Source organism: Exiguobacterium sp. ZOR0005, assembly GCF_000798975.1.
GTDB classification, from domain to species: domain Bacteria; phylum Bacillota; class Bacilli; order Exiguobacteriales; family Exiguobacteriaceae; genus Exiguobacterium; species Exiguobacterium aurantiacum.
In genome coordinates this window covers 1-115,343 of record NZ_JTLB01000005.1, presented here as the reverse complement: position 1 = coordinate 115,343, position 115,343 = coordinate 1, and the positions used below count along the sequence as shown (strand labels likewise).

Genomic DNA, 115,343 nt, shown 5'->3' with positions numbered 1-115,343 from the left:
TCATGCGGTTCATAGTTACGCATTTGGTTAGCTTCGATGATCATACCTTTTGGTACGTTGATGAAACCGAGCTCTTGCCCGATCGTCATGACTTTGTCCATCGAACGGCCGAAGATTGCCAAGTGGCGTCCCGTCTCGGCACAAGCATCGACGACTTGTTGCAGACGGTAAATGTTCGAGGCGAACGTCGCGAAGATGATGCGCCCTTCCGCCTTCCGGAACGTCTCGCTGATCGTGCCGCCGACGACTTTCTCACTCATCGTGAAGCCTTCGACTTCTGCATTCGTCGAATCGGACAACAGGCAGAGCACGCCTTCCTTTCCGATGTCTGCCATTTTGGCAAGGTCAGCCGGTTCGCCGACTGGTGTGAAGTCGAACTTGAAGTCGCCGGTATGGACGATGTTCCCTTGCGGTGTCTTGACGACGACACCGAGCGAGTTCGGGATCGAGTGGGTCGTCCGGAAGAACGAGATGCTCGTCTTACGGAACTTGACGATCGCGTCCTCATCAATCTCGTGAAGTTCCGCCTCGCGGAGCAATCCATGTTCTTCAAGTTTCACTTTGATCAATCCGAGCGCGAGTTTCGTCGCATAGATCGGCAACTTCACTTGCTTCAAGAGGAACGGGATGCCACCGATGTGGTCTTCGTGCCCGTGGGTGATGAACACCCCTTTTACTTTGTCTTTGTTTTTGATCAAGTACGTATAATCTGGAATGACGTAGTCGATCCCAAGCAAGTCATCCTCCGGGAACATGATGCCGGCATCGATGACGATAATCTCATCTTGGAATTGAACGACGTACGTGTTCTTCCCGATTTCGCCGAGTCCGCCCAACGCGAACACAGCAGTTTGGTGGTTCTTTACAAACTTCATTTAATCTCTCCTAACTCCAATTAGTTGTTTTTCATCTATGTGAAACATAAGTAATTCGCACAGTCTTGTTACGTTCCGTAAGATTCTTTCTTCATTATAGCTCATATTGTGACAACATTTCACTAAAGACGTCAGATTGAGGGCGGTTTCTCGATTTCATGTTATGCTTTCTAGTGTAGCAACAACTCATAATTAGACAGAGAAAGCATGGTGAATCAAATGGAAGATAAAAAAGTCGTCTTTTTTGATATCGACGGGACACTCCTTCACGATGGGACGTTCATCCCCCCTTCGACGATCAAAGCTATCCAACAACTTCGTTCGAACGGGGTCGAGACGTTCATCGCAACCGGACGTGGCCCGGCGATGCTATCCACGATCCCGGCACAAGTCGGAATCGACAGCTTCGTCTGTTACAACGGTCAAATCGTCGTCCATAAAGGGGAGGTCGTCTATCGGAACGCGTTACCGACGAGCGCCCTCGACCGTCTGACAGGCCATGCCGGGAATAACGACCATACGCTCGTCTATCTCGGGCAACACCGCGGAGTCGCCACGAAAGCGAACGACCACGTCGTCGAACAGTCTCTCGGCGAGCTCGATATGCCGATTCCGACTTATGAACCGAATTTCCACGTCGAACAGGACGTGTATCAGACACTCCTCTACTGCACGCCCGAAGACGAGCATCATTACGTGGACACTTATGACGAGTTCGATTTTATTCGCTGGCACCCCCACGCCATGGACGTCATCAATCGTGGGGCAAGCAAAGCGGACGGGGTCCGGCACTTCATCGAGGCGAACGGATACCGCCTCGAAAACACGTATGCGTTCGGCGACGCGTTGAACGACTTGGCGATGCTTCAATACGTCGGGACCGGGATTGCCATGGGCAACGGCCGGGCCGAGACGAAAGCGGTCGCGGATTATGTGACAAAGTCGATTCTCGAGGACGGGATTGAGTACGGATTGAAGAAGATGAACCTCATTTGAAACAAAACGAGAGGCAGACGCCTCTCGTTTTTATCTAGACCGGAGTGTTCGTTCGAGCCGGTCGAGGTCGGTATCTTTCCCGATGATGATCAAAATGTCTTCTGGAAGGATCATCTCGTCCGCCTGCGGAGAGATGATCACGTCATCGTCGCGGCGAACCGCCACGATGTTGACCCCGTATTTGGCCCGAAGGTCTAAATCGATGAGCGATTTGTTCGAGAGTTTATCCGACGCCTTGATCTCGACAATTGAGTGCTCGTTTGACAGCTCGAGATAATCCAAGATGCTCTGGCTCATCAACCCGTTGGCAATCCGGACACCCATGTCGCGTTCCGGATGGACGATATTATCGGCACCGATGCGGCGCAATACTTTCTCATGGTAGTCGTTCGTCGCTTTGACCGTGATGATTTGGACCCCGAGCTCCTTCAAGATGAGCGTCGTCAAGATGGACGCTTGAATATTTTCTCCGATCGCGACGATGACATGCTCAAAGTTGCGAATCCCAAGGCTCTTCAATACGTTCTCATCTGTCGTATCCGCGATGACCGCATGCGTCGCCACTCCCATGAACTCGTTGACGCGTTCTTCGTCCGCGTCGATGGCGAGGACGTCGTATCCGTTCGCTGACAGCTCACGCACGATCGACCCTCCGAAACGTCCTAACCCAATGACTGCAAATTCACCTGTCATACCTCATACATCCCTTTCTAACAGCGCGTTCTGTTCTCGATTCTTCGTTCAGTGTAACTGATTCCCTCCGAAAAGACTACACAAAAAAAGACCGGGAAGACCCGGTCTTACGCTTTGCCGCTCGAGCGCTTTCCTCGCACGTAATCGTTGTCGAACAAGAACAGTCGAAGCAACAAATAAAGTGCCGGGACGAGCAGGAGCAAACCTAGAATGAAGACGACGACGAGCGCGATTGCCATCGACTCGTTGACGACACTGCCGTTAATGTCGATGTACGGATACAGGATATACGGCAAATGCGTATAGCCGTAACCGAACCACGCCATAAAGAACTGGCCCATGACCATGAGGAAGGCGATACCGTAGTTTCGCTTCAAATAGACGAGCGCGACGGCTACGACGAAAAAGATGAAACTTGCGGCGAACCACCACCAGTTACCCGCCAAAATCCGTTCGTAGTGCCAAGCCGCTTGTGACTTGAGTCCGAAGAAGACGAGGCCCGAGGCGATAATCGTCGGGACACTCCAGAATAGCGCCCATTTCCGGACGAGCCCGATCGCCGTCTTATCGCCGGCTTTATCTGCATAGAACAAGAGAAACATCGAACTGATGTAGAGCACCGAGACGATGGCGAGCGTGACGACGGTCCACGAGTAGAAGTTTGTGAACAACTTCATGCCGTCGAAGAAGACACCCGCTTCCGTCTCGTTGATAAACCCGCCTTGACTGACCGTGAGCACGGTCGACATCGAGGCCGGAATCAACAAACCGGTCGCACCGTATAAGAACATATAGAACGTGCTCTCTTTTGAACCGTAGTTCGCGAACGCATAGAAGCTACCGCGAATCGCTAGAAGAATCAACACAACCGAGGCCGGGATGAGAAGTGCTGTCCCGTAGTAGTAGGCCGTGTCCGGGAAGAACCCGACGATGCCGACGAAGAAGAAGACGAAAAACACGTTCGTCACTTCCCATGTCGGAGACAAATACCGTGCAATCAGACGGTTGACCATATGGTCTCGCTTCGTGTACTTGCTATAGAAAGCGAAGAATCCTGCACCGAAATCAATCGATGCGACGATGAGATAGCCGTATAAGAACGTCCATAAGACGGCAATCCCTAGTTCTTGAATCTGCATGTCATACCCTCCGATCACACTTCATCGGCAAACATCGCTTCACCGCGATGTTCCGATTGTTTTAGTTCTTTCCCGACTGGGTTGTCCTTGAACAGACGAGTCAAGACGAGCACCGTGACCACGCCAAGAACCGCGTAGAGGATCGCGAAAGCGACAAGCATCCAGCCGACGTTCGCCGACGTCGTCGCCGCCTCGCTCGTGCGCATGAACTCATAGAGCGCCCAAGGTTGACGACCTAACTCGGCGAAGAACCAGCCGAACTCGATGGCCATCATCGAAAGCGGACCACCGGCCGCGATGGCAATAAGCATCGGCTTACTGAATTGATTCAACCGTTTAATATACCGTCCGAGCACGAACAGGAACGAGATGAGCGCGAGCAACATCCCAATTCCGACCATGGCGTCGAACAAGTAGTGGACAATGAGCGGCGGTTGGTCCTCCTTGGCGAACTCATTCAAGCCCGTCACTTCATAGTTCGGGACACCACCCGCTAAAATCGAGAGCGCATACGGGATCTTGATGGCCCCGCGCACTTCGTATCCGCCTTGACCGTCATCTTCGAGCCAGCCCCCTAAAATGAGCTCAGCTTCGGAGGACGTCTCAAAGTGCCATTCTGCAGCCGCCAACTTATCCGGCTGATATTTCGCCAAATACTTCCCTGAGAAGTCACCGACGAGCGCTGTCGCGATGGCAAAGATCAACGCGACCGTCATCGTGAGACGAAGCCCGCGCTTATGGTAGGCGATTGTCGCTTGATCGAGCTTGTTGCGATGGCTACGGAGCAATTGTACTGCCGCAATCGCCGCCAAGATGAACGCTGACGTCAAAATAGCCGACGTCAATACGTGCGCCATCTTCGTCGGCATCGCCGGACTGAACATCGCCTCGATCGGGCTCACATTCGCAAGTTTCCCGTCGACGATATCAAACCCGACCGGTTGGTTCATAAAACTGTTCACGGTTGTAATGAAGAAACCGGAGAACAATGCCCCGACCGCGACCGGAATCCCGATGAGCATGTGGTGCCATGGGTTTTTAAACCGGTCCCACGTATACAAATAAATCCCGAGGAAAATCGCCTCGAAGAAGAAAGCGAACGTCTCCATGAAGAGCGGGAGCGCGATCGTCTGACCGGCAACACGCATCAAGTTCGGCCACAGCAAGGATAATTGCAGCCCGATGGCCGTCCCTGTGACAACACCGACCGCGACGGTCACAACATATCCACGCGACCACCGTCGGGCCATGAGCGTGTATTTCGGATCTTTCTTCTTAATCCCTAAAAATTCAGCCAATAAAATTAAAAGTGGAACCCCGACGCCGAGTGTGGCAAAAATCACATGGAAGCCTAGTGTGAGTGCCGTTAACGCCCGACTCATCAGGACAGGATCTTGAAACATCTATTGATACCCTCCTATCTCTCTCTATCGCTTCAAACCGATGCCTGAAACGCCAAATCAATGATGATTTCCATTGGATAACCTTATCATAATGATTTTATATAGCGCTGTAATGTCTCAATGCTTGAGTTCGCAAAATGTTCACATTTGAGCAAGCTTAACAAAATCGTCGCTTTACAATCATATTGAATTCCCTTTTTCTTCACATCGGAAGCATCATTTCACACATTGCCAACAAAAAAAGCGGACGTGATCGTCCGCTACTGTCACTTGATAATAGCCGTTCGGAAAAAGTGGTCGAACAGTTCGATCGCCACATCGATCGCCCGCTCGTCCGGATTGAGCGTCGCCTGGTGGAGACCAGAGCCCATGTCATTCACACCGAGCCATACCATAAAGCCAGGAACTTGTTTCAACATATATCCGAAGTCTTCACCTGTCATCGCCGGGACGCACGTCTTGTACGAATAACCGATTTCCTCGACGGCTTCTTCAAACTGGAACAAGTACCGTTCGTCGTTGACGACCTCGTGGTACCGGTTACCGAACTCGAGGTCGATGTGAACGTTATACGTCATCTCGACGCCGGCGATCACTTGACGAATCCGGCGCTCGAGGACGACCATCTCTTTATCGGACAAGGCGCGAATCGTTCCGTCGAGTTTCGCCGTCTCCGCGATAATATTCTCTTTCGTGCCGGCTGAGACCTTACCGATACTAATGACGGCACTGCCCATCGGGTCGATGTTGCGTGAGATAATGGTTTGCAGTTGCATGATGAGCGCCGCTTGAACGATGACCGCATCGATACCGGCGTGCGGGAAAGCACCATGACCGCCTTTACCGTGAATCGTCAAGTGAAGCTCACGCGCGCTCGCGAACAACACGCCTGGACGCGAAGCGACCGTGCCGACCGGATATTCCGGTGCGACGTGTAGGCCGAACATCGCGTCGGGCCGGAAGTGATAAAACATCTCGGACATCGCCATCGGTTCCGCTCCGCCCGGTCCTTCTTCAGCCGGTTGGAAAAAGATCACGAGATGATGGTCGAGCGGCTCTTCGACCGCTCGTTTAATGAGTCCTAAAGCAATGGCCATATGGACGTCATGCCCACAGGCGTGCATCATCCCTTCGTGGACGGACGCGAACTCGAGCCCGGTCTCTTCATAGATCGGCAAACCGTCCATATCGGCCCGGTAACCGATCGTCTTCTCGCCGACAAGTCCGTCGACACGGACGAACAGCCCGGTGCGCCAATGAGAGATGTGCACACGCGGTGATTCGAGCGAGCGAATCAACTGCTCGAGCGTCGCTTGCGTCTTGAACTCTTCATACCCTCGTTCCGGAATCAAATGTAACTGTCTTCTTGCATCAATCGCCCAACTCATTCCACACTCTCCTTTGTCACTTCTTCCACTACTTCCCAAAATGCCCGCACTTGCGCCAGTTCGAGCATCGATTCGGTCGACAGCATCCACGTATCGCGGATGAGCGGCGTCCCGTTCGACGACGTGAGCGGAATTTTATGGATCGCCTCCACGTCTCGAATCGTCGACTCCGGCAGGATGGCAAAGCCGATTCCATGGAGCGCCATCTGTTTACACGTCTCGATCTGGTCGACGACGAGCGTCGTCATCGGCGGGCTCGAGAACCGCTCTTGCCACCATTCTAATATCTCTTGATAGTATGTCGAGTCGCTCTTGAACTGGATGAACGAGCGCTCGTTATTTTTAAGTTGCTTCAAATCGGTCATGCGCATATCGACGAGATGGAGCGAGTCGGAAAAGAGCCGCATCTTCTCACCGCGCCAGTCCGGGTTACCCCGGATGATGCCGATATGGAAATTCTCTTCGAGCATGTAGCGCATCATCTCGCTCGACCATCCCGTCACGAGTTTGACGCGAACGGACGGGTAGCGCTCGACGAACCGTTTCAACACACGGGGCAACCAATATTGCCCCATGATGGAGGCGACAGCAATCTTTAACGTACCATACACCTCACCTTGCTTCGCCGTCAACTCTCCTCGTAGCTCTTGCTCTTCGCTATACATTTTCTTCGCAAAATCGATGATTTTCTCACCGTCCGGGGTGAGGGCGAGACCGCGTGTCGAGCGGACGAATATTTTCTTTCCCCATTGATGCTCGATCGTGACGAGCCGTTGACTGAGCGCCGGCTGCGACACAAAAAGTCGTTCTGCGGCTTTACGCATATTCAATTCCTCGGCGAGGACGATTAACACTTCCACTTCTGATACTTGCATGACGTCACCTATTTCTCTATCGTTTCGAAACCTGTATACTGGATACGTTATTGCTTCACTGTATCATATCATGTTTACCCATACATTTTGAGTCGTCAGGAGGAACATTGATGCAACGTCACCATTTCGCCTTTATCGTCGCCACCGTCGCGACGCTCGGCAGCCTATATTACTCAGAGGTCATGCTCTACTTACCGTGCAAGTTATGTTGGTTCCAACGTATATTTATGTATCCGCTCGCCATCTACTATATGACGGTCATGTTCACGAACCGTTCTGTCAACCGTCTGTTCGTCGGATTGATGGCAGGGACAGGCTGGGCGATCGCCCTTTATCACGTCGTACTCGAACGCATCCCAAACGGAAACGCGTTTTGCAGCAACGACTGTCTCATCCGTTGGGTGAACTATTTTGGGTTCGTCACGATCCCGCTCATGAGCTTGATCGCGTTCACACTCATCTTGCTCATTCAATTCGTGCCCTCACGTAAAAAGTAAACGAAAAGAGAAGCGGTCGCCGGACCGCTTCTCTTTTCGTTACTGCCACCACTCGTCGTAGAGCGAGGCCGGCATATGATGTTTATGGCGCGAGCGTTTGAAAATCGTTTCGATCCGCTCTTTGACCGTCGCATCGACTTCTTTTCCTTCAAGGTAGTCGTCGAGCTCGTCATACGTCATACCGAGGGCGACTTCATCCGGGAGACCAGGCTTGTCGTCTTCAAGGTCGGCAGTCGGCACTTTGTAAATCAAGCTCTCATGCGCTTCGAGTTCATGAAGGAGCGCCTTCCCTTGACGTTTGTTAAGTCCCGTGAGCGGCGTCAAATCACAGGCACCGTCGCCGTGTTTCGTATAAAAACCAGTGACATATTCGGCCGCATGGTCTGTCCCGACGACGAGCGCCCCGTATGTCGCCGCGATGTCGTATTGGACTTTCATACGCTCTCGTGCTTTCGTGTTGCCTTTATGGAAGTTCCCGAGCTCGAGACTAGTCGCTTGTTTGAACGCTTCAGCCGAAGCGTCGACGGCCGGTTTAATATTGACCGTGAACACCTTGTCTGGACGGATGAAATCGATTGCCCGTTGCGCGTCGTCCTCATCATGTTGCTCGCCGTAAGGGAGACGGACCGCGTAGAACGTGTAGTCGTCACCGTCTTCACATAACTCTTCCATCGCAATCTGACAAAGCTTTCCTGCTAGCGTCGAGTCCTGACCTCCTGAGATACCGAGAACGAGGCCTTTCGCCCCGGCCCGTCTCACATACGCTTTCAAAAAATCGATGCGCCGGCGTACTTCCTTAGCCGGGTCAATGTTGGGTAACACATGTGTTGATTCGATGATATGCTGCTGCATCAATGGGTTCCTCCCTCGTATTCCATTCGTTTGTCTCATTGTCTGACAATGAAACTTTATCGTCAACTTCTTTCATTCCCGAAACAAAAAGACGGAAACCTCGGTTCCCGTCACTTCTTTATTGAATTCGGAACGATGCCACGTCTCCGCCGATTGGTGTCAGCTCGAGGAAGAGCGACTGTCCTGATGTCGGTTCTTCGTCGAGGAGCACACCGAACGTGAATCCGCCCGCTGTCGGTTGTGACGCCCCTTGTGCAAAGACGGTATGTCCATCCGAGACACTCCATTCAAACTCTTCGATTGTCGTGTACCCCGCCACTTCAATCAACGTGCCGTTACGCTTGATTGACACGTCACGGAATTCACCGTCTGTCTGGGCTGGTTGATCACTCGGCTGTTCACTCGGCTGTTCACTCGGTTCTTCCGCAGGTTCTTCCGAAGGTTCTTCGGTCGGCGCTTCTGTCGCCGGTGCTTCGACCGTAAACGTCACTTGATCGGTCACAGCCATCTCTGGCGCCCCTTCCACTTGAGCAAGGCTAACGAAGTCTGCCGTATAGTTTCCGGCCGCCAACGCGAGCGGGAACACCTCGTCAAATACTTTCGTCTCGCCCGGCTCCCACGTCTCTTCGATGATCGACTCTGTGAACATGTACTCGCTGCCGTAATCAAAGACGGTCGTTTCACCGTTCATGACCATCAACTGGAAGCGTTGTGACGAATTGAACGTCACGTTGACCGGTTCTTCGTTCGGGTTCGTCATCGAGACTGTCGCTGATAACTGTTTCGACGCTGCATCATAGCTGACGTCGGTCTCAAGTGACAACAACGCAGGCGGCGCCGATGTATTGCCGTCCACATCACTCGAATTTTCTTCTTCTTTCCCACACGCTGCCACGACGATGAGCAATGCCGCGACCGCGACGAGCAACCAAGTTTTCTTCACGTATCCCACTCTCCTCTGAAAAATAAAAAAAACGTCTATAGCACTAGTGTATACGTTCGTGCAGACGTTTGTAATCTATTTCCTAATATTATTTACCTTTTTTATGAAACTTGGAGTGTTTCGGCGTACTGTTGTAAACCAGTCATGAACAACGAGTCAGCGACGTCGATGTCTGAACGAACTTGTGCAGAGATCGAGAACGTCTCACTATGGATTGACTCAAAGATGACGGTGATGATGCCATCGACCACTTCCTTATAGGCTACGAGTTCAGGTGTTTCTGCAAAAAGCATCATGAGTATGGCTCCTTTTTCGATATGAGATATACTCAGTGTAACAACGTTTTCAAAAAAATAACGTCCTATCGTTCGACAGGACGTCCGACCTAGTCGACAACATGTCGAATCCATGGAATGAATTGCTAGCCGTTTGCAAATAGAGACTTCTTTCCTATAAGAAAAGAGAGGAAGAACGCAATTTGTCCCCCTCCCTTTACCTATTCTTGTAAAAAATGACGAAGTTCCGTTGTCGAATGATTTATTTCGCTCGATTCGAAATTTGTTGCCAGACCGTCCCAAGGGCGGTCTCGCCGCTCGTGATCCGCTCTTTCGCCAGGCGGGCCTGGAGTGAAACTTCAAACTCGGCATCGTCTTCGGCAATTTTCAATGCCGGTACAGCCTGTTCGTCGCCGCAGTCGAACAAGAAACGGGCCGCCCGCCAACGGACGAGCTTGCTCTTATCTTTGAGTGCCTCGATCATCGACGGCTGCGATTGCGGAAGCGCCCAATCGGACACCGTGTCGCCCGCTGTCCGGCGCACGATTGGCGATGGATCGACGAGCGCCTGCTCGATATACGTGACGTATTCCTCACGGTTTTCTTCGAACATCCCGATCATGACGACCGCTTGACGCCGAATCGCCATCACCTTGTCTTCGAGCGCCCGGCGGAAATAGACCATATTGTCTGCCGAGACGTTTAACTCGTCCAAGAACGCGAGTCGTGTCTTCCAGTCATCGGATTGAAGCTGATTCGCATTCGCTTCGTAATCCGCTTCGCGGCCGAACGCTCGGGCGACGATTCGAGTGACCCGATCCTCAGGATAAGCGGCCTCGAGTTCTTCTTGGGCGACCGTCCCGACTTCTTCTAGTTCACCGTAACGCGGGGCCTGCTCGACCCAGCGCCGGTCCTGGATGACATTTTTCACTTGCGCTTGTACCTCGATCGCCGCATCGACGAAACGTTTCGAAAGACCGATCCGCTTCTCCTCATCCCCTTTGACGAGTTTCAGTTGCATCGGCACGTCGAGAACGAATTGGACGGAAACGTGGACCGGTTCATAGTCCGTTGCCAGTTTGCTCACAGAGACTTCCTCGACATCCTCTCCGAAAGCGCGTCGAATCTCGTTCATGACATCGTGCCAATCATGCTTCGGATGACGCTCGACTGCCAAAAAGTCTGAGACGGCGTAGACGGATTTGACACCGCGGAGCGCGACGATGTCACGAATGGTGTCGGGCATGTCCTCGCTCGCTTTGTCATATGTGACGCCACGGCCCGTGAAGGCCGGCTCGACGATGATCTTTAAGTTGTTCGGGCTCGGCGTCGGTTCGATTGCTACTAGTTTCATTGTCATCACCTCACTTCCAATCGTGACGAAAACAACAAAAAAACGCAAGCGAGTCGCTTGCGTCGTGAACATCAAAATAGGGCAATGAACTGTTGAAGCGAGTATGTCTCGCCATCGGCGGTGAACGTATCGTCCTCGGCGATCGGCTCGAGGAAGAAGTGCTTCTCCCCGTTAGCTTTCACGTAACCGAAAATGTGACCTGTCTGATAGAACATCTCTACAATCGTCACTCGCCCGAACGTCATCCCGTCATTGATGACTGCCCGGTCCTCTAATTCGCCGCCGTTGTACAGTTCAATATACGTTTCCATGTGTTGTCGCTCCCTTTGTGTTTGTTTTCACAATTCATTTCTATCAAACATACGAAGGGAGTTCAAGTTAAGATTTTGCGTGGCGCTTCCAAAATTCAATCCAATTATAATACTCGGATAACACTTTCTCGATTTGAGCAATCGACTTCTCATCCTTCAGCCCTTCAGTACCAATCTTTTCTTTACAGTGGATAATAAAGATTTCATTTCCTGGCAAAACGTTTGCCTTATTTGTGGCAAATACTTGACGGAGGTGAATTTGACATCGGGCTGTCCCGAGTATGCCTGGAGACGCCCCGGCAATCATGACCGGTTTGCCTCCGAGAGGCGAACCGGGTTCGAGTGAGAGCCAGTCGATCGCATTTTTCAAAACGCCAGGAATACTATGATTGTACTCCGGGGTCACGACGAGAAACCCATCCGCTTCCCGCACCGATCGCTTGAACGCCACGACGTCTTCCGGCTCGTCCGGGTCGATCAAGTCATCATTGAACAACGGCAACTCGATCGACTCGATGCTGACGTCAAACCGGTCACGACCGAGCTCGATGATCGAGTGCAGGAGAGCCGTGTTATAAGACGCTTTTCGTAAACTTCCGGAAACGGCGACAAGCTTAAACTTCTCCATGAGACACCTCCTCGAGCCATGCGTTAATGAATTCCGCTTCCTCTATCGGTGCTTCCATCATCCCCATGTGACTGACCGGCAGACTCCGTCTCGTATGACGCTCCGCTCCTATGAACGCACGCGCCTCATCCATGTTCGGGTCTTTATCGCCATATATGAACAGGCCCGGCAACAACGTATCTCGCACTGTCTTCGTCTCATCGACGCGGTCACGGATGGCACGCTGGGCAGACAGGATCCCTTCTTTTGACATCGCATAGCCGATTTGTTTGGCGCGTTCGATCAACGTCGCTTCCGAGTCTTTGGCGAACACGCCCGGTACCATCGTATCGATGAACGGGTTAACGCCTTCTTCGACGACCCGTTCCATCGCTTGATTGCGTTTCTCTTTCGCCTGATCCGTGTCCGCGGCTGCGGTCGAGTGAATCAAACCGAATCCCGACAACTCTTCACCGTAACGGCGGACGAGGTTCGTCGCGATATATCCGCCGAACGAGTGACCGAGCACGACCGGCCGCTCAAGCCCTCGAAGTCTAATCTCCTCAATCACCCAATCCGCGAACTCGTCCATCGTCTCTGGTCCGGCCTCACGCTCGTCATGACCCGGCAACGTGAGGGCATAGACGTCCGCCTGCAAGAGCGGTTCCAACTCCTCAAAATACGCCGGGGACCCGCACAGCCCGTGTAACAATACGACTTGTCTCATTATTTGTCCTCCCTTGTCAGCCATTCGTCCCGCAACAACCGATACATCGTCAAATCCATGAACCGGCCGTGACTATAGGCATAATCATGCAATAATCCTTCTTCGGTGAAACCGAGCTTTTGGACCAATCGGTTCGATCCGTCGTTTTCAGGGGCGACGAGTGCCGAAATCCGATGAAACTTGAACTCGTTGAAGCCGTGCTCGATGACCGCCGTCGCCGCCTCAAAGGCGACACCTTGACGCCAGTGACTGCGCGCCACTTCGAAGCCGATCTCGGCCCGGTAATATTGCGGCGTCCAATTATGAAATCCGATCGTGCCGACGAGTTCATCAGTCGAACGGTCACAAATCGCCCAACGGATCGCCTTGCCTTGCTGAAACTGGTCTTTAAAATACGCGATGACATTTTTCGCTTCGTAGACGGCGAGGAGCGGGTCGGACCCGTAATAGCGCATGACCTCGTCCGTCGACAAGATGGCATAGAGCGCCCGCGCATCGCGGGGTTCTAATTCTCTCAACGTGAAGCGATTCGTAGCGAGCTCCGGAAAACTCTTTCTCAATCCCCACATACTGAACCCGCCTTTCTTTTTACTTTCTTCAATTATAGCTTGTTTTCCTCAAAAACCATCAGTTGAACCTTCTCGAACATGGCGTCCTGTGAACGAATTTGGTAAAATCAAGTATAGCGACTTCAAACTGAGGGGATCATTATGTCAAAACAGTTGTTCTACATGAAACAAGACCGAGATTTGCAACGTTTCACACTGCACGGGGTGACATTGAGCGATGTCGCCGAGGCGCTCTCGCTCGCCCGCCCGATGATTATCTGCCGGACGGACGTCAAAGGGATGCGCCAATCGACACGGACCCGTTTCCGTTATATCGAGGCGCATGAACTCGCTACGTTTTCAACACGGTATTTGAACAATCAGACGACGTTCACTGCCATCGACTTTCCCGACTATCATGTGCTTGAATCGTTATCGGACCACGAGATTGCCGAGATTCTGTTTTTAAGCCATATGGAACGAGGGTTGAAAACGCCGTTTCTCCACTCGATCCAAAACGAGATCGCCTTCTTCAACGAAGCGAACGACCGCCACAGTAGCCTGTACATAAAAGACTGGGCGTCGATCAATCGCTTCATGCAGAGCATCTTGCAAAGTAAACTCGACCGTGACATTCGAAATATCAGCTTCGTGCCGATCCCGCTCCCGGTCATCGATGAGTTGCTCGCCTTGGCCCCGCAAGGGTTAATCATTGATTTCGATCATACGAAACGCAGTTTGTTCAACCGACAAGTCACGATCTCCTTTTACGTGGCCGGACGCTACGAAGACATGTCCGTCCTCGAAGAAGATTTTGATGCGAAAAAAGAATCGATCGCGTTGAAAGGGCAACTGACGTATCGACGCCGCACATGGGAAGTGGAACGCTTTTAAGGTCATCCGGGCATCAAAGCGAAAAGAACCTAATCTTTTTAGGTTCTTTTTTATTATCCCGCCATTCTCCCTCCCGTCCTAAACCGCTTCATGGCGCCATAAAAAACTATTTTTAAATTTTGATAACAAATTGTCTAAATTTTTCGTTAAATTGACTCTTTTCTTTTATTCCGAGGACGGTATACTAGGAATAACCTTCTTGGAGAATGGAAGGCAATATAGAGAAAGCGAGGTGAAAATCTATTCATCACGCGGATGGATAGATACACGAAATGGAACAACTGAAAGTACAAGGAATTTCTTCGTTCACCAAGTTTGCGACGAATGGAAAAATGCTGAAATTGAAAGATGCTATTGCCGGCGAGCAACGAATTTCGCTGCAGGAAGCGACCGATATTCAAGTATCGCTGCTCGACGAGGACCATTCGCGCTTCACTATATTCGGTCAGTCTAACCCGCTCGTGGAACTGACCCTCCCTCACCATTCTTGTGACGTGCTCCACGCTTGGCTGTTGCACAAGCTAAAACGACAAAAAATCAAATTGGCTTCGAACGCGTAACGAAAATAAGCCGTCTCCCTTGAATAAACGGGAGACGGCTTATTTTGTGATGATTTCATCAAGTGAACAGCGAGACGATCCAGCTGATCAAAATCCCGACGAGTGCGAAATCGGAGTCACCGAACGTCGTACTCTCGAATCCGAGGTTGCCTAGAAGCGGCAACAGCAAGGCAGGCAAGAAACTGATCAACAATCCGTTCGCGAATGCGCCGAGCAAGGCACCTCGACGTCCTCCGGTCGCATTTCCGAACACCCCGGCCGTCGCTCCCGTGAAGAAGTGGGGGACAAGCCCTGGTACGATGACCGCAAGACCGAAGAGCGGTAAGAAGAACATGGCGATCAAGCCGGCCGTGAAGCTCGCCAAGAACCCGATGATGACGGCGTTCGGTGCGAACGGGAAGACCGTCGGACAGTCGAGCGCCGGTTTCGCGTTCGGCACCATCTTGTCGGCAATCCCTTTGAACGCTGGGACGATCTCCGCGATCAACATGCGGACACCTGCGAGGACGATGTAGACACCCGCAGCGAACGTGATCGCTTGAATGACCGAGAAGACGATATAGTTCGATCCGCCCGATAGCTCACTTTCAATGAACGCCGGACCGGCAAACAAGGCGACGACGACGAACAAGAGCGTCATCGTCAACGAGACGGCGACCGACGTATCGCGAAGGAAACCGAGTTGTTTCGGCACTTTGATCTGTTCCGTCGAATGTTCTTTGTTCCCGGCATATTTCCCGATTGTCCCAGAGACGAAATACCCGAGTGAACCGAAGTGTCCGACCGCAAAGTCGTCCGAGCCCGTGATTTGACGGACGAACGGTTGCAAGAGCGCCGGGAAAAGAACCATACAGAGCCCGAGCAGCACCGAACCGACCGCGACGAGGACGACTCCGTCTAAGCCTGATACCGACAAGATCGCAGCGAGCAAGCTCGCCATGAAGAGTGTGTGATGACCCGTCAAGAAAATATATTTGAACGGGGTGAACCTTGCCAAGACGATGTTCATAATCATCCCGAACACCATGATCATCGCCGTCTCGACGCCGAACGCGTCTTGGGCGACGGCGACAATGGCTTCGTTGTTCGGAATGACACCGCGAATACTGAACGCCTCATCGAACATCCGTCCAAAGATGTCGAGCGCGGCAATGATAACACCAGCCCCCGCGCCGATGATGACAAATCCCATGATCGTCTTCAACGTCCCCGAAACGACGGACGCGACGTCTTTCTTTTGAAGCATGAGACCGATCAACGCGAACAGACCGACCAAAATGGCTGGTGTTCCCAGTATGTCCCGCATAATCAAATCAAGCATACGTTATTCCCCCTCCCTGTCCCGAAATTGTTCGTTAAAGCTTGTCGCTCAACTGGGCTTTGATTTGCTCGATATCCATCACGTTCTCAAGTGCGACAATCGTCCGTGTCCCGTCATCTAACGTCGTGATGATGTCTTGGGCGCCGAGGTAAATATCCGCCGGTTCCGTCCGAGCCGTGGCAATGTCCGTGTGCGACACTTCCGCTTCTTTCCCCATCTGTTCGAGCGCTTTTTTCACGTTCAACTCCATGATGAAACTTGATCCTAACCCGTTCCCGCATACTACTAAAATCTTTTTCATGATTTATTCCTCCTCCGAATATTTAGTGATGACTTGTAACATTTGTTCAATCGACTCGGCGTGTAATACTTCTGACAAATCGGTACCGTTACCGAGCAGCTCCGTCAGTTGCGCCAGCGCTTTTAAATGGGTCGTCTGATCAATCGCCGCGAGGACGAAGAAGAGACGGACGGGCTTGTCGGTCGGAAAGACGACCGGTTCTGTAAGCTTCAAAACGCTCATGCCGAGCTCGCGGACCCCGTCTTCAGGACGAGCGTGTGGAATGGCCACGTCCGGCATCAATACGATATACGGGCCATGCTGTTCCACGTTGTCAATCATCGTCTCGACGTATCGTGTCTCAATCGCCCCGTTGCTTTCAAGCGGACGGGCCGCGAGACGGATCGCTTCTTTCCAATCAGTTGCACGTTCCAATAACTGCACATTGTCGTGCGTAATCAATTCATTCAACACTGGTTGTTCCCCCTCTGACCTCATCGGGTTTTGATTCGGATTGAGCAACATTCGCAACGCTTGCTTCAATTGCCTTTCATTCGTGACGTTTGCATATTTTTTCACGATGGTCATGACGTCGTCGATGTGAATCGGCTCGTCTGAGATTCGGTTGAAAAAACGTTGACCGACCTCTTGCTTCAAGGCAACTTGTTCGAGCCGTGTCGGCAATGTCGGGACGAGCATGACGTGGGCCACCCGCTGAATCTCGCGAGGTAGTGGCACGGTCGTGAAGACGATGTCGACGAGCGGGACGAACCGTTCAACGTCCCGTTGTGAAATCGGCGGCAAAAAGATAAACTCCGGAAACTGGTTTTTCAAGATGTGATCAAGCATATGCGAGACGCTGACCCCGCTCGGGCAGACGACGATCGCTTTCATCTTTTCATCGAGATGTTGTCCTTGACGATGAAGATGGGCGGCGAAGTGAAGGGTGTAATACATCACTTCGATTTTAGGGACGTCTTTGCCTAAAAGTTGACGGAACGGATCGAGCGACCGCTCCACGAGAACGTTCAATACTTGGTGCTCTTTCATCACGTACCGTTCCAATTCTCTCGGCGCCTCCAGACCGGTGTATACGCGTTGCATCGTCGCTTTCGAATGAAGGACGAGCTTTTCGCAAAGCGCTTCCCGCTCGATGATGAACGTACAGCTCAACGTTTCGAACCGTTCAATCACTTCCATCATGGCGGCCGCCAAATGCTGTTGCACGTCTGCTTCCATCTCTTCTTCCATTTTCGGCCCGCTCTTGACGAGCATATCGAGCGTCACCCACAAGTGAGGCACTTGATCAAAATGCTGCCGTAACGATTCATCCGTGTTTTCCGCTAAAATGACGTCCTCTTCATCAAGCGGCACGATGCTTGAGAGGCGTTGACCAATCAAGAGGAAATAGGCGAGCTTTTCCCGGTGGCTCTCAACGAACTGGAATTGACGCATCTGTTCGTATGACTCGATTTTGTTTCGCCAGCGGTCGAGTTCATCTCGCCACTCCGCGATCACCGTGCTGACGAGACGTTCTTTCGTCGATAGCTCCATCATTCGTTCGACGGCTCGATACATGTAGAGCGCCAACGTCTGAGGGTGACCGTTGAAGTGGTACCCGAGTCGCCGCGTGTAGGCAAAATCGAGTCCAAAGTGAGCCGCGCTTTTCTTCACCCCGTTCAAACTTTCTTGAACGGTAAACTTGGACACATCGAGCAACTGTTGGTAATGGACGGCCGATAAGAACTCTCGGTTCGTCAACGTATAGAACACAATCAACAACTCTCGTTCTTCCTCCGAAAAGACAAGGTCGGCGCGTTCCATCTGTTCGACGATACGCGGGTCGTCACGAAGTTGAATCGACGTCTTCTCGATGATCAGTGGAGGAAGATCATTGTCGCGCAACCACTCTTGAATGCGATCTAGTTCGTATTCGATCGTCCGTTTCGAATAAGGCAACATGACAGCGAGCAGCTGCAGTGTCACGTTGTTCTCATGCATAAGAACTTGGATGATCCGTTTGCTTTTTTCGTTTAATAACATGGTAGAGGCCTCCTACAGCTTTAGTATAAGGCAAGCGACGCATAAAAATGTAAGCGTTTACGACAGAGTTTTCGGGTCGGTCCTCCAAAAATTCTGTCTGATGCGTACACATAAAAAAGCGAGGGAGCTGCTGCCCCCTCGCCGTCCCTTTATTCTGCCGTCGGGCTGATCTCGTTGCGGCGATAAATTGTCACCCCACCGTGCTTTGCCTCACCCACGACTTGAAAAAGCCATTCTTTTTCGATCAATATCGAGCGTACCGTCAAAAAATCTTCTTTCGGAACCGTGAGCTCCTCGACGGAACCGTCGAGCAACGCTTGCATGCGCTGTTCCCATTCATTCATGTCGCGCTCCCCCTCTCCTTCTCATTGGCCCAGGCGAACAATTGCTGTCCTGTCTTGACGACGTCTCCGTCGACATATACGTCATTCGGAACATGCGTGACGCCCGGGACCGTCCCGTTGGCGGCCAAGATGACGTCGTCCCCGAGCTTGTCTTGTAAATAACGAACCGCGAACGCGACGACTGCTTCGTCCGACGTCGCATCGACTTGAGCGAGTGCGGCCTCGTACTCGACGTCCCTCTCATTCCGTTCCAACAAGACGCGCCCACCTTGAAGAAGGGCGTAAGACGGCAATGCGTCGACATGGAACACTTCGTACGCTTTATAAGCCGTTTCGTCACATGACAATAACGGAATGAACCGCCTAGCAGCCGTCCACTTCTTCAATTGGAACAACGTGCGCATCGGGGTGAATGACCGGGCCCCGGTTTGATCTTTCTCCACTAAAATGGTCGGTACGTCAGCCATGTCCGCTGCATGGCAGTCCATGAACAACCAATGTCCGACTTCTACGATGAGTATCACTTACGTTTCCTCCCTAACCACCACTCCGAGGCGGCGATGACGACGAGTGCGACAAGCCATCCTCCAAGGACATCACTAAAATAATGGACGTTCAAGATGACCCGACTAAATGAGACGAGAACGACGAGAGACAGGACGAGGCCGATTGCCCAAACCGATTTGTCGCTGCGATACATCGTAAACGCAATCAACCCATAAAGCGCGAGCGACCCAGAGGCGTGACCGCTCGGGAAACTATACGTCGTGGCGTCAAGCGCCGCATCGATGAGCGGACGTTCGATCCCGTAGACGAGTTTCAACGCTTGTGTCAACATGAGCGTCCCGAGGACGACGAGCGGCAACCGGAACGCCTCGATCTTCTCTCCGTTCCATAACCAAAACAGCATCCCGATAAACGAGAGCCCGATCAAGACGCGGACGCTGCCGAGCTCTGTGATATGGGCGAATATCGGTCCTGACAGCGGTGCGACCGTCTCATATATGAAGTCATCGATCGGAACGGCCGCTCCTAAAACAACAATCACCGAGACGAGAGCGTAGCCCATCGTCCCGGCGATTGTCAGCATCTTCGCTCGGCCGTTCATCAATACAGTCCTTTTCGTTCCCGCATCTCTTCTTCTCCGAAGTCGGTCATGTCACGCAATCGGTGCGCGAGACGACCCGATGCGTTCGCGGCGATAGCGCCGACGAGGTCATCCATGAACGTATGGACTTGACCGTCATCCATTTTCGTGTCGAGCTGTTTGATGATCCCGATCTTCGCTTTATCTAAGTAACCGAACGTCGTGACGGCGATCGAACCATACGTGTTGACGGCTCCGATGGCAATCGTCTCATCGACCCCGAACAGTCCTTCATCCGAGGCGACAATCGACAAGAGCGGTTCCGACAGTTGCCCGCGCTCGGCTAATATATCGAGTTCAGAGCCGACGAGGATGGCGTGTTGGAGTTCACGTTTTTCAAGCACGGCCTCGACCGAGTCCATGCAATCTTTTAGCGATAAATGGGGCGAGTATGGGGCTTGCATTTGATAGACGATTTCACCGATCGATTCAATCGATACACCGCGCTCGATTAAACGGGCCCGGGCGGCCTCTCTGACGTCTCGTGAGTGTGGTACATTTTTCATAGTTTGCGCAGGCACTGGTCCCGCTACACATCCTTTCATATCGAGAACGGCTGACGCTCTCATCGTACTTGATTCCATTATACTGAAAAATTGAAAAAAAGACTAAGCCCGCTTTGACTTCCCTTGTTAAATCGTTCATCATAAATGAGAAGACCACTATAAAGGGGGAACTGGAATGAAGATTGGGGTAGTCTTATTTCCATCAAAACAAGTTCAAGACTTCGCCAACTCGTATCGTAAGCGTTACGATACGAAGTACGCCTTGATATCACCACATGTGACCATCAAAGAGCGGACTGAGGTGGACGAAGCCGACTTGCCAAAAGTGCTCGAATATTTACAACAAGTCGCCGAGGCGACGAAACCGATTCAACTGAAAATTGATGGCGCCCGGTCGTTCGCGCCGACAAACAACGTTCTTTACTTAAAAGTGTTGCCGACTCGCGAACTCGCGACGTTGCAACAAAAATTGCATGAAGGCGTCCTCGATCAGCCGCCGAAATACGAATTCCTTCCGCACATTACAATCGGACAAGACCTCGCCGATGCCGAACTGTTCGACGTACTCGAACGGATGCGGATGGAACAAGTTCATTTCGAGGAGACGGTCACTCGGATGGCCCTCATGTATGAGCTCGAAAACGAAACGTGGAACGTCTATGAGACGTTCCGGTTCCGCGGGTAATATTAAACGCTCCGGTCGACGAATCGACCGGGGCTTTTCTGTTGTTCTGCTTCTAACCATTCGTCTTGCCGAGGCCGAATCCGTTGGACCCGCTTGATGCGTGTCACCGGCTCGATGCTTGCCCGTTCAGTTGGTTGGACTTGGCGATTCCCGTATTGGACGATCGTGAAATCAATCTGATAAGGACCCATGACTTCCCCTCCCTCACAAGTCCTTACCCGAAACCGTTCCACGATAATACAAAAAAGGGCGCATTAGCGCACCCTTTCCCAAACTTATAAAATATGGTAGCCGCTGTCGACGTGAATGACTTCGCCCGTCACACCGCTGCCCATACTAGACAACAAGAACAAGCCGGTCGAAGCGACCTCTTCTGCCGAGACGTTGCGCCGGAGCGGAGCCTTCTGCTCGAGTTCCGCCAAGATGCTGTTAAAGTCGCCGACGCCTTTGGCCGAGAGCGTACGGATCGGTCCCGCTGAAATCGCATTGACCCGAACGCCGTGCGGACCGTATTCGTTCGCCAAATATTTGACGCTCGAATCGAGAGCAGCTTTTGCGACACCCATCAAGTTATAGTTCGGCACGACGCGTTCGCCACCGAGGTACGTGAGCGTGATGACAGAGGCATCTTGTGCGAAATAAGGTTTCGCGGCCTTGACGACGGCCGTCAAGCTATACGCTGAAATGTCGAGCGCCTGAGCGAATTGACCGCGCGTCATCTCTGAAAATTCACCGCGCAACGCTTCTTTGTCAGCGAACGCGATCGAGTGGGCGATACCTTGAATCTCGCCTGCCTGCTCGTGAATCGACCGGAACGTCGTGTCGATCGCTTCGTCATTCGTCACATCACACTCGAGAAGGAGCGCTTCTCCTTTTAGTTCCGCCGCAAGCGATTCGAGACCAGCTTTGAAGCGTTCGGCTGCATACGTCAGGACGAGCTTTGCGCCCGCCTCGTCAAGTGTCTTCGCAATCGCCCAGGCGATTGAACGTTTGTTGGCGATCCCCATGACGACATACGTCTTATTCGTTAAAGTTGGATAGATTGACATCATAAACTCCCCTTTTTAGCACCTGGTGATAACATCTGTTATTAGATTACAGAATGGTGTCTGTTTTGTCAACCGACTCGGAACGTATTGCGATTTTTTTTGGTTATTGTAATATAAAATACGTATAGAAAGGGTGACACGACTCCTCATGAACCGCATTCAATCATATTTTAAAAGCTTAGACGCGACACTTTTGACAATCGTCTTCCTATTGATGGTCATCAGTCTCGGCGCAATTTATACGGCACAACCGATGCTTCCGGTCCGTCTGCAAGGGATCAACTTCGCATTCCAACAGGCGACATGGTACGTCATCGGCTTCGTCGCGATGCTCGTCGTCATGACGATCGAATACGAACAGCTTCGAAAAATTCATTGGTACTTATACGCGCTCGGCCTGATTTTACTCGGCGGGCTCATCCCGCTCCGCGACACGACGCTCGTTCCGAACATTAACGGCGCGTACGGCTGGTATAACTTACCGGGCTTCAGTTTCCAACCGGCTGAATTCATGAAATTGTTCTTGCTGATCACGATGGCGACGATCATCTACGACCATAACAAGCGCTTCGGGACGTCTCAGCTCGACACGTGGCTCCTCGTGAAGCTCGTCCTCGTCACGCTCCCACCGCTCGGGCTCATCGTGACCCAACCTGACCTTGGGATCGGTCTCGTATTGATCACGATGCTCGGGGCGGTCATTATCGTTTCCGGAATCGGTTGGAAATGGCTCCTCGGGTTGTTCACTGCGGCCGGACTCGCCATTGGCGGGTTCATGTACTTGTTCTTCTTACAGTTTGAGACGCTTGCTAAAATCTTCCCGGGACATGCCTTAAACCGATTCCAGGCCTGGATTTATCCGTACGAGTATTCCGATGACCTCGCGTTCCAGCTCATCAAGTCGCTCCAAGCGATTGGGTCTGGTCAAATGTTCGGGGCCGGATATGGCCAAGGGCTCGTCTACTTGCCCGAGTCCCAGACCGACTTCATCTTCGCCGTCATCGCCGAGCACTACGGCTTCATCGGCGCTGCGATCGTGATCATCGTCTTCTTCTTGTTCTTGTATCGCATGATCCATATCGCGCTCGAATCGAGTAGCCCGTTCGGCAGTTATATCGTCACCGGCATCGTCGCCATGTTCACGTTCCAAGTGTTCCAGAATATCGGCATGACGATTGGGGTTCTCCCGATCACCGGTCTCCCGCTCCCGTTCGTCAGTTACGGCGGGACATCACTGCTTATGAACATGATTGCCGTCGGCCTCGTCATGAACGTCGCCTCGAAATCGAAAACGTATATGTTCGATGATGATTAAACAACAAGCCCCGGCTCATACGAGCCGGGGCTATTTTTAAGTGAGGAGCTGTTGAAAGTCATCCGGTATCGGGGCCGTCACGGTCAATCTTTCGCCCGTCAACGGATGACGGAACGTGGCATCGAGGCTATGGAGCGCATGACGCGGGAGTCGCGTGTCGCCCCCGTACATCGTGTCCCCGATGAGCGGATGACCAAGATGGCGCAAATGGACACGGATCTGATGCGTCCGTCCCGTCTCGAGCTGAATCGTCAAGGCGGACACGTCCCCGTACGAGACAGTTTGCCGGACGTGCGTCACAGCGTGCTGCCCGTCTTCGGTGACGATCCGTTCCATGATGGAATGCTCGGCTCGACCGATCGGCGCGTCAATCGTTTGCGGCTCGACGACGCCTTCGATGAGCGCGACGTACGTCCGCGTCAATCCACCGCTTTTCTGAAGCTCACTAAAGCGGTGATGGACGTACGCGTATTTCGCGAACAAGACGACGCCGGACGTATCACGGTCGAGCCGGTTGATCACATGGATGGCCGACGACAACCCGATTCTTTCGTAATATCCGAGCACGGCGTTCGCGAGCGTGTCGGTCGGATGGAGGCGGGATGGAATCGTCGCGATGCCGGGCGGTTTGTCGACGGCGAGCAAGTAGTCGTCTTCATACAGCACGTTGAGCGGACGGCTTGAGCGCACCATCGCCGCGGCGGGGCGTTCAATTGGAAAATGGACTGTCACCGCATCGCCCGGTAATACGTCATAGCGGACGGTACGCGGTTCCCCATTGACGAGGATGAGGCCGCCATGCTTCACTTGGGTCAACATTTTTCGGGAGATCCCACAGTCTGTCATTAAAAAATCGCGCAGCGGGACGTTCGTCTCCGCGACGCGATGCAGCGTAAATCCGTACATCGGTTACTTCCCTTCTTCAATGAACGACTCGCGCACTCGTCTCCAGAACGGGAACGGACGGAAACGGGCGAACGTCACTTTTTCTTTCGCGACCGCACAGCGGATCGATCGGACGTTCGACCATGACAACGCTTCTTGATGGTCAAACGCCAGTTCGAACTCTGTTTTCGTGTGCGGCGCGATCTTCACTTGATGATGTTTTGGCAAGAGCAACGGCGACCCGATCGTCCGATAGACGAGGTTGTTGATCGACGCCATCTCCGTCACTTGAATCGCCTCGATCGACGGATGGACGATGGCCCCGCCGAGCGCCTTGTTATAGGCGGTCGATCCCGACGGTGTCGAGATGCACAACCCATCCCCCCGGAACGTCTCAAAATAGTCGTCTCGAATCGACAAGTCGCAGACGAGCGTCCGCTTATAGTTTTTAATCGTGCACTCGTTCATGGCCAGTTGCCGTTCGGTCGTCCCGTCCTCATAATCGATGAGCACCTCGACGAGCGGGTAAGAGACCGGCTCGAACGATTCGCTCGTGATCATGTCCGTCAATTCATCGAGCTCGTCCGGTTGCCAGTCGGCATAAAACCCGAGATGTCCCGTATGGATGCCGACGAGAAGCACGTCTTCCAAGCGGTCGACATATTCATGGAACGCTTGCAACATCGTCCCGTCCCCGCCGACCGACACGACGATGCGCGGTTCGTTCGACTCAGAATGGCCTGCCGCTGTCAACTTGTCCGTCAACTCACGCGCGATGTCAGCCGAACGCGCGTCTCCCCTTGCCACAATCGCAAACTGCATACTCTCTGCCCCCTAGTCTTGGTCCGTTTGGACGTTCATTTCTTTATCCCGGAACACTTGCTGTGCGTCTTGAATCTCGACTCGGAGCTGGCTCATTTCGGCGTCGAGCAAGAAGGCCGCTTCGGCAGCACGGCGTAGCCGTTCCTGCACTTCTTTCGGCATATCTCCGTCGTATTTATAATTGAGCGAGTGTTCAATCGTCGCCCAAAAGTTCATGGCGAGCGTGCGCACTTGCACTTCAACGAGCGTCGGAAATTCACCATGAATCGTCTGGACCGGGTATTCAATGATGATGTGGTACGAGCGATACCCTGATTCTTTTTGGTTCGTGATGTAGTTGCGTTCTTCGACGATTTTAAAGTCGGTCCGATGGTGGAGCAGTTCGAGCACATGGACGATATCGTCGACGAACTGGCACATGATGCGCAGACCGGCGATGTCCTGCATCTCGGTCGCCAAGTTGTCGTAGGCGATATGCTTCCGTTTCGCCTTCTCTAGGATGCTGCCAAGAGGTTTGACACGTCCCGTGACGAACTCGATTGGAGAGTGCTCGTTTTGTGAGTTGTATTGCTTACGAATCGCCTTGAATTTCACTTTCAGCTCGTCGACCGCAATTTGATACGGCACTAAAAATTGATCCCAATCCATTGATTGCATAGGCTGTCACCACTTTCGTTCGTTTCGGAAATTCGTGCTTTTTTCCGTATGTATCCGATAGTATGGTATCATAAACGAACAATTGTTCATAGAATGGAGCGACGACAAATGACCCAAGAAGTGGAAATTGAATTTAAATCGATGTTGACGAAAGACGAGTACGAGGCGTTGCTCGACGCTTATCAACTGGCTGACCAAGTGAAATGGCAAGCGAACGACTATTTCGATACACCGACGTTTGAACTGCGCAACCATGGCGCGGCTTTACGGATCCGCGAGAAGAAAACCGGTCTCGTGCTGACGCTCAAGCAACCTCACGATGTCGGACTGCTCGAGACGCATGCACCGCTCACTGATGAAGCGGCAGAAAACCTGTTCAAGTACGGCATCGTTCACGATGAACAGATGAAAGAAGCGCTCGCATCATTCAACCTGACCGGTCCGCTCGAACACCTCGGACGCCTCGAGACGAAACGGGCCGAAATCGAGACGGCAGAGGGGTTGCTCGTCCTCGACGAAAGTAATTATTTGGAGATTCGTGACTATGAAATAGAATTTGAAGTGACGGACGAGACAGCCGGGCGGATCGCCTTTGAGCGCTTGCTCGCCAAACACGGCATCCCGCTTCGTCCCGCCAAAAATAAAATCGTCCGGTTCATGGAAGAAAAGATGAGCCGGAGTGAAGGTTGAGCAGATACATTGCCAACCTTTTTTTGTCGTTGCTACAATGAGCATACGATATATTTGATTCTGTTTACGAGAGGAGGCGACACAATGGAACTTGAACAATGTAATGAGTCATCCTGCTCACTGGAAGAAACTCCTATCCAAGTCACATATAAACCATTAGAGTTATTCTATTTCGTGGATATATCGGACCCAGATGGACTTCACGTGATGACACTCATTAAAAAGCTCGAGCTCGAATACGGTCATCTGATTCGTTTTCGAATGGTCTCGACAGTTCCGAGTTGTGTTGGCGGATGTCAAGAAGAGGTTCGCCTTCTCACGATGATCAAGGCTATGGAATTACAAGGGAAACGTCATGCGATGCGTTTTTTGCGTCACTTGCATATTAACGACATTTTTTTGAACAAAACGACGCATGACGCTGATTTATGGGAAATCGCTCGCTCGTTTTCCGAATATGGTCTCGACATCGATGAGCTGGCGGCTGACATTCAGTCCAACCAACTGTTAAGCGCCCTCGCCGTCGACCACCAGATTTTAAAAGACTGGGAAATCGAGACGCTACCGGCGCTCACATTCGTCACGCGTGACGAGGCGCTGAAAATCGAAGGCGTCTATCCTTACGACGTCTATCAAGCCGTCATGGCCGAACTGCTCGGCTACGTCCCGAATCGCGAAACCGATTGGGACGTCGAAAAAGTGCTCGGTCATTACGACGCCTCGACGATCACCGAACTCGCGTTCATCCTAGAACTCGAGAAGCCGGTCATCGAACGAGAATTGAAAAAGCTGTCGCTCCAGCAACGTTGCCGCCCCGTACCCGGTTGCAGCGGACAAGCCTGGGCGACGAAAAAGTAATCCGAAACGAAAAAAAGCCCACGGCCGGGGAGCCGTGGGCTTTTGACGTCTCAAGCGGGGACAAGAGGCGTCAATCTCAACACCCGGGGAAGGTGTCGAGACGGGAGAAAGTTTACGGTCAATAAAGGGGTTTGTGATTGATTTCACACTTATAATATACCGAGCAACGCCTGTATTGACAAGCTGTATGTTCACTTTGTCACATAATGTTCACGCAACGTGACGATTATGAGAACAAGAGCGACTCCATCTCATCGAGGACAGACTCAAATTGATCCAACGCCGCTAGAACAGGTGCTTTCGTCGTCATATCGACACCAGCCGCTTTCAGCACTTCGATCGGATAATCGCTCGATCCCGCTTTTAAGAACTGATCGATATAACGGCGGACCGCTGGCTCCCCTTCTTCCATGATCTGCTGTGACAAGGCCGCCGATGCCGAGATGCCCGTCGCGTATTGATACACGTAATAGTTGTAGTAGAAGTGCGGGATGCGGGCCCACTCGTAAGCGATTTCTTCATCGATGACAATCTCGTCGCCGAAGTAACGTTTGTTCAATTCCAAGTACGTCTCGTTCAAGTATTCCGGTGTGAGCGAGATCCCGTCTTGGGCCGCCCGGTGAATCATATGCTCGAACTCGGCAAACATCGTTTGACGGAACAGCGTGCCGCGGAACGTCTCAAGCTGGTTGTTGAGCAGGTATAGACGTTCGGCCTTATCCGTACGTGTCTTTAACAAGTAGTCGTTCAAGAGCGCCTCGTTCGTCGTCGAAGCGACTTCGGCCACGAAAATCGAATAATCTCCGTAAGGATACGGTTGTGTCGCCCGTGTGTAATGGCTATGAACCGAGTGCCCGAACTCGTGGGCGAGTGTGAACAAGTTGTTGACGTTGTCTTGCCAGTTCATCAAGATGAACGGCTGCGTGTCGTACGCGCCAGACGAGTAGGCGCCGCTGCGCTTCCCTCGCGTCTCCCGGACGTCCACCCATCGCGAGTCGAGTCCATCTTTGACGATTTGAACGTACTCGTCGCCAAGCGGGGCCAGACCGTCGACCATTAAGCGCTTCGCTTCTTCATACGAGATTTTCATCTCTACGTCTTTGACGAGCGGTGTATACAAGTCGTACATATGCAACGCATCGACACCGAGCGCCCGTTTGCGGAGCGCGACGTAACGGTGCAACAAGTCGAGCCGCTCATTCACCGCTTCGACGAGCCCGTCGTATACCGATTCCGGGATCGCGTTATGATGAAGCGCCGCTTGGCGGGCGTTTTTAAACTTTCGGACCGTCGCGTAGAAGTTGTCTTTTTTCACACTCCCTGACAGCGTCGAGGCGAACGTGTTCAAATAGTCTTTATACGTGCCGTACATCGCCTTGAACGCTGTCTCGCGCACGTCGCGGTGGCTTGACTCCAAAAATGTGATATAGCGGCCGTGCGTCAGTTCAACGTCTTCGCCTGCCTCGTTCTTCACTTTCGGGAATTTCAAATCGGCGTTGTTGAGCATGCCGAACGTCGAGCTCGATTGCCCGAGCACGTCCCCCGCCTGGGCGAGCAACGCTTCTTCGGCTTCCGTCAAAACGTGCGGACGCTCTTGGGCGAGCTCATCGAACGCGTGCCGGTAGACACGGAGTTCATCATGCTCGTTCATGAACGCCTCGATCCGACTTTCCTCGATCGCGAGCAGTTCCGGTGTCATAAAGGCGAGTTGCGCCGAAATTTGGGCCGCTAGCGTCCCCGCCCGATCGTTCAACGCTTGATAATGGCTGTTTGCCGTATCCTCGTCATAACGCATATGGGCGTATGTATAGAGTTTATGCAGTTGGCGCGAGAGTTCGTCCCGCAGGCTGAGCGCGGCATAAAGCGTGTCGGCCGAGTCCCCGAGCTTCCCTTTATATTCCATGAGCGCCGGCACGTTCGCTTTGAGCGCTTCAAAATCCTGTTCCCACGCTTGATCGTCGGCATAGATCGTCTCTAAGCTCCACGTCTCTTCGACGGGCACTTGTTGTCGTGTTAGTACGTCTGACATATGTCCACTTCCTTTTCTCAGTTTGTATACGATTTCGCCATAAATCGCTGAAACCCTTGAAACAATTGAACATCGCTTTGCAGCGCCGCCTCGAGTGTCCTCGGCACGGGCCACTCCTTCACGTCGGGCGACACATCGAACACGTTCAAGAGTTGTTTCCATTGTACTTCAAACACTTCAAGAAAGTCGCTTGTCGGGGTCACGCCGAACTGGAGGCATGTCTTCTCTATGCTCCACTTCACCGAATCGTTCGGGAACGAGCGCCGATTCAAATATAAGACGACTTGAAAATCGAACGGGTGAATGTGGATTCCCCAAAGGGCCGGAAGCGGCAAATAGCAACACGTCGGCAGTAGCGAAGGCAACATCCCGAGCGGATAGAGCCGCTCGAGCACCAAACGTCGATAAACGGCGGTCGGATAAGGCGGCGTGACGCGGCTCCTCCTGACACGTTGCGTCCAGCGGTGAGCGTCAAACCGATAATACGGCTCAAACGGGGAGGCGTTAAAATTGTCTACCGGGACCCAATTCCCTTGCCCCCTCCTAAGTGAAGTCGGACAGCCGACGAACCGGTAGAGTTGACGCCCGGCTGGAACGAAGAGCGCGTGTTTCCGTGCCAGTTCAGTCCGCATCCACGGTGAGAAAGCTGGCACCGGATCTGGCCGCATCCCGCTCGCGAGCCAGACGACCTGAAAACCAGCACCCGTGTAATGCGCTGTCCGTTGCCAGTACGTCTCGGCGTCGAGCGGCGAGGCCTGTACTTCGACGATGAGCGTCTCGGTGTCGTTTGACGCCACCAAATCGGCCCGTCTCCCGCCGACGGTCACTTCTTGGTCGACGGCATAGCCGCGTTGTTGCAACCATTGCCTCACGTTCCATTTATCCTGTTGGTGACCCGTTGATTCTCCGCGTCCACATGAATGGACGTGAGCGAAATGAAGACGACGTTTCACCCCTTCCTTCAAGATGACACGTTCGTGACAGTCCGGGCACGAAAAAGGGGCAAGCGCTTCGATTTGCCTCCGGTTCGTGATCCGGGTGTCCACGTACTCCCCTGTCCGACCGATCGCATATCGCATGTCGCTTCCCCCTTATAATAATGGTGAAAACATTCGAGCCAACGACTCGACTAACTTGATCAGAAATGGCCGTTCTGAAAAAGCGGCCAAGTCTAGTTCGTGTGACCCTTCAAAATCTTTGTACAAGTCTTGTTTCAGTTGATGGACCGAGTTCGTATTATAAAGGAGCGCGTTCACTTCAAAATTCAAGTGAAAGCTCCGAAAGTCCATGTTCGCTGTCCCGATCGTCGCGAGCCCATCGTCTACGACGATGACTTTCGAATGCATGAACCCTTCCTCGTATAAATAGATTTTTACCCCGGCGCTGAGCAGCTCCTCATAATAGGAGCGACTCGCATAAAAGACGATCTTATGGTCCGGATAGCTCGGCAGCACGATGCGGACGTCGATGCCAGAAAGTGATGCCGTCTTGAGCGCGCTCATGATGTCCTCATCCGGGATGAGATAAGGCGAGGAGATATAAACCGACTTCTTCGCAGCGTTAATCAAAGCGAAGTAAATCGATTTCATCGTCTCGTACGGCTCATCAGGCCCGCTCGCAACGATTTGAACGCCGCCGCTCGCGCTCCGGACCGTCTCGAGTGGCTCGAGATAGAACGGCGTGAACAGCCGTTCCCCGGTCATGTAGTACCAATCTTGTAAAAAGATGAGCTGTAGCTCTGACACTCCTTCACCTCTGACGTACAGATGCGTGTCGCGCCAAAAACCAAACTTCGAATGTTCCCCTAAATATTCATCGCCGACGTTCAGTCCTCCGGTGAACGCCTCCGTCCCGTCGATGACGACGACCTTTCGGTGGTTCCGGTAATTCGTCTTGCTCGAGACGAGCGGCAAGACGACCGGGAAGAACGCTTGCACATGGACACCCGCTTGGCGCATCTCATCAAAGAAGGAGCCACTCGTATGAATCGATCCGACCGCATCATAGAGGAATCTCACTTCGACGCCCAATCGTGCCTTGTCGATCAAAATCCGCTGAATTTCCCGAGAAATACGGTCTTCCCGAAAAATATAGTATTCGAGGTGGATATGGCGTGTCGCCCCTTTTAACGCCGGCAACAGCTTGGAGAACTTCTGTTCACCGTTCGTCAAGATTTGCGTGTACGTGTTCGACGAGACCGGCAACTGATTCAGTGACGACGTCAGATGCATGAGCTTCTCATAATCGTCATGTGTGAACATGAGGGACGGCGAGAGCGTCATCGCCTTTTGCCGGTAAGCGAGGTACGTCTCTTCGTCAAGCATCGCCTTCTCTTTGAACATACGTTTCCGGCGATAGTTTTGTCCAAACACGAAATAAGCGAACAAGCCGACGACCGGGAAACCGATCATGACGATTGCCCAAATGAGCGTCCGCTGCGGATTTCGGTTCTCGAGCAAGATGACGAGCAAAATGCTGAACGTCGTCAAAAAGACTAGAATCGAGAACAAGCCGATCACTTGCGAGCTCCAGTAATATGATAATACGGCAATGAGTCCTGCGAGCAAAATAAGGGATAAGAGTACTTGTATGCGTCGCAACATATTATAAGCTGACCTCGTTTCTGTCATGTATTATCATTAATTATACAACGTAACGTCATTATTTAGAGGGGAGCGGAAGAAATATGGGTACTTTTCTCATTACCGGGGCGACGAGCGGCATCGGACGTGCCGTCACCTTGCGTTTAGCGGAGGACGGCCATGACGTGTTCGGCGTCGGACGGGACGAGGCACGGGGCGAAGAAATCGAGGACGCCTCTCCTCGTATCACGTTTTTAAAATGTGATTTATCCGAACCAGATGAAGTCGAGGCGCTGATGGATGGTTTGAAGGACAAAAACATCACGCTAGACGGCTTGTTCAACAACGCCGCCACGTTCGGCCGCCCAGGGACACCGGAACGACTACCGGCGTCGGCGTTTGACGAGGTGTTCGACTTGAACGTGAAAGCGACGAACCGGCTCATTCAACGCGCCCTGCCACTCTGCGCGACCGGGGCGAGTGTCGTCAACAACGCTGCTATCGTCGGTCACGTCAAATTCCCACCGATGCTCGGTCCATACGCCGCCTCCAAAGCGGCCGTCATCGCTTTGACGAAGACGTTCGCCCATCGGTTGAAAGGAAAAGTACGCTTCAACGCCGTCTGTTTCGGTCCCGTCGACACGCCACTCAGTCTTAAGCTGTACGGCGGCGAGGCGAAATTTCACGAAGCGATGACCCATCATTTCCGGGGCAATGCCGCCAAGCCGGAAGAAGTGGCCCCAGTCGTCACGTTCTTGTTGACCGCCGGGTCGAGCTATTTGAACGGTCAAGCCATCACGATCGACGGAGGGTATAGTCTTTCGTAACACAAACAAGCAGGCGAGCGCTCGCCTGCTTGTTTCATGCGTTTACTTTTCTGGAGCGCATGAGCTGATTTTGCAAATACGCGCGTTCTCGTTCGTGCATATCGTCCCAGTCGATCACGTCCTCGAAATAGTCGATGATTCCTTCGAACGCTTGAAATGAGGACGGATGGGCTTCGAGACGGGCGATGCGAATCGCTTCGAATACGGAGGCCATGACGAACATGTCGTGACTCGCATACGTCTTGACGGGGGCGAACGCTTGGAACAACGTGGCGTCAAGCGGTTTACGCTTTGCATGCCAATCGCTCTTCCCGTTCGAGAAGACGAAATCGCCTTCTGGCATCCGGCTGAGCTCGCGTAAAATGTCCCCGATGTAATGGATGGCATGGATGGCCGTATTCGGGTCATTGATGCCTGGCGAGACGCCTTTTAACGCGATCTCACTCAGCTTCTCGATGACGAACGCCGGATCTTGGATGGACGAACGGACTTCTCCGATTTGAAACAGTTCCACGTCATCTGCTTCCTCACCGACCCAATACCCGAGTAAATCTCCCTTCGCGACGAAATCCCCGACCGCGACGACCGACTCAAAGCTAGTCGGCCGGTCTTCTTGTTTCTCACTCGCAAACAGTTGGATGTAACCGGTCCGCGAGGCATAGACGGCCTGCCCTTCGAACGCATGGACCGAACGCGTCGGCACGATGCTCACCTCGTCACGCTCGACCGCCTCTCGCTGGCTCTTGATGACAGCGAGCGCTTCTCGATGCAGCGCTGACAACAACCGCTCCGCTTGAATCGATACGCTGATCGTCTGGATGAACTTGACGAACGCCCAAATCGAACCGATGACGAGGAGAACGCTCACGCCCGAGGCGAGCACCGCGTCATCATCGGCCGTCCGGATCAAGAACAAGTTCGAGATGCCATAGACGGTCGTCATGATGAACAGGCCGAGCGTATGCTTCGCGGCAGCGTTCGTCAAAAAATTGTTTACCGTCCGGGGCGAGAACTGGGACGAGTATGTCGTCAAGACGACAAGAATCGTCGAAAAACTGAACGTCATCATCGTCATCAAACTCGTGAACGACGAGGACAGCACGTTCGCTGCCGAGTCTTTCTCTAAGTACAGCACTTCCGGTAAGATTTCACGGAAGAACCCTCCAAAATATTGCGTCAAAAACGTCAACACGATCCCGCCGAACCCGTATAAGAACGGGACGAACCAAGCACTGTCTGACAACATCAAATGAATCCGCTTCAGCATGAAGTCACCTCTTCGCTATGTATCAAAATGGTAAAAAAACCGCCTGTCCACTTGAACAGGCGATTTGAGTTTAAAAATAGTGACGTACTTTCGCGAATACATCTCCGTCGAGAATGAGTTTGCCGTACTCCTCAAGCATAGCGAGGGTTTGCGTACTGAACGACAAGTATTCCGCGAGTAGGCTGAGGACGTTCTCTTCCTCTTCCGGCTCCATCTCGTCCGGGAAATCGACCCACAAATAGTAGCGATTTTCGTAATGGAATAGTTTCAACGTAACGTTGTTCAACGTATCACCGGCCCGTTTGCTGAGAGCGATGATCGATTCGAAATCATCGGTGTCCATCGCGAGCGGAGCCCACGCCTCCGGCTCGGCTTCAAGTTCATCAAGTTCACTCAATTGATCCAAGACGTTTTGTTGTTCCCGTGCGTCATCGATTGCCGAGCGCAAGAGTGAGCCGAGCTCTGAATCATCTTCCGCATCGATCACGTTCTTGGCGATCGTGACGGTCACTTCGAGTCCTTTTTCAAAAGCTTGTACTTGTATCCATAGTGGACCATCAAACGAGATGTCTTCCCGCTCATGCGCCTCGTCCATCATTTGCCAGAACAGCTGCTCACCACGTTCACGGTTGTACCAGATTTCATCCCGGGCGAAACCGCGTTTCTCGATATCGACATAGGTGATGAAAAATTTGACGGTGTTGTCATTGATGCGCTCAATTTTCACGATTGTCCACTCCCTTCTCACCTCACTCCTACTACGACCCTTAAGGAGGAGAGGGGAAATTGTCTTGTTATCATAGTACCCTCTTTTACATGTGTCAATCTTCAGATGATGGGGTTGTTACTCCTATTTTATCGGAAAAACGAGATAATAAAAAGCACACTGCTTAGACAGCGTGCTTTCTCATTCGTTGACAAGCCGTTGCGCTTCTTGTAGTTGGAACGTCCGAACTTTTCGCGGTAAGAATCGACGAATCTCATCTTCGTTGTACCCGACTTGGAGACGTTTTTCATCAATCAAAATCGGACGTCGTAACAGTCCAGGATATTCTTGAATCAAATCGTAAAGTTGCTGGAGCGAGAGCGCATCGACAGAAACATCAATTTTCGAGAAAACTTTTGAACGGGTCGAAATGATTTCATCGGTCCCGTCTTCTGTCATACGTAATATTTGTTTAATCTCATTGAGTGAGAGCGGCTCTGAAAATATATTCCGTTCCGTGAATGGGATATCATGTTCTTCGAGCCAAGCCCGTGCTTTGCGACACGATGTGCAGCTCGGGGACGTATATAATGTGACCATGTTCGTTCCTCCCTGATCAAATGTTCGTACTTTTTTTAAGTGACTCTTTTTGTATACCCAAAAACTCGTCCACTTAATTATAATAATTCTTATTAATTGAAACATCAATGATATTCTTTCTCATTGATGTAAGAAAAGAGGACGCATCCGCACGGATGCGACCTTGATCGACTAGGAAGCTGGTATTCGAGAAACCGGTTGTGACACCGTTTCTTTACCAGGCTTCACTTGTAAGTCTTTCAACTTTTTCTTGAGCACTTCCTTCAACAGTTTCTTTTTCTGTTGCAACACTTTGTCACGCTCTTTCATGGTCTCTCACCCCCACTGCCTTAAGCCACAGCCCGACCATTACTGAATCTGAAAATCTTGAACTTGCACTAAATCTACAATTAAATTATAGCATATCCGCTTGAAAAATGTTGCACATTCTTCAATATTTTCATCATTTTCCACGTTACAAATTTGCATTTCTTTACCGATTCCCGTATAGTTAATAGAAATAACCTTTGAAATCACCAAGGAGGAGAGCGATGATGAGAATCACTTTAGAAACGATTATGCAGCACCCGGTCACCCAGAAATATTTGACACGATCCGGCTTAAAACACGCCGTCGACGTCTGCGAGCGCGCTCTCGAATTGGCGACGCGACGAGGTCTCGACACAGACTTGGCGACGAAGGCCGCCTTGCTCCACGACATCGGCCATTATGAGTGGTATACCGAAGGCAAGTGGAACTATGACTTGTATCGTCAAAATGACATTCATGCGATCAAAGGGGCCGAACGGGCCCACAAACTGTTAATCCGACTCGGGGAAGACCCGGCCCGGGCGAAAGAAATCTCTGTTATGATTTTACTTCATACAGACTCCTACTTGCCGCCTAGCCGGATTCAGCGCACCCCACTCCAGCAACTCGTTCATGACGCCGACACGTTCGTCGAACAGCCCGGCGGATTGCACCACTATGAGACGATGGACATCGAGGATGCGCTCGCCCGCGTCCGTATCATCGATTCGATCGTCGACCGGCTCTCGAACTTGCCGCGCATCTCGAACGCCTGACACCTCGGAAGTTTCCGAAGGTGTTTTTTTTGCGCAAAAAAACCCTGAATCATGAGATTCAGGGTAAACGCGTTACACGAGTTGTGCTTTATACGCTTCGTATTCTTCATCCGTCAACGAGACAAAATGTCCTGGCTCGACTTCACGGAGCGGCGGGATGCTTGAATCTTCATCCGAACGTCCGACGGCACCGAGTGACTTCGACTCATAGACGATCCGTTTACGTGTCCGCTCATGCTCTGGATCCGGAAGTGGGATCGCCGAGAGGAGTGACTTCGTATACGCGTGAATCGGGTTATCGTACAGGAGCTCAGCCGGGGCGAGCTCGACGAGGTGGCCTTGATACATGACACCGATGCGGTCTGAAATGTACTTGACCATCGACAAGTCGTGGGCGATGAACAAGTATGTGAGATCACGGTCTCGTTGCAACTCTTTCATCAAGTTGACGACCTGGGCTTGAATCGACACGTCAAGTGCCGAGATCGGCTCATCGGCGATGATGAAGTCCGGTTCGACTGCGAGGGCACGGGCAATTCCGATTCGCTGACGCTGTCCGCCCGAGAATTCGTGCGGGTAACGGCTCGCATGTTCTTTCGTGAGACCAACCGTCTCGAGAAGATCATAGACACGGTTCATCCGGTCTTCATTCGTTTTCGCGAGACCGTGGATATCGATCCCTTCAGCGATGATGTCAGCGACCGTCATCCGCGGGTTGAGCGACGCGTATGGGTCTTGGAAGATCATCTGCATCGCACGGTTAAACTTCAACTTCTCCGCTTTCGACTTCTTGTCGTGAACGTTTTCGCCTTTGAAAATAACGTCTCCGTCAGTCGCATCATATAATCCGATGATCGTGCGTCCAGTCGTCGATTTCCCACAACCAGACTCTCCGACGAGACCGAGCACTTCACCTTTATAAATATCAAACGAGATGCCGTCGACCGCTTTAACGACGCGGCCTCGACCAATTTTAAAGTGCTGCTTCAGGTCTCGTACTTCTAATAATTTTTCACGTTCCATTATTCAGCACCACCTTTCACTAGCGATTTCGCGAACGCGCTGTCTGGACGATATTTGAGCGCCAAGTCGATGATCGCTTGTGGCGGTGTCACTTGCGGTGCTTGCGGATGCAACAACCATGTCGCCGCGTAATGCGTGTCACTAATTTGGAACATCGGTGGCTCTTTCTCAAAATCAATCTTCATCGCGTACGGGTTACGCGGTGCGAACGCATCGCCTGTCGGCGGGTTCAACAAGTTAGGAGGCGTACCCGGGATGGCCGGGAGCGCTTCGTTCGGGTCGTCAGTCGGACGCGGCATCGATCCGAGCAAGCCCCAAGCGTATGGGTGACGTGGCTCGTAGAAAATCTCATCGACCGTTCCTTTTTCGACAATTTTACCGGCATACATGACGGCGACGCGGTCAGCCATGTTCGCGACGACGCCAAGGTCGTGCGTGATGAAGATGATGGCTGTACCTGTCTTTTGTTGAATATCTTTCAACAACTCTAAAATTTGGGCTTGAATCGTCACGTCGAGCGCTGTCGTCGGCTCATCGGCGATCAATACTTTCGGGTTACAAGCGAGCGCGATCGCGATAACGATCCGCTGACGCATTCCACCAGATAATTGGTGTGGGTACTGCTTGAGACGAGCCTCAGGGTTCGGGATACCGACGAGTGTGAGCAGTTCGAGCGCACGCTTTTTCGCATCTTCCCCTGTGAGCCCTTGGTGCTGTTTCAACCCTTCAGCGATTTGTTTAAAAATCGTCATCGTCGGGTTGAGCGACGTCATCGGATCTTGGAAGATCATCGCGATGTCGCGGCCGCGGATTTTAAGCATTTCTTTTTCCGAAAGTTTTGCCAAGTCTTTCCCTTCGAACAAGATCTCTCCGTTCGTGATCTCACCTGGCGGGTTCGGAATGAGACGCATGATCGCTTTCGATGTGACGGATTTACCAGAACCCGATTCACCAACGATTGCGAGCGTCTCGCCTTTTTTCAAATCGAACGATACGTTGCGAACGGCTTGTACCGTACCAGCGTACGTATGGAACGAGACCGCTAAGTCTCGGACAGATAAAATCGTTTCCATGCACGAGTCCCCCTCTTTCTAAATTATTTACGCATTTTCGGGTCGAACGCATCACGCAAGCCGTCGGCGAGCAAGTTGAAGCTGACCATGAGCAAGACGATGATCGTCGATGGGATGACGAGGAGGTACGGGAACGTCCGCAGCTCTTTGTATCCGTCATTGATCAACGTACCGAGTGACGCTTGTGGCGGTTGAAGTCCGATCCCGATGAAGCTGAGGAATGCCTCGAAGAAGATGGCAGATGGAATCGTGAACATGAGTGTGATGATGATGGCACCGAGTGTGTTCGGGATCAAGTGTTTGAAGATCAAACGGTTGCTTGAAGCGCCGAGCGTACGGGCAGCCAAAACGAACTCTTGGTTTTTCAGTTTCAAGATCTGACCGCGGACGAGTCGACTCATCCCGATCCAGCCGGTGATCGTCATCGCCAAGATGATGGTGAAGACCCCTGGATCAAAGATCAAGATGAACAAGATGATCAAAATCAAGTTTGGTACACCTGTCAAAATCTCAACGATCCGTTGCATGATGTTATCGACGCGGCCACCGAAGTAAGCCGAAATACCACCGTACGCCACACCAATCACTGTATCAATGATGGCGGCGACGAGACCGATGAAGAGCGAGATCCGTGTCCCTTCCCAAATCCGTGACCAAAGATCACGCCCGAGGTAGTCGGTACCGAACCAGTAGTTCTCTTCGACGTTCTTTTGTTCGTAAAAGTCGATGTCACGGCCACCGAGGTTGGCCATTCCGTCAAATCCGGCCCATTCAAGTCCTGTGACTTTTGGCGGAAGTTTCGCTTGCGAGATGTTTTGCGTATACGCGTCGCGTCCTGAAAGCATCGGTCCGAAGAGCGCGAGAGCGACGAGAATTAAAATAACCGATAGCGAGATGATGGCCGCCTTGTTTTTCTTTAAGCGCATCCATGCATCTTGCCAAAAGTTTAAACTTTTTCCTGCAATACGTTCAGCGAGCTGTTCGTTCATCTCGACAGGTTGGAACATGTCTTGGTCGAACTGCTCGTAATTCTTTTTATTTTCAATCATCAGTTATCCCCCCCAAGACGAATACGTGGGTCAACGACTCCGTAGAGCAAATCGACGAGTAGAATGATCAAGATGAACAGCGCCGAGAAGAACAAAGTCGTTCCCATGATGACCGAATAGTCATTCAACGTAATCGACGTAACGAACAATTCACCAAGCCCTGGCACGGCAAAAATTTTCTCGATAACGAACGTCCCTGTCAACAAGGCAGCTGTCATCGGTCCAAGAATTGTGATGGCCGGGATGATCGCGTTTCGAACCATGTGTTTCCATACGATCGCATTCCCTGTCAGCCCTTTCGCTTTAGCGAGGGTGACATAGTCTTGTCCGGTGACTTCTAACATCTCGGTCCGGACGAAACGGGCAATCGATGCCGTCACACCGAGTGACAACGAAATGGTCGGTAAGATGGTATGGGCCGGTGAGTCCCAGAAGGCGACTGGCAAGATGCCCCACTTTACGCCCACATAGTACTGAAGGAGGGCTGCAAAGACGAACGACGGGACGGAAATCCCGATAACAGATACGAACATTGAACCATAGTCAATGACCGTGTTGTGACGAATGGCCGCCACGATCCCGAGCAATAGTCCTACGAACGTACCGAGTATCAATGCTTGAGCACCTAACTGGGCCGATGGACCGATTCGCTCCAAAATTAATTCCGTCACTGGCCGGTTGGCCGTACGGAACGAGATGCCGAGGTCGCCTTGTAAAAGGTTCCCCATGTAAGTAGCATAACGAACCGGAAGCGGATCATTGAGTCCATAACGCTCGTTCAAGATTTGAATTTGAGTATCCGTCAATTTCTCCTGGTTTTGATACGGTGAACCTGGTAACAGATCCATCAGGAAAAATGTGAACGTCGCAATCAAGAAGAACGTGATGAGGCCGTAAGTCAGCCGCTGCAAAAGATAACGTCCCATAAATAAAAACCCCCTGTTTTTCTAAATATTTCTATGCTTGCACCAACAGCATCACTATGACATATTTCCCTGTTCTTGAATTCACAAAATGAAAGGAATTTTCTGAAAGAATAGGTCAAACGTCATCTCAAGGCTCTTAGTACAGCACATGAAAATCGCAAAGTACTCACTTTATAAAGTATTCTGAATTTTCACTGTTACTCCATTATACTTTACCAACAAAACATTTGAATAGTTTTTTCTCTTTTTTCTAATTTTTTTTTAGAAAACGGGGGACATGCTGTCGCATGCCCCCACGCTCTTTAGTTGATGTCGACGTATTTGTACTGGTAATCAGCACCGAATAGTTGACGGTTGAAGTTTTCGATGTTTGGACGAATCAAGTAAGCGACGCCAGCTTGATAGATCGGCATGATCGCTTGATCTTGTTCGATCAAGAGTTGTTCCGCTTCTTTGAACTTGTCGTAACGGGCATTGATTGACGTTTCAGCTGACGCTTCGTCGATGAGACGATCGTAGTCGGCCGAGCTGTAGTTGATGTCGTTTTGACCGTTGTTCGATGTGAAGATCCCAAGGTTTGTGAGCGGATCTTGATAGTCAGGACCCCAAAGGGCGAATGACATTTGATAATCCCCACTCGCTTCACGCGCGAGCTTGTTGTTGAACGGTTGCTGGGCGATGTTGACCGTCACGCCTGGCAAGTTTGACTCGATTTGGCCTTTCATGTACTCAGAGATTTGTTTCGATACTTCCGAGTCGAATGAAAGAAGTTCGATCGTGAGCGATTCGCCCCCAGTCGCTTCTTCCCAAAGCGTTGCCGCTTCGTCTGCGTTCGTCTCGAAGTATTGAAGACCTTCTGTGTAATCCGTACCATCTTCATATTTAATGAAGTCTTTCGGGATGAACGATGTTGTGGCAATCGAGCCGTTGTTCAAGAGCTGGTCGATGATCCCAGACGGGTCGACTGCGCGTGCGATCGCTTTACGAGCGTTCACGTCAGCGAACACTTCATCTTCGTGATTGAACTTGAAGTAACCGACGGCTGAACGGAGGCCCGTGTTGAAGTCTTCGCTGTCTTGGAAAGCAGCGACTTGTTCTGAGGCGAGACCGGCGTAGTCGACTTCACCAGCTTCGAACAAGTTGACGACTGTTGACGTCTCTTTGACGACACGAACATCGACTTTGTCGAGAGCGACGTTGGCGTTATCCCAATACGTGTCATTCTTTGCTAAGACGTAGCCTTGCTCACGATCCCATTGTGACCATGTGAACGGCCCGTTGTATAGAAGGTTGTCGACATTCGTCGCGAAGTCCGAACCTTTTTCAGTTGCGAACGCTTCGTTGATCGGTGTGAACGTACCGAACGATGTGAGTGAGAGGAACGATGGATCTGGACGCTCGAGTGTGACTTCGAGTGTCTTCTCATCGACCGCTTTCACACCGAGCTCTTCTTTAGGAAGATCGCCCGCGTTGATCGCGTCCGCGTTTTTAAGTGTGCTCATGATGTACGCGTACTGTGAACCTGTGTCCGGATCGACGGCGCGTTGCCATGCATACACGAAGTCGTTCGCTGTGACCGGCTCACCGTTTGACCATTCGGCGTCACGAAGTGTGAACGTGTAGACGGTCTCGTCCTCGTTCAATTCCGGCTCACCTTCTGCCATCGCTGGTACGGCTTGACCGTCTTTATCTAGGCGGTAAAGTCCCTCCATCGTGTTCGCAATCAAGTTGAATGCGACCGCGTCTGTGGCAAGTGCCGGGTCGGCTGTCGTAATATCAGACGTATCCGTCAAGCGGAGTACTTTTTCTCCGTTCGAAGACGAACCGCCGTCAGAGTCTCCGCCAGTCGAGCAAGCGGCGAGTACTGAACCGAGTGCTAAGATGAGCGTCATCATGAGCAAGATCGATTTTTTCTTCATAGTGATTTTCCCCTTTCTAACTATATGGCTTGGCGCATCGTCGGAACGTAACATCTTACTTTTTTCTTTAATTTTCTGAATATTTCATAAAGTATCCGACGAAAGAACGTTAGGGCTATTGTAAAAAATTTTTAATCAAACTGTCAACTAGTTGATAAACCGCTCTCATTTTTCAAACTTCTAACTCGCCAGACCGATAGAACTACTAGTATCATAGAGCCATGAAGGATAGGGACTGATTTTGGTCATCCAGTTGAAAGGAGTTTGACACATTGAAAAATTTTAGAGCGATATTAATCGTTTTAAGTATTGTCACAATTACATACACGATTTGGTCGTATGTATCGTACTATCGTCCAGAGACATTTTTGTTCCATGTGAGCGGCGGCTTGTTCGTCGGCGGGATGATCGTCTTCGCGATCGGCATGTTTTCAGAGATGGGCGCCTCGGGTCTGTTCGACGGGATCATGTATGGCTTCAAACGAAATCGCCGGGCCAAATTGAAAGAGATCGATCCGGACTATGAAGAAGACGAAGAAGCGACACCTGAGGAGCGGGCGGTTCGGAAACAGGCGGCACGGCGTTGGATTGTTGTCGGCATCGTGAGCATCCTCGTCTCGTATGCTTTGTCGTTCGTTTGACCTTCCCGTTTTTTTGTCCATATGCTAAACTGAATACATCATCTAGGAAAAACATCGTGAAGAAGACAAGTAGGTTAAACCCCCTTCCCCCAGAGAGTCTGCGTTGCTGTGAGCAGATGGAAGTGGTTTAAGCGAATGGACTTTGGAATGGCTCGCCTGAACTTGTAGTACGGCGAGACGGTTCACGCCCGTTAACGCGTTCAAGTGGCATGGAATCATGCAAATTTGGGTGGCACCGCGGTTATTCGTCCCGATTATTCGGGCGGAAGACCGCGGTTTTTTATATTCTTTGGAGGTGCAATCATGGCAAAAATCTTTTCAGGCATTAAACCGACCGGCGTTGTCACGCTTGGCAACTACTTAGGGGCGATGAAACAGTTCGTCGATCTTCAAGACAAACATGACGCCTTTTACTGCGTCGTCGATCTTCACTCCATCACCGTCCCGCTCGACCGTATCGAATTGATGGACAACACGCGGAAACTGGCGGCACTCTATCTCGCTTGCGGACTCGACCCGGAGAAAGCGACGATTTTCGTCCAATCGGAAGTGAAGGCGCACGCCCAGCTCGGTTGGATGTTGACGTGCATTTCCGGAATGGGAGAACTCGGGCGGATGACACAATATAAAGACAAGTCGCAAGGTGGCGATAACGTCGGTGCCGGTCTCTTCATCTACCCGACGCTCATGGCAGCGGACATCCTTCTTTATGGAACGGAGCTCGTCCCGGTCGGTGATGACCAAAAGCAACACGTCGAATTGACGCGCGATTTGGCGGAACGGTTCAATAAACGCTACTACGAGACGTTCACGATTCCGGAGCCGCTTATTCAAAAAGAAGGCGCCCGCATCATGAGCTTGACGAATCCGGTGAAAAAGATGTCAAAGTCTGATGCGAACGCGAAAGGATACATCTCGATGCTCGACGAACCGAACGTCATCCGTAAAAAAATCAAGAGTGCCGTCACCGACTCGAGCGGTGTCATCAGTTTTGACCGGGAGAACAAACCGGGCATCTCGAACTTGCTCGAGATTTACTCGCTCGCAACAGACACGCCGATCGATGAACTCGTCGAAAAGTATAAAGACTCGAACTACGGCACGTTCAAACAAGACGTCGCCGAAGCGGTCGTGTCGTTGCTCGAACCGATTCAAGCCCGCTATCATGAGCTCGTCGATTCAGCCGAACTCGACGCCATCTTGGATGCCGGCCGTGAGAAAGCCGAAGCCGTCGCCAACAAGAACCTCGCGAAAATCGAGAAAGCGATGGGGCTCAGCCGTAAGCGCGCCAAAGTGAAATAAAGTTAAACCGCCGCACCGCTCATTTCGAGCGGTGTTTTTTTACGCACAAAAAAGAGAGACAGGCGTCCCTGTCTCTCTCGGTGAAGTGTAATCTTATTCTTTACCTTCGATGAATGCCCACTTGTACGAGTAGTCAGCGCCGAACGCATGTTCAACGATGTCTTTCACGTATGGCTTCGTGAGGCGAGCCGATCCACGTTGGTAAACTGGCGAGATTGCGCTCTCTTCAAGAACGATTTTCTCTGCTGCAGCAAGGTCAGCCCAACGCTGTTCAGCATCTGTGCTTGTTTTCGCAGATTCGATGAGTGCATCGAACTCTTCGTTCGACCACTTACCACGGTTGTATGGTCCGTCAGTGACGAAGAGGTCAACGAACGTCATTGGATCCTGGTAGTCAGGGCCCCAGCCAGCGAACGACATTTCGAATTCGCCTTTGCTTTCAAGGTCAAGTTTGTTGTTGAACGGCTGTTGCTTGATTGTGACAGTCATACCTTCGAGGTTCTTCTCGAGCTCACCTTTGATGAACTCACCGATTTGCTTCGCAGTCTCTGAGTCATAGTTCAAGAACTCAAGTTCAACTGTGTCTGTACCGAGCTCTTCAAGACCAGCTTCCCAAAGTTGCTTCGCTTCTTCTGGGTCGTAGCCACCGATGTCTCCATTGATGTCACGGAAGTCGTTGCCGTCAGGACCTGTTACGAAGTCTTTCGGTACGAGGTAGTTCGCAGGAATCGATCCGTTCGCGAGGAGCGTCTCTGAGATTGCTGCTTTATCGTATGCGCGATCGATCGCGTTACGGATGTTTTGGTTGTCAAGCGCTTCTACAGCTGAGTTGAATTGGAGGTAGAAGAGTGTAGGTTCTACGACAGTAGAGAAGTCTTCGCTGTCTTGGAACTGGGCAACGAGCTCAGAAGTCAAGCCAGTGCGGTCCACGTCACCGTTTTCGTACAAGTTGACGCCCGTTTGGACTTCTTTTACGACGCGGAAGTTGATCTCGTCAAGTTTGACTGCTTCTGCATCCCAATACTCTTCGTTTTTAACCATTTTCCAGCCTTGTTCGCGCTCCCAGCTTTCGAGTTTGAACGGTCCGTTGTAAAGAGTTGTCTCTGCAGACGTACCGAGGTTCTCGCCTTGCTCTTGGTCGAACGACTCAAGTTTAGGCATAAATACGCCGAAGCTTGTGAGACCAAGGAAGTAATCAGCCGGAGCTGTCAATTTAACTTCAAGTGTTTGCTCATCGACAGCTGTGACACCAACAGCGTCACGCTCGCCTTCGCCTAAGTTGTAAGCTTCAGCGCCTTCGATGACTGACATAACGTAAGCATATTGTGACCCGTTGTCTGGGTTGAGTACTTCTTTCCAACCGTATTCGAAGTCGTTAGCCGTTACAGGCTCTCCGTTAGACCAAGTAGCGCCTTCACGGATTTTGAACGTGTACGTCAAACCATCTTCAGAAATGTCGACGTCTTCAGCCATACCTGGTGTTGGGTTGTCTTCTTCGTCCATGCGATAAAGACCTTCCATAACGTTGTTCAATACGTTGAACGATACTGAGTCAGTAGCGAGCGTCGGGTTAAGTGAAGGAATATCTGAACCTTCGAGCAAGTTGAGGACTTGCGCTTCATCCGGCGTACCTTCTGAACCAGATCCGTTTGAACCTGTTTCGTTGTTTGTTGTGTCTTCCCCACCCGAGCAAGCTGCTAGAAACGCACTCGAGATGAGCGTTACTGACGTTGCTAAAGCAAAACCTTTTTTCTTATTCATTGCGATGACCCCCTGATTTTTTCGGTTTAACAGAATGAACGATGGTAGAAAATTCAGTCATTTTCCACTTTACAAAATTTGCTACCACAATCCCGTTGAAGCAATAATACAATATTCTGATAATTTTGCAAAGTATTTATTTTGATTTTTCTAAAAAATTTTTACCATAGTCGAAAAGCCCGCCTAAATAGACGGGCTTTTTACTCATTTTTTATAAACTTCCGAAAAATGTAGGACGTACGAAGGACCGATGACTGGAAAACCGATTTCCGCATATTTTCCATCGACGGCGTACGTTCTTCCAGCTTGATAGATTGGAATAACGACAGCTTGTTCGAGCAAGTGCTGTTCGGCTTGTCGATACTTCGTATCGCGTGCTTCTAACCCTTCTGTCGCCCGGGCGTCCGCCATCAATTGATCGTACGTCTCGTCAGCATAACCACTCGAATTTAAATAATTATCCGTCTCGAACTGAGTCAAGTAAGCGCTGAGAGCGGGATAATCCGGCTGCCACCCAGAGAGCGACAGCGCATAGTCCCCTGCGACTTCTTTCCTAACTTTTTCTCCGAGCGGAAGTTCGACGATGTTGACTTTGAGTCCGTCGAGTTGCTCAAAGTCTTGCTTGATCGACTGGGCAATTTGTCTTGCTTCATCATCGACGAAACTAAGAAGCTCGATTTCGATTGTTTCTTGTTGCAACCGTTCTTTCACCGCTTCGAACGTCTCGGCCGCGTCCCCTTCGAGGGTGGCGTTCGTTTCCGTCTCATCGATGACGAGCAAACGCTCCGTCGGCCGCTCGGCCCGCGCGAGTTTCGAGGCAATCGCGTCCCGGTCGAGCACAAGAGCTAGGCTCTTCCTGAACTCGACATCATCAAACGGATACTCGTCAACGTTCGGTTTTAAATAGAAAACACCGCTCCGCGGGACGTTGACGATTTCTCCTTCGAACGACTCGAAGACGGCTTCTTCGGTTCCGTATGGGATCGGATGGATACCGGTCGACTCTTGCCCGAGTGCCGCATCGGCCCATACGATGATTTTTTCGAGCGTGATATCATCCGCAGCATGATAGCGTTCATTTTTCACGAGTGTCAATTGCGCGGCGTCGATTGACTGAATGTGGAAAGGTCCGTTCCCATCAAGCTCCTGCCATTCGCCAATCGCCGTTTGAGGCAAGAAAGCCGGCATGGCGAGAATTTCCTCGAATCCTTCCATCGGCCGTTCGAGCGTCACTTCAAGTGTCGATGGATCGAGTGCCCGCACACCGAGCGTCTCCGGTTCTTCTGTCCCGAGGCTAATCGCCTTTCCGTTCACGACATCTTCTAAGAAGAAACTGAACGGAGAATTCGTGTCATCGTCGGCAAGCATACGGAACCGCTCGACGAACGTCTCGGCCGTCACCGCCTCTCCGTTGAATGACTCGCTGTCTTTTAACGTGAACGTGTATGTCGTCCCGTCATCTGAGCGTTCCATGTCTTCCACGAGTCCCGGTTCGACCGTCCCGTCTTTCCCGAAGCGGTACAATCCTTCATATAAGTGCGATAAAATCGTCTGTGAACTCGGGTCGATGGCGAGCAGCGTGTTCGGTTGCTCCGGTAGCGTCTCTCCGTGAATCGTAATGATTTGTTCTGCTGGTGATGCCAGTTCTCGCGCCGTGTCTCGTTGTCCATACCAAAGGATGAAAAAAAGGATAAGGACTGAACCTAACAAGGCGGCACCGATGAAATATCGTTTCATCTCGCATTCTCCTCTCTGTTAGACCAACCCTTATACCCTACCCGTTTTTGGCATCTTTTTCTACTATTAGTCTGTCACTTTCGCGAAGGCGAGCGTCGCGTTATGGCCCCCGAAGCCAAGTGAGTTGCTCAGTGCATACTGGATATCAAGTTCCCGGTTTCCTTCTCGAACGTAGTCGAGGTCACAATCCGCCGCTGGTGACGCACAGTGGATCGTCGGATGGATTTTCCCTTCATGAATCGAAAGCGCCGTGATGACGGCCTCGACGCCGCCTGCCGCGCCGAGCAGATGTCCGATCATCGATTTTGACGAGTTGACGGCGAGTTTGTCGGCATGTTCCCCGAACACGTTCCGAATCGCTTTCGTCTCGAGCATGTCGTTGAGCGGTGTGCTCGTTCCGTGGGCGTTGATGTATTGGACGTCCTCCGGGCGAATCCCTGCGTCCCGTAACGCCTCGCTCATCGCTTTCGAGCCACCTTCCGCTTCTGGTGATGGTGCCGTGATATGGTACGCGTCCGAGCTCATCCCGTAGCCGACGACTTCAGCATAAATCTTCGCACCACGCGCTTTCGCATGCTCGTATTCCTCGAGAACGAGCACACCCGCGCCTTCTCCCATGATGAAGCCGTCACGGTTCTCATCGAACGGGCGGCACGCCGTCTCCGGGTCTGGATTCGTCGATAGCGCTTTGTTCGCACAGAATCCCGCGAACGAGAGTGGCGTGATCGGTGCCTCGGCACCGCCTGCGAACATGGCGAGCGCGTCACCACGTTGAATGACACGGAACGCTTCCCCGATCGAGTTCGTCCCGGAAGCACAAGCCGTCACCGAGCAGTTGCTCGGTCCTTTCGCCCCGAGATAGATCGATACTTGACCGCTCGCCATGTTCGGAATCATCATCGGGATGAAGAACGGGCTGATGCGGCGCGGTCCACGCTCGTGAAGGACGGTCGACTGTTTGTCGATCGTCTCGACACCGCCGATGCCGCTCCCGATCCACGTCCCGACTTGATTCGGGATGGCCGATACGTCGAGGCCGCTATCTTTATGGGCAGCGTCCGCTGCTAAAATCGAATATTGGATGAACGAGTCCATCTTGCGGATTTCTTTCGGCTCTACCAAATGGCTGATATCCCACGATTTGACTTCAGCCCCGACTTTGGCCGGATACTGGTCGATATCGATCTTTGTCAACGTGTCGACGGCGTTTTCCCCGTTCAATAACCGTGCCCACATTTCCGTGACATCATTGCTTAGCGGTGATACGACACCTAACCCTGTGATTACTACTCGTTTCATGAACTAATCTCCTCCGTGATGTTAGCGTTATTCCATGTGATACAGCTCGCTCCCCAAGTGAGCCCGGCTCCGAAGCCGGCGATGACGACCGTCTGTCCGGCCGCGATTTTCCCGCTCTCCACCGCTGAGGCGAGCGCGAGAGGAATCGAAGCGGCCGACGTGTTCGCATGGTCTTGAATCGTGACGACGACTTTTTCTTCAGCTAGTCCTAACCGTTCGATCGCCGCGTCGATGATGCGTCGGTTCGCCTGGTGCGGCACGAGCACATCCATGTCGGCAATCGTCTTCCCCGCCTGCTCGAGTGCTTCGACGACGATGTCCGGCATTTTCCGGACGGCGAACTTGAACACTTCACGTCCGTTCATGACGATTTTACCTTCGTCGTTCTCGTATAAATGCTTGCCGCCCATACCGTCACTGCCGAGTACGATCGAGTCGATTGAAGCGACGTCGTCTTCCCCTAACACGACGGCCCCGGCCCCGTCCCCGAACAAGACGGCGGTCGAGCGGTCGTCCCAATCAATCAAGTTGCCCATCTTCTCCGCCCCGATGACGAGTGTGCGTTTGAAGCCTTTTGATGCCATCAAGCTCTTCGCCGTGTCCATCGCGAAGATGAAGCCGCTACATGCCGCACTGACGTCGAAAGCGACGGCGCGCTTGGCACCAAGGTTCGCTTGGACGAGACAGGCGGTCGCCGGGAATGACGGTGCCGTCGCGGTCGCACAGACGATGGCGTCGATGGCGTCAATCGACACGCCCGCACTCTTGAGCGCGCGTTCGGCGGCCCGTGTCGCCATATCGGCGACGGTCACGTCCGCATCGGCCAAATGTCTCGCTTCAATCCCCGTCCGGGTCCGAATCCATTCGTCGCTCGTATCCATTCGTTGTTCCAAATCGATGTTCGTGACCCGGTTAGCCGGAAGGAACGAACCGATGCCAATGATTCCAATGTTCATAATAATGACCCCTATTCTTAGTATCTGGTACTAATATAAGACAATGAAAAAGGGATGTCAACGCATCCCTCTCATTTATTCACCTTGACCGAGCCGTTTCGTGACCGCCATGACCATTTTCGCCGAGTTGATGGACGCCGTCTCTAAAAACTCGTCAAATGATAAGTTCGCCTCTTCATCGGCACTATCAGAGATTGAACGCGTCACGACGAACGGGACACCGAACTGATAGCACGTTTGGGCGATCGGAGCCGCCTCCATCTCAACGGCGGCGACGCCTTCGAAATGGCCGAGGATGTCCGCGACACGTTTTGAGTCGTTGATGAACGAGTCGCCGGTCACAATCAGTCCCGTGTGGACGTTCACATCAGGCAAGTTCTCGATCACTTCTTTACAGACGTCCATGAGACGTCCGTCTGCCGGATAAGCGGCCGGCATGCCCGGAACTTGTCCGTACTCATAGCCGAACGCCGTCACATCGACATCGTGATGACGAACTTCCGTCGAGACGACGACGTCGCCGACTTTCATCCCTTTTTTGAAGCCGCCGGCCGAACCAGTGTTGATGACGGCGTCAGGCTTGAACTTATCGATCAAGAGCGTCGTCCCGATCGCCGCATTCACTTTGCCGATGCCCGACTTCAAGATGACGACCTCGACGTTCCCGAGGTACCCTTCATAAAAGTGGTAGTTCGCAATCTCCGTGTCGGTCCGTTCTGTCAATTCATTGCGAAGCAAGTTCACTTCTTCTTCCATCGCCCCGATAATTCCGATTTTCATCCTGTTACCTCCTCAGAAAGAGAGCGACCTCCAAATGGATGTCGCTCGCTTGTCCTTACTTGATTTCTTTAATTTCGACGACCATGTCGCCGCCTGGTGTTTGCACGTTCACGACGTCTCCGACCGTACGGCCAAGTAGCGCTTTCGCGATTGGTGACTCGTTCGAGATTTTCCCTGTGAACGGGTCAGCCTCGGCGCCACCGACAATCGTGTACGTCTCATTTTCGTTATCCGCTTGGATGAAGAACGTCACGGTCTTCCCGATCGCGACCATCGAGTTGTCCGCCACGTCATCTTGGATGATGACGGCGTTACGGAGCATCTCTTCTAGTTGGGCGATGCGGCCTTCGACCATTGCTTGTTCTTCTTTTGCTGCGTCGTACTCAGCGTTCTCCGACAAATCGCCGAAGTCACGAGCGATTTTAATATTTTCAACGACTTCTTTACGGCGCACCGTCTTCAGTTCGTTCAATTCATTTTCGATCTTCGCTTTTCCGTCTAACGTCATGTAGTGTTGTTTTTCAGCCATTTCTGTCACTCCTTCATTGTCTCCTAGTATATTACAGCTAGGGATAAATTGAAAACGATTTATTTAGTAAGTGCGGTTACGTTCCGTGAGCACCCAACGGATTTTCGTCACGAGCAGGTCAATGGCGACAAAGTTCTCGCCACCTTCTGGGACGATGATGTCGGCGTAACGCTTCGTCGGCTCACAAAATTGTAGATGCATCGGTCGGACGACGTTCGTATACTGCGCGACGACCGAATCGATCGAGCGACCGCGTTCATTTAAGTCACGCTGCATCCGACGTAAGATCCGGACATCCGCATCCGTGTCGACGAACACTTTAATATCCATCAAATCACGAAGACGATCGTCCTCGAGCGCTAAAATTCCTTCGACGATGACGACGTCGACCGGCTCGATCAAAATCGTTTGATCCGAGCGTGTATGGGCCGCGTAATCATAGACCGGTTTTTCAATCGCTTGATGTGCCTGCAACTGCTTGATATGTTCGATCAACAAGTCGTTGTCGAAGGCGAACGGATGGTCATAGTTCGTCTTATACCGTTCCTCCATCGTCATCTCCGATTGATCTTTATAATACGCGTCTTGCTCGATCATGACGACCGATTGTCCTTTGAACGCATCCACGAGCGCGCGGGCCACGGTCGTCTTACCTGATCCGGTCCCTCCGGCCACGCCGATAATGACGGGTTTATGTTGCATCAAAGTTGAATCCTCCTCATCGTAATTTACGACTGATTGCTAGGCCATCACCAAGGGGCAAAATTGCAGTATGATAATCGGTCCGTGCCATCAATTGCTCTGTGAATTCTTTTACGAGACGGACGAGCCGACGACGGCGGCGGTCAAGTACTGACACGTCTTCGAGCAACACGTCTCCTCGTAAAAATAAATTATCGCTGTAAATCGTACCACCAATTGGTACTAAAGCGCCATACCCATCAAAAAATTTTTGATACTGCCCTTTCGCCGCATCGATGAACACCGCATCAAACGGTCCTTCAATCGATCCGATCAATTCGACCGCATCTCCGTGGATGACGGTGATTCGATCTTTCACGTCGGAACGACCGATGAACGACAGCGCCTCTTCGTGACGGCGCACGTTCCGTTCGATCGTGACGATTTCCGCCTCTGGCAACAGTTCCGCCATCCGAATCGCTGAATAGCCGATTGCCGTTCCGACTTCAAGGATCCGGGCCGGACGTTGCATCGCGAGGAGTGACAACAACACTTCCGACCCGGTCAAGTCCATGATCGGCACGTGATGAACGCGGGCGAACTCCTCCATCTCCGCTAAGAGCGGTGAGCGAGGGGTGACCAAATTCTCCACATAACCTTCATAGGATGAATGTTCCACTTGTTGACACCTCTTACTCTCTATTCATTCAAACGACCGGAAGCGAGAGCTTCCGGTCGATTCCGTCAATTGTTGTTGGCCGCTTCGAACGCTTCCCATTCCGGTCGGTACTGGTTGACGTTTTGTTGATGCGCCTCATACGTCACTTCAAACAACACTTCTCCGTTCGGGAACCCTTCACGTGGAGGACGCGCGTAGAAATAAACGTTCTCCGTGTCGTTCGGGTTGAGCGTCGCGGTGAACGCATCTCGGCTGACCGAGGCGATCGGGCCGATCGGAATGCCCGCATACTTGTACGTGTTGTAGAGCGAGTCGTTCTGTAAGTCATTGAACGATGTGAAAATCGAAGTCTCCCCCGTTCCGTACCAGACGGTCGGATCAGATTGTAGCCTCATACCGTCAGCGAGACGGTTTTCGAACACACCGGCGATCTCTTGACGGTCCTCCGTCGAGACCGCTTCTTTCTCGACGACCGAGGCGAGGGCGAGCGTCTCATGGAACGTGCGTCCCGCCGCTTCGAGTGTCGCCTTATTCTCGAAGTAAAGTTGTTCTGTCGGCTTGAGCATCTCGTCGATGATTTGTGTGAGTGTGACGCCTTTGTCAAACTCATACGTCGCCGGGAACAAATACCCTTCGAGCGGATGGTAAATCCCTTCCGCTAGCACTTCGTCGGTCAACATCTCATGTTTAGCCACGAGCGAACGGATATACTCCTCATCGCTCAGCTGAGCTGAAATCTCTTCCTCTGGGAGCTCTGCGACATTCGCAAGCCGTTTGATGACTTGGTCAATCGTGAACCCTTCAGGAATGACGAGCTTGATGTCCGGTACGACGATCACTTTACCCGTTTTCAGTGTGGCAATCAACTCGTCAAGTGACTGTGACGGAGACAACGTATACGTCCCCGCTTGGAACGATGATTCATTTTTAAACCGTGTATAAAGACGGAAAATCGCGCTATTCCTCACGAGCCCATTCTCTTCGAGTAGGTCGCCAATGTAACCTGAGCCGGCACCAAGCGGCACCTCGACTTCGACCGTTTCGGTCGAAGCCGGGTCCACTGGCTCAAGTGACCGCTTCACGAAAGCGTACGATACGGCGGCACCGGTGGCGATGACAAGAAGAAAGACAGCAAGGATGATGACCGTGATTCGACGAACGATCCGGCTTCGTGCACGCTTCTCATCTGGCATCGATGGATAGTTCATGCATGTGTCTCCCCTGTTCTTCTTTTATGAAGATGGGCGACGAGGGTTTCCCCTAGTCGCCCCTCCACGTATTAGTCTAAACCGACTTCGTCGTTGACGATGTCGAACGCTTCCATGACTTCCTCGAAGTCGTCATCGTCTTCGACGAGCTTCAAGATGAATTCGCCATCTTCAAGTTCTTCGATTTCGAATGCGTATACTTCGATTGTGTCTTCATCTTCTGTTTCCGGGTTACCGACCGGCTCGAGGACGACGAACGTCTTTTTCGAGCGGTCGCTCGTCATACGGAAAATTTCTGCAAATAAATGCTCGTCTCCATTTTCATCTGGAATACGGTACATTTCTTCTTCACGACGGATTTCTGCCATGAGTAATTCCTCCTTATTTCCCGGAACGATCCAGGTAGTTTTGTAAAATCATGACGGCTGCCATCTTATCGATGACGGCCTTTCTCTTTTTACGGCTGACGTCTGCTGAGATGAGCATCCGTTCCGCTTGCATCGTCGTCAGGCGCTCATCGACGAGAATCGTCGGTAAGCCCGTCGCCTCGGTGAGCGCGGCTGCGAACGCCTCTGACGCCTCACCGCGTGGCCCGATCGTCCCGTTCATGTTCTTCGGGAGACCGACGACGACTTCTTTCACTTCGTACTGCTCGATAATCGGACGGAGCAGACGGACGGCTTCGTCAAAGTCCGGTTCGGTCCAGTAGACCGTCTCCACCCCTTGCGCCGTCCATCCCATGAGGTCGCTCACGGCGACCCCAATCGTCTTCGACCCGACATCGAGCCCCATGACTCGCTTCATATTAGTCCTCTCTACGATCGTTCAAATACGATTTGACCAACTCTTCGAGCAGTTCATCTCGTTCGATTTTGCGAATCAAGTTTCGCGCATCGTTATGACGCGGGATATAGGCAGGGTCACCTGACAACAAATATCCGACGATTTGATTGATCGGTTGGTAGCCTTTCTCCTCGAGTGCTTTGTACACCGTGATCAGTGTCTCTCGAGTGTTGGCGCGATTATCATCTTCTGGAAAATTGAATTGCATCGTGCGATCCATTTGGCTCACAAGAATCCACCTCTTTCCGTTTGCACTTCACATTCTATTATGCCAGTGATTCGACGTAATGTGAAGCAAACTTCAATGCTTCGTCCAGTTTTGTAGCATCACGGCCCCCGGCTTGCGCCATGTCTGGACGGCCGCCACCGCCTCCGCCGCAACGAGTCGCGACTTCTTTGATGAGTTTTCCGGCGTGGAAGCCACGATCGTTCAAGTCTTTCGTCACACCGGCGACGAGGTTGACTTTGTCACCGTTCGCCGAACCGAGGATAATGACCGCTGAGCCAAGTTTTCCTTTCAGTTCATCGACCATGCCGCGAAGCGCGTCCATATCTTGGCCGTCGACACGTTTGGCGATCAATGGGACGCCTTGAATCGTCTCGATCGCATCCGTGAGGGACGCCGCTTCGATGTTGGCGAGTTTCGCTTTGAGCGATTCGCTCGCACGCTCGAGTTCTTTCATTTCAGCTTGAAGCGCTTGGACACGAGTCGGCACTTCGAGCGGTTTTGTCTTGAGCAGTTTCGCTGCTGACTCAAGCGTCTCGATATGCTGGTTCATCACTTCGTAAGCCCCAGCTCCCGTGACCGCCTCGATCCGACGTGTGCCGGCTCCGATACCTGACTCCGACAAGATTTTGAAGAGACCGATTTCGGCCGTGTTACCGACGTGGCAACCACCGCAAAGCTCGACCGAGTCACCGGCCGCGACGACGCGGACGACATCCCCGTACTTCTCACCGAAGAGCGCCATCGCACCTTTCGCTTTCGCGTCGGCGATGTTCATCTCTTCGATGTCGACGCCGATCGACGCCCAGATGCGTTCGTTCACTTGGCGCTCGATTGACTGGAGCTCTTCTGCCGTCACTTGACCGAAATGCGAGAAGTCGAAACGAAGACGGTCTGGCGTGACGAGTGAACCGGCCTGGTTGACGTGCTCACCGAGCGTGTCTTTCAAGGCACGATGCAACAAGTGCGTCGCCGTGTGGTTTTTAATGATCGCTTGACGCGCATCGAAGTCGACCGTTGCCGTCACGGCAACTTCCGCCTTGGCAACACCTGACGTGACCGTGACCGTGTGCAAGTTCTGCCCGTTCGGTGCTTTTGACACGTCTTTGACATGAAGGACGAAGTCCGACCCGACGATTTGTCCTTTATCGCCGATCTGACCGCCGCTCTCCGCGTAGAATGGCGTTTGGTCAAGGATGACTTGCGCTTCTTCTCCGGCTCCGACGACGTCGACGAGCTCGCCGTCGTGAATCAAGCTGATGATTTTCGCATCCGTCTCAAGGTTCGTGTATCCCGTGAACGTCGACGGAAGCGTGATGTCCGCAAGGACGCCCGACTGGATTTGCATCGATTCGACGTCGGCACGCGCCGTGCGGGCACGTTCACGCTGCGCGTTCATCGCTTGTTTGAACCCGTCCTCGTCGACCGAAAGTTTGTGGTCTTCGGCGTATTCGATCGTCAATTCGAGCGGGAACCCGTACGTATCGTAGAGACGGAACGCGTCTTCCCCGCTGATAACGTTCGACCCGGCCGCTTTTTGCGCTTTCGCAACTTCGTTCAAGATGGCAAGACCGTCATGAAGCGTCTCGTGGAAACGCTCTTCTTCGTTCTTGACGACTTTCTTGATGAAGTCTTTCTTCTCGCGCACTTCCGGGTAGAAGTCGACCATAATATCGCCGACGACGTCGACGAGCTCGTACATGAACGGACGCTCGATCCCAAGCATCTTCGCGTAACGAACGGCACGTCGAAGGAGACGACGGAGGACGTAGCCACGGCCTTCGTTCGATGGGAGCGCCCCATCACCGATTGCGAACGATACGGTCCGGATATGGTCGGCGATGACTTTGAACGCCACGTCTTTACTGTTGTCAGCGCGATACGTCTCGCCGCTGATTTTTTCCGTCTCACGGATGATTGGCATGAATAGGTCCGTATCGAAGTTCGTCGGCACGTCTTGCATGACGCTCGCCATCCGCTCGAGACCCATCCCTGTATCAATGTTTTTCCGCGGGAGCTCGGTATAGTTGCCGTGCCCGTCATGGTTGAATTGGCTGAAGACGATGTTCCAAATCTCGAGGTAACGTTCGTTCTCACCACCCGGATAAAGTTCCGGGTCGGTCGGGTCGTCCCCAAACGACGGGCCACGGTCGAAGAAGATCTCCGTGTTCGGGCCAGAAGGGCCTTCCCCGATTTCCCAGAAGTTTTCTTCAAGCGGGATGATGCGGTCAGCCGGTACACCGAGCTCGAGCCAAATTTGCTTCGCTTCTTCGTCTTCCGGGTGGATCGTCACGGACAAGCGGTCCGGGTCGAGTCCGTACCACTCGTCGCTCGTGAGGAGTTCCCAGCCCCATTTGATCGCGTCTTCACGGAAGTATTCCCCGACCGAGAAGTTCCCGAGCATCTCGAAGAACGTATGGTGACGCGCCGTCTTCCCGACGTTCTCGATGTCGTTCGTCCGAATCGATTTTTGCGCGTTGACGATGCGCGGGTTCGCCGGAATGACGCGACCATCGAAGTATTTTTTAAGTGTCGCGACACCTGAGTTGATCCAAAGAAGCGTCGGGTCCTCGACCGGGACGAGTGAGGCACTCGGTTCGACGCTATGTCCTTTTGATTTGAAGAAATCTAAATACATTTGGCGAATCTGTGCGCCAGTTAATGGTTTGAGCGGTTTCATCAACAATTCCTCCTTCAGTTTAAACGAAACGAAAAAAAGCGATGTCCATCCCTATGGAAAGGGACGAAAGCATCGCTTCGTGGTACCACCCTCGTTCGCACGGCAAAGCCGTGCCTCGAACATCCGATAACGCGGATGAGGCGCCCAGGGTGAGTGGGGACTCCAGACTAGCTTCGGTCGGCCGACCCCCATCTTCTCGCAGCCTAGGAAGATGTCTCTGATGAGGCGGTGACGACGTACTCGGTTCTTTCATCGTCTTTAATCGTTTCAGTTTTCTATTCGTCATTATTACACGTGTTCATATGTTCGTCAAGACTTGCCGCCGAGCCGTTCAACGAGTTTCGTCCGGCGTACCGGTTCTTCCTCACGCGTCGCCGCCTCGAGCGCCCGGACGTCACCGAACAAGAGCAAACTCTTCTTCGCACGCGTGACGGCCGTGTAAATCAAGTTGCGGGACGAACGGAACCCGCCGTTGAAGAAGACGGGCATGAGCACGATCGGGAACTCGGACCCTTGCGACTTATGGATCGTGATCGCATAGGCGTGTGTGAACTGGTCCCATTCGCTCCGGTTGTACTCGACCTCGATTTGGTCGAAACGGATGTAAATCTTGTCGACTTTGTCGACGTTCTCTTTCGCATAGAAGATGTTCGTGATCTCCCCGATATCCCCGTTATAGACGTTCTCCTCGGCGTTGTTGACGAGTTGGAGCACTTTGTCCCCGTTCCGGTACGTCCGGTTGCCGTGCTTCACTTCACGGGCGGCCGACTTTGGATTGAACACGTTTTGAAGCGCCTCGTTCAATCCGTCGATGCCGCAGACACCGCGGTACGTCGGTGCGAGAATTTGGATGTCAAACGGCGAATACCCTTTTCGGAGTGCGGCCCCGGCCATCTGACAAATGGCTTGGAGCGCCGTTTCTTGGTTCGCCGTATAGAAGCGTCGATCCGGTAGCGCCGCGAGCAAATCATCCGGCATTTGTTTTGCGTTCAGCGAGTGTGCGAGACGCAAGATGCTCGACTCGGACGCCTGCCGATGGACGACATCGAGACGGACGACCGGAATCCCATCGGTCGCCATCAAGTCGGCGAGCACTTGGCCAGGGCCGACCGAAGGCAATTGGTCCCGGTCCCCGACGAAGAGAATTTTCATCCCGTTCGGAACGGCGCGGAGCAGACTGCGGAACAAGAAGATGTCGATCATCGACGCCTCGTCGACGATGAGTACTTTCCCGACGAGCGGGTTCGTGTCGTCGACTTGGAACGAACTGCCGTCAAATTTGAGCAATCGGTGAATCGTCGACGCCGGGAGCCCGGTCGAATCACTCAACCGTTTCGCGGCCCGCCCGGTCGGTGCGGCGAGGACGAACGGGAACGGCTGGTTCGGCACCGGTTCAAGTTTCCAATCGAAGACGTCACTGAGCGCATGGATGATCCCGCGGACGACGGTCGTCTTACCCGTACCTGGTCCGCCGGTGAGCACCATGAGCGGTGACTTCAATGCGAGCTCGATCGCCTCGCGTTGCTGAGTCGCATACTCGATCGAGAACATCTCCTCGACGCGGCCGACGGCGTCAAAGATCGTCGCCATGTCGACGTCTTCTGTCGTCGACGTCGACATGATGCGGGCGAGTTCTTCCGCCGCCTTTCGTTCGGCCCGATAAACGCGCGGATGATAGACGACGCCGTCCTCGATGATGATCCGTTCGTCTTGCGCGAGCGTCTCGAGCGCGGACACGAGCGCATCGCCCGGGTCACCGCCGATGATACGCGGCATGTCGTTCGCAAGTTGGTCCGACGTGACGAACAAGTGTCCGTTCCCTTGCTCGAGCTCGAGGACGTACAAGACGGCGGCGGCGATCCGCTCCGGGTGGATGCCTTGAATACCGAAATGCGCCGCGATGGCGTCGGCCGTCTTGAAGCCGATCCCCTGCACATCGTACATGAGCGCATAAGGGTTCTTCTCAATCGTCTCCATCGCCCGGCCCTCATATTCTTTATGAATCTTCGAGGCGAGCCGTGGCGTCACGTCGAACGGGGCCAAGAACAACAGTAATTGGTCGACGCCATACAAGACGTTCAACCGTTCCGTGATGACACGGGCTTGTTTCTCTTTCAATCCGTCGACGTTTGAGAGAACGCTCGGATGTTTGACGATTTGGTCGATGCAATCGTCACCGAGCGTGTCGGCGATCTTTTGCGCCGTCTTTTGCCCGATGCCCGGGAACGAACCGTTCGTCAAGAAGCGGACGGCCGCTCGTTTCGTCATCGGGACGACGCGGCGAATCCAATCCGCCTTCATCTGTTTCCCGAACCGTGGATGATCGACGAGACGGCCGTGCGCCTTATACGTCTCGCCTTTCTCGATACCGACACCGACACCGGCGATGACCATCTCGGTCTCGTCGGTCTCAAAGTTTTTTTCTTTTATACGTACAAGCGCGATCGTGTGCGCTTCTTCTTCCGATTGAAACAGGACGCGGATGACTTTTCCTGTCAACTCGTAAGGTGCTGCCATCATGTGAGCCACCCCCAGCTAGTTTTCCATCCCCCATTATAGCCCGATTCGGAAGAGGAGAACAAATGGCCTAACCGAACAAGTTGAGGATGCGCTCGAGTTGGTCGAGGTTGACCCGTTCAAAGATGCGAATCAATTGATCGATGTCGACCCGATTCAACAGCCGCTCGAGCTGGTCGATGTCGACTGTATTGAACAAGCGCTCGAGTTGGGCCACGTCGACTTGTTCCAGCAACCGTTCGAACCGTTCTAGTTCGCCTGTATTGACGTAGCCTTGTAAACGTTCGAGCAGCTCGGTCCGCTCGACCCGGAACAGCTTCTCGAGCGAGGGACGTTGAATGAACAGGACGAGGCCGCTCGCCGCGACGTGAACGCCCCAGTTCAGGATGACGTGCCCGAGACGCAACGCTTGGCCGATGAACGGGATGAGCGGAATGAACGAGACTTGCAAGACGAGAAGTCCGAGTTGGATGTACGGGTGCGGGACGACCCAGGCGATCATGGCAAGCACGAGCGGGACAATCCAGCCGATGCCGACGACGCCAAGCGATTGGCGGAACGACCGACTCGTCGAAAGCAACCAATGCATAAGAAGTCCGATGACGAAAAACGTCGCAAACAAGATGAGCAACGTCGTCGTCGCCCGTTCCGATTCGATGATGACGCGATAAAAGACGTTATTCGTCCATTCCCCTTCCGCCAATCGGTTGTCAATCGCAGTGAACATCCGACCGAGCATGAACCATTCGACGATAAAAAATAAGATGACGCTGACTAGACTGATGATTCGCATAATGTCTCTCCTCCCTATTATCCCTTATGCATTTCCCGAACACTCGGACGGCTACGCACGTTTTTCAGCGAATCAAACGGGGAACTGTTCGAGTGAACCTATGAAGGAGGAATGACGCATGACGAAACGAATCCCGGTAACCGGACTATGTGAGCTCGTACTAGAAGTGACCGACATGGCCGAAGCCGTAGACTTTTGGCATGGAAAGCTCGGTCTCCCGATCGTCGAACAATGGGTCGGTGACGACGCCGAACCGAGCAAAGCGCAAGAACAGGCGAATGAGCCTTGGGCAACGTGGCTGTACGTTGGCGGCAACACCCGTCTCGGACTTTGGCTGAAACGAAACTTCACAGAAAAAGAAGACGCAAACCGGAACGAAGATGTGACCGAATGGGACACGCTTTATGATGAGGGCGGCGCGCACGTCCACTGCGCTTTTTATGTGCCGATGGACTCATTTGACCAAGCGCTCGATGTATTGACATCGTCCGACATCCCGACGAAATTGCGGACGTGGGATGAAGATGAGACCGTCAACGGCAAAGAGCGTTCCGTCTATTTTAAAGATCCGAGCAAAAACATCATCGAGCTGTATACGAAAAACATGGACGAGGCGTATGGCGAGTTCGCCGGTGAGCCGGTGAAAATCACGACGAAGCAGTTATAACTTCGGTAGATGCCGAGCAAGCCGCATGATAAGATGAGAAAAAATGGCAAAGGATGTGGCCGATGCGCTTCTTCTCTCCCGTCATCATGACTTGTCTCGCCCTACTCAGTTACGTGCTCTTCTTCATGATTGAAGCGTTTCCTACGCTCGACCGTCCGACTTCTTTTGCTGCGTTGGCTTTCGTCTCGTTTGGCGTGACCTTTTTCATCTTGATGGATGGTGTCCGCCGGGCCAAATCAGGGAAACGTGTTCTGTGGACCTATTTTGTGCTCGCCTGCACGCTTGCTTTGATGACGCTGAACTTGATCGTCTGGTTCGCCGGAGAACTCGTCTCCTGATCGCAAGACGAAAACAAAGCGCCCCCCGCAATTGCGAGGAGCGCTTTGTTCAGTTTCCAAGCAACTCGTCCATTTTCGCTTTCGCATCAAAGGCGAGGGCGTGGTCCGGCTGCAGTTCGAGCACACGTTCAAGCTCGGCGTACGTCTTGTCTTGTTCCCCGAGGAACGCGTAGGCGATCGCCAAGTTGTAGCGCGCGTCCGTGTGGCTCGCGTCGAGGTCGAGCGTATGCTCGAGCGCCTCGACGGCCATGTCGAGCTGTTCGTTCTGCGCGAGCGCGAGCCCGTACTGGAACGAGATCTCGACGTCTTCCGGCGATTGCGCCTGGGCTTCCCGGAGGCGTGGCAAGGCACGGACGAAGTCGCCCATCGCCTTGTACGTCAATCCGAGCATGAAGTGCAAGTCCGCGTCGTTCATCCCGGCGAGGAGCGCCTGGCGAAGTGACGCCTCGGCCAAGTCGAGCTGTTCTAGCTCATAGGCGAGCGCACCTTTCGCGTAGTGGGCCGCGCCGAACGCGTTGTCGAGATCGAGCGCCTTGTCATAAAAGACGACGGCCCGCTCGTGATCCCCGATCGCTTGCAAGAGCGTTCCCATATTGACATAGCCGGTCGGGTCCGACGAGTCGGCTTCGATTGCGGCGTTAAAATGCTTGGCCGCTTGTTCGAACTCGCCTTGTTGCATCGCTTGGATGCCTAATTCGTTTTCGTTCACAGTCATCACCTCATCCGATATAGTCGAGTCGTTTTCCGTTTCGATACGCTTCGTCGATCGTCGCGCCGCCGAGACAGATGTCGCCGTCATAGAAGACGACGGCCTGACCTGGCGTGATGGCGCGTTGCGGCTCATCGAATTTGACGAGCACTTCTCCGTTTTCGAGCGGGGCGATCGTCACCGGCACGTCTTGTTGACGGTAACGGAACTTCGCTGTCGCCCGGAACTCACCAGTTGGCACGGCGCCCGTCCACGATAGTTTCGAGGCGAGTAACGCATCTGAATAGAGCGCGTCATGATGGAACCCTTGTCCGACGTAAAGAATGTTTTCTTCCACGTTCTTCCCGACGACGAACCACGGATCGCCGTCGCCGCCGATCCCGAGACCGTGTCGTTGACCGAGCGTGTAGTACATGAGCCCGTCATGGCGTCCTTTGACGACACCATCAAGCGTCTGCATCTCGCCGGGTTGTGACGGCAAGTACTCGGAGAGAAACTCTTTAAAGTTCCGTTCCCCGATGAAACAGATGCCGGTCGAGTCTTTCTTCTTCGCTGTCGCGAGACCCGCCTCTTCAGCGATGACGCGGACATCTTTTTTATCCATATGCCCAATCGGGAACATCGTCCGTGCAAGCTGGTCTTGCGACAGTTGGTTCAAGAAGTAGGTCTGGTCTTTGTTGTCGTCTTTTCCGCGGAGAAGACGGTGCTCCCCATCGACGTAATCGACGCGCGCGTAATGACCGGTCGCGACGAAGTCGGCACCGAGACGAAGGGCGTGGTCGAGGAACGCCTTGAACTTGATTTCCTTGTTGCACATGACGTCCGGGTTCGGTGTCCGCCCGAGACGATACTCAGCCAAGAAATATTCGAACACCCGGTCCCAGTATTCTTTCTCGAAATTGACCGCATAATACGGGATCCCGATTTGGTTCGCGACGGCGATGACGTCTTCATAGTCCTCTGTCGCCGTGCACACACCGTTCTCGTCGGTGTCATCCCAGTTTTTCATAAAGATTCCGATGACGTTGTACCCTTGTTCTTTCAAAATATGGGCCGTCACCGATGAATCGACGCCACCTGACATCCCGACGACGACCGTCGTCTCTGCAGGGGCTTTTGTTCGTAAATTCATGTTCTCACTCCGTTCGTGAATGTCGAGACGACTTCAGAAAGCCGTTCGGCGAGTTGCTCCACGTCTTCGACCGAGTTGCCAAGTCCAAAACTGACGCGGACCGACTGTTGCGTGCGGTCCGAGGACCCGAACATCGCCGTCAACACGTGCGACGGTTCGATCGACCCGGCCGTGCAGGCGCTCCCGCTCGAGATAGCGACACCGCGCATGTCCATCATGATGAGGAACGGTTCGAGTTCGATGCCCGGAAGATACAAGTTGACGATGTGGGGCAAACGATTCGCCCCGTTCACCTCATACTTGACCCCGAGTGCATCGAGACGAGCGCATAATGCGTCCGCCATCGCTTTATATGTCGCGACCCGCTCTGCCCGTTCGGCCATGACGAGTTCAGCCGCTGTTTTGAATCCGACGGCACCCGGAACGTTTTCCGTGCCGGCTCGACGTTTCCGTTCTTGTTGTCCACCAAAAGAACGCGTCGCTAATTTTACACCTGTTTTTATAAAAAGAAAACCGATACCTTTTGGCCCGTTGATTTTATGGGCCGACGCCGACAATAAATCGACACCGAGCGCTTTGACGTCAATCGCTTCCGTCCCGAGCGCTTGGACGGCATCCGTGTGGAAGAGGGCTTGATGGTCGTTAAGCAGCTCACCGATCTCGGCGATTGGCTGAATCGTTCCGACCTCATTGTTTCCGTACATGATGGAGACGAGGATCGTCTCGTCCCGAAGCGCATCGCGTACCGCCTCGACCGAGACGGCACCCGTCTCATCGACGTCAACATACGTCACATCGAACCCTTCCCGCTCAAGTTGTTCCATCGCGTGAAGGACGGCGTGATGCTCGACCTTCGTCGTGATGATGTGTTTTCCTTTATGCGCATTCGCCTCGACCGTCCCGAACAACGCATAGTTGTCAGACTCGGTCCCGCCTGACGTGAACACGATCTCGTTCGGCGTCGCCCCAACGAACCGGGCGAGCGTGCGGCGGGCCTCATCGAGCGCGGCCCGAGCAGTCCGTCCGATGCCATGGATGCTTGACGGGTTCCCGTACTGTTCTAAAAAGTATGGCGTCATCGCCTCGAGCACTTCTTTTCGCATCGGGGTCGTGGCGGCATGGTCAAAATAGTTCATCTTCGTTCACCTCGTCCTTAAATGTAAAACATGTAGCCGTTCGTGTCTTCCTCGGCCAAATCGGCGAGTGTCGTCTCATCGAGAACCGTCTCAATCGCCACTTTGATTTTATCCCACAGCTTCCGTTTCACCGCGTCGTCCGCCTCTGAGTCCTCGACAATCGTGAGCGGGCCTTCGAGCAAACGGATGATTTCTCCGGCCGTGATGTCTTCCGCCGGCTTGACGAGCTGGTAGCCGCCATAAGCGCCGCGGACACTCTTGACGAGGCCCCCGTTCCGGAGCGGGCCGATCAACTGTTCCAAGTAGTGTTCCGGCAACTCATGACGGGCTGCAATCTTCTTTAAGCTGAGTGGCTTGTTGTCGGTTTCACGGGCAAGGGCGATCATGATCGTCAGTCCGTAACGACCTTTTGTAGATATTTTCATCTTCGTGTCTCCTTCTGTTATACTGTTCGAACAAACGTTTGTCGAAAGGAATGTGTACGTATGAGTGATTTATTTCAGCAATCGAATAGCGGTCCGCTCGCCAATCGGATGCGCCCTGAGACGTTAGACGAAGTCATCGGTCAACGGCACATCATCGGCGAAGGGAAATTGCTTCGCCGCGCCATCGAGGCCGACCGGCTCGGCACGATTATTCTATACGGACCACCGGGCACGGGCAAGACAACGCTCGCCCGGGTCATCTCGAACTATACGAAAGCGACGTTCGTCCAGCTGAACGCCGTCACGGCGAAACTCGACGAACTGCGCAGCGTCATCCGTGAAGCCGAATCGCGTTACGACTTCGAGAACGAGCGGACCATCCTGTTTCTAGACGAGATCCACCGCTTCAACAAGTTACAACAAGACGCCCTGCTGCCCGCACTTGAAGCCGGAAAGCTCATCTTGATCGGGGCGACGACCGAAAACCCAAGTTTCGAAGTGAACGCGGCGTTACTGTCGCGCGCGACCGTGTTTCGGCTCGAACCGCCAGGATCAGACGAACTTCGCGTCGTCCTAGAACGGGCGCTTGCCGACAAAAGAGGGTTCGGCAACTATCCCGTCCAAATCGACGAAGCGGCTGTTGACCATTATATCAAAATGGCGGACGGTGACTACCGTGTCTTGTTGAACGGACTCGAACTCGCCGTCTTGACGACACCCGAAGTCGATGGCGTCATTCACATCACCCTTGAAGTCGCGGAAGAATCGGTGCAACAAAAAGCGATCAAATATGATAAGACGGGTGACCGTCACTATGACGTCATCTCGGCGTTCATCAAGTCGATCCGCGGCTCCGACCCGGACGCGGCCTTATATTGGCTTGCCGTCATGATCGAGGCCGGAGAATCTCCACGCTTCATCATGCGCCGGCTTTACGTCCATGCGGCCGAAGACATCGGCATGAGCGACCCGAACGCGCTCGTCATCGTCGACGCGGCGGCACGGGCGAGCGAGTACATCGGTTTCCCTGAGGCGCGCATCCCGATTGCCGAGGCCGTCCTTTACTTGGCGACGGCACCGAAGTCGAACGCGGTCATCACCGCCATCGACAAGGCGTTGCACCACGTCCGGACAGTGGAAGGCGGACCTGTTCCCATCCATCTCCGTGACGCCCATAGCCCTGGGGCCCGGGAGCTCGGAAACGGCGCCGGCTATAAATATCCGCATGACGAGAAAGATGGGTTCGTCCCCCAAAACTATTGGCCGGAGAACTTGGCCCGAAAACGTCCGAAATATTATACGCCGACATCCCGCGGCTTCGAGCAACAAGTCCAAAAGCGGCTCGACTATTGGGAAAAACGACGCTGACTCACTCGAGTCGGCGTCGTTTTATCATTTTTGGATGCGGTTGATCTCGACACCGGCCGTCTCGAGCATTTCGTTGATGACGTAACCGGCGGCGACGAGGCCCGCGACCGATGGAACGAACGCGTTCGAGCTCGGTGGCATCTTCGCTTTACGAATCGGGGCGTCTTTTTTCCCGACGACCTCGTTCACGTCCTCGCGCGTCACGATCGGTGACTCGTCTGAGAACACGACCGGGACCCCTTTATAAATCTTCTCTTTTCGAAGACGGGTCCGGACCATCTTCGCGATCGGGTCGTATGACGTATCTTTGATGTCGATGACTTGAATGCGTGTCGGGTCCATCTTGTTGGCCATCCCCATGCTCGAGATGACCGGGATGCCGCGGCGCTTGCACTCGACGATCAAATGGATCTTGTAAATGATCGTGTCCGAAGCATCGATGACGAAATCGATGTTTTGGGCGAAGAACTCTTCGAACGTTTCTTCTGTATAGAACATCTTCAATTTGACGAGCTCAAGATCCGGGTTGATATCAAGCAGACGCGTCCCCATCGCCTCGACTTTCGGTTGCCCGACCGTCGACAGGAGCGCATGGATTTGACGGTTGACGTTCGTGATGTCGATGTCGTCTTTATCGACAAGGACGATCCGTCCGACGCCGCTTCGGGCGAGCGCTTCGGCTGCGAACGAACCGACACCGCCGACACCGAGAATGGCGACCGTCTTCCCTTTCAATGTTTCTAAACCTTCTTGACCGATGGCCAACTCATTTCGTGAAAATTGGTGTAACATACTCTTCCTCCACTTTATCTCTATTTCTCGCACTATTTTACTCGGAATTATAATCAAAAAAAAGACGTCTAGCGACGTTTTTACAAATAAAATCGATGGGGCCCGGAGTGCCGTGACGATGCCCTGCTTTTGAACCTGCTTAAGCAGGTGGGTGACCTAGCGTCCCCTTCACAAGTCCTCCTGCACGTGATGAGGCAGTTGATCTGGATGGCAGTTCGGTCTCCCGTATTCAAAGTGTTGGCTCAAAATAACGAAGGCGGCTCTCGTACACCTCAGGTATCCCATCTGTTGACTTAACTATAGCTTGTCTGTAAAAAGAAGTCAATCAGAAACGCTGACTTCTCGTGACAGTTTCGTCACAACCACGTGTTACGAAACGCACCGGTCGGGTCGTACGTTTCTTGTTGGCGCGTGATGTTAAATCGTCGGTCGCGCGAATCGTTGCCGACGCCGGCTTGATACGCCCAATTGCCGTAATTGCTCGCCACGTCATAGTCGATGAGCATCGATTCAAAATAAGCTGCCCCGAAGCGCCAATCTTGTCCGAGTTCTTTCGCGAAGTAACTCGCGACGATTTGACGGCCTCGGTTCGACATCCATCCGGTCGCGTTCAGCTCGCGCATGAAGCTGTCGACGAAGTCGACACCCGTCTCCCCTCGTTGCCATCGGGTGATCACGTCTATATCGACGCGCCACGATTTTTGCTTCGACCGGAGGCCTTGGGCCCGGAACAGTCGTTTTCCTTGTTCGAGCGCGACCCATTGAAAGAACTCCCGCCAGAGCAGCTCGAAGTAGAGCCAATACGTCGATTCGTTCGCTCCGTGCTTCGCTTCGTGTTGTTCGAGCTCATGCAAGACGCGACGCGGCGATAACGACCCGTTCGCGAGATAGGCGGACAGTTTCGACGAATCATCGATCCCAAACCCGTTGCGCGTCTCTTTGTATGTCCGGACCGGGCCGTTTAAATAGTGGGCCAAGCGCTCACGCCCGGCCCGTTCCCCGCCCTGGAACGGGAACGCCGAACGCTCATCCGTCTCCACCGGCTCGATAGCGACCGGAAACTGAAGCGGCGACGTGACGTCGGCGTGCGCACGTTCAATCAATCGATCCGGGACGGCATCGTGCTCGACCTTTTTTCGAAACTCCGTGAACAAAAACGGCATCCGCTCGAACGGGATCTCGTCGCGGCGATACAGCGTGAACCCGTCAAACGCCCGCCACTCACCTCGCCATCCTATCGTGACGTCTCGTTCGAGTCGACGCTCATCATAGCCGATCGACGATTGAAACAGCAATCGATCATCCCGGTCGAGGACGTCCAGCGGGTGACCGACATGCACGTAGAGCGGGATACCGAACGCTTCAAGTGAACCGGCCAAGTCCAAGAGTGATTCATTTAAAAACTGGAGGCGCCGTCGTCCGAGCGGGATGACACCGTACCGGTTTTCAGTTAACTCGTCGGGGCGGATAAAGTAATGGCCTTCGATCGGGTCACCGTATCGGATCGCCTCTTCAAGCGGCAAGTGATCGTCGACTCGCAAATCGTTCCCATACCAAATAATCGTCTTCATCGCTACACCTCCTCTTTTATTATGACGTCTCACGACGAGGACGGAACGGTCCAACCTGCAACGAATATGTTTTCATTTCCGCAACTCGTGGAATATATGTCTTTAGAAGAGAAAGGGGTGCTACACTATGGCTAGAAAAGGTAAATTCGGTACGTTGATCAAAGTCGCGACGGCGGTCGCTCCGTTCGTCTACGATTACTATAAAAAGAACAAAGCAAAAAAATCATCAGCTCCTAAGAAATAATCACGAACGCTTCAGACGATGTCTGAGGCGTTTTTTTCTTGCCGCAAACTCGATTGTGATATGATGATGGAACATTTTAGGGAAACGAGGCGACAAACATGCAAGCGGTATGGGTACAATCTTTACGCATCACGTTGAAGTGGGTAATGTTCATGGGCGGCTTGTTCCTCCTCGCCCTAGGCTCATCGATGATGATCACGGCCGACCTTGGCGTCTCGACGTGGGACGTCCTTCATCTCGGCCTTGCCCGCCATACCCCGATTTCGGTCGGGACGATCATTCTGCTCGTCGGGCTGTTGCTCGTGCTGGTCAAGTACATACTCGACCGCATCCGCCCCCAGTTCGGGACGCTCGTCAACGCCATCTTTGTCGGGGTGTTCATGAACCTCATCCTCGACCATCACTGGCTGCCTCGGCTTGAGGGCATCGCCTTGAACGTCGGGTGGCTCGTCCTCGGCATCTTCGTCATCGGGATGGGAGCCGGCTTATATGTCGCCATCGGGTATGGGGCCGGTCCGCGCGACGGGTTGACGCTCGCGTTGGCCGATCGTTTCAACACGTCGGTGCGCATGATGCGAACGTGGATGGAACTGACGGCTTGCCTCATCGGTTGGGTGCTCGGCGGTCCGGTCTTCTTCGGGACGGTGCTGTCGATCTTCTTGATCGGTCCGTTCTTCCAGTTTTGGCTTGAACAGTTCCGGCGCCTCGTCTCGGTCATCGACCGGACGAAAGTCGACCCGGCATGAAAAAGAGAGGAAATCGGACGTATACGTCCGGTCTCCTCTCTTTTCTGTTATGGGATGAGGACGATTTTCCCGAACTTGCCCCGTTGTTTGAAATACGTCTGGGCGTCTCGCGCCTCATCAAGCGAGAACGTCCGGTCGACGACCGGTTTCATCTGACCTGATTTGATCGCCTCGAGCATCGCCTGAAACTCGGCCCGTGTCCCGAGCACCGATCCGTACATCGTGATGTGCTTCAAGTAGAGCGTCCGGAAATCAAGGTGCGTCTGTTGTCCACCGGCCGACCCGGATATACAGAACTTCCCGCCGTTCTTCAACACATCGAGCGCCGTCTTGAACAACGCGTCACCGACGACGTCGAGCACCGCATCGACCGGCCCCCCGTTCGCTTCGAGAATATCATCGGCGAGTGTATCGGAACGATAGGAAAAGACACGGCTCGCGCCGAGTGCCTTCAACTTGTCCGCATCTTTTAAATCCCCGACGATGGCGAACACGTTCGCGCCGTGGACGTTCGCCGCGATTTGGACGTTGAACGACCCGACGCCGCCGCTCGCACCCGTGACGACGATCGTCTGTCCGGACTGAATCTCAATCTGTTCATTCATATGCCACGCCGTCAACCCGCTCACCGTGAAGGCGGCACTGTCGACGAAACTGTCGAGCGGCATGTCGTAGCAGAGATCTGCCGGCCAGGCGACATACTCGGCGTAACCGCCGTCATACTCGGAACCGATGAACGACATATCACCTGCGATATGTTCTTCTCCGTCCGCCCCGCTCGACGTGAACGGGAATAAAATGACACGGCGCCCGATCATCGTTTCTTTCACGCCATTGCCGACACTCACGATCTCGCCCGTGACATCTGAACCGGGCACGCGCGGGAACTGGACACCTTCCGGACGCCAGCCGGACTCTTTATCCGTCCCGTACGCCCCTTCCCTCATCCAAATCTCGGTATTGTTGATGCCGCATGCTTTGACGCGTACGAGCACTTCTCCTTGTTTCGGTTCCGGGACCGGGATGTCGACGACTTGTAGTTGGTCGACGTCGCCATAACCGATGACTTGCACTGCTTTCATCATCTATTTCCTCCTCGTCACAATCGTTTCCTTGTCTATACCCATCTAACGCGCGACAGCCACCAAAAAGTCTGGTGGCTGTCCGATATTACAATTGCTGACGGCGAAGCAGGCCTGCGAAGACGCCGCCTTGATTGCTCAATTCATCATGCGTCCCGTCTTCGACGATCCCGTCGGCGGTGACGACGAGGATACGGTCGGCATTCTTCACGGTCGCCAACCGATGGGCGATGATGAGCGTCGTCCGATCGGCCGCGAGTTCGTTGAGCGATTCTTGAATGATCGCTTCCGTCTCCGTGTCGAGCGCGGACGTCGCTTCATCCAAAATCAAGATCGGCGGGTTCTTCAAGAACATGCGAGCGATGGCGATGCGTTGCTTCTGTCCGCCCGACAGTTTCAAGCCCCGCTCTCCGATTTGCGTCTCGAGGCCATACTGCAACTCCTCGACGAGCGAGTTCAAGTGCGCCTTCTCGACCGCATGCATGATCTCTGCATCCGTCGCGTCAAGTTTACCGTAGGCGATATTCTCCCGGAGCGTCCCGGCGAACAAGAACACGTCTTGTTGCACGATCCCGATTTGACGACGGAGGCTCTCTTTCGTCATGTCACGGATGTCCATGCCGTCAATCGTGATGGCCCCACCCGTCACGTCATAGAAACGCGGGATGAGCGAACAGATCGTCGTCTTCCCGGCCCCGCTCGTACCGACGAGCGCGACCGTCGTCCCCGACTCGATGTCGAGGTCGATATTCGTCAACACTTGGCGGTAGTCCGAGTAACCGAACGACACGTCGTGGAAAGCGATGTTCCCCTTCAACGTCTTCACGTCGACCGCGTCCGGACGGTTCTCGATGTCCGGCGCCTCATCCAGCAGTTGCGTGAATCGTTTAAATCCGGCCATCCCTTTCGGATACATCTCGAGGAGCGCCGTGATCTTCTCGATCGGTTTGATGAGCAAGTTCATGTAGAGGATGAACCCGACGAGCTGCCCGTAAGACAGTTGACCTTGATACGTCAAGTACGCCCCGTAGACGAGGACGAGTAACGTCATGAGCCGCGTCGTGATGTAAATACCGGCGAGCGACTTACTCATGACCCGGTACGCCTCAATTTTCGAGCCGCGGTAGAAGTTGTTGTCTTGTTGGAACCGGTTGATCTCGAACGTCTCGTTTGTGAACGATTGGACGACGCGTGCGCCCGAGACACTATCCTCGACGCGGGCGTTCACTTCGCCGATGTTCGTATACATCTTCTGCCACGCCTTATTCATGTTCTTGTTGGCGTACGTGATCATGATGACGAGGAACGGCACGGCGACGACCGTGACGAGTGCGAGCTGCGGATCAATCGAGAACATAATCCCGAATGCGCCGAGGAGCGTCATGATGGCGATGAAGAAGTCTTCAGGTCCATGGTGCGCCACTTCGCCGATATCGAACAAGTCGTTCGTCACCCGGCTCATCAAATGGCCGGTCTTATGGTTATCGAAGAAACGGAACGACTGTTTATGGATGTGGGTGAACAGCTCTTCGCGCATATCGGTCTCGATATTGATACCGAGCTTGTGCCCCCAATAGTTGACGACGTACTGCATCATCATGGCGAGTATGTAAAGGATGAGCAAGCCGATGCTGATGATGATAATCCAGTTCCATTCCCCTCCTGGCAACAAATCGTCGATGAACCATTGGACGGCGAGCGGAAAGCCGAGCTCGAGCAGCCCAACGAGGATGGCGAACGAGAAATCGAGGATGAATAACTTCTTATGTGGACGGTAATAACTAAAAAAACGTGAGATCATGTCGTTTCCCCCTTCTAAACAAATAGTTTACGCCTTTTTGCAGGAAGTGGAAAATGGGAAGCACGTCTTTTTCAATCTTTTTTCAGGCAAGGTATAATAGAAGTAAGGAGTTGATTCAAATGAACGTACAAATTACAGAGCATGCCCAAGAGCGGATTAGCGCTCTAAAAGGCGATTGTAAGGGACAGATGCACTTGTTTTATGAGACGGAAGGTTGTGGCTGCGGCAATAGCGGCATCTTCGAGATTCGCTACGTGACCGAGACGACGCCGGAAGACGTCGAGATCGACTCGAACGTCGGACCGATCCTCATCAAGAACTGGACGAAGATCTTCCTCGACGAAGACATGATCATCGACTATCGTGACGACAAACGGACGCTCGTCTTGAAGAGCAACGGCCAAGTGTTCAACTCGAATTTGCTCGTGACCGACGGGACCGGTTGCCAGTTGAACGTCCCGAGCCGATGAAGCAGACGCTTGTCAAACACCCGAAGTTGATTCTTTTGTTTGCGCTCAGCTTCGGGCTCGGTTTGTTCGGTATCTACCTTGCCTTCACGGACTCTGTCTATACGATGACGGCCGTGATCGCCTCGCTGTTCGCGTTCGGGTTCGCGCTTCAGCAGACGGCGAAGAAGATGAGTGACCAAGAGGAGTAGAAGAAAAAAGTAGAAAGACGCCACTCCTAAAAATCGGAGTGACGTCTTTTAACGTTTCAATCGACTTGAATCGTATTAAACGTAATCAACCCATCCTCTGTGAGCACACCATAGGCCACACACCCGTCGATGTAAATCGGTTTCGACGTCGTCCCGCCCGTGTTCGGTAACGTCGCTACGCTTTCTTGACTCAAGTCTGCAATCAACAACCGATTCATCCCTTCCCGGAAAAGGATCCGATCGTCGTTAAGGAAACGAAACGCATCAAACGATATTTTTGTCTGTGATCCTCTATATTCAAACGTTTGGGAAGAGGATTTCGAGACAAACTCCGCTCGTCCTTCTTTGCCAAGCGCGACATAATCAGTCCCCATCCCAAAATCAATCAATGCGCCCATCTCTTCGTCAAACGAACCATCGGCCGACACGAGTCTCGTCGTTTTGTCCCCTTGATTAAATAGGCTTTGATGGACAATTCCGCCGTTCATACCGCCACGGTAGTCGAAAGCGTACTCACCGTCCCGTTTCTCTCCTTCTTGGAGCGTGTACGTCCATAACGTTTCAACCGACCCTTCCGTCGGCGAATACTGCACCAAACTTGATGTCGTCACCGCCTCTGAAGCCACATAGTCGACCCACATAAAGCCGTCTTTTGAAGTAACCACATGCGGAAGGGACGTCTGAAACGCGCTGATGCCTTCGTATAGTTCAGTCGGCTTCGTTTCACTCATCTTCATCCGAAAGATCGTCCAGGCAAAAGCTTCACCTTCAATCATGTCGTACTCGAGCCAAACCAACTCGTCATCGATGCCGACGAGATTGCCAATCGTTTTGGACGTTTTGTAAATCGATTGGTTCGATGCTTGTTCCGTGTCATAGACGAACACTTCATGCGTCGCCTCACCCGTCGTATACGTATAGACGATCCGCGTGTCGACGAGATGCTCCGGTGCGATCATCGGTGTTTGATCAGCGAAGAATAGCGACAGGTCATACGTCGTCATTTCCCCGAATGATTCAACTTCTCCGGAGCTAGACAATGAAATCGTACCGTCGTTCACAGGCTCTGATTTTGTTGCAGTCTCCTTGGCGACTTCCTCGACTGACGGTATCGCCTTCGTTTCCTCGAAACACCCCGATAAAATGGCTGCTAATCCTAGCGTCAGACCGACCGTTGTCGCTCGTTTTTTTATACTCATCTCTTCCCCACTTTCTAAAATACAATTTATTCCATAATCATAACATCATTTCCCTTCTTTAGATATACGAAAAAAGACCCGCCAATTGACGGGTCCTTGTGACGAACACTTATTTCTTCTCTTTCACCGCGGTGCGAATCGACAACTCCTCGAGCTGTGCGTCCGCGACCGGGCTTGGGGCTTGTGTCAACAGACAGCTCGCCGAAGCCGTTTTCGGGAAGGCGATCGTGTCACGCAGGTTCGAACGACCCGCGAGGATCATGACGAGACGGTCAAGACCGAGCGCAATCCCTGCGTGTGGCGGTGTGCCATATTCGAACGCTTCGAGCAAGAAGCCGAACTGGTCGACCGCTTCTTCTTCTGTGAAGCCGAGCAACTTGAACATGCGCTCTTGAATGTCACGCTCATAAATCCGTTGCGAGCCGCCGCCGAGCTCATACCCGTTCAAGACGAGGTCATACGCGAGGGCGCGTACGCTTGCTGGGTCCGTCTCGAGAAGATGGAGGTCGTCACGGTTTGGCATCGTGAACGGGTGGTGGTTGGCGTAGAAACGGCCGTCTTCTTCTTCGAACGTGACGAGCGGGAAGTCCGTCACCCAAAGGAAGTTGAACTTCGACTCGTCGATGAGTCCGAGCTCATGTCCGAGCTTGACACGAAGCGCGCCGAGGCTGTCGGCGACCACGGTCGGTTTTGACGCCACGAAGAGGAGAAGGTCGCCCGCTTCCGCGTTCGTCGCTTCGATCAACTTCTGGGCGTACGTCTCGTCGAAGAACTTGGCGATCGGTCCGTTCAAGCCTTCCGGTGTCACTTTGAGCCAAGCGAGTCCTTTCGCACCGTAGACGGCTGTGAACTCTTGAAGCTTGTCGATGTCTTTACGCGAGAACTTGTCCGCCTCGCCTTTGACGTTGATCGCTTTCACTTGTCCGTTCGATTCTAACGCCATGTCAAACACTTTGAAGCCGGCACCTGTGACGGCGTCCGCGACGTCGATCAGTTCGAGACCGAAACGTGTGTCCGGTTTGTCTGAACCGAAACGGCGCATCGCCTCTGCGTGCGTCATCCGTTCGAATTTGGCTGGCGTGTCGGTGCGACCGAGCGTCGCTTCCATCACTTGTGCCATCATCGATTCCATCATCGCCATCAAGTCTTCGACGTCCATGAAGCTCGTCTCGATGTCGACTTGCGTGAATTCCGGTTGACGGTCGGCCCGAAGGTCTTCGTCACGGAAGCAACGTGCGATTTGGAAGTAACGGTCAAATCCGGCTACCATCAAGAGCTGTTTGAACAGCTGCGGCGATTGTGGGAGCGCATAGAACTCACCGCCGTGGACACGGCTCGGGACGAGATAGTCACGTGCGCCTTCCGGTGTCGACTTCGTCAAAATCGGTGTCTCGACTTCGAGGAACTCCTCTTCCGTCAAGAAGTTACGGATCGTGTTCGACGCTTTCGAACGGAGACGGAACGTCTCTTGGAGCGCCGGGCGACGGAGGTCGAGGTAACGGTACTTGAGTCGAAGGTCTTCCGATACGTTCTCGGCCTCGTCCCCGATCGGAATCGGTGTCATCTTCGCCGCATTCAAGATGTTGATCTCTGAGGCGATGACTTCGACGTTCCCTGTCGGCATGTTCGGGTTCTTGTTCTCACGCTCGAGGACGGTCCCTTTAATGTCTAAGACGTACTCGCTGCGGATCGACTCGGCGAGCTTATGGACCGCCTCGTTTTCCGGGCGGACGACGACTTGGACGATGCCTGTCCGGTCACGAAGGTCGATGAAGATGAGACCCCCAAGGTCGCGACGTTTTTGTACCCATCCTTTAAGTTGTACTTCTTGGCCGATCAGTGACTCGGTCACGCGGCCGTTCATATGTGTGCGTCCAATCATTGTGCTGCTCCTTCCGATAGTTCACGAATTTTGTCTGCGACGGCCGAGAGCGGCACGTCGATTTGTTCCCCTGTCGCCATCACTTTGAGCGATGCCGAGCCGCGCTCGACTTCGTCGTCTCCGAGGATAACGGTGAATTTCGCCTGTAAGCGGTCGGCTTGTTTGAATTGACCTTTGAACTTGCGGCCGAGGTAGTCGCGATCCGCTTTGAACCCTTCGATGCGAAGCAGTTGCAATAGGCGCGTCGCCGTCACTTCGACTTCTTTGCCGCCTTGGGCGACGACGAAGACGTCAAGGCCTGTCTCAAGCGTCGGGAGAACCCCCTCATTCTCAAGGGCGAGGATGAGGCGTTCAAGTCCGATTCCGAAGCCGATTCCCGGCATGTCCGGTCCACCGATGTCTTGGACGAGGCCGTTGTAGCGTCCACCGCCACAAAGCGTCGTGATGGCGCCGAACCCTTCCGCCTCCGACATGATTTCAAACGCCGTGTGCGTATAGTAGTCAAGACCACGGACGAGCGTCGGGTCGACCTCGTACGCGACGCCGAGCGCATCTAGCTGCTCGAGCACTGTCTCAAAGTACGCCTTCGACTCAGCGTTCAAGAAATCAAGGATCGACGGTGCCGTCTTCATTGACGGGTGGTCGCGGTCGACTTTACAGTCGAGCACGCGGAGCGGGTTTTGGTGAAGCCGCGTCTGACAGTCTTGGCACAGCTCACTCGCGACCGGTTCAAAGTGACGGATGAGCGCTTCACGGTGCGCGTTGCGGCTCTCGGCGTCCCCGAGCGAGTTGACGACGACTTTGATCTTCTTCAAACCGAACGATTTGTAAATCGAATAGGCGAGGCTGATGACCTCGGCGTCGACGGCCGGGTCACTGCTGCCGATCGCCTCGACACCGTATTGGTGCAGTTGGCGGAAGCGGCCTTTTTGCGGACGCTCATAACGGAACATCGGTCCCATGTAATACAATTTCGTCGGCTGGTCGGGGCTGCCGAACAGTTTGTTCGTGACGAAGGCACGGACGACCGAGGCCGTCCCTTCCGGACGGAGCGTGTACTCGTCCTTGCCCTTTTTCACGAGCGTGAACATCTCTTTTTGGACGATATCCGTCGTCTCGCCGACGCTTCGTGTAAACAGATCCGTCGTCTCGAAAATCGGTGTGCGAATCTCTTTATAGTTGTAACGGGCACTGATGTCGCGTAATTTCTCTTCGACATATTGCCACGTCTCGACCGTGCCCGGGAGCAGGTCTTGTGTACCGCGTGGTGCTTTCATCAACATTCCCTCCTTAAAATACAAAAAGGCCCTCGTCCGCAAAGGGACGAGAGCCTGTCTAGGTTTCCCGTGGTACCACCCTCGTTGCAGAGCCAATGCTTGAAACTCTGCCACTCGAAATCGGTTAACGCCCGATGAAACGGCTCCCTCTACTATGAGTTCAAGGAAGCACCTCCAAAGTGTCGTTCGGGTCATCATCCAGTCGATGCTTTCAGCCTTGGCATCGCTCTCTTTGCTGGTGGGGTGACCGTACTCTTCTTTATCACAGGTAATAGGTTATATGCTTCATGATGCCGAATCACGCCCGCTTCTGTCAAGCGTTTTTTTCGAGCATGAGCGTCACCGGTCCGTCATTGACGAGCGCGACGTCCATCATCGCCCCGAACTTCCCGGTCTCGACGACGAGGCCGTGCGTTCGGAGTCGGTCGTTGAACTTTTCGTAAAGCGTCTCGGCGACGTCAGGTTTCGCTGCTTGTGTGAACGCGGGACGGCGCCCTTTTAACGTATCGCCGTAGAGCGTGAACTGAGACACCGACAACACTTTGCCGGCGATGTCTTGAATCGACAAGTTCATCTTCTCGTCCGCGTCTTCAAAGACACGGAGACCGGCCACTTTATCGGCGAGCCAGTTCACTTCCGCCTCGGTATCTTCGTGGGTCACGCCGACGAGAAGCAGATAGCCGGCATCGATCGCGCCGACGATTTCCTCGTCGACGGTAACGGATGCTTCTTTTACTCGTTGCAACAATACACGCACTGAAATCTTCCTTTCGTCACGTCATCATGACTCGGCTCACCGAGTACACGTCCGAAATTTGTTTGATTCGGTCGACGACTTTTTGCAAATGGTTCACGTTCGGGATCGAGATCGTCATCGAGATGCGGGCCTGTTTGTTCGTGTCCCCGCGTCCGCTGACGGCGACGATGTTCGTGTTCGTCGCCGAGACGGCTTGGAGGACGTCGTTCAACAAACCAGACCGGTCGTAGCCTGTGATCTCAATATCGACGTTGTAGTTCTTCTCTTTCGCTTGTCCGGCTTCCCACTCGACCGTGAGGAGACGTTCCGGATGCTGCTCGTTGATGATGTTCAAGCAGTCTTTCCGGTGAATCGACACGCCGCGTCCGCGCGTGATATAACCGACGATCTCGTCACCCGGCACCGGGTTACAGCAGCGGCTCATCCGGATGAGCATGTTGTCGATCCCTTTCACAGAGACGCCAGCCTCGGCCGTCTTCTTCTTCGGCGATTGACTCACTTTCAGCTCGTTGATCGCGTCAGACAGTTCGAGTTTCGGCTCTTTACGCTGCTTCTCCGTCAATTTGTGGGCAACTTGAGCAGCGGTGATGCCGTGATAGCCGACAGCCGCATACATCTCTTCCTCGTTGCCGAAGTTGAACTTCTCGACGACGACGCTAATCGATTGATCGTCGATGACTTCTTTCGGCTCGAAGCCGAGTTTCTTGATCTCGACCTCGACGAGTTCTTTACCTTTCTCGACGTTCTCTTCGCGCTGTTGACGTTTGAACCACTGGCGAATCTTGTTCTTCGCTTGGCTCGAGACGGCGAGTTTGAGCCAATCCTTGCTCGGACCGTAACTATGTTTCGACGTGATGATCTCGATGATGTCGCCTGTCTCGAGTTTATGGTCGAGCGGCACCATCCGTCCGTTCACTTTCGCGCCCGTCATCCTGTGTCCGATCTCGGTGTGGATGCGATACGCGTAGTCGATTGGGACCGAGCCTTTCGGCAACTCAAACACGTCGCCTTTCGGTGTGAAGACGTAGAGCATGTCGCTGAAGAAATCGACTTTGAGCGATTCCATGAACTCTTCCGCGTCCGTTGTATCTTTTTGCAATTCAAGAATTTCGCGAAGATGAGCGATCTTCTCATCGAACCCGTTCGTCGCGACGTTCTTTCCTTCCTTATACGCCCAGTGTGCGGCGATCCCGAACTCGGCGATGAAGTGCATGTCTTTCGTGCGGATCTGCACTTCGAGCGGCTCACCTTTCGGTCCGATCACCGTCGTGTGGAGCGATTGATACATGTTTGGTTTCGGCATGGCAATATAGTCTTTGAAACGACCCGGCATCGGCTTGTATTGCGTATGGATGATCCCGAGGACGGCATAACAGTCACGAATCGAGTCGACGATGATACGGACGGCCATCAAATCATAAATCTCATTGAATTCCTTTTTATGTTTCACCATCTTGTTATAGATGGAATAGATGTGTTTCGGACGACCGTTCACGTCCGCCTCGATACTCACTTCCTCGAGGACCGCGTTCACTTCCGTGATGACCGACGTGACGAGTGCTTCCCGTTCCGTGCGTTTCTGTTTCATCATCGAGACGATCTTGTAGTATTGCTGCGGATTGATATAACGTAACGAAATATCCTCGAGCTCCCACTTGATCGTCGAGATCCCCATCCGGTGTGCGAGCGGGGCAAAAATCTCGAGCGTCTCTTCTGCTTTTTGAACTTGCTTCTCTTTCGGCATATGTTGAAGCGTCCGCATGTTGTGGAGACGGTCGGCGAGCTTGATCAAGATGACGCGCACGTCTTCTGCCATCGCGATAATCATCTTGCGGTGGTTCTCGGCGAGCTCTTCTTTTTTCGATTTATACTTGATCTTACCGAGCTTCGTCACACCATCGACGAGCATGGCCACGTCCACACCGAACTCGTCAGCGAGCTCTTTGAGCGTGACGTCCGTATCTTCAACGACGTCGTGCAGCAGTGCCCCGATGATCGTCGTCGCGTCTAACCCGATATCAACGAGAATACCGGCCACTTGGACCGGATGGAGGATATAGGGTTCGCCGGAACGTCGGAACTGACCGGTGTGATGCAGTTTTGCGTATTCGTAAGCGCGCTTCACTTCGGCAATATCATCTTCACCCATATACTCCCCGAGCGCGTCGAGAAGGTCCTCAATACTTACGATTTGTTTTTTGGTCATAACATTCGACACCCTTTTTCTAACCGCCCCAATCGTCTCGGATTCGACGCAGCATGGTAGTAGTAAACGTTCATATCTATTCTAATTTTACTTACTATTATCAAAAAAATCTGACGACCTGTCAAAGGTTGTGGGTTATTTTACTCAAAAACTATTCAAAAAAGGGAAGCGAGCGCTTCCCTTTCGATCAATCTTCGTAACGGATGAGTGAGAATACGTCGTATCCTTCAAGACGCTCACGTCCGCCGAGGCCATCAAGCTCAATCAAGAACCCGATTCCTGCGACGACACCGCCGAGTTGTTCAATCATTTTGATTGTCGCTTCAATCGTTCCGCCTGTCGCGAGCAAGTCATCCAAGATGACGACTTGTTGACCTGGCTTGATTGAATCTTTGTGCATCGTCAAGATGTCTGTCCCGTATTCAAGGCCGTAAGCGACGCGCACCGTCTCGCGCGGCAACTTGCCTTCTTTACGGACCGGCACGAAGCCGATCTCGAGCGCGTAAGCGGCCGGGCAACCAACGACGAAACCGCGTGCCTCAGGACCGGCGATGAGTTCTGCGCCGCGCTCCTGTGCATACGTGACGAGTTCGTCCACTGCTTTTTTATAAGCGACACCATCTTGCATGAGTGACGTGATGTCTTTAAAGCTGATTCCTTCTTTCGGGTAATCTGCTACTTCTTTAATATGTTGTTTGAAATCCATTTTATGAGTAAGCCTCCTGCATCTTGTTCGATCGCAATGTTTGTAACCGCTCTTTCAGTTCCGCCAACGACGCATAGACGTAACGCTCTTCGAGTTGTTGTTTCCCGACTCGACGTTTATAGCATGGCGCTTCGGTCAAATCACGTTTCGGCGCTTCTGGATTTACTCCAGGCAGTCCGTCTTCCATTGTAACAAGAAATTCGAGTTCAGAGAATACTTGATGCATAAATTGAATCGTATTTTTTGACCATTTTCGCTCGATTGACAAACGAATCAAGTTTTCTCGCAAGTTTTTCCGTTCGCACGTCGCCATATGGACGTAGTATGTTCGGAAATCTTCCCGTGTCGGCAATTTCTCGAAGAACGACCCACCGCCTTGACCGAACGCACAGTACACACGTTCGACCCCTTCGTGCAAACGCTCAGCTAGCTCAGACTCGTCATCCGGCAAATCGAGCAACACGACGAAACGATTGAGCGGCTCATCCCCTTCATGAAGCGGGAACGTCTCGTCCGTCCCTTGGAACGAGACGAATGAGGTCGCGTCCTTCGGCAAGTCATTCAACTCTTGCCGTGAATTCTTCTTGCCGCGATAATCGAACACTTGGAAATCGTCGACGCGCATGTCTTGAATCATGAGCTGCGGCTTTCGCATCCCGTTCCATTCGTTCACTTGCAGACTGCCCATGAGCGAGACGTGGGACATCTTTGAAATTTCCGAGACGACGTGGCCGAAACCAAAACCGATACCGTCAAGTTCGCGTTTGTCCCCAGCGAGTTGCACTTTCAAATGGGAATTATCACGGCCAATTTGTCGGATGTCACGAAGCCTTGCGTCCGACACGACGACGCGCGGCGATGGATTCCCCATCCCGAACGGGGCAAGTTTACCGATCTCGGCGATCAAGTCGAGCGTCACATCGTTCACGTCGAGTTTCAAATCGACGTTCACTCGGGCGACGAACGTCTCATCCGGAATCGCTTCCGCCTGCTCGTTCAACCGCTTCCGCAGTTCGGCGACGTTTTCTGACAAGAGCGTCATACCGGCCGCAGCCGGGTGTCCACCGAAGTGCGGAAGGATGTCTTCATTTTTCGATAGTTCCTTGAACAAGTCGAAGCCATCGATCGAGCGGCCCGACCCTTTCGCCTTCCCTGTTTTCGGGTCGTGACAGAGCAAGATGACCGGGCGGTAATACGCCTCGACGAGTCGTGACGCGACGATCCCGACGACACCGGGATTCCAACGTTCGCTCGCAACGACGAGGACGCGGTCGTCCGTCATCGATGCCTCGACGAGTTCCGTCGCTTCTTTCGCAATCGTCTTGACGATATCTTGACGTTCTTTATTTTGTTTATCGAGCTGTTGTGCGAGCTCGAGCGCTTCCGCTCCCGTCTCGGCGAGGAGCATCTGCAAAGCAGGCATCGCCGAATCGAGGCGACCGGCCGCATTGATCCGTGGCCCGAACGCGAAACCGACCGATTCCTCGTTCAGCGGAGCATCCGTCAACGCGCACACTTCGCGCAGCGCGAGGATCCCAGGACGTTTTGACTCGTCGAGTGCCTTCAGGCCGAGCTTCGCGAGCAGACGGTTCTCGCCATCGAGCGGCACGAGGTCGGCGATCGTCCCGAGGACGGCCAAGTCGAGCAGCTCTTCCGGCATACGGCCGATCACCGCATGGGCGACCTTCAAGGCGACACCGGCACCGGCCAACTTATCGTACGGGTACGTGGCATCGAGATGCGGGTGGATGATGGCGAACGCATCCGGGAGCGTCTCTTTCGGCTCATGGTGGTCGGTGAGAATCAAATCGACACCGAGTTCTTTTAAGAGCGCCGCCTCTTCAATTCCGGAGATGCCGCAGTCGACGGTGATGATGAGCGTGAACCCTTCATTCGCCGCCCAACTGAACGCCTCTTTATTCGGCCCATACCCTTCCGTGAACCGATTCGGGATATAGCATTCGGCCATGACGCCGATTTCGGTCAAGGCGTGCCACATGACGGCCGAGGCGCTCACCCCGTCGACGTCGTAGTCGCCGTAGATGAGGACCATCTCCCCGTCATCAGCCGCCTGTTTCAAGCGTTTGACGACTTTGTCCATCTGTTCAAACAAGAACGGGTCGTGGAACGACAGCTCGTCCTCGATGTGAAGGAACGCTTTCGCCGCCTCCACATCGTGATGTCCGCGTTCGACGAGGAGCGTCGCGAGTTGCTCCGATATATTCAGTTCGGTTTGGATTCGTTCGATAGCGACCGTATCCGCTTCCGGATACACCCACCGTTTTTTTGCATGATACATGTCCTTCACTCCAATCAACTGTTGATTATATCAGATGGAACCGTGGATGTGCCGTCTTGACATTTAAAAAGGTCCCCCGAGCGAACTCGGGAGACCAAGGAATTATACTTCTGGGGCAGGCTCAGCTTTCTTTTTATTGAGTGTCGTCCGTTTAAGGAGCAACCACAAGTAAGAAGCGATAAAGAGCGATGAATACATCCCCATGAACAAGCCGACGAGAAGGGCGACCGCGAAGCCACGAATCGATTCGGCGCCGAACACGTAGAGCGCAAGTGCCGTCAAGAGGACGGTGATGACCGTGTTGACCGAGCGAACGATCGTCTCTTGGATCGATTGGTTGACGATCGAGCGGTAGACGTCCATCGACTTGATCTTCCGCTCTTTCTCATACGTTTGAATGTTCTCACGGACACGGTCGAACGTGACGATCGTATCGTTGACCGAGTAACCGATGATCGTCAAGATCGCGGCGACGAAGTACAAGTTGACCTCGATGCCGAAAATCGAGAAGGCGACGATCATGAAGAACGCATCGTGGAGCATCGCGACGACGGTCGCGACCGCATATGAGAATTCAAAACGGAACGTGATGTAGAGAATGATCCCGAGCGAGGCGAGCGCGACCGCATAGATCGCGTTGCGGGCGATGTCGCGGCCGACTTCGGCCGAGACGGTGCTAATGTTCGGGTCGCTGCCGAACGTCTCCGTGAAGACGTCTTTGACAGAAGCGACGTCTTGTTGACCGAGCTGTCCGACGAACGTCACGTTCGCGAGCGTCCCGCCGTCAGCGTACTGGACAGACGAGATTGACTCGTCGACACCGGCTTCTCTAAAGGCGGCTTCTAGTTCTTCTTGCGACACTTGAGTCTCGGTCTGGACTTCGACCCGTGTCCCGGATGCGAAGTCGATCCCGAGGTTGAGACCACGGAAGAACAAGATGCCGAGACCGATGATGACGATGGCGCACGAGATGAGGAACATCGTGCGCATATGTTTCACATAGTTCCATTCAGTGAGTTTAAAGTTCACGGATTTCACTCTCCTTCACACCAAACCAGCCTTTGCGCTTGTCGAACAAGCGACTAGCGACGAGAAGGTGCATCAAATAACGTGAGATGAAGACGTTCGAGATGAACGTCATCGCGATTGAGATCATGAGCATGATGGCGAACCCTTTGACCGAGCTCGTCCCGAAGTAGAACAACACCGCGGCCGAGATGAGCGTCGTCAAGTTAGCATCGATGATCGTGCTGAGGGAACGACGGTTACCGGCGCGGAATGCCGACAACACCGATTTCCCGGACCGAAGCTCGTCTTTGATCCGCTCCGCCGTGATGATGTTCGCATCGACCGCCATCCCGACCCCGAGGACGAGGGCAGCGATCCCTGGAAGTGTCAATACGGCGTTGATACCGTTGAAGAACAACATGATCAAGTTGATGTAAAGCACGAGCGTGATGATTGAGACAAGGCCTGGCAAACGATAGAAGAACAACATGAACAAGAAGACTGCGGCAATCCCGATCAAGGAAGCGAAGACCGTCTTGTCGAGCGCGTCTTGACCGAACTGGGCCGAGACCGACGTCGAGTAGATTTCTTCAAGCTTGACCGGAAGGGCACCGGCGTTCAAAATATCGGCAAGGCGCTGTCCGCTCTCGGCATCGATGCCGCCACCGGAGATGATCGCTTTATCCGACAAGATCGGTCCGTTGACCGATGCGTCCGATACGATTTTCGAGTTCTCTTTTTGAATCTCTGTTTCATACGTGTCGCCTTCTTCAAAATCTAACCAGATGACGAGACGGTTTTCCGGTGCCGGACGTTGCGCGATTTGCGACGTCACTTCACCGAACTTGTCGGCTGATTGGAGCGTCAACTCGACGACCGGCTGACCTTGTTGGTTGTAGCTGATCGAGGCCCCGCGTGGTGCGAGGTCTTTCCCGTCGAGGAGGACGTTGTCGTCGATGTCACGGAACGTGAGCTGTGCCGTCGATGACAATACTTCCCGCGCGTCGTTTTGGTTCGATACGCCCGCGAGCTGGACGCGGATGCGGTTGCTGTCCTCGATGCGGATATCAGGTTCCGATACCCCGAGCACGTTGACACGGTTGTTGATGGCGCGAACGGTTGCATTCATCGCCGACTGGTCGATGACGTCGCCGTCCTCGAGCGGCTGCACTTCGTACAGCACTTCGAACCCACCTTTTAAGTCGAGTCCGAGGTTCGTGTTTTTCACGACCCAAGGTGTCGTGAGCACGGCGAGCAAGATCGTGGCGATCATGATGACCGCAAAGATCGCAATATTCCCTTTTTTGTACATACGGCTATTTCCTTTCTAAAACACATGTTCTGTTTGAAAATCTTCTCTCGTTAACATTACAAATATTCTAAACAATTATCAATCGTTTTCCTAAAATTGTAACACCAAACGGTCATTTCCCATGATTGTTTTTGCGTTAGCGACTAAATGTTGCGCAAGGGCAAAACTTGTTGTATGCTGAATTTATCGAAAAATTAAAACTATACACAAAGGAGCTTTAACTTATGGATAGCACAATTCTTTACGCCTTCTTGCTTACCTTATTCGCCGGACTCGCGACCGGCATCGGGAGTATGATCGCGTTCTTCGCCAAACGGACGAACACGGCCTTCTTGTCCGTGTCCCTCGGTTTTTCAGGCGGGGTCATGATTTACGTCTCGTTCGTCGAGATCTTTCCGAAAGCGCTCGAAGAACTGATCGGCGCCCACGGCGAACAGGCCGGGACGATTTATACGGTACTCGCCTTCTTCGGCGGGATGCTGCTCATCGCTCTCATCGACAAGTTCATCCCGTCACCGGAGAACCCGCATGAAGTGAAGTTCGTCGAGACGATGCAAACCGACCCGTCGACGCAAGAGATGGCGACGACGGCGACGGCACAGGCCCCGCTCAACGAAGCGTCTAAAAAACGCCTTCATAAGATGGGACTGTTCATGGCGCTCGCCATCACAATCCATAACTTCCCGGAAGGTTTGGCGACGTTCATCTCGGCTTTAAATGACCCGGCCGTCGGTCTCGCCATCGCGATCGCGATCGCCCTCCATAACATACCGGAAGGGATCGCCGTCTCGGTACCGATCTATTACGCGACCGGTTCCCGGAAAAAGGCACTCAAATACTCATTCTTATCTGGTCTTGCCGAACCGGCAGGCGCCATCGTCGGTTTCTTGATTTTAATGCCGTTTTTGAGCGACACGGTGTTCGGTCTGTTGTTCGCCGCCGTCGGTGGCATCATGGTGTTCATCTCACTCGATGAACTGTTACCGGCCGCCCGTGAATACGGCCGCGCCCACCATGCGGTGTACGGCATGGTCGCCGGGATGATGGTCATGGCGACGAGCCTTGTGCTCTTAATGTGATAGAAACAAGACTATGACAGTTGAGACTATATGAAAGAGGTCGTTGGAACGGATTATCCGTCTCAACGACCTCTTATTTTTTTCCATATTAATTACTCGTCCGAATTTTCCCGTTCAAAACATTCTAGTGCTTCCACATGAGCAATTCCTGCAAGCCTAGAAAGGTTATTAAGATCAAATTCATTATTCTTCATCCAAATTTGGGCTAAAGACTCACCGCAACTTGCTCGTATCATTTCATCTGTATCTTTATCATTGGCAATGGTCAACAGCGCAACTTGTACTGATGGGTCATTCGAAACGAAGCCTAAATCTATTGCAGCGTCGTCTCTTTCGGCATCGCTTGCAGTAACGTCTAACACTATCTCGATTAGATCTTTTGAATTGTCCATCGTTTACCTCGCTCTAAAGTAGTCTGATCATTGATACAAAACAATGAGAGATTGAAGTTTTACACGTCCCCTTCTAGATAAACTTATCATACGATATAAATGACTGATCAAGATAAAAGATTGCAACACCCCGTCTTGAGATGGAGTGTCGCAATCTTTTCGAAAGGATATTTCATCACCTGTTCACTTCGACTTAAGACGTCTTAAACAAATGAACAAGGTCCTTCAGCTCGACCGACATGTGGCTCATCGTCTCGGCGATGCCGTTGATCTCTTGGATGGCGGCGAGTTGCTCTTCCACGTTCGCTCCGGCCTCTTCGACGCTCCGTTGCGTCGATACGGCGTTCGTCGACATATCCTCGACCGAGACGGCAACTTCCGTCGTGTTCGCGCTCACTTCTTCTGTCGCGGCGGCAATCTCGCTCATCTGACGGGACGTCTCTTGAATGACCGAGACGATCTCCTTGAACGCTTCCGCGACTTCTCCCATTTGGGCGACACCGCTCGAGACGTGTCCGCTCGTCACGTCAAACGCCGACTCGACTTGTTTCGTGTCGCGCTGGATGTCGCCGACGACCGCTTGAATCTGTTTGGCCGACTGTTTCGACTCCTCGGCGAGTTTCCGCACCTCGGCCGCGACGACGGCGAACCCTTTTCCGTGCTCTCCCGCCCGTGCCGCTTCGATGGCGGCGTTCAAGGCGAGCAAGTTCGTCTGCTCGGTGATGGCCGTGATCGAGCGGGTGATCTTCTCGATCTCGAGTGACTGGTTCGAGAGCCGCTCGACCATTTGTTGAGTCAAATCGTTGGCCCGTTGAATCTCCTGCATTCTCGCCTCGGCGAGTTGGATCGTCTCGAGTCCCCCGCTCGCCGCTTCGAGCGTGTGGATCGTCTGTTCGTTCACGCCTTGCGATGCGGCCGCAATCTGGTTCAGGCCGATGACGGCTTGATTGGCGCCGGACGTACCTTCCTCAGCTCGTTTGGCCGACACTTGGGCGGCGATGTTCATGTCTTCGAACAGACCGGCCACGCCTTGTGTCGTCGTCGCGACGTGATCGGTGCTCGCATACAGTTCTTCCGAGTACGCCGTCACTTTGTCCGAGGCGGCGCCGACTTGGCGAATCAAGCCGACGAGATTCCGCTTCATATCGTTGAACGCCGTGACGAGGTCCCCGAGTTCGTCGTTCGACTCGACCTCGATGTCTTCTCCCGTCAAGTCGCCTTCCGCGACGACACGTGCCTCATTGACAAGGCGATTGATCGGTTTCAAGAACAGTTTTTGTAAGGCGAGCAACGAGAAGATCCCGATGCCGACCCCGATGACACTAATGATGATCATCCATACGATCGACTGGGCCGCGCTCGTTTGAACGGCATCCGTCTCTGCCGACAATAGCTCGGCTTGATGGGCGACGAGGTCTGTCACCGTCATCCGCACCCGGTCCGTCGTCGGCGTCACGCTCGTGTTGAGCACCGTCTTGAAGCCGATCTCATCTTGTTGTTGCCGGAGCTCGATGGCACGTCCCATCTCGGTATCGAGATGTTGATTGAACTTTTCCAAGTCACCGAGCCAGCTGAGCACCTTCTCGTCTGTCGACGCCGCTTGCAAGCTGTCCATCAACTCATCCCGCTTCTGTTGCGACGCCTCAAGGCTGATGAGCGTCTTCGGGTTCGAGACGAGCAAATAATAGTTCAAATAGCGTTCTGCATCCGTGACGGTGAGCGCCAAATCTTCGGCGATCAACATCTGTTCGAGCCCGTCATTCAAGACGCGGTCGTACTCGGATGTCGTCCGTTGCAACTGATACGAGCCGAGCGCACCGACGAACAAGAGCGCGATGATTGTCGGGACGAGGGCGATTGCCATTTTCCGTCGCATCGAAGCCCGTCCCAATTTTTTGGCTGTTCGAGGCTTCCGTCTCCAGTTCGTCAACTGTCGTACATATCGTTTCACGTCCATGTCCATTCTCCTTCATGTCAAAAGTCTTCTCATTTAGACCTTAATGCAAACGTTTTCACGATGCAATTTGATTTTTGGAAATAAGGTCGATGAATCGACTCATTGACGAAGATTGACAAAAAACAGCCATTTCCGTTATCCTTAAATCGTAATAATTACTGTTTAAGGAGTACGCTATGATTCTTTCATATACACGACTATTAATTATCGGCGGCGGCATCCACGGGACGACGCTCGCCGTATCTTATCTCGAACAAGGTGGCAGCCGCGAAGACTTGCTCATCATCGACGCGAACGACCGACTGCTAGGCAATTGGAAAACACAGACGGCGGAAATCGAGATGACCCATCTGCGCTCGACACGGGTCCATCACGTCTCCTCGAACCCGCACGCGTTGAAACAGTTCGCGACGCGTCACGATTATGGGTCGAACCATTTCAAAGACCGGTTCGGCAGACCCTCGCTCGCCCTGTTCAACGATCATTGTGACCGGACGATTCAGGACTTGGAGCTTGAATCTCGCTTGATCGGTAACGAGGCGGTCCAATCGATTGAACGCACGGAGGAAGGATACGTCGTCACCACGACCAATCACCGCATCATAGCGGAAACCGTTATCGTCTCGACAGGACAATCGAGCACGATGCACCTACCCGAATGGGGTGACTTGCGGACATGTCGCCACGTCTTCGCAAAAGAAGACGTACGGGAACGCGATGTCGTGACGATCGTCGGCGGAGGCATCACGGCGCTCCACTACGTGATCGCCCGCGTGAAACAGGGTCATCACGTCACGCTCGTCACGAAACGCCCGCTCGAAGTGAGCCAGTTCGATGCCGACCGCAGTTTCATGGGCCCAAAAGGGTTGCGCGCGTTTTATGAGCTCGACGACAACTGGCGCGAAAAACGGGCGTTCGTGAAGCGCGAACGAAAACCGGGCACGTCTCCGAACGACCTCGTCTTGAAAGTGAAGCGGTTGATTCGCGACGGGATCATCCATCACGTCATCGGTGAGCCGGTCCGCGACGGTAGCCGGCTCTTCGTCGACGGTGTGTCCGTCCCTTCCGAGGAAGTCGTCTGCTGCACTGGCATCCGGCCAATTGACCCGAATCAGTCGTTTTTACGACCGTTGCTTGAGCAACTTGACCTCCCGCTCACACCGTGCGGCACACCGGTGCTCGACGAGACGCTCGCCTGGACGGATGACTTCTATATGACCGGTCCTTATGCCGATTTGATTCTCGGACCGTTCGCCCGCGCCATTTACGGTGGACAAGAAGCCGCCCGTCGCATCGTGCCACAGCTCTTGAAGGCCAAACAAAAAGTCTGACCGGGTGTCCGGTCAGACTTTTTTTGCTTACTCCGCGAACGAAGCGTTTGCTTTTTTGACGACTTCAGCGATCGCGCTCCGGTTGAAACGGAGGAGCGACTGGTCGCACTTCAACACGACTTGCGTGTCTTCGATTTGGTGGACGACGCCGTGAAGGCCGCCGATTGTTACGACGTGATCCCCACGCTCAAGCGCGTTTTGCATCGATTGAACTTCTTTCTGACGTTTCGTCTGTGGACGGATCAACAAGAAGTAGAATACGACGAAAATAAGGATCATCGGCAATAATGCAATGAGAGTTTCCATGTGTAAATTTCACCCTTTCCTTCAATATCAGGTTCATTATACCGTGAAACTGAAACGTTGTCACACAATGACTGTGGAAGAATTAGAAATTCTTGGCGTTCGGTTTGTTATACCCATATTCTTCGAAAAATTCTTCTTTGAAGTCGCGCAGACGGTCTTCGCGAATCGCTTGACGCACTTGTTCCATCAACTTCACGAGGAAGTGAAGGTTGTGTGTCGAGCAGAGGTGGAGCCCGAACATCTCGTCGGCACGGATCAAGTGGTGGACATACGCGCGCGAGTAGTTCTTACACGTGTAGCAATCACACTTCTCATCGATTGGCCCGAAGTCGGTCTTATGTTTCGCATGCTTGATCGTCACGCGCCCTTTCGACGTCATGAGCGTCCCGTTGCGGGCGATCCGTGTCGGCAAGACGCAGTCGAACATGTCGATTCCGCGAATCGACCCTTCAATCAACGCGTCCGGCGAGCCGACACCCATCAAATAGCGAGGCTTGTCTTCCGGCATGAACGGCGTCGTGAACTCGAGCGCGCGATACATGACGTCTTTCGGTTCCCCGACTGACAGTCCACCGACCGCATAACCCGGGAAGTCGAGTGAGACGAGATCGGCCGCACTTTGACGGCGAAGGTCCTCGTATTCTCCCCCTTGGATGATCCCGAACAACGCCTGGTCCTCTGGGCGCGTGTGTGCCTCGAGGCAACGCTCGGCCCAACGGCTCGTCCGTTCGACCGACTTCTTCATGTACTCATGTGTCGCCGGGAACGGCGGGCACTCGTCGAACGCCATCATAATATCCGAACCGAGCGCGTTTTGAATCTCCATCGCCTTCTCTGGTGAGAGGAACAGCTTGTCCCCGTTCAAATGGTTGCGGAAATGGACACCCTCTTCTTGGATGTTGCGAAGGTCGGCGAGCGAGAACACTTGGAACCCGCCAGAGTCCGTCAAGATGGCGCCGTCCCAGTTCATGAACTTGTGCAGGCCGCCCGCTTGTTTGACGACCTCGTGCCCCGGACGGATCCATAAGTGGTACGTGTTCGATAGGATGATGTTCGCTCCCATCGCTTTCACTTGCTCAGGAGCCATCGTCTTGACGCTCGCCTGTGTGCCAACCGGCATGAAGACAGGTGTCTCGAACGAGCCGTGCGGCGTATGGACGATCCCGTGCCGCGCCCCTGTCTGTTTACATGTGTGGATATGTTCGTATGTGACTGCGTGTTTGGTCATTTGTTCTCTTCCTTCCTCGTGATGAGCATCGCGTCTCCAAAACTGAAGAAGCGGTAACGTTCTTGTACCGCGGTGCGGTACGCGTTCAAGATGATGTCGCGTGACGCGAACGCCGAGACGAGCATGACGAGTGTCGACTTCGGCAGATGGAAGTTTGTGATCAGTCCATCGATTGCCTTCAACTCGACGCCTGGGTAAATAAAGATGTCCGTCCAGCCCGATGACTCGACGAAGTCCCCATGGTCGCGCACGATCGTCTCGAGCGTTCGGGTCGATGTCGTCCCGACGGCGAAGACGCGGCCGCCGTTCGCACGGACGTCGCGGAGCGCCTCAGCCGAAGCGGCCGACAGCTCGAAATATTCGCTGTGCATCGTATGCTCCTCGATCGAATCGGCCGTCACCGGACGGAACGTGCCGAGCCCGACGTGGAGCGTGAGCGGGATGAGCTTGACGCCTTTCTTTTGTGCCGCCTCGAGCAATTCTTCCGTGAAGTGGAGGCCTGCCGTCGGTGCGGCCGCGCTCCCGCGCTCTTTCGCATATACCGTCTGATAACGGTCTTGGTCGTCGAGCTGCTCGCGGATATAAGGCGGGAGCGGCATCGTGCCGAGCTCGTCTAAAATCTCATAGAAGATGCCATCGTAATCGAACTTGAAGCGGCGTCCGCCTTCTGGGAGCTCCTCGACGCACTCGGCGCGGAGAAGTCCGTTACCGAACTCGACGATGGCGCCGACGCGCACTTTCTTCGCCGGCTTGACGAGCGCTTCCCAGACGTCGTCTTCTGTCTGCTTCAAGAGCAACAATTCGACTTTGCCGCCCGTCTCTTGCTTCGCCCCGAACAGTCGGGCCGGGAGCACGCGCGAGTCGTTGACGACGAGGGCGTCGCCTGCATGTAAATAGTCGAGCACGTCGCGGAAATGCCGGTGCTCGATGTCGCCTGTGTCGCGATCGAGGACGAGCAAGCGTGAGCTCGTCCGGTCGAGAAGCGGCACTTGGGCGATCAGTTCTTCTGGTAACTCAAAATCATAGTCGTTCACGTTTAATTGAATGTCTTGCATATCTGTTACTCCTCTTCATAACCAAAATGCGTCTTCGCGTACTGGGTGATCATCCGCCCTCGCGGCGTCCGTTGCAGGAAACCTTGTTGCAGCAAATACGGTTCGTACACGTCTTCGATCGTCTGGGCGTCTTCGCCGATCGTCGCGGCGAGCGTCTCGAGTCCGACCGGTCCGCCGCCGAACCGTTCGACCATCGCCCGTAAGAGCCGGTGGTCGACCTCATCGAGCCCGAGCGCGTCGACGTGCAACCGGTCGAGCGCGTCTGAAGCGAGTACCGGGTCGATTTCTTTCGTCCCCGCCACTTGGGCGAAGTCACGGACACGGCGGAGCAACCGGTTGGCGATCCGCGGCGTGCCGCGCGAACGTTTCGCGATGGCACCGCTCGCTTCCGGAGAAATCGAAAGACGGAACAGTTGCGCCGTCCGGCTGACGATGGCGGCGAGTTCGTGCGTCTCGTAATACTCGAGTTTGAGCGTCACACCGAAACGGTCACGGAGCGGGGCCGAGAGCATTCCGGCCCGCGTCGTCGCGCCGACGAGCGTGAACGGCGGCAAGTCGATGCGGACGCTTCGCGCCATCTCGCCTTGACCGTAGACGATGTCGAGACAATAGTCTTCCATCGCCGGATAGAGAATCTCTTCGATCGTCCGGCTGAGTCGGTGAATCTCGTCGATGAACAACACATCGCCCGGCTCGAGCGTCGACAAAATCGCCGCCAAATCGCCCGGCCGTTCGATGGCAGGGCCAGCCGTCGTCTTGATGCCGACACCCATCTCGTTGGCGATGATTTGGGCGAGCGTCGTCTTCCCTAACCCCGGAGGACCGTACAGGAGGACGTGGTCGAGCGTTTCACGGCGCAGTTTCGCCGCCTGGATGAAGATGGATAAGTTACCTTTCGCTTTCTCTTGTCCGATATATTGCTCGAACTTTTGCGGGCGCAGGCTCCACTCTTCTGAATCTTCATATTGTTGATGGGATTGTGACAACAACCGTTCGTCCATAGCTTCCTCCTTATTTCAACAACAACTGCAAGGCGCGCTTTATGTAAGCGTCTGTCGTCAAGATTTCTGCGCTCAGTTCTTTCCGGACCCGAGCGATCTCACGCTCCGAGTAGCCGAGGGCAACGAGCGCCTCGCACGCCTCGTCGAGTTCGGATGCGCCTTGGGCGAACAAGCCCGTCTGTGGCATGTAGTCCGGGGCGAGCTCGGAAAGCTTCCCTTTCAAGTCGAGCGCCATCTGTTTGGCCGTCTTCTTGCCGACGCCAGGGAACTTCGTCAAATACTTCTCATTCTCGGTCTCGATCGCGTCGATCAAGGCGTCCATGTCGCCCGATGCGACGATGGCGAGCGCCCCTTTCGGCCCGATACCGTTGACGCCGAGCAATTTATTGAACAGCTCACGCTCCCGGCGTGACCGGAAACCGTATAGCGTCTGTTGGTCTTCGCGCACGTAATGGTGCGTAAACACGATTACATGTTCGTCTTGTTCACGATAAAAAAACGGGTTAGGCACATTTACTTTGTAGCCGACGCCCGAAACATCCAACGTTATATATTCCGCGCACACATAGGCGACGGATCCTTTTACGAATTCAATCACGGTTTAATCTCCTCTTCATGGGAAAACTGCATTCATTGTACCATAACCGCCGCCATGAAAAAAGGACAGGCGATTTGCCTGTCCTTACCGTGCGAGCATCCGTTCAAGGGCGCGTGTCGCCCATTTCGTCGTCTCCGAATCGACACGGATGACGTTCACCGGATCCGTCTCAAGCGACTCGAGCGACCAGAGCAGATGTGGCAGGTCAATCCGGTTCATCGTCAGGCACGGGCACATGTACGGGTTGAGCGAGACGATGTCCTGCTCGGGGTGTGACGCCGCGAGTCGGTTGACGAGGTTCATCTCGGTACCGACGGCCCACTTCGTCCCGGGCGCGCTCGCCTCGATTTGGTCGATGATATAAGACGTCGACCCGGCCTCGTCCGCTGCCTGCACGACGTCAAACGTACATTCCGGATGGACGATGACGCGACGCTCCGGGTCATGTTTCCGTAGTCCTTCGATTTGGGCGACGTTGAACTTCTCATGGACCGAGCAATGCCCTTTCCACAAGATGACACGGACGTCCTCGACGTCACCTGAGTAGTCGAGCCGTTCGCGAAGCGGGTCCCAGACGGCCATCGCCTCGAGCGGCACCCCTAAATCGTACGCCGTGTTCCGCCCGAGGTGTTGATCCGGAAGGAAGAGGATCCGCTCCCCTGCTTCGAGCGCCCAGCGGACGATGTCATGCGCGTTCGATGACGTGACGGTCGCACCGCCGTTCTTGCCGACGAACGCTTTGATGGCTGCCGTCGAATTGACGTAAGTGATCGGGATGATGCTGTCGCCAAGCAAGTCCGTCAGTTCTTCCCAGGCGATCTCCGTCTGATCGATATCGGCCATGTCGGCCATCGAACAACCGGCCCGCATGTCCGGTAAGATGACGAGCTGATCGTCGCGCGTCAACATGTCGGCCGTCTCGGCCATGAAATGGACGCCACAGAAGACGATAAACTCGGCCTCGCTCATCTGTTCGGCAAGGCGTGCGAGCTGGAGCGAGTCTCCCGTCGCATCCGCAAACTGGACGACCTCATCTTTTTGATAATGGTGGGCCGGTAAAAATAGACGACGGCCGAGCTTCGCTTTAATTGCCTCGATGCGTGCCTCCATCTCTTCAATCGACAGGTTCGTATATTCGGTTGGCATCGTGCCTAATAGTTGCATGTTTGATTCCTCCTCCTAAATTTAAGCTACAATCGAGCGCCGTCACCGAATGGGTCAGCTGGCCGACCGAGATGACGTCGACGCCGGTGTCGCGATACAAGGCAATCGTCTCGAGTGTGATGCCGCCTGATGCCTCGGTCTTAATATGCGCCGGGACGAGCGTGCGCCAAGCCTTCAGTTCTTCTGGCGTCCGGTTGTCGAACATGATGATGTCGGCGTTCGCCGCAATCGCCTCATGGAGCTGCTCGCGCGTCTCGACCTCGACTTCGATAGGGGTCGTATGGCCGGCAAGCATCCTGGCCCGTTCGACCGCATTCGTGATGCCGCCGAGCGCCGTGATGTGGTTGTCTTTAATCATGACGGCATCGTCGAGCCGGAGCCGGTGGTTTTTCCCGCCTCCCGAACGGACGGCATGCTTCTCGAGCATGCGCAGTCCCGGCGTCGTCTTCCGCGTGTCCGTGACGGCGATCGTCGGGTCGTCGAGCGCCTCGACGCAGCGCCGTGTCATCGTGGCGATGCCGCTCAAGTGTTGGACGAGGTTCAACAGCACCCGTTCCGTCTCGAGGAGCGTCCGTGTCTTGCCCCGCAACGTGAAGAGTTCATCCCCGATCGAGACGTTCGTGCCGTCCGAGAGGCATGACTCGACGACGAGCCGTTGCATCTGGGCCAGCTCCAAGACGACGTCCATACCGCAGAACACCCCGTCCATTTTGGCGGTGACCGTGGCGAATGACGTCTCGCGCTGATCGATCAATCCGCTCGAGATATCGCCGAAGCCGATATCCTCATGTAGAAACACCGTCAGCTGTTCGCGCAAAGCGATCTTGTTCATATGTATCCTCCGTCCTCATCATGGCGCGGGCCAAGAGCCGCGCCGCTTGTAAACTCAACGTCTGTTCACTTAATTGTCTTGTCACGTGTTTCGTCAGTGCCAGTTGTTGGGTATTTTCTAAGAAACTTGCGATTTTGCCTACTTGCGGTGAGATTGTCAACCATTCCCCAATCTGTTGCCGATAGCGGCCGAACAGATCATCCGACACCTCAAATCCGGTCGTCTCGTTCACCGTGAACGGCGTCTCCTCCACCACCATCGCTGCCGCCACCCGTTTTCCGAACACCCAGCATTCAAGTAATGAGTTCGACGCGAGCCGATTTTGTCCATGGACGCCCGTATCGGCGACCTCCCCAACCGCATACAATCCGGCGACCGTCGTTCGCCCGAAGGCGTCGACGTCGACCCCGCCCATATGGAAATGCAGGCCGGGCCGGACCGGAACACGGCGGACGTCGATCCCGTGCGCGACACATGTCGCCATCAGTTTCGGGAACCGTTCCCTGAGCCGTTCGACACGACCCGTATCCAAGTACACCGGTCCGTCATGGTCCGTGAGCGTCCGGGCGACTGCATCCCTCGGGGCGAGGCTGCCGAGCGGGTGCTGTTCCATCACATGACGTCCGGACGCGTCGACGAGTTTGGCTCCCGCCCCGCGCAGCGCTTCCGTCACGAGATGAGGCGAATCGACCGCGAGTAGCGTCGGATGAAACTGGATCCGGGACAAGTTCGTGAGCCTTGCCCCGACCGCTTCCGCCAAGACGAGCCCGTCCCCTGTGACCGAGCGACAGTTCGACGTCCAGTCGATGAGACCGCCGATGCCGCCGGTCGCGAGGACGACGGCCCCGGCTTGAACGTGGAGGCGCGTCTCGCCGTTGAAACCGGTCGCCCCGCTTACGCGGTCACCCGTCTTCGTCAACGTGTCGATGAGGACGTGCTCCATGACGGTCACGTTGTCCGGAAGTTTACGCCGTAGCGTCGCCATCACATGGCGTCCCGTCTCATCGCCACCGACGTGAAAGATCCGATTCAGGCCATGTGCCCCTTCTCGACCGACCGCGTACCCGGACTCATCGCGGTCGAAATGGATGCCGAAACGTTCCATCTCTTGAATCGCCGTCCGTCCTTCCTCGACGAGTGTGTAGACACGATCGGGCACGGCCGCGTATTTCGAGGCGATGAGCGTATCGCGTTCATGGTCGACGCTAGACGGTTCCAAGTAGGAGCTCGCAATCCCACCTTGGGCCAAGTCCGAGTTCGAACTCGTCAGTTCATGCTTGGAGACGAGCAGGACGTTCAACGTACGAGGCAAATGAAGGGCGACCGTCACGGCAGCCAACCCGGCTCCGATAATCAACACATCGACTTTTTCAAACTGTAAAGACATCTGTATATCACCTGTTTTTCATATGTAATGTTGACTTGTAAACTAGTTTCGCATAGTTTTGTGAAGAAGACAACATGAGAAAAGAGGGACATCTGATGAACCGATACTTCGACTACGCCGCCACCCATCCGATGACGAAAGCTGCGCTCGACCATTATACGGCGATGGCACGCGGCGTCTACGGCAACCCGTCCTCCCTCCACAGCGCCGGATTCATGGCGGAAGATTATGTGACGGAAGCGCGACGACTCATCAAGCAAGCACTCGGACTCGACATGCTCCGCGGGAAACTGCTCTTCACCGGAAGCGGTTCCGAGAGCAACTACATCGCGCTGACGAGTCTCCGGAAACGAATGAAAGGAAAAGAAGTGATCACGTCGTGGCAAGAACACGACTCCGTCTCCTTGCTCCTTGACGAGTGGGAGGCTGAAGGTGTCACCGTCCATCGCTTGAAACTGAAAGACGGCCGTTTCGACCATGAGACGTTCACACGGCTCCTTGACCGGGACGTCGGGCTCGTGACGTTCCAGCACGTCAATTCGGACACGGGTTGGGTGTTGCCGCTCCATCACATCCTTTGCCAACTGAAATACAAGAAAGTGCTCTTTCACGTCGATGGGGTCCAAGCGCTCGGGAAGATCCCGGTCTCCGTCGACGGGATCGATGCCTACTCGTTCAGCGCCCATAAAGTCGGAGGACCAAAAGGCGTCGGGGGACTGTACATGGAACGGCTGCTTCCCCCGCCCTATTATCCAGGTCATCACCAGTATGGGATTCGACCGGGGACAATCGACGTGCCTGGCATCTGTGCTTTCGTCAAGGCGTTCACAGAACGACACGAACAACGGACACGTCATGAAAGAAATTTCTTATCGTTTCGTGCTATCTTGAAAGAGAAGACATCGTCTCACGTGCAATGGCTCGAGTTCGACGACCAAAGCCCGGCCATCAGCTCGTTCGTCTCGAACCGGCGTGACGGCCAGTGGTGGATGACCGAACTCGATGCACTCGGATTTCAAGTGTCCGCCGGCTCGGCTTGCCGGGCCGGACAGAACGGTCCGAACCGAATGCTCGAATCGCTCGGGTTCGAGACGAGCGCCTGCCACGGCCTCGTCCGGGTCTCGTTTGGTGAGGGCACGACCACAGAAGGTGTGTCAGCGCTCGCTGACGCCATCGTCACTTTAGCAAGGAGAGTTGAATCGTATGAACAAACGCTTAGCCGGTGAAGAACGCCGGCGTACGCTATTAGAACTGATTGAATCGAGCACGGAACCGATCACCGGGGCCGAGCTCGCCCGCCACGTCGCGGTCAGCCGGCAAGTCATCGTCCAAGACTTGTCGCTGTTGAAAGCGAAAGGACATCAGATCGTCGCGACCGCCCGTGGATACGTCTATCTTCCGGGTGAGGCGGCGCCGTCCGCCTATACGCGAAAAATCGTCTGCCGCCATACGGCTGACGAGATGGAAGCCGAGATGAACGCCATCGTCGACGAAGGCGTCACGATTCGCGACGTCATCATCGATCATCCCGTCTACGGGTCGATCACCGGACAGCTCATGGTGAAGAGCCGCCGGGACGTCCGTGCCTTCCTCGAACGGGTCGTCGCCAATCAGGCCGCCCCGCTGTCCCATCTGACGGACGGCCTGCATATCCATACGCTCGAAGCCGACAGTGAGGAAGCGCTCGACGCCGCCGTCCACGAACTCGACCGACTCGGCATCCTCGTGTCGGCCCTCGATTAAAAGATGTCACGTTTTTGTGACATCTTTTCTTTTGCTTTCTCGTCCCGTCCGTTATACTGATGGATGGGTATGATTTCCTATTCTAGTTATGAAAGGAGTGACGCAACGTGTGGCACTTCCTCGAGCAGCTCTTAGTCGGATGCGGTGTGTTCAGCATCCCGCTCGGTATTATCGTCCAATTGATCCCGAACGAGCTCGTCCTTGCTTATGGCGGGTATCTCGTCGGTTCCCATGACGCGTCGTTCCTGCTCATTTTCGTGCTCGCCTGGTCAGCGTTCGTCGCGAGCCAGGTCGGCTTATATTGGATCGGACGCTACGGCGGACGTCCGGTCGCGCTCAAGCTATATCGCTCGTTCCGCATCAAACACGACAAACAGCTCCAGGCCGAGGCGTGGTTTGAGAAGTACGGGGCTTGGATCGTCTGTCTCAGCTTGATCTGGCGACAACTGTTCGCCATCAGCGCCGGTGTCATGCGCCTGTCGTTCCGTAAATTTTTCGTCGTGACGACGATCGTCTTCGCCGTCTGGTCGTTCGCGTTCGTCAAAGTCGGGATGATGCTCGGGAGCAACTGGCGTCAAATCGGTGAATTCATGCACGGGTTCGGCCCGTACGTCGGGTTCGGCATCGCCTTGTTCTTCCTCATCCGGTATATCCGCTCGAATCCGAGCATCATAAAAAAGTCAGCTTGAGCGATCGCTCGAGCTGACTTTTTGAATAGAGGGAAACTGTCGCGTCACGGCGAATACGTCAATGTGAGACAATCACGACTCGTCGAATCAAGACGGCAACCGTCAAAGGAGGAATTTTTATGTTCCATCGTCGAAAAACGTACACGATTCGCCCTGAACGTCTAGAAGAATTCACAGCCTTTTTCCATACATACCTGTATCCGATCCAGGTATCGCATGGCGCGCGGCTCGTCGGTCGTTGGGTGACCGAGGACAAGACCGAGGTCATGGCGCTGTGGGAGTACCGGGACCGGGAACATTATGAACAAGTCGAACGGGACTACCGCTCGAGTTCGCTCCGCCGTGAGGCGATGAAGAAGCGGGCCCGGCTCGGGAAAGATCTCTACATCAAGTCGAGCGAGGAGTTCATGATGCCGACCGGGCACTACACGCCGCCGCGCACGATCGTCTCGGTGACAGCGTACGTCACGAACGAGCAAGGCGAGGTGCTCCTCGTCCAGAACACGCACCGGAACGACACGTACGAGATGCCGGGCGGTCAAGTCGAAGAGCATGAATCGATCGTCGACGCCGTTCATCGCGAAGTGAAAGAAGAGACCGGCGTGGACATCGAGATCGACGGCATCACCGGTATTTATCAAAACGTGTCTTCCCGCGTCCTCTGCGTCACGTTCCGGGCCCGGTACGTATCGGGCGACCTCGCCCCTCAAGAAGGCGAGACGCAAGAAGTCGGCTTCTTCACCGTCGACGCGACGAACGTGTCGGACTATATCAAGCGCGAGCATTTCCAAATGCGTTTCCTCGATGCGATCGACCCGACATATTTGCCGCACGCGATTTACAAAGTCCGGCCGTACGAACTGCTCGAACGTGTCGAGCGCCATCATACCGTCTGACGACGAAAGGGACCCCCAACGATGGAGGTCCCTTTGTCTTATGCTTCTTCAGCCGGTTCGGATTGGTTCGTCTCGACCAATAGCTTGCGGACGCGGCGTTTTTCGACGTGGAGAACGGTGAACGTCATGTCCTCATACGTGACACGCGCCCCTTTCTCTGGGATGTCGCCGAGCAGCTCGACGAACCATCCTCCCATCGTATTCGAGTCTATTTCAGGTTCTTTAATGCCCATCTCTTCAGCAAACTCATCGACGTCCATGTCAGCCATGCACTCGTACACGCCTTCACGAAGGCGTCTCAAGTAGACGACCGACTCATCGTGCTCGTCCCAAATGTCGCCGACGAGTTCCTCGAGCATATCCTCGAGTGTGATGAGTCCTGCCGTGCCCCCGAACTCATCGAGGACGACGGCCATGTGCGATTGTTTTTGCTGCAGAACCGGGAGCAGTTCAATCAACTTCGTCTGCGGAGAGACGTACGTGAGCGGACGGATGAGCGCCCGAATGTCGGTCACTTCATCCCGTACCATCGAACGGAGGAAATCTCGTTCTGACAATACCCCGATGACGTTGTCGATCGAGTCTTTGTAGACCGGCAAGCGAGAATGCCCGCCACTGAAAATCGTGTCTTTAATTTCTTCGAGCGAATCGTCGATGTCGACGGCGAGAATGTCGATCCGCGGCGTCAACACGTCATCGACAGTGATGTCGTTGAACGCGAAGGCGCTATGGACGAGTTCGGCCTCGGTCTCCCCGAGTACCCCTTCCTCTTCTCCCATATCGACGAGCACTTTCAGCTCTTCTTCCGTCACCGAAGGCTCTTTAGCCTTCATGCCGATGACACGAAGCGTCAAACGTTTCAGTCCGGTGAAAACGATCGTGATCGGCTTCAACACTTTCACCAAGAAGACGAGAATCCCGCTGATGAGCAACGAATATTTCTCGGCGAATTCTTTGGCGAGCGATTTCGGCAAAATCTCTCCGAAGATCAAGATGAGTACCGTCGTCGCGAACGTCGAGACGAGCAGTCCCGTCCCGCCGCTGAAAATCGACGTGGCGATCGCCGTCGCGACGGTCGCCGAACCGATGTTGACGATGTTGTTCCCGACGAGGATTGTCGAGAGCGTGTCGTCAAACCGATCGACGAGGTCAAGGACGCGCTTGGCGCCTTTATCCCCGTCTTCACTCATCCGGATCATCCGGACCCGGTTGACACTCGAGAGCGCGGTTTCCGCTGACGAGAAGAAAGCTGATAACAAAATCAAGACTGCATAAAGAATTAAACTAGACGAGGGCACAGGGTCCACGTTTACTTCACACTCCGTTTCCTATTTCAAAAGATTATTCGACAAACTCGAACTCGAAGTCGAGGATTGCCACGACGCTTCCGTCCTCGGCACCGAGTTTGCGGAGATCGTCGTCGATTCCCATTTGGCGCATTTGACGGGCGAATCGTTTAATCGACTCGTCGTGGTCGAAGTTCGTCATCTTGAAGAGTTTCTCGATGCGCGGCCCCGTGATCACGAAGCGATCGTACTCATCGATGTTGATTTGATACCCTTTCTCTTCCTTCTCGTAACGATAGACGACGCGCGGTGTCGCCGTCTTCTCTTCGAGCTCTTCGAGTGGGAATTCAGGCGTAGCATCCACAAGGTTAGCTACTTCGATGAGAAGGTTGCGAAGTCCTTCTTTCGCGAGCGCTGAAATCGGAAAGACTTTGACGTCATCACCGACTTTTTGCTGGAACTCAGCGAGAAGCGCTTCTGCATCCGGCATGTCCATCTTGTTGGCGACGACGATTTGTGGACGCTCGAGGAGACGTAAGTTGTACGACTCGAGCTCACGGTTGATCGTCGTGTAGTCTTCGAACGGGTCGCGCCCTTCCATGCCGCTCATATCGATCATGTGGACGATGACTTTCGTCCGTTCAATGTGACGGAGGAACTGGTGACCGAGGCCGACGCCTTGGCTCGCCCCTTCGATAAGTCCTGGAAGATCGGCCATGACGAAGTCACGGTCGTCCGCCGTCTTGACGACACCGAGGTTCGGTGTGATCGTCGTGAAGTGGTACGCTCCGATTTTCGGGCGTGCCGATGAGACGACCGACAACAACGTCGATTTCCCGACTGACGGGAAGCCGACGAGGCCGACGTCCGCGAGGAGTTTCAACTCGAGGCGAAGTTCGCGCTCTTGTCCTGGTTCCCCGTTTTCCGCGATCTCAGGTGCCGGGTTCGATGGCGTCGCAAAACGACAGTTCCCGCGTCCACCGCGTCCGCCTTTGGCGATCGTCGCGCGTTGGCCATGCTCTGTCAAATCGGCGATGACGGTATCCGTCGCCGCGTCAAAGACGATCGTGCCTGGTGGGACTTTGACGACGAGCGGCTTCGCGCGACGTCCATGCATCCCTTTCGACATTCCTTTTTCACCGTTATTGGCGATAAACTTTTTCGAGAAACGGAAGTCGACGAGCGTACGCAAGCCTTCCTCTACTTCAAAGATGACGTCGCCGCCGTGACCGCCGTCACCGCCGGCAGGGCCTCCGTCCGGGACATATTTTTCGCGGCGGAATGCAACCATCCCTTTACCGCCGTCTCCAGCTTTTACAAAAATATTAACCTGATCGACAAACATTTATTTCCCCTCCTTTAAACGAAACGTAGAACATTCTACGGTCTGTTCGTACACTTCCTCTGGCGTGAACACGCCTTCCGGCACGTTGCCGAAGACGCGAACCGTCAAGCCGTCCGTGAACGTCACATGAATCGGTCCATCCGTTCCTGACAGAAGACGGACGAGCTTGTCCGCCACGCGCGCGTCGTCGAACGACACGCGGTCGGTTGATACCGTATAGGTCAACCGCCCTTCCCAATTCGCCTGAATGACGACGACACTCGTCGCCGGTACGTTCAAGCGAACGAGCGCACTCTCTTCGTCGGCGTGCTGACGATAGCGATCGTACAGCTCCTCGAGTTTATCAGGCTCAAGCGCCGCATACAAAGAGATCATCTGAAGCCGATTCATCCATTCGTGACGGACGGTCGATACTAATTTTAGTGCTGCCTGTGAGTCCATTTGATCCTCTCCTAGAAAAAAAGACTCTAACCAAATAAGTGGCTAGAGTCTTCTGCGTGGTTCTACTTACGCAACTGGGTAAACGCTCACTTGTTTCTTGTCGCGACCAAGACGCTCGAAGCGTACTACGCCGTCAACTTTAGCAAACAATGTGTCGTCGCCACCACGGCCGACGTTTTCACCTGGGTGAATTTTCGTACCGCGTTGACGGTAGAGAATCGATCCAGCTGAAACAGTCTGTCCGTCAGCGCGTTTAGCGCCGAGGCGTTTCGAAATCGAGTCACGACCGTTTTTAGTCGATCCTACTCCCTTTTTCGATGCGAAGAACTGAAGGTTCAATTGTAACATGAGGTCCACCTCCTATTGTTCAATTTGGATATAATCACCGTAACTTTGGGCGACCGTGTCTAGTTGCACGATCATCCCTTCTAGTAACAGTTGGGTGCGAGTCATATCCTCCGGTGATAAATCAGGATACGTCTCGACATAAAAGTAACCACCCTCTGTTTTGTCTGCCATTTCTACGAGAAGCGACTGGCCAGCGAGTACCTCGACAGCGTTATACGCCCCAAAAATGATGGCGGAAACGCCGGCACACACTAAGTCAGAACCGGGTTCAGCAAAGTTGGCGTGACCTGTCACTTCGACGGAACGAATCGACTTCGTCTCGTCTCGTCTGACCGTTACTCGAATCATAAATTACGCTTCGATTTTCTCGATGCGAACTTTCGTGTAAGGCTGACGGTGACCTTGCTTACGACGGTAGTTTTTCTTAGCTTTCATTTTGAAGACAGTGATCTTCTTCGCGCGACCGTGTTTAACGACAGTTGCTACGACTTTAGCGCCCTCTACGAGTGGAGCTCCGACTTTAACATCGTCACCACCAACGAAAAGAACTTCACCGAATTCTACAGTACCCTCGACATCAGCATCGAGTTTTTCGATGTAGATCTCTTGACCTGCTTCAACTTTGATTTGCTTACCACCAGTTTTGATGATTGCGTACATATACGTGCACCTCCTTGTTTAACTCAGACTCGCCATCCAGGGCAGGGCAAAACCGTTTCAACCCGTTCTGTGCGGTTGTAGCCATTTGGGTGCTTCCAAACGAACTAACGTTATAGATGATACCACTCTCGTTCAAACGTTGTCAACGACGTTGTACGAAATTTTGACATTCCTCGACCGTCCCGAAAAAGGCGATGCCCGGCTCCCCTTCGATGAACAGCACTTCAAAGCCGAACGCGTCCCACTTCCCGTCTTGCCATTTCTGGGGCAGCGACAAGACGACGCCGTCGTGCGCCCCCAAGTCGAGGAGCGCCCGTTCGAGCCGAGAGAAGACAGCGAGCTTCGATGGACGCCCGTCACGCACCATCCGGTCTTGAATCGAGCGACCGGTCCGTTCCCGTGACAGTTCGAACAGCCCCATCTTCGTGAAGCCGTATATTTCGACGCGCCGCGGGTCCCGCGCCCCGACTTCTTTCATCTTTTTCAATAGACGTGTCTGACCGTCTTTTGAGCCGCGCAGGAAGTCGATGACGACCATGCCGCCGATGTTGCGAAGCCGGAGCTGCTCCATGACCGTATAGAGCGCCGCCTCGTTGATCGTGTCCGCGGCCCGTCCTTTGTCTTTGACGGCGACGTTTTTACCGCTGTTGACGTCGATGACGGTCATCGTCTCGACTTGTTCGATCAAGACGTACGCCCCGCCCTCGAGCCAGGCGACACGGCTCTCGAGTTTGTCGATCGCGTCGTCGAGCCTGAGCGCCTCTTTCATCCGTCCTTTGCCGACGTGGCGTTCGACCGGGATTTCGAGACGCTCGAGGCGCCGTTTCGCCTCAGCATCGTTCGTCGTGACCGACTCGACCGCGTGTCTACGGGCGAACTGCTCACAGAGAAGCTCGTCTTGCCCGAAGCGGTTCTGTTCGACGTCACGGGCTCGGGCGCGCAAAAGTTCGAGCTCTTCCTGTAGCGCCTTCGGACTCGCCTGGCCGGACTCCGTCCGGAACAACACCCCTTCTGCCTCGGTGAGATCAAACACTTTCGACAGCCGGTCCTGTGTGACGAGGTCGAGCTTGCGGCTGTACAGCTGTCGTCGCCCGTACGGGAAGTAGACGACATAGCGCCCGCCGAAACGGATGTTCTCCGTCACTTTATGATGCTTGCCGTTGATGCCTTCTTTCGTCACTTGGACGAGCCGTTTCTCACCGACGACCGCCGCTTGTCCGATCGTCGGGACGTCCGGGTACGACGCGAGCGCCTTCAGCGTCTCGGCGATCGGCAGGAAGAACGTCGTCGCGCCGTCGGTCAAAAACGCGGCCCCGAGCGACGGGTGGATGCGTTCGACCGCCGCCTCTAGTATCGTCCCGACCGACAGTTGGTCGATGAACCGTTCCTCGACCTCGAGCAAACGCTCCCCGTCGACGAGCATCGCCCGTTCGATCGATGGCGTCCGTTCATAGATGAGTTTCATGCGCCTCTCTCCTTTCGACACAAAAAGGCAACTTTCGTTGCCTTTACGCTTTTTTCATTCCAAATTTCATCATGAGCCGTGTCCAGAAACCGACTTGTTTTTTCTCGGTTTGAATCGACATGAGCGGCACCGACTCGCCGAGGATGCGGCGCGTGATGTTGCGGTACGCTTGTCCGGCGTTGTTGTCCGGATTCATCGTCACCGGTACCCCACGGTTTGCCGCGGCGATGACTTCTTCATCGTCGACGACGACGCCGAGGAGGTCGATTGACAAGATGCGCATGATGTCATCGATGTCGAGCATGTCGCCTGATTCGACGAGATGGTTTTTGACACGGTTGACGATCAATTTCGGCGCGGCGACGTGCTCGGCTTGTTCGAGCATGCCGATGATGCGGTCCGCGTCTTGGACGGCCGCCTTCTCCGGCGTCGTCACGACGACGGCCTCGTCCGCGCCGGCGATCGCGTTCATGAACCCTTGCTCGATGCCGGCCGGGCAGTCGATCAACACGAAGTCATACTCCGTCTTCAACTGGTCGATGATTTCTTTCACTTGTTCCGGTTGGACCGACGTCTTGTCTTTCGACTGGGCGGCCGGGAGCAAGTACATCTCTTCGAACCGTTTGTCGCGGACGAGCGCTTGATGCAGCTTGCACTGGCCGTTGATGACGTCGACGAGGTTATAGATGCTTCGGTTGTCGAGTCCGAGGACGATGTCTAAGTTCCGGAGACCGATGTCCGTATCGACGAGACAGACCGAGTGGCCGGATAACGCAAGACCGGTCCCGAGGTTCGCGGTCGTCGTCGTCTTCCCGACGCCACCTTTCCCCGACGTCACGACGATGGCCCGACCTTTCTTCACTTCTTTCGCTGTATGTACAGGCTCTACTACTTGCTCCATCAAACTCACCCTCTCTGTAATTCCATTGCATATGCGTCTTTCAATCCTGTCATGACTTGACGAAGACGCGTCATTTCAATGCCCTGATTTGTCTGATACGCGCAACCCATCTCGATTTCCGGAAGCGGTTCATCTCCGTCTGACGCGAGCACGTGCTCGCCAATCGCCAGAAACTTTGGATGGAGCAGACTCGCGGTGATCACCGCGTCCTCCCATCCTTCGACACCGGCCCGGACATTTCCTCGTATCGTGCCTAAACAATAGATGCTTCCCGTCGCCCGTACTTCTGAACCCGGGTTGATATCCCCGATGATGAGCACCGAGCCGTCGAACGAGAGCACTTGTCCGCTGCGGATCGTCCCGCTATGGTAGTGGAACGTCTTCTTGCCGTACGTCGCTTTCGCCTCTTCGGTCAGCATGACCTCACTCGAAAGCTCCTCGATATAAAAAACGCCATGACGAGCAACGACTTCACGAATTTGACGTGACAGCTCCTCGTCCAAATAACGAGTTCCCGCGTGCAATTTGAGTGCAATCTTCCCAGAGGGCGGCTCCATTTCTTGCAACGTGGCCTCTAACTCTAGGAGCACCTCGTCGATGCCACTTCTTGGATTGAAGTGGATTGCAATCCCGTTGCGATGTCCTTTAATCGTAATGTGTCGTTTACGCTCCATCATGGCTACCCTCTCTTCGCTACAGGTCGCGGCGCCACGTATCGCGTCATCGGGTAATAGAGCACCGCGATGGCGATCGCATTGACGAACAACGTCCCTGGAATCTGTTCAACTAATAGTGTTTGAATGGTCATGGTCGTCCCGCCGATTGCTGCCATCACACTGTAAATCGTGAAGGAGAAGACAAGCATCATAAACGTGAACGTGATGACGACCGAGAAGAAGTTCTCACCTATATATTTTAACACGAAGCTGACTAAGAGAGGAATGAGTGAAAAAGTAAATAAGTAAATTCCGAGCAAGTCGGTGTAGACGATGTCATACAATAACCCGAACACGAGCCCGAAACCGAGTGCCGACTCCCAGCGGCCATACAAACTAATATACATGAGCCCGATCAACGTCAAAGACAAAAACGGGGTCATGTAGTGCCACGAATAGATGGCGGCCCATGTCCCTTCAATAAGAAAGAGGAGGAACAGGGCGATGAACACTCTCATGTTACTCACCGGCTGCTCCTCCTTCCTCAGGACCCGTCAAGAACGGCTCGACGAGCGTTCGATCGATGACGAACATTTGCGAAAACTCGTTGAAGTCCGCCTCTGGCTTGATGCGGGCAACTTGAGACACGCCGTACTCGTCGGTCTCGATTGATTCGACCGTCCCGATGACGAGACCGGCCGGATAACGTCCGCCAAGGCCTGACGTCGACACGATCTCGCCTTCTTTCAACTCGACGCTGTTCGAGATCTTCGTGAAGAAGAGCTCGTTCGTCTCGCTGTCGAATCCATCGATCGTCCCGTACGTCGCTTTGCCGTCCGCATCGTTGACGACCGCCGAGACGTTATTCGTCCGGTTGTTGTCGCTGAGCAGTTGGACTTGTGACGTGTAGGCACTCGCTTGGATGACGCGACCGACCATACCGCCGGCGGCCGTGACGGCCATCCCTCTTTCGACGCCGCGTTCTTGACCGACGTTGATCGTCACGTAACGCTGCCAGTCGTTCGGTGTCCGTCCGATCACTTCGGCCGGGATTAAGTCGAAGTCACGAAGCGACGTTTCGCTTGCCTCAACCATCTTACGCAACTCTTCGTTCTCCCGGCGAAGGTCTTCGGCTTCGACCGACACTTCAGCATATTTCGTCAAATGTTGTTTCAACTGACGGTTTTCTTCATAGATGTCGCGGACGTCCGAAATCGAGGACACCGTGCTGTCCATCCAGCCGATCGGCACGGTGAACACCCGTTGGAACGTCCCGACCACATCACGCGTGACGTCTTGGTACCAGGCAGATTCCGATCGTCCTCGAATCGAAACTCCTAAAATGACGACGAACAAGATAATACCAATCAGCGTGATGATGAGCTTTTTATTGCGTACGAACCGGCTCATCGCTTTTCACCTCTCATCGACGCGACGAGATGCCTGATTTTGAACGGAGGACGTCCATCATTTCGAGAGATTTTCCAGTCCCGATGGCGACACAGTCGAGTGGCTCATCCGCGACGAGCGTCGGGATGTGTGTCTCATCCGAGATGACATCGTCCAAGTTTTTGAGGAGTGCCCCACCGCCTGTAAGGACAATCCCGCGGTCCATGACGTCAGCCGCGAGTTCAGGTGGCGTCTGTTCGAGCGTTTGTTTCACGCCGGCAAGAATTGCTTCGACCGTATCCGACAACGCTTCACACACTTCAGAAGCCGAGACTTCGATTTGTTTCGGAAGACCCGTCACGAGATCGCGACCGCGGATTTCCATCTTCTCCCCTTCGTTCGAGGCGTCGATGCGTGCAGAGCCAATTTCCATTTTGAGCGACTCTGACGTCCGTTCCCCGATCATGAGGTTGTATTTGTTTTTGATGTAACGAATAATGGCGTCATCCATTTCGTCACCGCCGACACGAATCGATTGGCTCGTCACGATGCCGCCAAGTGAAATCACTGCGACTTCGGTCGTCCCGCCACCGATATCGACGACCATCGAGCCAGTCGGTTCCCAAACCGGGAGACCAGCGCCAATCGCGGCCGCAAACGGTTCTTCGATCGTGTACGCTTCGCGCGCGCCAGCTTGCTTGGCCGCATCTTCGACGGCACGTTTTTCGACCGATGTGATGCCGCTCGGCACACAAATCATGACGTTCGTCTTCGACGAGAATAAACCGCTCTTCGACTTTTGCGCTTGCTCCATGAAGTATTTGATCATCGTAGCCGTCGTCTCGAAGTCGGCGATGACCCCATCTTTCATCGGACGACGTGCTGTGACGTTGCCCGGTGTGCGTCCAATCATATCTTTAGCCTGATTACCAACGGCCTCAATTCTTCCTGTATCTGTACGGAACGCCACAACAGACGGTTCACGAACGACGATGCCTTGACCTTTTACATAAACGAGCGTATTAGCCGTTCCAAGGTCGATTCCGATTTCTCGGTTGAAACTACGAAACATAGGTGCTGCCCCTCTCTTATTTACACTATTTTTTATTATAACGGAAAAATCATATTTGAAAACGTTCATTCGATTACAGGTTATTTACAATCCCTGTATCTCAGTCCTGTCTCACCGTCTATTAGTTTGCCTTCTTTTGCCGAAAAACGCAAATCAAAAAGCAAGCGCATGAAAGCGCCTGCTTCGATTTCGACTCGTTGTCATCAAATATTCTTTAGTGTGAGAAGCACTGCCGTTTGAAGCGTTTGTCGGTTCCTCTCATGCAATTTGACGAAAAAGCTTTTCAAGAACGTTTTGACATTACAGACGACGTGCCAATAGTGCTCGGGCTCGAGTTGTTGTTTTTGAACGCGCAACGTAGCAGGTAAGCCTTCTAATAATAGGATGACCTCGTGCTCGTCCATGCCCCGGTCGAGCAATCCAAAGATCGGGTTCAGGAGCCGCTCATCCTCGTCATGTGTATACACGGTCGGGACGATCACTTTGTTCCACAGCGCCTCGAGCACCTCACCGAACTCCGTCTCATCGAGTTGCGGATGCAACACGAGCTCATCGAACGCATCGGCCACATGCGCGATCGAATGGGACCAGCCTTTCCCGGGCACGTAGCCTCTCGTGTCGATTTCACAGTCGAGATACGCCAACAGCTTCGCTTTCAACATGTCGATGTCCGCTTCAGACAAGAAGTGCTGTTGCCTGTCTTGAAACACGATCAAGGCGAGCAACAGCGTCGAGAACGCCCGCGTGAAGACGGTGTCCGTCCCCGTCTCGCCGATGCCGTGGAACAAGTGATACTTGAGCGTCGTCTGGAACAGGTTCGTCAATTGCTCGTTCGTCAGACAATCGTCCTCGATGATGAACCGGTAAAACAACGTGTAAATCAACTGGTCTCGAAGTTCGGGATCGGTCGAGCCGATATGATGGAGCATCGATTGGATGACCCGCTCTTCGTCAAGTTCATGTAACCGGGTTGTCCCGTTCTTCATGTCCGTCAACATCGATTTCAAATCCTGCTCATGATAGATAATGTCCTCATCCATGTCTCATCCCACTCCCCCATCATCCACCTGTTGATAACGTTTTCGACACCGCGTCGGTTGACTCCTCTACACACAAAAAGCAGGCGTGGATACGCCTGCTGCGTTCGAATAATAATCAGAGGCCAGGTTGGAGCGGAAGCAAAAGCATCGCCCCGTAAAAGAAGACCGTGAAAATCAATACCGGGCGAAAGAAGCGGGACGGTTTTTGTCGCGTCGCCCCTGCCATGAAGCTCGCCGTCGTCATAACGAACAAATATACACCGACGTACATGAACGCGAGTTGCGGGATGACCTGCCACGCTTGAAAATCGAGCGAGGAATTGAACCAGGCGACAAATATAGCCGCATACGCGATCCATGCACCAATCCCGATGCCGACACCGACGAGCGGCGAGACACGGTCGAGCCAATGGTCTTCTCGTTGGAACCGTTGAAACAGTGCCGTACTGATAAAGACAAACAATCCGAACACGATGAACGACAACAAGAGTGGCTCGAGCGGGACAAAGCTTGCGACGAGCGCGACAACAACTATCAATAACCAAACTAATTTTTCCATTGTGAACACCTCGTAATCCATCCTAACATAGCTACTTATTTAGAATAAGCTCTACCCAAAATATGTATGGCTTCTCATGCAAGATAAACGATTGCCATTTCCCTGTTGTTCCCAATTAATATTAATGTTATCTTTGTAACTTATTGTCTAAGGAGGGTTTAGCGTGAAATTTTATCAAAAAACATGGTTTGTCATGATTTCGTTGATTTTATTTTTCCCACTCGGGGTGTTCCTCATGTGGAAACATAAGAAATTCAACAAACTCGGACGTGTCGTCTTCACAGTTTTCTTCGGTCTCATCTTTGTCATTGCAGTCTCTGGGATTCTCGGTTCAGAAGAGAACAATCAAGCTACTTCAACCGCACCGATTAAAGAAGATGTCGAGGCAAATATAGAAAGCGACACCGATGAAAAAAATCCTGAATCAGAAAGCGAGCAACAAAAGCAAGCTGATAGTAAAAACACAGCTTTAGGTAACTTTTCAGAACGTCCTGTCATGAACGGTTCAAAAACGGAACGAATCGGTACATATGTTCACGTTCATTCTGATCGGTCTTTAATCACTGAAGCGAGTCTCATCGATTTCGTGCAGAATGATTTACCTCGTTTTGAGGATATGAATTGGGTCGTGATTGATTTGAATGACGGCTATGGACTTCATTTTCTGCCTTCGATACCATCAGCTGACTATGGGTTGATTGAGGATGGCAGTCTCTCAAAAGGCTACGAAAGCTATTTAATATACGCAGAAGAAGGCTCGATTCAAAAGAATGTTTATGAAGGTGCTTCAGGGTATAAACCTTTACTTTAAGTTAGAGGCATTACCATAAGCTTAACATTATAAAACAATCCAAAAGAGCAGGCACTCGATGAGAGTCCTGCTTTTTTGATTCGGTCGTTTGTATTCATGTAGATATTAATAACTTTCACTCCTGTTGAATTGATATAGGAGACAATATTTAAGTAGATTTATTCAAACTATCTACAAATAAACACAATCGATTGTCATATATTTTAAATATGGTAATCGTTTTGTAAAATATGTTATATTCAATTAGTTCAAAAGGAGGAATTACAATGAAATTTTATCAAACGACTTGGTTTACAATCTTAACCTTGCTCTTATTTTTCCCAGTCGGCTTATTCTTAATGTGGAAATATCAAAAGTTCAATAAGGCGGCACGAATCATCATCAGCATATTTTTTGGGTTCTTGATTTTAGGGAACATGTTCGGAGATTCCGATACTAAACAAGTTGGCACAGTTGTTGATAAAAAAGAAGTCCCTTCAACTGTAGTAGCTGACGACGAAATTGAAGAACCAACACCTGAAGAAGTGGCCGCTGCTGAGCAGTCAGCTAAAGAAGAACAGGAAAAGACCGATGCAGAAGAAGCAAAAAAAGCCGAAGAAGCGGCAAAACAAGCAGAAGCTGATGCACTCGAGGTTGAAGAAATGCTTTTTGACGCCGAACTTAAGAATCAGGTTACTGAATTCGGAAATGGCCTCGGGTTGATTGGCGAGCTCTTCATCTTACTCTCTAGTAATCCGTTAGCAGGTCAAAGTGAGGAATTTGAGTATGCTTCTGGAGAAATAGAAAACATGCTTAACAGAATGATGGATAGCGCAAACGAATTAGATGCTCCATCTACACGCGAACAAGCAAAGTCAGATTACATCGAAATTATTGAACGAACTCAACAAGCATCTGAAGCTGGAGTTAATGGTGTAAAAGCACTTGATGCAGAATTAATTACTGAGGGTGGAATTCTAATGTCGGAAGTAAATCAGATGCTTGAAGACTTTTTAGCAACACACTACTGATTGTGCTCTGAACCACAAAAGTTAGAAAATGTAATAGTTCGTAAAAAGTCTCAAAAAACCTGAGCCCGGTATGAAGTGCTCCCTGTCAAGTAGACAGGACAAACAATGAAAACCAGCCTAGGCGGCTTGAGACCTGTATTCGACAGGGCTC

Annotated in this window: 118 protein-coding genes, 1 other RNA gene, 1 pseudogene and 3 other annotated features (1 of these 123 running past the window's edge); of the genes and pseudogenes, 26 read left to right on the top strand and 94 right to left on the bottom strand. The window is 53.3% G+C overall.

Annotated features, from left to right (window positions below):
* Positions 1–875 carry the 5' portion of a ribonuclease J1 gene (rnjA, locus tag L971_RS02100; RefSeq protein WP_024369973.1) on the bottom strand. 793 nt of this gene lie to the left of the window's left edge, so 875 of the gene's 1,668 nt are visible here — the first part of the coding sequence; the start codon lies at positions 873–875; the stop codon falls past the left edge of the window.
* A gap of 219 nt (positions 876–1,094) precedes the next feature.
* On the opposite strand from rnjA, the gene L971_RS02095 reads away from it, so the two are divergent.
* Positions 1,095–1,871 carry a Cof-type HAD-IIB family hydrolase gene (locus L971_RS02095; protein ID WP_029335524.1) on the top strand — a complete coding sequence of 259 codons (777 nt, stop codon included), beginning with the start codon at positions 1,095–1,097 and terminating at the stop codon, positions 1,869–1,871.
* Positions 1,872–1,901: 30 nt separating this feature from the next.
* On the opposite strand, the gene L971_RS02090 is transcribed toward L971_RS02095, so the two are convergent.
* The 5 genes from L971_RS02090 to L971_RS02070 form a co-directional block, all read right to left on the bottom strand.
* Complete coding sequence (locus tag L971_RS02090) at positions 1,902–2,564, bottom strand: TrkA family potassium uptake protein (RefSeq protein ID WP_024369971.1); 663 nt, start codon at positions 2,562–2,564, stop codon at positions 1,902–1,904.
* A 107-nt stretch (positions 2,565–2,671) separates the two neighbouring features.
* A complete protein-coding gene (locus tag L971_RS02085; protein ID WP_024369970.1) occupies positions 2,672–3,703 on the bottom strand; it encodes a cytochrome d ubiquinol oxidase subunit II in 1,032 nt (343 codons plus the stop codon).
* A gap of 14 nt (positions 3,704–3,717) precedes the next feature.
* Positions 3,718–5,106 carry a cytochrome ubiquinol oxidase subunit I gene (locus tag L971_RS02080; protein ID WP_024369969.1) on the bottom strand — a complete coding sequence of 463 codons (1,389 nt, stop codon included), beginning with the start codon at positions 5,104–5,106 and terminating at the stop codon, positions 3,718–3,720.
* Between the two features lie 266 nt (positions 5,107–5,372).
* Positions 5,373–6,494 (bottom strand): N-acetyldiaminopimelate deacetylase, encoded by a 1,122-nt coding sequence (locus L971_RS02075; RefSeq protein WP_024369968.1) that lies wholly within the window; start codon positions 6,492–6,494, stop codon positions 5,373–5,375.
* On the bottom strand, positions 6,491–7,369 hold the full coding sequence (locus L971_RS02070; RefSeq protein WP_024369967.1) for a LysR family transcriptional regulator: 879 nt from the start codon (positions 7,367–7,369) through the stop codon (positions 6,491–6,493). Before L971_RS02070 ends, L971_RS02075 begins: the two co-directional genes overlap by 4 nt.
* A 110-nt stretch (positions 7,370–7,479) precedes the next feature.
* On the opposite strand from L971_RS02070, the gene L971_RS02065 reads away from it, so the two are divergent.
* Positions 7,480–7,866 (top strand): disulfide bond formation protein B, encoded by a 387-nt coding sequence (locus tag L971_RS02065; protein WP_024369966.1) that lies wholly within the window; start codon positions 7,480–7,482, stop codon positions 7,864–7,866.
* Positions 7,867–7,905: 39 nt separating this feature from the next.
* Here L971_RS02065 and nadE read toward each other — a convergent pair whose 3' ends face one another.
* The 8 genes from nadE to L971_RS02025 form a co-directional block, all read right to left on the bottom strand.
* Positions 7,906–8,718: an ammonia-dependent NAD(+) synthetase gene (gene nadE, locus L971_RS02060; RefSeq protein WP_047374070.1), complete on the bottom strand. Its 813-nt coding sequence runs from the start codon at positions 8,716–8,718 to the stop codon at positions 7,906–7,908.
* Positions 8,719–8,836: 118 nt separating this feature from the next.
* Positions 8,837–9,661, bottom strand: a complete 825-nt coding sequence (locus L971_RS02055; protein ID WP_047374068.1) for a BsuPI-related putative proteinase inhibitor — start codon at positions 9,659–9,661, stop codon at positions 8,837–8,839.
* Positions 9,662–9,762: 101 nt separating this feature from the next.
* Positions 9,763–9,957 (bottom strand): hypothetical protein, encoded by a 195-nt coding sequence (locus L971_RS02050; RefSeq protein ID WP_024369963.1) that lies wholly within the window; start codon positions 9,955–9,957, stop codon positions 9,763–9,765.
* 241 nt (positions 9,958–10,198) lie between these two features.
* Entirely contained in the window at positions 10,199–11,290 is a 1,092-nt protein-coding gene (locus L971_RS02045) for a virulence factor (protein WP_047374107.1), read from the bottom strand.
* 71 nt (positions 11,291–11,361) lie between these two features.
* Entirely contained in the window at positions 11,362–11,601 is a 240-nt protein-coding gene (locus tag L971_RS02040; RefSeq protein ID WP_024369961.1) for a hypothetical protein, read from the bottom strand.
* 67 nt (positions 11,602–11,668) lie between these two features.
* Positions 11,669–12,229, bottom strand: a complete 561-nt coding sequence (locus L971_RS02035) for an NADPH-dependent FMN reductase (RefSeq protein WP_047374065.1) — start codon at positions 12,227–12,229, stop codon at positions 11,669–11,671.
* Complete coding sequence (locus tag L971_RS02030) at positions 12,216–12,935, bottom strand: alpha/beta fold hydrolase (RefSeq protein WP_052200226.1); 720 nt, start codon at positions 12,933–12,935, stop codon at positions 12,216–12,218. The genes L971_RS02035 and L971_RS02030 overlap by 14 nt, the downstream gene beginning before the upstream one ends.
* Positions 12,935–13,504: a GNAT family N-acetyltransferase gene (locus L971_RS02025; protein WP_047374063.1), complete on the bottom strand. Its 570-nt coding sequence runs from the start codon at positions 13,502–13,504 to the stop codon at positions 12,935–12,937. Before L971_RS02025 ends, L971_RS02030 begins: the two co-directional genes overlap by 1 nt.
* A gap of 141 nt (positions 13,505–13,645) precedes the next feature.
* On the opposite strand from L971_RS02025, the gene L971_RS02020 reads away from it, so the two are divergent.
* On the top strand, positions 13,646–14,377 hold the full coding sequence (locus tag L971_RS02020) for a hypothetical protein (RefSeq protein ID WP_024369957.1): 732 nt from the start codon (positions 13,646–13,648) through the stop codon (positions 14,375–14,377).
* 272 nt (positions 14,378–14,649) lie between these two features.
* Entirely contained in the window at positions 14,650–14,937 is a 288-nt protein-coding gene (locus L971_RS02015; RefSeq protein WP_024369956.1) for a hypothetical protein, read from the top strand.
* A 58-nt stretch (positions 14,938–14,995) separates the two neighbouring features.
* Here L971_RS02015 and L971_RS02010 read toward each other — a convergent pair whose 3' ends face one another.
* The 7 genes from L971_RS02010 to L971_RS01980 form a co-directional block, all read right to left on the bottom strand.
* Entirely contained in the window at positions 14,996–16,258 is a 1,263-nt protein-coding gene (locus L971_RS02010; protein WP_024369955.1) for a PTS ascorbate transporter subunit IIC, read from the bottom strand.
* Between the two features lie 34 nt (positions 16,259–16,292).
* Positions 16,293–16,559 (bottom strand): PTS sugar transporter subunit IIB, encoded by a 267-nt coding sequence (locus L971_RS02005; RefSeq protein WP_024369954.1) that lies wholly within the window; start codon positions 16,557–16,559, stop codon positions 16,293–16,295.
* A gap of 3 nt (positions 16,560–16,562) precedes the next feature.
* Entirely contained in the window at positions 16,563–18,581 is a 2,019-nt protein-coding gene (locus L971_RS02000; protein ID WP_024369953.1) for a transcription antiterminator, read from the bottom strand.
* A 149-nt stretch (positions 18,582–18,730) separates the two neighbouring features.
* On the bottom strand, positions 18,731–18,925 hold the full coding sequence (locus tag L971_RS01995; RefSeq protein WP_024369952.1) for a hypothetical protein: 195 nt from the start codon (positions 18,923–18,925) through the stop codon (positions 18,731–18,733).
* Entirely contained in the window at positions 18,922–19,449 is a 528-nt protein-coding gene (locus L971_RS01990) for a hypothetical protein (protein WP_047374060.1), read from the bottom strand. The genes L971_RS01995 and L971_RS01990 overlap by 4 nt, the downstream gene beginning before the upstream one ends.
* Complete coding sequence (locus L971_RS01985; RefSeq protein WP_047374058.1) at positions 19,446–20,033, bottom strand: phosphatase PAP2 family protein; 588 nt, start codon at positions 20,031–20,033, stop codon at positions 19,446–19,448. The genes L971_RS01990 and L971_RS01985 overlap by 4 nt, the downstream gene beginning before the upstream one ends.
* Positions 20,033–20,578 carry a phosphatidylglycerophosphatase A gene (locus tag L971_RS01980; RefSeq protein WP_047374056.1) on the bottom strand — a complete coding sequence of 182 codons (546 nt, stop codon included), beginning with the start codon at positions 20,576–20,578 and terminating at the stop codon, positions 20,033–20,035. Before L971_RS01980 ends, L971_RS01985 begins: the two co-directional genes overlap by 1 nt.
* A 175-nt stretch (positions 20,579–20,753) precedes the next feature.
* Here L971_RS01980 and L971_RS01975 point away from each other — a divergent pair, with 175 nt between their 5' ends.
* The gene (locus L971_RS01975) at positions 20,754–21,263 is read left to right on the top strand and encodes a YjcG family protein (protein WP_024369948.1); all 510 of its coding nucleotides are present in this window, start codon (positions 20,754–20,756) and stop codon (positions 21,261–21,263) included.
* 2 nt (positions 21,264–21,265) lie between these two features.
* Here the strand turns inward: L971_RS01975 and L971_RS01970 are convergent, their stop codons facing one another.
* Complete coding sequence (locus L971_RS01970; protein ID WP_024369947.1) at positions 21,266–21,454, bottom strand: hypothetical protein; 189 nt, start codon at positions 21,452–21,454, stop codon at positions 21,266–21,268.
* A gap of 84 nt (positions 21,455–21,538) precedes the next feature.
* Complete coding sequence (fabI, locus tag L971_RS01965; protein ID WP_024369946.1) at positions 21,539–22,312, bottom strand: enoyl-ACP reductase FabI; 774 nt, start codon at positions 22,310–22,312, stop codon at positions 21,539–21,541.
* Between the two features lie 148 nt (positions 22,313–22,460).
* On the opposite strand from fabI, the gene L971_RS01960 reads away from it, so the two are divergent.
* Positions 22,461–23,627 (top strand): FtsW/RodA/SpoVE family cell cycle protein, encoded by a 1,167-nt coding sequence (locus L971_RS01960; RefSeq protein WP_024369945.1) that lies wholly within the window; start codon positions 22,461–22,463, stop codon positions 23,625–23,627.
* Between the two features lie 36 nt (positions 23,628–23,663).
* Here the strand turns inward: L971_RS01960 and L971_RS01955 are convergent, their stop codons facing one another.
* Genes L971_RS01955 through L971_RS01945 form a run of 3 tightly spaced genes read right to left on the bottom strand, consistent with a single transcriptional unit; the run spans position 23,664 to position 25,991 of the window.
* Positions 23,664–24,533 (bottom strand): RluA family pseudouridine synthase, encoded by an 870-nt coding sequence (locus L971_RS01955; RefSeq protein ID WP_052200225.1) that lies wholly within the window; start codon positions 24,531–24,533, stop codon positions 23,664–23,666.
* Between the two features lie 3 nt (positions 24,534–24,536).
* Positions 24,537–25,334, bottom strand: a complete 798-nt coding sequence (locus L971_RS01950; protein ID WP_024369943.1) for an NAD kinase — start codon at positions 25,332–25,334, stop codon at positions 24,537–24,539.
* Positions 25,335–25,346: 12 nt separating this feature from the next.
* Complete coding sequence (locus L971_RS01945; RefSeq protein WP_024369942.1) at positions 25,347–25,991, bottom strand: GTP pyrophosphokinase family protein; 645 nt, start codon at positions 25,989–25,991, stop codon at positions 25,347–25,349.
* A 108-nt stretch (positions 25,992–26,099) separates the two neighbouring features.
* Here L971_RS01945 and L971_RS01940 point away from each other — a divergent pair, with 108 nt between their 5' ends.
* Together L971_RS01940 and L971_RS01935 are read left to right on the top strand one after the other, a co-directional pair.
* Positions 26,100–26,681, top strand: a complete 582-nt coding sequence (locus L971_RS01940; protein ID WP_029335542.1) for a CYTH domain-containing protein — start codon at positions 26,100–26,102, stop codon at positions 26,679–26,681.
* 333 nt (positions 26,682–27,014) lie between these two features.
* Positions 27,015–27,539, top strand: coding sequence for a DsbA family protein (locus L971_RS01935; RefSeq protein ID WP_231557543.1), 525 nt, complete (start codon positions 27,015–27,017; stop codon positions 27,537–27,539).
* Positions 27,540–27,765: 226 nt separating this feature from the next.
* Here the strand turns inward: L971_RS01935 and pepF are convergent, their stop codons facing one another.
* From pepF to cls, 3 genes are read right to left on the bottom strand one after another with little or no spacing between them, the layout of a single operon-like run.
* Positions 27,766–29,568, bottom strand: a complete 1,803-nt coding sequence (pepF, locus tag L971_RS01930) for an oligoendopeptidase F (protein ID WP_047374054.1) — start codon at positions 29,566–29,568, stop codon at positions 27,766–27,768.
* Between the two features lie 17 nt (positions 29,569–29,585).
* Positions 29,586–30,647, bottom strand: coding sequence for a competence protein CoiA (locus L971_RS01925; protein ID WP_047374052.1), 1,062 nt, complete (start codon positions 30,645–30,647; stop codon positions 29,586–29,588).
* Between the two features lie 12 nt (positions 30,648–30,659).
* Positions 30,660–32,171 (bottom strand): cardiolipin synthase, encoded by a 1,512-nt coding sequence (gene cls / locus L971_RS01920; protein WP_047374050.1) that lies wholly within the window; start codon positions 32,169–32,171, stop codon positions 30,660–30,662.
* 83 nt (positions 32,172–32,254) lie between these two features.
* Between cls and L971_RS01915 the strand changes: the two genes are divergently transcribed.
* Positions 32,255–32,977 (top strand): SDR family NAD(P)-dependent oxidoreductase, encoded by a 723-nt coding sequence (locus tag L971_RS01915; RefSeq protein WP_047374048.1) that lies wholly within the window; start codon positions 32,255–32,257, stop codon positions 32,975–32,977.
* A 34-nt stretch (positions 32,978–33,011) separates the two neighbouring features.
* Here L971_RS01915 and L971_RS01910 read toward each other — a convergent pair whose 3' ends face one another.
* The 4 genes from L971_RS01910 to L971_RS15115 all read right to left on the bottom strand — a co-directional run bounded on the left by L971_RS01910 (position 33,012) and on the right by L971_RS15115 (position 35,859).
* On the bottom strand, positions 33,012–34,244 hold the full coding sequence (locus L971_RS01910) for a DUF2254 domain-containing protein (RefSeq protein ID WP_047374046.1): 1,233 nt from the start codon (positions 34,242–34,244) through the stop codon (positions 33,012–33,014).
* 70 nt (positions 34,245–34,314) lie between these two features.
* The gene (gene mecA, locus L971_RS01905) at positions 34,315–34,971 is read right to left on the bottom strand and encodes an adaptor protein MecA (protein WP_029335549.1); all 657 of its coding nucleotides are present in this window, start codon (positions 34,969–34,971) and stop codon (positions 34,315–34,317) included.
* A 180-nt stretch (positions 34,972–35,151) separates the two neighbouring features.
* Positions 35,152–35,550 carry a transcriptional regulator SpxA gene (gene spxA / locus L971_RS01900; RefSeq protein WP_015881217.1) on the bottom strand — a complete coding sequence of 133 codons (399 nt, stop codon included), beginning with the start codon at positions 35,548–35,550 and terminating at the stop codon, positions 35,152–35,154.
* 171 nt (positions 35,551–35,721) lie between these two features.
* The gene (locus L971_RS15115; protein WP_167331259.1) at positions 35,722–35,859 is read right to left on the bottom strand and encodes a hypothetical protein; all 138 of its coding nucleotides are present in this window, start codon (positions 35,857–35,859) and stop codon (positions 35,722–35,724) included.
* Between the two features lie 221 nt (positions 35,860–36,080).
* Between L971_RS15115 and L971_RS01895 the strand changes: the two genes are divergently transcribed.
* Entirely contained in the window at positions 36,081–36,614 is a 534-nt protein-coding gene (locus tag L971_RS01895) for an HD domain-containing protein (RefSeq protein ID WP_024369933.1), read from the top strand.
* A 72-nt stretch (positions 36,615–36,686) separates the two neighbouring features.
* Here L971_RS01895 and L971_RS01890 read toward each other — a convergent pair whose 3' ends face one another.
* The 5 genes from L971_RS01890 to L971_RS01870 all read right to left on the bottom strand — a co-directional run bounded on the left by L971_RS01890 (position 36,687) and on the right by L971_RS01870 (position 42,604).
* Positions 36,687–37,637 carry an ABC transporter ATP-binding protein gene (locus L971_RS01890; protein WP_024369932.1) on the bottom strand — a complete coding sequence of 317 codons (951 nt, stop codon included), beginning with the start codon at positions 37,635–37,637 and terminating at the stop codon, positions 36,687–36,689.
* Positions 37,637–38,710: an ABC transporter ATP-binding protein gene (locus tag L971_RS01885; RefSeq protein ID WP_024369931.1), complete on the bottom strand. Its 1,074-nt coding sequence runs from the start codon at positions 38,708–38,710 to the stop codon at positions 37,637–37,639. The genes L971_RS01890 and L971_RS01885 overlap by 1 nt, the downstream gene beginning before the upstream one ends.
* A 23-nt stretch (positions 38,711–38,733) precedes the next feature.
* The gene (gene opp3C, locus L971_RS01880; protein ID WP_024369930.1) at positions 38,734–39,759 is read right to left on the bottom strand and encodes an oligopeptide ABC transporter permease; all 1,026 of its coding nucleotides are present in this window, start codon (positions 39,757–39,759) and stop codon (positions 38,734–38,736) included.
* A complete protein-coding gene (gene opp3b / locus L971_RS01875; RefSeq protein ID WP_024369929.1) occupies positions 39,759–40,685 on the bottom strand; it encodes an oligopeptide ABC transporter permease in 927 nt (308 codons plus the stop codon). Before opp3b ends, opp3C begins: the two co-directional genes overlap by 1 nt.
* A gap of 302 nt (positions 40,686–40,987) precedes the next feature.
* Positions 40,988–42,604, bottom strand: coding sequence for a peptide ABC transporter substrate-binding protein (locus tag L971_RS01870; protein ID WP_047374041.1), 1,617 nt, complete (start codon positions 42,602–42,604; stop codon positions 40,988–40,990).
* A gap of 272 nt (positions 42,605–42,876) precedes the next feature.
* On the opposite strand from L971_RS01870, the gene L971_RS01865 reads away from it, so the two are divergent.
* Positions 42,877–43,245: a DUF3899 domain-containing protein gene (locus tag L971_RS01865; protein WP_024369927.1), complete on the top strand. Its 369-nt coding sequence runs from the start codon at positions 42,877–42,879 to the stop codon at positions 43,243–43,245.
* Positions 43,246–43,292: 47 nt separating this feature from the next.
* Positions 43,293–43,501 (top strand) — a binding site (T-box leader).
* Between the two features lie 47 nt (positions 43,502–43,548).
* A complete protein-coding gene (trpS, locus tag L971_RS01860) occupies positions 43,549–44,547 on the top strand; it encodes a tryptophan--tRNA ligase (protein ID WP_047374039.1) in 999 nt (332 codons plus the stop codon).
* Between the two features lie 93 nt (positions 44,548–44,640).
* Here trpS and L971_RS01855 read toward each other — a convergent pair whose 3' ends face one another.
* From L971_RS01855 to L971_RS01785, 15 genes are all read right to left on the bottom strand, one after another.
* Positions 44,641–46,308, bottom strand: a complete 1,668-nt coding sequence (locus tag L971_RS01855) for a peptide ABC transporter substrate-binding protein (RefSeq protein WP_047374037.1) — start codon at positions 46,306–46,308, stop codon at positions 44,641–44,643.
* A 204-nt stretch (positions 46,309–46,512) separates the two neighbouring features.
* Positions 46,513–48,045, bottom strand: coding sequence for a peptide ABC transporter substrate-binding protein (locus tag L971_RS01850; protein WP_047374034.1), 1,533 nt, complete (start codon positions 48,043–48,045; stop codon positions 46,513–46,515).
* A 66-nt stretch (positions 48,046–48,111) separates the two neighbouring features.
* Positions 48,112–49,344: a beta-ketoacyl-ACP synthase II gene (gene fabF, locus L971_RS01845; protein WP_024369923.1), complete on the bottom strand. Its 1,233-nt coding sequence runs from the start codon at positions 49,342–49,344 to the stop codon at positions 48,112–48,114.
* Complete coding sequence (locus tag L971_RS01840) at positions 49,341–50,300, bottom strand: beta-ketoacyl-ACP synthase III (protein WP_024369922.1); 960 nt, start codon at positions 50,298–50,300, stop codon at positions 49,341–49,343. Before L971_RS01840 ends, fabF begins: the two co-directional genes overlap by 4 nt.
* Before the next feature lie 75 nt (positions 50,301–50,375).
* Positions 50,376–51,080: a 5'-methylthioadenosine/S-adenosylhomocysteine nucleosidase gene (mtnN, locus tag L971_RS01835; protein ID WP_024369921.1), complete on the bottom strand. Its 705-nt coding sequence runs from the start codon at positions 51,078–51,080 to the stop codon at positions 50,376–50,378.
* Between the two features lie 55 nt (positions 51,081–51,135).
* Positions 51,136–51,609, bottom strand: coding sequence for a transcription elongation factor GreA (greA, locus tag L971_RS01830; protein WP_024369920.1), 474 nt, complete (start codon positions 51,607–51,609; stop codon positions 51,136–51,138).
* 63 nt (positions 51,610–51,672) lie between these two features.
* Positions 51,673–52,311, bottom strand: a complete 639-nt coding sequence (gene udk / locus L971_RS01825; RefSeq protein ID WP_024369919.1) for a uridine kinase — start codon at positions 52,309–52,311, stop codon at positions 51,673–51,675.
* A gap of 16 nt (positions 52,312–52,327) precedes the next feature.
* Positions 52,328–52,969 (bottom strand): O-methyltransferase, encoded by a 642-nt coding sequence (locus L971_RS01820; protein WP_024369918.1) that lies wholly within the window; start codon positions 52,967–52,969, stop codon positions 52,328–52,330.
* Between the two features lie 65 nt (positions 52,970–53,034).
* Complete coding sequence (gene mltG / locus L971_RS01815) at positions 53,035–54,177, bottom strand: endolytic transglycosylase MltG (protein WP_024369917.1); 1,143 nt, start codon at positions 54,175–54,177, stop codon at positions 53,035–53,037.
* A gap of 71 nt (positions 54,178–54,248) precedes the next feature.
* Positions 54,249–54,545, bottom strand: coding sequence for a DUF1292 domain-containing protein (locus tag L971_RS01810; protein ID WP_024369916.1), 297 nt, complete (start codon positions 54,543–54,545; stop codon positions 54,249–54,251).
* A 13-nt stretch (positions 54,546–54,558) separates the two neighbouring features.
* Positions 54,559–54,981 (bottom strand): Holliday junction resolvase RuvX, encoded by a 423-nt coding sequence (ruvX, locus tag L971_RS01805; protein ID WP_024369915.1) that lies wholly within the window; start codon positions 54,979–54,981, stop codon positions 54,559–54,561.
* A gap of 1 nt (position 54,982) precedes the next feature.
* Positions 54,983–55,249, bottom strand: coding sequence for an IreB family regulatory phosphoprotein (locus tag L971_RS01800; protein WP_024369914.1), 267 nt, complete (start codon positions 55,247–55,249; stop codon positions 54,983–54,985).
* A gap of 37 nt (positions 55,250–55,286) precedes the next feature.
* Positions 55,287–57,926 (bottom strand): alanine--tRNA ligase, encoded by a 2,640-nt coding sequence (gene alaS / locus L971_RS01795; protein WP_024369913.1) that lies wholly within the window; start codon positions 57,924–57,926, stop codon positions 55,287–55,289.
* A 309-nt stretch (positions 57,927–58,235) separates the two neighbouring features.
* Positions 58,236–60,446 carry an ATP-dependent RecD-like DNA helicase gene (locus L971_RS01790; protein ID WP_197053152.1) on the bottom strand — a complete coding sequence of 737 codons (2,211 nt, stop codon included), beginning with the start codon at positions 60,444–60,446 and terminating at the stop codon, positions 58,236–58,238.
* Positions 60,447–60,513: 67 nt separating this feature from the next.
* Positions 60,514–61,236, bottom strand: a complete 723-nt coding sequence (locus L971_RS01785) for a membrane protein (protein WP_047374031.1) — start codon at positions 61,234–61,236, stop codon at positions 60,514–60,516.
* A gap of 118 nt (positions 61,237–61,354) precedes the next feature.
* Here L971_RS01785 and L971_RS01780 point away from each other — a divergent pair, with 118 nt between their 5' ends.
* Together L971_RS01780 and L971_RS01775 are read left to right on the top strand one after the other, a co-directional pair.
* Positions 61,355–61,903 (top strand): VOC family protein, encoded by a 549-nt coding sequence (locus tag L971_RS01780; RefSeq protein WP_024369910.1) that lies wholly within the window; start codon positions 61,355–61,357, stop codon positions 61,901–61,903.
* Positions 61,904–61,965: 62 nt separating this feature from the next.
* Complete coding sequence (locus L971_RS01775; RefSeq protein WP_047374029.1) at positions 61,966–62,241, top strand: hypothetical protein; 276 nt, start codon at positions 61,966–61,968, stop codon at positions 62,239–62,241.
* 49 nt (positions 62,242–62,290) lie between these two features.
* Here the strand turns inward: L971_RS01775 and L971_RS01770 are convergent, their stop codons facing one another.
* From L971_RS01770 to cymR, 4 genes are read right to left on the bottom strand one after another with little or no spacing between them, the layout of a single operon-like run.
* The gene (locus L971_RS01770) at positions 62,291–62,956 is read right to left on the bottom strand and encodes a lipopolysaccharide assembly protein LapB (RefSeq protein WP_174233468.1); all 666 of its coding nucleotides are present in this window, start codon (positions 62,954–62,956) and stop codon (positions 62,291–62,293) included.
* A 4-nt stretch (positions 62,957–62,960) separates the two neighbouring features.
* Complete coding sequence (mnmA, locus tag L971_RS01765; RefSeq protein ID WP_024369907.1) at positions 62,961–64,082, bottom strand: tRNA 2-thiouridine(34) synthase MnmA; 1,122 nt, start codon at positions 64,080–64,082, stop codon at positions 62,961–62,963.
* Positions 64,079–65,218 (bottom strand): cysteine desulfurase family protein, encoded by a 1,140-nt coding sequence (locus tag L971_RS01760; protein ID WP_047374026.1) that lies wholly within the window; start codon positions 65,216–65,218, stop codon positions 64,079–64,081. The genes mnmA and L971_RS01760 overlap by 4 nt, the downstream gene beginning before the upstream one ends.
* 17 nt (positions 65,219–65,235) lie before the next feature.
* Positions 65,236–65,643: a cysteine metabolism transcriptional regulator CymR gene (gene cymR / locus L971_RS01755; RefSeq protein WP_024369905.1), complete on the bottom strand. Its 408-nt coding sequence runs from the start codon at positions 65,641–65,643 to the stop codon at positions 65,236–65,238.
* A 60-nt stretch (positions 65,644–65,703) separates the two neighbouring features.
* Between cymR and L971_RS01750 the strand changes: the two genes are divergently transcribed.
* The gene (locus L971_RS01750) at positions 65,704–67,011 is read left to right on the top strand and encodes a replication-associated recombination protein A (RefSeq protein ID WP_047374024.1); all 1,308 of its coding nucleotides are present in this window, start codon (positions 65,704–65,706) and stop codon (positions 67,009–67,011) included.
* A gap of 24 nt (positions 67,012–67,035) precedes the next feature.
* Here the strand turns inward: L971_RS01750 and L971_RS01745 are convergent, their stop codons facing one another.
* The 3 genes from L971_RS01745 to L971_RS01740 form a co-directional block, all read right to left on the bottom strand.
* The gene (locus L971_RS01745) at positions 67,036–67,803 is read right to left on the bottom strand and encodes a ThiF family adenylyltransferase (protein ID WP_024369903.1); all 768 of its coding nucleotides are present in this window, start codon (positions 67,801–67,803) and stop codon (positions 67,036–67,038) included.
* Between the two features lie 95 nt (positions 67,804–67,898).
* Positions 67,899–68,085: non-coding RNA, 6S RNA (gene ssrS, locus L971_RS14895), on the bottom strand.
* Between the two features lie 74 nt (positions 68,086–68,159).
* Entirely contained in the window at positions 68,160–69,374 is a 1,215-nt protein-coding gene (locus L971_RS01740; protein ID WP_047374022.1) for a DASH family cryptochrome, read from the bottom strand.
* Positions 69,375–69,716: 342 nt separating this feature from the next.
* On the opposite strand from L971_RS01740, the gene L971_RS01735 reads away from it, so the two are divergent.
* Positions 69,717–70,364 (top strand): YitT family protein, encoded by a 648-nt coding sequence (locus L971_RS01735; RefSeq protein WP_024369901.1) that lies wholly within the window; start codon positions 69,717–69,719, stop codon positions 70,362–70,364.
* A 47-nt stretch (positions 70,365–70,411) separates the two neighbouring features.
* On the opposite strand, the gene L971_RS01730 is transcribed toward L971_RS01735, so the two are convergent.
* Together L971_RS01730 and L971_RS01725 are read right to left on the bottom strand one after the other, a co-directional pair.
* Positions 70,412–71,446 carry a zinc-binding dehydrogenase gene (locus L971_RS01730; RefSeq protein WP_047374098.1) on the bottom strand — a complete coding sequence of 345 codons (1,035 nt, stop codon included), beginning with the start codon at positions 71,444–71,446 and terminating at the stop codon, positions 70,412–70,414.
* Between the two features lie 88 nt (positions 71,447–71,534).
* The gene (locus L971_RS01725) at positions 71,535–73,247 is read right to left on the bottom strand and encodes an ABC transporter ATP-binding protein (RefSeq protein ID WP_024369899.1); all 1,713 of its coding nucleotides are present in this window, start codon (positions 73,245–73,247) and stop codon (positions 71,535–71,537) included.
* Positions 73,248–73,366: 119 nt separating this feature from the next.
* Between L971_RS01725 and L971_RS01720 the strand changes: the two genes are divergently transcribed.
* Together L971_RS01720 and L971_RS01715 are read left to right on the top strand one after the other, a co-directional pair.
* On the top strand, positions 73,367–73,717 hold the full coding sequence (locus tag L971_RS01720) for an iron-sulfur cluster biosynthesis family protein (protein WP_047374020.1): 351 nt from the start codon (positions 73,367–73,369) through the stop codon (positions 73,715–73,717).
* Entirely contained in the window at positions 73,714–73,905 is a 192-nt protein-coding gene (locus tag L971_RS01715) for a hypothetical protein (RefSeq protein WP_024369897.1), read from the top strand. Before L971_RS01720 ends, L971_RS01715 begins: the two co-directional genes overlap by 4 nt.
* 56 nt (positions 73,906–73,961) lie before the next feature.
* On the opposite strand, the gene L971_RS01710 is transcribed toward L971_RS01715, so the two are convergent.
* The 8 genes and pseudogenes from L971_RS01710 to secD all read right to left on the bottom strand — a co-directional run bounded on the left by L971_RS01710 (position 73,962) and on the right by secD (position 86,551).
* Positions 73,962–75,104, bottom strand: coding sequence for a hypothetical protein (locus L971_RS01710; protein ID WP_047374018.1), 1,143 nt, complete (start codon positions 75,102–75,104; stop codon positions 73,962–73,964).
* A 109-nt stretch (positions 75,105–75,213) separates the two neighbouring features.
* Positions 75,214–76,986, bottom strand: a complete 1,773-nt coding sequence (gene aspS, locus L971_RS01705) for an aspartate--tRNA ligase (RefSeq protein WP_024369895.1) — start codon at positions 76,984–76,986, stop codon at positions 75,214–75,216.
* On the bottom strand, positions 76,983–78,263 hold the full coding sequence (gene hisS, locus L971_RS01700) for a histidine--tRNA ligase (protein WP_034799231.1): 1,281 nt from the start codon (positions 78,261–78,263) through the stop codon (positions 76,983–76,985). Before hisS ends, aspS begins: the two co-directional genes overlap by 4 nt.
* A gap of 39 nt (positions 78,264–78,302) precedes the next feature.
* Positions 78,303–78,538, bottom strand: a binding site (T-box leader).
* 38 nt (positions 78,539–78,576) lie between these two features.
* Positions 78,577–79,020, bottom strand: coding sequence for a D-aminoacyl-tRNA deacylase (gene dtd, locus L971_RS01695; protein ID WP_047374015.1), 444 nt, complete (start codon positions 79,018–79,020; stop codon positions 78,577–78,579).
* 16 nt (positions 79,021–79,036) lie between these two features.
* The gene (locus tag L971_RS01690) at positions 79,037–81,226 is read right to left on the bottom strand and encodes a bifunctional (p)ppGpp synthetase/guanosine-3',5'-bis(diphosphate) 3'-pyrophosphohydrolase (protein WP_024369892.1); all 2,190 of its coding nucleotides are present in this window, start codon (positions 81,224–81,226) and stop codon (positions 79,037–79,039) included.
* A 187-nt stretch (positions 81,227–81,413) separates the two neighbouring features.
* Positions 81,414–81,932 carry an adenine phosphoribosyltransferase gene (locus L971_RS01685; protein ID WP_024369891.1) on the bottom strand — a complete coding sequence of 173 codons (519 nt, stop codon included), beginning with the start codon at positions 81,930–81,932 and terminating at the stop codon, positions 81,414–81,416.
* Between the two features lies 1 nt (position 81,933).
* Positions 81,934–84,231 (bottom strand): single-stranded-DNA-specific exonuclease RecJ, encoded by a 2,298-nt coding sequence (recJ, locus tag L971_RS01680; RefSeq protein WP_047374013.1) that lies wholly within the window; start codon positions 84,229–84,231, stop codon positions 81,934–81,936.
* Between the two features lie 102 nt (positions 84,232–84,333).
* Positions 84,334–86,551: pseudogene (gene secD, locus L971_RS15280) on the bottom strand (protein translocase subunit SecD).
* A gap of 224 nt (positions 86,552–86,775) precedes the next feature.
* Between secD and zupT the strand changes: the two are divergent.
* Positions 86,776–87,630, top strand: a complete 855-nt coding sequence (gene zupT, locus L971_RS01670) for a zinc transporter ZupT (protein WP_024369889.1) — start codon at positions 86,776–86,778, stop codon at positions 87,628–87,630.
* A gap of 92 nt (positions 87,631–87,722) precedes the next feature.
* On the opposite strand, the gene L971_RS01665 is transcribed toward zupT, so the two are convergent.
* A complete protein-coding gene (locus L971_RS01665) occupies positions 87,723–88,022 on the bottom strand; it encodes a hypothetical protein (RefSeq protein ID WP_052200223.1) in 300 nt (99 codons plus the stop codon).
* A gap of 193 nt (positions 88,023–88,215) precedes the next feature.
* Positions 88,216–89,898, bottom strand: coding sequence for a methyl-accepting chemotaxis protein (locus tag L971_RS01660; protein ID WP_231557542.1), 1,683 nt, complete (start codon positions 89,896–89,898; stop codon positions 88,216–88,218).
* Positions 89,899–90,155: 257 nt separating this feature from the next.
* Here L971_RS01660 and L971_RS01655 point away from each other — a divergent pair, with 257 nt between their 5' ends.
* The gene (locus L971_RS01655) at positions 90,156–91,310 is read left to right on the top strand and encodes an FAD/NAD(P)-binding protein (RefSeq protein WP_047374011.1); all 1,155 of its coding nucleotides are present in this window, start codon (positions 90,156–90,158) and stop codon (positions 91,308–91,310) included.
* Between the two features lie 27 nt (positions 91,311–91,337).
* On the opposite strand, the gene yajC is transcribed toward L971_RS01655, so the two are convergent.
* From yajC to L971_RS01615, 8 genes are all read right to left on the bottom strand, one after another.
* A complete protein-coding gene (yajC, locus tag L971_RS01650; protein WP_024369885.1) occupies positions 91,338–91,616 on the bottom strand; it encodes a preprotein translocase subunit YajC in 279 nt (92 codons plus the stop codon).
* An 82-nt stretch (positions 91,617–91,698) separates the two neighbouring features.
* Complete coding sequence (gene tgt, locus L971_RS01645; protein ID WP_047374009.1) at positions 91,699–92,844, bottom strand: tRNA guanosine(34) transglycosylase Tgt; 1,146 nt, start codon at positions 92,842–92,844, stop codon at positions 91,699–91,701.
* Complete coding sequence (gene queA / locus L971_RS01640) at positions 92,841–93,899, bottom strand: tRNA preQ1(34) S-adenosylmethionine ribosyltransferase-isomerase QueA (RefSeq protein ID WP_047374006.1); 1,059 nt, start codon at positions 93,897–93,899, stop codon at positions 92,841–92,843. Before queA ends, tgt begins: the two co-directional genes overlap by 4 nt.
* Before the next feature lie 5 nt (positions 93,900–93,904).
* Positions 93,905–94,900 (bottom strand): Holliday junction branch migration DNA helicase RuvB, encoded by a 996-nt coding sequence (ruvB, locus tag L971_RS01635; RefSeq protein ID WP_024369882.1) that lies wholly within the window; start codon positions 94,898–94,900, stop codon positions 93,905–93,907.
* Positions 94,901–94,910: 10 nt separating this feature from the next.
* A complete protein-coding gene (gene ruvA / locus L971_RS01630; protein WP_047374004.1) occupies positions 94,911–95,498 on the bottom strand; it encodes a Holliday junction branch migration protein RuvA in 588 nt (195 codons plus the stop codon).
* Between the two features lie 84 nt (positions 95,499–95,582).
* Positions 95,583–96,662: a quinolinate synthase NadA gene (gene nadA / locus L971_RS01625; RefSeq protein WP_024369880.1), complete on the bottom strand. Its 1,080-nt coding sequence runs from the start codon at positions 96,660–96,662 to the stop codon at positions 95,583–95,585.
* On the bottom strand, positions 96,613–97,494 hold the full coding sequence (nadC, locus tag L971_RS01620) for a carboxylating nicotinate-nucleotide diphosphorylase (protein ID WP_024369879.1): 882 nt from the start codon (positions 97,492–97,494) through the stop codon (positions 96,613–96,615). The genes nadA and nadC overlap by 50 nt, the downstream gene beginning before the upstream one ends.
* Positions 97,448–98,881 carry an L-aspartate oxidase gene (locus L971_RS01615; protein WP_047374002.1) on the bottom strand — a complete coding sequence of 478 codons (1,434 nt, stop codon included), beginning with the start codon at positions 98,879–98,881 and terminating at the stop codon, positions 97,448–97,450. Before L971_RS01615 ends, nadC begins: the two co-directional genes overlap by 47 nt.
* 95 nt (positions 98,882–98,976) lie before the next feature.
* Between L971_RS01615 and L971_RS01610 the strand changes: the two genes are divergently transcribed.
* From L971_RS01610 to L971_RS01595, 4 genes are all read left to right on the top strand, one after another.
* Positions 98,977–100,107: a cysteine desulfurase family protein gene (locus L971_RS01610; RefSeq protein ID WP_156111483.1), complete on the top strand. Its 1,131-nt coding sequence runs from the start codon at positions 98,977–98,979 to the stop codon at positions 100,105–100,107.
* Complete coding sequence (locus L971_RS01605) at positions 100,085–100,624, top strand: transcription repressor NadR (RefSeq protein WP_029335599.1); 540 nt, start codon at positions 100,085–100,087, stop codon at positions 100,622–100,624. Before L971_RS01610 ends, L971_RS01605 begins: the two co-directional genes overlap by 23 nt.
* Before the next feature lie 107 nt (positions 100,625–100,731).
* Positions 100,732–101,313: a DedA family protein gene (locus tag L971_RS01600; protein WP_047373997.1), complete on the top strand. Its 582-nt coding sequence runs from the start codon at positions 100,732–100,734 to the stop codon at positions 101,311–101,313.
* 119 nt (positions 101,314–101,432) lie between these two features.
* The gene (locus tag L971_RS01595; RefSeq protein WP_024369874.1) at positions 101,433–102,209 is read left to right on the top strand and encodes an NUDIX domain-containing protein; all 777 of its coding nucleotides are present in this window, start codon (positions 101,433–101,435) and stop codon (positions 102,207–102,209) included.
* A 38-nt stretch (positions 102,210–102,247) separates the two neighbouring features.
* Here L971_RS01595 and L971_RS01590 read toward each other — a convergent pair whose 3' ends face one another.
* The 14 genes from L971_RS01590 to L971_RS01525 form a co-directional block, all read right to left on the bottom strand.
* Positions 102,248–103,507 (bottom strand): CNNM domain-containing protein, encoded by a 1,260-nt coding sequence (locus L971_RS01590; protein WP_034799913.1) that lies wholly within the window; start codon positions 103,505–103,507, stop codon positions 102,248–102,250.
* 43 nt (positions 103,508–103,550) lie between these two features.
* Positions 103,551–104,840, bottom strand: coding sequence for a GTPase ObgE (gene obgE, locus L971_RS01585; RefSeq protein WP_024369872.1), 1,290 nt, complete (start codon positions 104,838–104,840; stop codon positions 103,551–103,553).
* Positions 104,841–105,281 carry a Spo0B domain-containing protein gene (locus tag L971_RS01580; RefSeq protein ID WP_024369871.1) on the bottom strand — a complete coding sequence of 147 codons (441 nt, stop codon included), beginning with the start codon at positions 105,279–105,281 and terminating at the stop codon, positions 104,841–104,843.
* Positions 105,282–105,347: 66 nt separating this feature from the next.
* Positions 105,348–105,629 (bottom strand): 50S ribosomal protein L27, encoded by a 282-nt coding sequence (rpmA, locus tag L971_RS01575; protein WP_016508537.1) that lies wholly within the window; start codon positions 105,627–105,629, stop codon positions 105,348–105,350.
* 12 nt (positions 105,630–105,641) lie between these two features.
* Entirely contained in the window at positions 105,642–105,977 is a 336-nt protein-coding gene (locus tag L971_RS01570; RefSeq protein ID WP_024369870.1) for a ribosomal-processing cysteine protease Prp, read from the bottom strand.
* A 3-nt stretch (positions 105,978–105,980) separates the two neighbouring features.
* Positions 105,981–106,289: a 50S ribosomal protein L21 gene (rplU, locus tag L971_RS01565; RefSeq protein ID WP_016508528.1), complete on the bottom strand. Its 309-nt coding sequence runs from the start codon at positions 106,287–106,289 to the stop codon at positions 105,981–105,983.
* 15 nt (positions 106,290–106,304) lie between these two features.
* Positions 106,305–106,376: a sequence feature (ribosomal protein L21 leader region), on the bottom strand.
* 55 nt (positions 106,377–106,431) lie between these two features.
* Positions 106,432–107,754, bottom strand: coding sequence for a ribonuclease E/G (locus L971_RS01560; protein WP_047373992.1), 1,323 nt, complete (start codon positions 107,752–107,754; stop codon positions 106,432–106,434).
* 43 nt (positions 107,755–107,797) lie between these two features.
* Positions 107,798–108,655, bottom strand: coding sequence for a septum site-determining protein MinD (gene minD / locus L971_RS01555; RefSeq protein WP_024369868.1), 858 nt, complete (start codon positions 108,653–108,655; stop codon positions 107,798–107,800).
* A 5-nt stretch (positions 108,656–108,660) separates the two neighbouring features.
* On the bottom strand, positions 108,661–109,329 hold the full coding sequence (locus tag L971_RS01550; protein WP_228618150.1) for a septum site-determining protein MinC: 669 nt from the start codon (positions 109,327–109,329) through the stop codon (positions 108,661–108,663).
* A gap of 5 nt (positions 109,330–109,334) precedes the next feature.
* Positions 109,335–109,829, bottom strand: a complete 495-nt coding sequence (gene mreD, locus L971_RS01545; protein ID WP_051151337.1) for a rod shape-determining protein MreD — start codon at positions 109,827–109,829, stop codon at positions 109,335–109,337.
* Position 109,830: 1 nt separating this feature from the next.
* Positions 109,831–110,721 (bottom strand): rod shape-determining protein MreC, encoded by an 891-nt coding sequence (gene mreC / locus L971_RS01540; RefSeq protein WP_024369865.1) that lies wholly within the window; start codon positions 110,719–110,721, stop codon positions 109,831–109,833.
* A gap of 13 nt (positions 110,722–110,734) precedes the next feature.
* Entirely contained in the window at positions 110,735–111,772 is a 1,038-nt protein-coding gene (locus L971_RS01535; RefSeq protein WP_024369864.1) for a rod shape-determining protein, read from the bottom strand.
* A 203-nt stretch (positions 111,773–111,975) separates the two neighbouring features.
* Complete coding sequence (locus L971_RS01530; RefSeq protein WP_047373988.1) at positions 111,976–112,812, bottom strand: DUF2785 domain-containing protein; 837 nt, start codon at positions 112,810–112,812, stop codon at positions 111,976–111,978.
* Between the two features lie 115 nt (positions 112,813–112,927).
* Positions 112,928–113,371, bottom strand: coding sequence for a hypothetical protein (locus L971_RS01525; RefSeq protein ID WP_047373986.1), 444 nt, complete (start codon positions 113,369–113,371; stop codon positions 112,928–112,930).
* Positions 113,372–113,534: 163 nt separating this feature from the next.
* Here L971_RS01525 and L971_RS01520 point away from each other — a divergent pair, with 163 nt between their 5' ends.
* Positions 113,535–114,182 carry a VanZ family protein gene (locus L971_RS01520; protein WP_047373984.1) on the top strand — a complete coding sequence of 216 codons (648 nt, stop codon included), beginning with the start codon at positions 113,535–113,537 and terminating at the stop codon, positions 114,180–114,182.
* 266 nt (positions 114,183–114,448) lie between these two features.
* Positions 114,449–115,192: a hypothetical protein gene (locus L971_RS01515; protein WP_047373982.1), complete on the top strand. Its 744-nt coding sequence runs from the start codon at positions 114,449–114,451 to the stop codon at positions 115,190–115,192.
* Positions 115,193–115,343 lie beyond the last annotated feature (151 nt).

Coding starts and splice junctions, on each gene's coding strand:
- L971_RS02095 (WP_029335524.1), top strand. CDS start 1,095: ATGGAAGATAAAAAAGTCGTCTTTTTTGATATCGACGGGACACTCCTT.
- L971_RS02090 (WP_024369971.1), bottom strand. CDS start 2,564: ATGACAGGTGAATTTGCAGTCATTGGGTTAGGACGTTTCGGAGGGTCG.
- L971_RS02085 (WP_024369970.1), bottom strand. CDS start 3,703: ATGCAGATTCAAGAACTAGGGATTGCCGTCTTATGGACGTTCTTATAC.
- L971_RS02080 (WP_024369969.1), bottom strand. CDS start 5,106: ATGTTTCAAGATCCTGTCCTGATGAGTCGGGCGTTAACGGCACTCACA.
- L971_RS02075 (WP_024369968.1), bottom strand. CDS start 6,494: ATGAGTTGGGCGATTGATGCAAGAAGACAGTTACATTTGATTCCGGAA.
- L971_RS02070 (WP_024369967.1), bottom strand. CDS start 7,369: ATGCAAGTATCAGAAGTGGAAGTGTTAATCGTCCTCGCCGAGGAATTG.
- L971_RS02065 (WP_024369966.1), top strand. CDS start 7,480: ATGCAACGTCACCATTTCGCCTTTATCGTCGCCACCGTCGCGACGCTC.
- nadE (WP_047374070.1), bottom strand. CDS start 8,718: ATGCAGCAGCATATCATCGAATCAACACATGTGTTACCCAACATTGAC.
- L971_RS02050 (WP_024369963.1), bottom strand. CDS start 9,957: ATGATGCTTTTTGCAGAAACACCTGAACTCGTAGCCTATAAGGAAGTG.
- L971_RS02045 (WP_047374107.1), bottom strand. CDS start 11,290: ATGAAACTAGTAGCAATCGAACCGACGCCGAGCCCGAACAACTTAAAG.
- L971_RS02040 (WP_024369961.1), bottom strand. CDS start 11,601: ATGGAAACGTATATTGAACTGTACAACGGCGGCGAATTAGAGGACCGG.
- L971_RS02035 (WP_047374065.1), bottom strand. CDS start 12,229: ATGGAGAAGTTTAAGCTTGTCGCCGTTTCCGGAAGTTTACGAAAAGCG.
- L971_RS02030 (WP_052200226.1), bottom strand. CDS start 12,935: ATGAGACAAGTCGTATTGTTACACGGGCTGTGCGGGTCCCCGGCGTAT.
- L971_RS02025 (WP_047374063.1), bottom strand. CDS start 13,504: ATGTGGGGATTGAGAAAGAGTTTTCCGGAGCTCGCTACGAATCGCTTC.
- L971_RS02020 (WP_024369957.1), top strand. CDS start 13,646: ATGTCAAAACAGTTGTTCTACATGAAACAAGACCGAGATTTGCAACGT.
- L971_RS02015 (WP_024369956.1), top strand. CDS start 14,650: ATGGAACAACTGAAAGTACAAGGAATTTCTTCGTTCACCAAGTTTGCG.
- L971_RS02010 (WP_024369955.1), bottom strand. CDS start 16,258: ATGCTTGATTTGATTATGCGGGACATACTGGGAACACCAGCCATTTTG.
- L971_RS02005 (WP_024369954.1), bottom strand. CDS start 16,559: ATGAAAAAGATTTTAGTAGTATGCGGGAACGGGTTAGGATCAAGTTTC.
- L971_RS02000 (WP_024369953.1), bottom strand. CDS start 18,581: ATGTTATTAAACGAAAAAAGCAAACGGATCATCCAAGTTCTTATGCAT.
- L971_RS01995 (WP_024369952.1), bottom strand. CDS start 18,925: ATGAATGAATGGGAACAGCGCATGCAAGCGTTGCTCGACGGTTCCGTC.
- L971_RS01985 (WP_047374058.1), bottom strand. CDS start 20,033: ATGAACGGCCGAGCGAAGATGCTGACAATCGCCGGGACGATGGGCTAC.
- L971_RS01980 (WP_047374056.1), bottom strand. CDS start 20,578: ATGAAAAATGTACCACACTCACGAGACGTCAGAGAGGCCGCCCGGGCC.
- L971_RS01975 (WP_024369948.1), top strand. CDS start 20,754: ATGAAGATTGGGGTAGTCTTATTTCCATCAAAACAAGTTCAAGACTTC.
- L971_RS01970 (WP_024369947.1), bottom strand. CDS start 21,454: ATGGGTCCTTATCAGATTGATTTCACGATCGTCCAATACGGGAATCGC.
- fabI (WP_024369946.1), bottom strand. CDS start 22,312: ATGTCAATCTATCCAACTTTAACGAATAAGACGTATGTCGTCATGGGG.
- L971_RS01960 (WP_024369945.1), top strand. CDS start 22,461: ATGAACCGCATTCAATCATATTTTAAAAGCTTAGACGCGACACTTTTG.
- L971_RS01955 (WP_052200225.1), bottom strand. CDS start 24,533: ATGTACGGATTTACGCTGCATCGCGTCGCGGAGACGAACGTCCCGCTG.
- L971_RS01950 (WP_024369943.1), bottom strand. CDS start 25,334: ATGCAGTTTGCGATTGTGGCAAGGGGAGACGCGCGTTCGGCTGACATC.
- L971_RS01945 (WP_024369942.1), bottom strand. CDS start 25,991: ATGCAATCAATGGATTGGGATCAATTTTTAGTGCCGTATCAAATTGCG.
- L971_RS01940 (WP_029335542.1), top strand. CDS start 26,100: ATGACCCAAGAAGTGGAAATTGAATTTAAATCGATGTTGACGAAAGAC.
- L971_RS01935 (WP_231557543.1), top strand. CDS start 27,015: ATGGAATTACAAGGGAAACGTCATGCGATGCGTTTTTTGCGTCACTTG.
- pepF (WP_047374054.1), bottom strand. CDS start 29,568: ATGTCAGACGTACTAACACGACAACAAGTGCCCGTCGAAGAGACGTGG.
- L971_RS01925 (WP_047374052.1), bottom strand. CDS start 30,647: ATGCGATATGCGATCGGTCGGACAGGGGAGTACGTGGACACCCGGATC.
- cls (WP_047374050.1), bottom strand. CDS start 32,171: ATGTTGCGACGCATACAAGTACTCTTATCCCTTATTTTGCTCGCAGGA.
- L971_RS01915 (WP_047374048.1), top strand. CDS start 32,255: ATGGGTACTTTTCTCATTACCGGGGCGACGAGCGGCATCGGACGTGCC.
- L971_RS01910 (WP_047374046.1), bottom strand. CDS start 34,244: ATGCTGAAGCGGATTCATTTGATGTTGTCAGACAGTGCTTGGTTCGTC.
- spxA (WP_015881217.1), bottom strand. CDS start 35,550: ATGGTCACATTATATACGTCCCCGAGCTGCACATCGTGTCGCAAAGCA.
- L971_RS15115 (WP_167331259.1), bottom strand. CDS start 35,859: ATGAAAGAGCGTGACAAAGTGTTGCAACAGAAAAAGAAACTGTTGAAG.
- L971_RS01895 (WP_024369933.1), top strand. CDS start 36,081: ATGATGAGAATCACTTTAGAAACGATTATGCAGCACCCGGTCACCCAG.
- L971_RS01890 (WP_024369932.1), bottom strand. CDS start 37,637: ATGGAACGTGAAAAATTATTAGAAGTACGAGACCTGAAGCAGCACTTT.
- L971_RS01885 (WP_024369931.1), bottom strand. CDS start 38,710: ATGGAAACGATTTTATCTGTCCGAGACTTAGCGGTCTCGTTCCATACG.
- opp3C (WP_024369930.1), bottom strand. CDS start 39,759: ATGATTGAAAATAAAAAGAATTACGAGCAGTTCGACCAAGACATGTTC.
- opp3b (WP_024369929.1), bottom strand. CDS start 40,685: ATGGGACGTTATCTTTTGCAGCGGCTGACTTACGGCCTCATCACGTTC.
- L971_RS01870 (WP_047374041.1), bottom strand. CDS start 42,604: ATGAAGAAAAAATCGATCTTGCTCATGATGACGCTCATCTTAGCACTC.
- trpS (WP_047374039.1), top strand. CDS start 43,549: ATGGCAAAAATCTTTTCAGGCATTAAACCGACCGGCGTTGTCACGCTT.
- L971_RS01855 (WP_047374037.1), bottom strand. CDS start 46,308: ATGAATAAGAAAAAAGGTTTTGCTTTAGCAACGTCAGTAACGCTCATC.
- L971_RS01850 (WP_047374034.1), bottom strand. CDS start 48,045: ATGAAACGATATTTCATCGGTGCCGCCTTGTTAGGTTCAGTCCTTATC.
- fabF (WP_024369923.1), bottom strand. CDS start 49,344: ATGAAACGAGTAGTAATCACAGGGTTAGGTGTCGTATCACCGCTAAGC.
- L971_RS01840 (WP_024369922.1), bottom strand. CDS start 50,300: ATGAACATTGGAATCATTGGCATCGGTTCGTTCCTTCCGGCTAACCGG.
- mtnN (WP_024369921.1), bottom strand. CDS start 51,080: ATGAAAATCGGAATTATCGGGGCGATGGAAGAAGAAGTGAACTTGCTT.
- greA (WP_024369920.1), bottom strand. CDS start 51,609: ATGGCTGAAAAACAACACTACATGACGTTAGACGGAAAAGCGAAGATC.
- udk (WP_024369919.1), bottom strand. CDS start 52,311: ATGCAACATAAACCCGTCATTATCGGCGTGGCCGGAGGGACCGGATCA.
- mltG (WP_024369917.1), bottom strand. CDS start 54,177: ATGAACTATCCATCGATGCCAGATGAGAAGCGTGCACGAAGCCGGATC.
- L971_RS01810 (WP_024369916.1), bottom strand. CDS start 54,545: ATGGCAGAAATCCGTCGTGAAGAAGAAATGTACCGTATTCCAGATGAA.
- ruvX (WP_024369915.1), bottom strand. CDS start 54,981: ATGAAGCGAGTCATGGGGCTCGATGTCGGGTCGAAGACGATTGGGGTC.
- alaS (WP_024369913.1), bottom strand. CDS start 57,926: ATGAAACCGCTCAAACCATTAACTGGCGCACAGATTCGCCAAATGTAT.
- L971_RS01790 (WP_197053152.1), bottom strand. CDS start 60,446: ATGATGGCAGCACCTTACGAGTTGACAGGAAAAGTCATCCGCGTCCTG.
- L971_RS01785 (WP_047374031.1), bottom strand. CDS start 61,236: ATGCGAATCATCAGTCTAGTCAGCGTCATCTTATTTTTTATCGTCGAA.
- L971_RS01780 (WP_024369910.1), top strand. CDS start 61,355: ATGACGAAACGAATCCCGGTAACCGGACTATGTGAGCTCGTACTAGAA.
- L971_RS01775 (WP_047374029.1), top strand. CDS start 61,966: ATGCGCTTCTTCTCTCCCGTCATCATGACTTGTCTCGCCCTACTCAGT.
- L971_RS01770 (WP_174233468.1), bottom strand. CDS start 62,956: ATGACTGTGAACGAAAACGAATTAGGCATCCAAGCGATGCAACAAGGC.
- mnmA (WP_024369907.1), bottom strand. CDS start 64,082: ATGAATTTACGAACAAAAGCCCCTGCAGAGACGACGGTCGTCGTCGGG.
- L971_RS01760 (WP_047374026.1), bottom strand. CDS start 65,218: ATGAACTATTTTGACCATGCCGCCACGACCCCGATGCGAAAAGAAGTG.
- cymR (WP_024369905.1), bottom strand. CDS start 65,643: ATGAAAATATCTACAAAAGGTCGTTACGGACTGACGATCATGATCGCC.
- L971_RS01750 (WP_047374024.1), top strand. CDS start 65,704: ATGAGTGATTTATTTCAGCAATCGAATAGCGGTCCGCTCGCCAATCGG.
- L971_RS01745 (WP_024369903.1), bottom strand. CDS start 67,803: ATGTTACACCAATTTTCACGAAATGAGTTGGCCATCGGTCAAGAAGGT.
- L971_RS01740 (WP_047374022.1), bottom strand. CDS start 69,374: ATGAAGACGATTATTTGGTATGGGAACGATTTGCGAGTCGACGATCAC.
- L971_RS01735 (WP_024369901.1), top strand. CDS start 69,717: ATGCAAGCGGTATGGGTACAATCTTTACGCATCACGTTGAAGTGGGTA.
- L971_RS01730 (WP_047374098.1), bottom strand. CDS start 71,446: ATGAAAGCAGTGCAAGTCATCGGTTATGGCGACGTCGACCAACTACAA.
- L971_RS01725 (WP_024369899.1), bottom strand. CDS start 73,247: ATGATCTCACGTTTTTTTAGTTATTACCGTCCACATAAGAAGTTATTC.
- L971_RS01720 (WP_047374020.1), top strand. CDS start 73,367: ATGAACGTACAAATTACAGAGCATGCCCAAGAGCGGATTAGCGCTCTA.
- L971_RS01715 (WP_024369897.1), top strand. CDS start 73,714: ATGAAGCAGACGCTTGTCAAACACCCGAAGTTGATTCTTTTGTTTGCG.
- L971_RS01710 (WP_047374018.1), bottom strand. CDS start 75,104: ATGAGTATAAAAAAACGAGCGACAACGGTCGGTCTGACGCTAGGATTA.
- aspS (WP_024369895.1), bottom strand. CDS start 76,986: ATGATTGGACGCACACATATGAACGGCCGCGTGACCGAGTCACTGATC.
- hisS (WP_034799231.1), bottom strand. CDS start 78,263: ATGAAAGCACCACGCGGTACACAAGACCTGCTCCCGGGCACGGTCGAG.
- L971_RS01690 (WP_024369892.1), bottom strand. CDS start 81,226: ATGACCAAAAAACAAATCGTAAGTATTGAGGACCTTCTCGACGCGCTC.
- L971_RS01685 (WP_024369891.1), bottom strand. CDS start 81,932: ATGGATTTCAAACAACATATTAAAGAAGTAGCAGATTACCCGAAAGAA.
- recJ (WP_047374013.1), bottom strand. CDS start 84,231: ATGTATCATGCAAAAAAACGGTGGGTGTATCCGGAAGCGGATACGGTC.
- zupT (WP_024369889.1), top strand. CDS start 86,776: ATGGATAGCACAATTCTTTACGCCTTCTTGCTTACCTTATTCGCCGGA.
- L971_RS01665 (WP_052200223.1), bottom strand. CDS start 88,022: ATGGACAATTCAAAAGATCTAATCGAGATAGTGTTAGACGTTACTGCA.
- L971_RS01660 (WP_231557542.1), bottom strand. CDS start 89,898: ATGCGACGGAAAATGGCAATCGCCCTCGTCCCGACAATCATCGCGCTC.
- L971_RS01655 (WP_047374011.1), top strand. CDS start 90,156: ATGATTCTTTCATATACACGACTATTAATTATCGGCGGCGGCATCCAC.
- yajC (WP_024369885.1), bottom strand. CDS start 91,616: ATGGAAACTCTCATTGCATTATTGCCGATGATCCTTATTTTCGTCGTA.
- tgt (WP_047374009.1), bottom strand. CDS start 92,844: ATGACCAAACACGCAGTCACATACGAACATATCCACACATGTAAACAG.
- queA (WP_047374006.1), bottom strand. CDS start 93,899: ATGCAAGACATTCAATTAAACGTGAACGACTATGATTTTGAGTTACCA.
- ruvB (WP_024369882.1), bottom strand. CDS start 94,900: ATGGACGAACGGTTGTTGTCACAATCCCATCAACAATATGAAGATTCA.
- nadA (WP_024369880.1), bottom strand. CDS start 96,662: ATGCAACTATTAGGCACGATGCCAACCGAATATACGAACCTGTCGATT.
- nadC (WP_024369879.1), bottom strand. CDS start 97,494: ATGAACAAGATCGCTTTGCGCGAACAGCTGACGGTGTTTCTACATGAG.
- L971_RS01615 (WP_047374002.1), bottom strand. CDS start 98,881: ATGTCTTTACAGTTTGAAAAAGTCGATGTGTTGATTATCGGAGCCGGG.
- L971_RS01610 (WP_156111483.1), top strand. CDS start 98,977: ATGAACCGATACTTCGACTACGCCGCCACCCATCCGATGACGAAAGCT.
- L971_RS01605 (WP_029335599.1), top strand. CDS start 100,085: ATGAACAAACGCTTAGCCGGTGAAGAACGCCGGCGTACGCTATTAGAA.
- L971_RS01595 (WP_024369874.1), top strand. CDS start 101,433: ATGTTCCATCGTCGAAAAACGTACACGATTCGCCCTGAACGTCTAGAA.
- obgE (WP_024369872.1), bottom strand. CDS start 104,840: ATGTTTGTCGATCAGGTTAATATTTTTGTAAAAGCTGGAGACGGCGGT.
- L971_RS01580 (WP_024369871.1), bottom strand. CDS start 105,281: ATGGACTCACAGGCAGCACTAAAATTAGTATCGACCGTCCGTCACGAA.
- rpmA (WP_016508537.1), bottom strand. CDS start 105,629: ATGTTACAATTGAACCTTCAGTTCTTCGCATCGAAAAAGGGAGTAGGA.
- L971_RS01570 (WP_024369870.1), bottom strand. CDS start 105,977: ATGATTCGAGTAACGGTCAGACGAGACGAGACGAAGTCGATTCGTTCC.
- rplU (WP_016508528.1), bottom strand. CDS start 106,289: ATGTACGCAATCATCAAAACTGGTGGTAAGCAAATCAAAGTTGAAGCA.
- L971_RS01560 (WP_047373992.1), bottom strand. CDS start 107,754: ATGAAACTCATCTATGAACGGACGCCATCGATCGAACGGGCGATGCTC.
- minD (WP_024369868.1), bottom strand. CDS start 108,655: ATGGAGCAAGTAGTAGAGCCTGTACATACAGCGAAAGAAGTGAAGAAA.
- L971_RS01550 (WP_228618150.1), bottom strand. CDS start 109,329: ATGGAGCGTAAACGACACATTACGATTAAAGGACATCGCAACGGGATT.
- mreD (WP_051151337.1), bottom strand. CDS start 109,829: ATGAGAGTGTTCATCGCCCTGTTCCTCCTCTTTCTTATTGAAGGGACA.
- mreC (WP_024369865.1), bottom strand. CDS start 110,721: ATGAGCCGGTTCGTACGCAATAAAAAGCTCATCATCACGCTGATTGGT.
- L971_RS01535 (WP_024369864.1), bottom strand. CDS start 111,772: ATGTTTCGTAGTTTCAACCGAGAAATCGGAATCGACCTTGGAACGGCT.
- L971_RS01530 (WP_047373988.1), bottom strand. CDS start 112,812: ATGGATGAGGACATTATCTATCATGAGCAGGATTTGAAATCGATGTTG.
- L971_RS01525 (WP_047373986.1), bottom strand. CDS start 113,371: ATGGAAAAATTAGTTTGGTTATTGATAGTTGTTGTCGCGCTCGTCGCA.
- L971_RS01515 (WP_047373982.1), top strand. CDS start 114,449: ATGAAATTTTATCAAACGACTTGGTTTACAATCTTAACCTTGCTCTTA.